Source organism: Mediterraneibacter gnavus ATCC 29149, assembly GCF_008121495.1.
GTDB lineage: Bacteria > Bacillota > Clostridia > Lachnospirales > Lachnospiraceae > Mediterraneibacter > Mediterraneibacter gnavus.
Genome location: NZ_CP043051.1, coordinates 1,467,501 through 1,582,843, shown reverse-complemented (window position 1 = coordinate 1,582,843; position 115,343 = coordinate 1,467,501). Strand labels below are relative to the sequence as shown.

Annotated in this window: 108 protein-coding genes, 1 tRNA gene, 1 rRNA gene, 1 other RNA gene, 3 pseudogenes and 1 riboswitch (1 of these 115 only partly in view); of the genes and pseudogenes, 17 read left to right on the top strand and 97 right to left on the bottom strand. The window is 43.3% G+C overall.

Features of this window, described 5'->3' with window-relative positions; all coding sequences use genetic code 11:
* Positions 1 to 185: 185 nt before the first annotated feature.
* From FXV78_RS07635 to FXV78_RS07580, 12 genes are all read right to left on the bottom strand, one after another.
* Positions 186 to 6,152, bottom strand: a complete 5,967-nt coding sequence (locus FXV78_RS07635) for a SpaA isopeptide-forming pilin-related protein (RefSeq protein ID WP_233447364.1) — start codon at positions 6,150 to 6,152, stop codon at positions 186 to 188.
* Positions 6,153 to 6,329: 177 nt separating this feature from the next.
* The gene (locus FXV78_RS07630; protein ID WP_242973157.1) at positions 6,330 to 7,169 is read right to left on the bottom strand and encodes an HD-GYP domain-containing protein; all 840 of its coding nucleotides are present in this window, start codon (positions 7,167 to 7,169) and stop codon (positions 6,330 to 6,332) included.
* A gap of 250 nt (positions 7,170 to 7,419) precedes the next feature.
* Positions 7,420 to 8,700 (bottom strand): hypothetical protein, encoded by a 1,281-nt coding sequence (locus tag FXV78_RS07625; RefSeq protein WP_004843926.1) that lies wholly within the window; start codon positions 8,698 to 8,700, stop codon positions 7,420 to 7,422.
* Positions 8,690 to 9,370, bottom strand: a complete 681-nt coding sequence (locus tag FXV78_RS07620) for an FctA domain-containing protein (RefSeq protein WP_004843927.1) — start codon at positions 9,368 to 9,370, stop codon at positions 8,690 to 8,692. The genes FXV78_RS07625 and FXV78_RS07620 overlap by 11 nt, the downstream gene beginning before the upstream one ends.
* Complete coding sequence (srtB, locus tag FXV78_RS07615) at positions 9,367 to 10,287, bottom strand: class B sortase (RefSeq protein WP_004843928.1); 921 nt, start codon at positions 10,285 to 10,287, stop codon at positions 9,367 to 9,369. Before srtB ends, FXV78_RS07620 begins: the two co-directional genes overlap by 4 nt.
* 142 nt (positions 10,288 to 10,429) lie before the next feature.
* On the bottom strand, positions 10,430 to 11,578 hold the full coding sequence (locus FXV78_RS07610) for a DUF7601 domain-containing protein (RefSeq protein WP_004843930.1): 1,149 nt from the start codon (positions 11,576 to 11,578) through the stop codon (positions 10,430 to 10,432).
* A gap of 59 nt (positions 11,579 to 11,637) precedes the next feature.
* Entirely contained in the window at positions 11,638 to 12,189 is a 552-nt protein-coding gene (gene lepB / locus FXV78_RS07605; protein ID WP_004843931.1) for a signal peptidase I, read from the bottom strand.
* Positions 12,190 to 12,384: 195 nt separating this feature from the next.
* The gene (locus tag FXV78_RS17845) at positions 12,385 to 14,037 is read right to left on the bottom strand and encodes a PucR family transcriptional regulator (protein ID WP_004843933.1); all 1,653 of its coding nucleotides are present in this window, start codon (positions 14,035 to 14,037) and stop codon (positions 12,385 to 12,387) included.
* Between the two features lie 201 nt (positions 14,038 to 14,238).
* Complete coding sequence (locus FXV78_RS07595) at positions 14,239 to 14,628, bottom strand: helix-turn-helix domain-containing protein (RefSeq protein ID WP_004843817.1); 390 nt, start codon at positions 14,626 to 14,628, stop codon at positions 14,239 to 14,241.
* 451 nt (positions 14,629 to 15,079) lie between these two features.
* Positions 15,080 to 15,355, bottom strand: a complete 276-nt coding sequence (locus FXV78_RS07590) for a hypothetical protein (protein WP_004843816.1) — start codon at positions 15,353 to 15,355, stop codon at positions 15,080 to 15,082.
* Between the two features lie 3 nt (positions 15,356 to 15,358).
* On the bottom strand, positions 15,359 to 16,243 hold the full coding sequence (locus tag FXV78_RS07585; RefSeq protein WP_004843815.1) for a YodL domain-containing protein: 885 nt from the start codon (positions 16,241 to 16,243) through the stop codon (positions 15,359 to 15,361).
* The gene (locus tag FXV78_RS07580) at positions 16,233 to 16,478 is read right to left on the bottom strand and encodes a transposon-transfer assisting family protein (RefSeq protein ID WP_105084843.1); all 246 of its coding nucleotides are present in this window, start codon (positions 16,476 to 16,478) and stop codon (positions 16,233 to 16,235) included. Before FXV78_RS07580 ends, FXV78_RS07585 begins: the two co-directional genes overlap by 11 nt.
* Between FXV78_RS07580 and FXV78_RS07575 the strand changes: the two are divergent.
* Positions 16,474 to 17,103: pseudogene (locus tag FXV78_RS07575) on the top strand (IS91 family transposase); the annotation flags it as partial. The gene FXV78_RS07580 and the pseudogene FXV78_RS07575 overlap by 5 nt on opposite strands.
* Positions 17,104 to 17,393: 290 nt before the next feature.
* On the opposite strand, the gene FXV78_RS07570 reads toward FXV78_RS07575, so the two are convergent.
* The gene (locus FXV78_RS07570) at positions 17,394 to 17,918 is read right to left on the bottom strand and encodes a flavodoxin family protein (RefSeq protein WP_023924141.1); all 525 of its coding nucleotides are present in this window, start codon (positions 17,916 to 17,918) and stop codon (positions 17,394 to 17,396) included.
* Between the two features lie 174 nt (positions 17,919 to 18,092).
* On the opposite strand from FXV78_RS07570, the gene FXV78_RS18810 reads away from it, so the two are divergent.
* Positions 18,093 to 18,311, top strand: a complete 219-nt coding sequence (locus FXV78_RS18810) for an IS3 family transposase (protein WP_004843811.1) — start codon at positions 18,093 to 18,095, stop codon at positions 18,309 to 18,311.
* Positions 18,312 to 18,420: 109 nt separating this feature from the next.
* Here FXV78_RS18810 and FXV78_RS07560 read toward each other — a convergent pair whose 3' ends face one another.
* The 26 genes and pseudogenes from FXV78_RS07560 to FXV78_RS07435 form a co-directional block, all read right to left on the bottom strand.
* Positions 18,421 to 18,612 (bottom strand): HPr family phosphocarrier protein, encoded by a 192-nt coding sequence (locus tag FXV78_RS07560; RefSeq protein ID WP_004843810.1) that lies wholly within the window; start codon positions 18,610 to 18,612, stop codon positions 18,421 to 18,423.
* Positions 18,613 to 18,644: 32 nt separating this feature from the next.
* On the bottom strand, positions 18,645 to 19,769 hold the full coding sequence (locus FXV78_RS07555) for a glycerol dehydrogenase (protein ID WP_179985594.1): 1,125 nt from the start codon (positions 19,767 to 19,769) through the stop codon (positions 18,645 to 18,647).
* Between the two features lie 20 nt (positions 19,770 to 19,789).
* Positions 19,790 to 20,485, bottom strand: coding sequence for a transaldolase family protein (locus FXV78_RS07550; RefSeq protein ID WP_004843808.1), 696 nt, complete (start codon positions 20,483 to 20,485; stop codon positions 19,790 to 19,792).
* Positions 20,486 to 20,528: 43 nt separating this feature from the next.
* Positions 20,529 to 21,347, bottom strand: a complete 819-nt coding sequence (locus tag FXV78_RS07545; RefSeq protein ID WP_009245595.1) for a PTS system mannose/fructose/sorbose family transporter subunit IID — start codon at positions 21,345 to 21,347, stop codon at positions 20,529 to 20,531.
* Positions 21,331 to 22,104 (bottom strand): PTS mannose/fructose/sorbose/N-acetylgalactosamine transporter subunit IIC, encoded by a 774-nt coding sequence (locus FXV78_RS07540; protein ID WP_004843806.1) that lies wholly within the window; start codon positions 22,102 to 22,104, stop codon positions 21,331 to 21,333. The genes FXV78_RS07545 and FXV78_RS07540 overlap by 17 nt, the downstream gene beginning before the upstream one ends.
* 17 nt (positions 22,105 to 22,121) lie before the next feature.
* Entirely contained in the window at positions 22,122 to 22,598 is a 477-nt protein-coding gene (locus tag FXV78_RS07535) for a PTS sugar transporter subunit IIB (protein WP_004843805.1), read from the bottom strand.
* 13 nt (positions 22,599 to 22,611) lie between these two features.
* Positions 22,612 to 23,007 carry a TIM barrel protein gene (locus FXV78_RS07530; protein WP_148844607.1) on the bottom strand — a complete coding sequence of 132 codons (396 nt, stop codon included), beginning with the start codon at positions 23,005 to 23,007 and terminating at the stop codon, positions 22,612 to 22,614.
* 2 nt (positions 23,008 to 23,009) lie between these two features.
* Positions 23,010 to 23,567, bottom strand: a pseudogene (locus tag FXV78_RS07525) (ParA family protein); the annotation flags it as partial.
* A gap of 25 nt (positions 23,568 to 23,592) precedes the next feature.
* Positions 23,593 to 23,820: a DUF6462 family protein gene (locus tag FXV78_RS07520; protein WP_004843802.1), complete on the bottom strand. Its 228-nt coding sequence runs from the start codon at positions 23,818 to 23,820 to the stop codon at positions 23,593 to 23,595.
* A complete protein-coding gene (locus FXV78_RS07515; protein ID WP_004843801.1) occupies positions 23,810 to 24,067 on the bottom strand; it encodes a DUF6462 family protein in 258 nt (85 codons plus the stop codon). Before FXV78_RS07515 ends, FXV78_RS07520 begins: the two co-directional genes overlap by 11 nt.
* Positions 24,068 to 24,449: 382 nt before the next feature.
* A complete protein-coding gene (lysS, locus tag FXV78_RS07510) occupies positions 24,450 to 26,417 on the bottom strand; it encodes a lysine--tRNA ligase (RefSeq protein ID WP_004843799.1) in 1,968 nt (655 codons plus the stop codon).
* Between the two features lie 68 nt (positions 26,418 to 26,485).
* On the bottom strand, positions 26,486 to 26,971 hold the full coding sequence (gene greA, locus FXV78_RS07505; protein ID WP_004843798.1) for a transcription elongation factor GreA: 486 nt from the start codon (positions 26,969 to 26,971) through the stop codon (positions 26,486 to 26,488).
* A 143-nt stretch (positions 26,972 to 27,114) separates the two neighbouring features.
* Positions 27,115 to 28,074 carry a tRNA dihydrouridine synthase DusB gene (gene dusB, locus FXV78_RS07500; protein WP_004843797.1) on the bottom strand — a complete coding sequence of 320 codons (960 nt, stop codon included), beginning with the start codon at positions 28,072 to 28,074 and terminating at the stop codon, positions 27,115 to 27,117.
* A 48-nt stretch (positions 28,075 to 28,122) separates the two neighbouring features.
* Positions 28,123 to 28,482: a DUF6145 family protein gene (locus FXV78_RS07495; RefSeq protein WP_004843796.1), complete on the bottom strand. Its 360-nt coding sequence runs from the start codon at positions 28,480 to 28,482 to the stop codon at positions 28,123 to 28,125.
* A 23-nt stretch (positions 28,483 to 28,505) separates the two neighbouring features.
* Positions 28,506 to 29,486: a biotin--[acetyl-CoA-carboxylase] ligase gene (locus FXV78_RS07490; protein ID WP_004843795.1), complete on the bottom strand. Its 981-nt coding sequence runs from the start codon at positions 29,484 to 29,486 to the stop codon at positions 28,506 to 28,508.
* Positions 29,487 to 31,580: an ornithine carbamoyltransferase gene (gene argF, locus FXV78_RS18805; protein WP_004843794.1), complete on the bottom strand. Its 2,094-nt coding sequence runs from the start codon at positions 31,578 to 31,580 to the stop codon at positions 29,487 to 29,489.
* A 31-nt stretch (positions 31,581 to 31,611) separates the two neighbouring features.
* Positions 31,612 to 32,424, bottom strand: a complete 813-nt coding sequence (locus FXV78_RS07480; protein ID WP_023924138.1) for a TrmH family RNA methyltransferase — start codon at positions 32,422 to 32,424, stop codon at positions 31,612 to 31,614.
* A 5-nt stretch (positions 32,425 to 32,429) separates the two neighbouring features.
* Positions 32,430 to 33,083, bottom strand: coding sequence for a potassium channel family protein (locus FXV78_RS07475; RefSeq protein WP_004843792.1), 654 nt, complete (start codon positions 33,081 to 33,083; stop codon positions 32,430 to 32,432).
* A gap of 15 nt (positions 33,084 to 33,098) precedes the next feature.
* Positions 33,099 to 34,508, bottom strand: coding sequence for a TrkH family potassium uptake protein (locus tag FXV78_RS07470; protein WP_004843791.1), 1,410 nt, complete (start codon positions 34,506 to 34,508; stop codon positions 33,099 to 33,101).
* 4 nt (positions 34,509 to 34,512) lie between these two features.
* Positions 34,513 to 35,205 carry a response regulator transcription factor gene (locus tag FXV78_RS07465; RefSeq protein ID WP_004843790.1) on the bottom strand — a complete coding sequence of 231 codons (693 nt, stop codon included), beginning with the start codon at positions 35,203 to 35,205 and terminating at the stop codon, positions 34,513 to 34,515.
* Positions 35,198 to 36,253 (bottom strand): sensor histidine kinase, encoded by a 1,056-nt coding sequence (locus tag FXV78_RS07460; protein ID WP_009245625.1) that lies wholly within the window; start codon positions 36,251 to 36,253, stop codon positions 35,198 to 35,200. Before FXV78_RS07460 ends, FXV78_RS07465 begins: the two co-directional genes overlap by 8 nt.
* A gap of 133 nt (positions 36,254 to 36,386) precedes the next feature.
* Positions 36,387 to 37,574, bottom strand: coding sequence for a methionine adenosyltransferase (gene metK / locus FXV78_RS07455; protein WP_004843787.1), 1,188 nt, complete (start codon positions 37,572 to 37,574; stop codon positions 36,387 to 36,389).
* Positions 37,575 to 37,675: 101 nt separating this feature from the next.
* A riboswitch (SAM riboswitch) is annotated at positions 37,676 to 37,772 on the bottom strand.
* A gap of 70 nt (positions 37,773 to 37,842) precedes the next feature.
* Positions 37,843 to 39,282: a CapA family protein gene (locus FXV78_RS07450; RefSeq protein WP_023924136.1), complete on the bottom strand. Its 1,440-nt coding sequence runs from the start codon at positions 39,280 to 39,282 to the stop codon at positions 37,843 to 37,845.
* 78 nt (positions 39,283 to 39,360) lie between these two features.
* Entirely contained in the window at positions 39,361 to 40,653 is a 1,293-nt protein-coding gene (locus FXV78_RS07445; RefSeq protein ID WP_004843785.1) for a UDP-N-acetylglucosamine 1-carboxyvinyltransferase, read from the bottom strand.
* 146 nt (positions 40,654 to 40,799) lie between these two features.
* Entirely contained in the window at positions 40,800 to 41,309 is a 510-nt protein-coding gene (locus tag FXV78_RS07440; protein WP_004843784.1) for a shikimate kinase, read from the bottom strand.
* A 94-nt stretch (positions 41,310 to 41,403) separates the two neighbouring features.
* The gene (locus tag FXV78_RS07435; protein ID WP_004843783.1) at positions 41,404 to 41,919 is read right to left on the bottom strand and encodes a hypothetical protein; all 516 of its coding nucleotides are present in this window, start codon (positions 41,917 to 41,919) and stop codon (positions 41,404 to 41,406) included.
* A 218-nt stretch (positions 41,920 to 42,137) separates the two neighbouring features.
* Here FXV78_RS07435 and FXV78_RS07430 point away from each other — a divergent pair, with 218 nt between their 5' ends.
* Positions 42,138 to 42,734 carry a hypothetical protein gene (locus tag FXV78_RS07430; RefSeq protein ID WP_004843782.1) on the top strand — a complete coding sequence of 199 codons (597 nt, stop codon included), beginning with the start codon at positions 42,138 to 42,140 and terminating at the stop codon, positions 42,732 to 42,734.
* A gap of 116 nt (positions 42,735 to 42,850) precedes the next feature.
* Here the strand turns inward: FXV78_RS07430 and FXV78_RS07425 are convergent, their stop codons facing one another.
* Complete coding sequence (locus FXV78_RS07425) at positions 42,851 to 43,720, bottom strand: AraC family transcriptional regulator (RefSeq protein WP_004843781.1); 870 nt, start codon at positions 43,718 to 43,720, stop codon at positions 42,851 to 42,853.
* Positions 43,721 to 43,844: 124 nt separating this feature from the next.
* Between FXV78_RS07425 and FXV78_RS07420 the strand changes: the two genes are divergently transcribed.
* The 3 genes and pseudogenes from FXV78_RS07420 (at position 43,845) to FXV78_RS18795 (ending at position 47,180) form a co-directional block, all read left to right on the top strand.
* Positions 43,845 to 45,122, top strand: coding sequence for a Gfo/Idh/MocA family protein (locus FXV78_RS07420; protein WP_009245634.1), 1,278 nt, complete (start codon positions 43,845 to 43,847; stop codon positions 45,120 to 45,122).
* Positions 45,123 to 45,155: 33 nt separating this feature from the next.
* Positions 45,156 to 45,572, top strand: a pseudogene (locus tag FXV78_RS18800) (sugar phosphate nucleotidyltransferase); the annotation flags it as partial.
* Positions 45,573 to 46,049: 477 nt separating this feature from the next.
* A complete protein-coding gene (locus tag FXV78_RS18795; RefSeq protein ID WP_044991754.1) occupies positions 46,050 to 47,180 on the top strand; it encodes a phosphotransferase enzyme family protein in 1,131 nt (376 codons plus the stop codon).
* Positions 47,181 to 47,246: 66 nt separating this feature from the next.
* Here the strand turns inward: FXV78_RS18795 and FXV78_RS07410 are convergent, their stop codons facing one another.
* From FXV78_RS07410 to FXV78_RS07300, 23 genes are all read right to left on the bottom strand, one after another.
* Positions 47,247 to 48,023, bottom strand: a complete 777-nt coding sequence (locus FXV78_RS07410; RefSeq protein ID WP_004843777.1) for an ABC transporter ATP-binding protein — start codon at positions 48,021 to 48,023, stop codon at positions 47,247 to 47,249.
* Positions 48,013 to 49,008, bottom strand: coding sequence for a FecCD family ABC transporter permease (locus tag FXV78_RS07405; protein ID WP_004843775.1), 996 nt, complete (start codon positions 49,006 to 49,008; stop codon positions 48,013 to 48,015). The genes FXV78_RS07410 and FXV78_RS07405 overlap by 11 nt, the downstream gene beginning before the upstream one ends.
* A 3-nt stretch (positions 49,009 to 49,011) precedes the next feature.
* Positions 49,012 to 49,956, bottom strand: a complete 945-nt coding sequence (gene isdE, locus FXV78_RS07400) for a heme ABC transporter substrate-binding protein IsdE (RefSeq protein WP_004843773.1) — start codon at positions 49,954 to 49,956, stop codon at positions 49,012 to 49,014.
* Positions 49,943 to 50,938: a heme-binding Shp domain-containing protein gene (locus tag FXV78_RS07395; RefSeq protein WP_004843771.1), complete on the bottom strand. Its 996-nt coding sequence runs from the start codon at positions 50,936 to 50,938 to the stop codon at positions 49,943 to 49,945. The genes isdE and FXV78_RS07395 overlap by 14 nt, the downstream gene beginning before the upstream one ends.
* A complete protein-coding gene (locus FXV78_RS07390; protein WP_004843768.1) occupies positions 50,935 to 52,272 on the bottom strand; it encodes an NEAT domain-containing protein in 1,338 nt (445 codons plus the stop codon). The genes FXV78_RS07395 and FXV78_RS07390 overlap by 4 nt, the downstream gene beginning before the upstream one ends.
* A gap of 122 nt (positions 52,273 to 52,394) precedes the next feature.
* Positions 52,395 to 53,339 (bottom strand): hypothetical protein, encoded by a 945-nt coding sequence (locus FXV78_RS07385; RefSeq protein ID WP_004843766.1) that lies wholly within the window; start codon positions 53,337 to 53,339, stop codon positions 52,395 to 52,397.
* Positions 53,340 to 53,480: 141 nt separating this feature from the next.
* Positions 53,481 to 53,963 carry a hypothetical protein gene (locus FXV78_RS07380; RefSeq protein ID WP_004843765.1) on the bottom strand — a complete coding sequence of 161 codons (483 nt, stop codon included), beginning with the start codon at positions 53,961 to 53,963 and terminating at the stop codon, positions 53,481 to 53,483.
* Between the two features lie 142 nt (positions 53,964 to 54,105).
* Entirely contained in the window at positions 54,106 to 54,771 is a 666-nt protein-coding gene (locus tag FXV78_RS07375; protein WP_004843763.1) for a V-type ATP synthase subunit D, read from the bottom strand.
* Positions 54,772 to 54,802: 31 nt separating this feature from the next.
* Positions 54,803 to 56,173 (bottom strand): V-type ATP synthase subunit B, encoded by a 1,371-nt coding sequence (locus FXV78_RS07370; RefSeq protein WP_004843762.1) that lies wholly within the window; start codon positions 56,171 to 56,173, stop codon positions 54,803 to 54,805.
* Positions 56,174 to 57,940, bottom strand: a complete 1,767-nt coding sequence (locus tag FXV78_RS07365) for a V-type ATP synthase subunit A (protein WP_004843761.1) — start codon at positions 57,938 to 57,940, stop codon at positions 56,174 to 56,176.
* Between the two features lie 18 nt (positions 57,941 to 57,958).
* Positions 57,959 to 58,276, bottom strand: a complete 318-nt coding sequence (locus FXV78_RS07360) for a V-type ATP synthase subunit F (RefSeq protein ID WP_004843760.1) — start codon at positions 58,274 to 58,276, stop codon at positions 57,959 to 57,961.
* Positions 58,269 to 59,240 carry a V0D/AC39 family V-type ATPase subunit gene (locus tag FXV78_RS07355; RefSeq protein ID WP_009245639.1) on the bottom strand — a complete coding sequence of 324 codons (972 nt, stop codon included), beginning with the start codon at positions 59,238 to 59,240 and terminating at the stop codon, positions 58,269 to 58,271. Before FXV78_RS07355 ends, FXV78_RS07360 begins: the two co-directional genes overlap by 8 nt.
* 53 nt (positions 59,241 to 59,293) lie before the next feature.
* A complete protein-coding gene (locus tag FXV78_RS07350; RefSeq protein WP_004843755.1) occupies positions 59,294 to 59,887 on the bottom strand; it encodes a V-type ATP synthase subunit E in 594 nt (197 codons plus the stop codon).
* Between the two features lie 40 nt (positions 59,888 to 59,927).
* Complete coding sequence (locus tag FXV78_RS07345; protein WP_004843754.1) at positions 59,928 to 60,413, bottom strand: V-type ATP synthase subunit K; 486 nt, start codon at positions 60,411 to 60,413, stop codon at positions 59,928 to 59,930.
* 2 nt (positions 60,414 to 60,415) lie between these two features.
* Positions 60,416 to 62,428 (bottom strand): V-type ATP synthase subunit I, encoded by a 2,013-nt coding sequence (locus FXV78_RS07340; protein WP_004843752.1) that lies wholly within the window; start codon positions 62,426 to 62,428, stop codon positions 60,416 to 60,418.
* Positions 62,429 to 62,457: 29 nt separating this feature from the next.
* Positions 62,458 to 62,769, bottom strand: a complete 312-nt coding sequence (locus FXV78_RS07335) for a hypothetical protein (RefSeq protein WP_009245641.1) — start codon at positions 62,767 to 62,769, stop codon at positions 62,458 to 62,460.
* A gap of 258 nt (positions 62,770 to 63,027) precedes the next feature.
* Entirely contained in the window at positions 63,028 to 64,053 is a 1,026-nt protein-coding gene (locus FXV78_RS07330) for a sugar kinase (protein WP_009245642.1), read from the bottom strand.
* Between the two features lie 189 nt (positions 64,054 to 64,242).
* A complete protein-coding gene (locus FXV78_RS07325) occupies positions 64,243 to 64,743 on the bottom strand; it encodes a tRNA (cytidine(34)-2'-O)-methyltransferase (RefSeq protein WP_004843744.1) in 501 nt (166 codons plus the stop codon).
* A complete protein-coding gene (locus FXV78_RS07320) occupies positions 64,737 to 65,918 on the bottom strand; it encodes an aminotransferase class I/II-fold pyridoxal phosphate-dependent enzyme (RefSeq protein ID WP_004843743.1) in 1,182 nt (393 codons plus the stop codon). The genes FXV78_RS07325 and FXV78_RS07320 overlap by 7 nt, the downstream gene beginning before the upstream one ends.
* Positions 65,918 to 66,418: an Lrp/AsnC family transcriptional regulator gene (locus FXV78_RS07315; RefSeq protein WP_004843741.1), complete on the bottom strand. Its 501-nt coding sequence runs from the start codon at positions 66,416 to 66,418 to the stop codon at positions 65,918 to 65,920. The genes FXV78_RS07320 and FXV78_RS07315 overlap by 1 nt, the downstream gene beginning before the upstream one ends.
* A gap of 14 nt (positions 66,419 to 66,432) precedes the next feature.
* A complete protein-coding gene (locus FXV78_RS07310; protein WP_004843740.1) occupies positions 66,433 to 67,470 on the bottom strand; it encodes an AIR synthase family protein in 1,038 nt (345 codons plus the stop codon).
* Between the two features lie 197 nt (positions 67,471 to 67,667).
* Positions 67,668 to 68,294, bottom strand: coding sequence for an endonuclease III (gene nth, locus FXV78_RS07305; protein ID WP_004843738.1), 627 nt, complete (start codon positions 68,292 to 68,294; stop codon positions 67,668 to 67,670).
* Positions 68,291 to 70,051 (bottom strand): B12-binding domain-containing radical SAM protein, encoded by a 1,761-nt coding sequence (locus FXV78_RS07300; protein ID WP_009245643.1) that lies wholly within the window; start codon positions 70,049 to 70,051, stop codon positions 68,291 to 68,293. The genes nth and FXV78_RS07300 overlap by 4 nt, the downstream gene beginning before the upstream one ends.
* Positions 70,052 to 70,103: 52 nt before the next feature.
* On the opposite strand from FXV78_RS07300, the gene ffs reads away from it, so the two are divergent.
* Positions 70,104 to 70,366: signal recognition particle sRNA large type (gene ffs, locus FXV78_RS07295), an RNA gene on the top strand.
* A 30-nt stretch (positions 70,367 to 70,396) separates the two neighbouring features.
* On the opposite strand, the gene tadA is transcribed toward ffs, so the two are convergent.
* Positions 70,397 to 70,879: a tRNA adenosine(34) deaminase TadA gene (gene tadA / locus FXV78_RS07290; RefSeq protein WP_009245644.1), complete on the bottom strand. Its 483-nt coding sequence runs from the start codon at positions 70,877 to 70,879 to the stop codon at positions 70,397 to 70,399.
* A gap of 95 nt (positions 70,880 to 70,974) precedes the next feature.
* Between tadA and FXV78_RS07285 the strand changes: the two genes are divergently transcribed.
* Entirely contained in the window at positions 70,975 to 71,790 is an 816-nt protein-coding gene (locus FXV78_RS07285) for a DUF6128 domain-containing protein (protein WP_004843734.1), read from the top strand.
* On the opposite strand, the gene FXV78_RS07280 is transcribed toward FXV78_RS07285, so the two are convergent.
* The 16 genes from FXV78_RS07280 to FXV78_RS17840 form a co-directional block, all read right to left on the bottom strand.
* Positions 71,783 to 73,195, bottom strand: coding sequence for a deoxyguanosinetriphosphate triphosphohydrolase (locus FXV78_RS07280; protein WP_004843729.1), 1,413 nt, complete (start codon positions 73,193 to 73,195; stop codon positions 71,783 to 71,785). The genes FXV78_RS07285 and FXV78_RS07280 overlap by 8 nt on opposite strands.
* 13 nt (positions 73,196 to 73,208) lie before the next feature.
* Positions 73,209 to 73,877, bottom strand: coding sequence for a hypothetical protein (locus FXV78_RS07275; protein ID WP_004843726.1), 669 nt, complete (start codon positions 73,875 to 73,877; stop codon positions 73,209 to 73,211).
* Between the two features lie 173 nt (positions 73,878 to 74,050).
* A complete protein-coding gene (locus FXV78_RS07270; RefSeq protein ID WP_004843725.1) occupies positions 74,051 to 74,842 on the bottom strand; it encodes a M15 family metallopeptidase in 792 nt (263 codons plus the stop codon).
* A complete protein-coding gene (locus FXV78_RS07265) occupies positions 74,830 to 75,471 on the bottom strand; it encodes a 4'-phosphopantetheinyl transferase family protein (RefSeq protein ID WP_004843722.1) in 642 nt (213 codons plus the stop codon). The genes FXV78_RS07270 and FXV78_RS07265 overlap by 13 nt, the downstream gene beginning before the upstream one ends.
* Positions 75,472 to 75,475: 4 nt before the next feature.
* A complete protein-coding gene (locus FXV78_RS07260; protein ID WP_004843721.1) occupies positions 75,476 to 77,095 on the bottom strand; it encodes a bifunctional diguanylate cyclase/phosphodiesterase in 1,620 nt (539 codons plus the stop codon).
* A 237-nt stretch (positions 77,096 to 77,332) separates the two neighbouring features.
* Entirely contained in the window at positions 77,333 to 78,244 is a 912-nt protein-coding gene (gene trxB / locus FXV78_RS07255) for a thioredoxin-disulfide reductase (protein WP_004843717.1), read from the bottom strand.
* Positions 78,245 to 78,270: 26 nt separating this feature from the next.
* Entirely contained in the window at positions 78,271 to 80,649 is a 2,379-nt protein-coding gene (locus FXV78_RS07250) for a ribonucleoside triphosphate reductase (RefSeq protein WP_004843716.1), read from the bottom strand.
* A gap of 130 nt (positions 80,650 to 80,779) precedes the next feature.
* Positions 80,780 to 82,468 (bottom strand): type 2 periplasmic-binding domain-containing protein, encoded by a 1,689-nt coding sequence (locus tag FXV78_RS07245; protein ID WP_004843713.1) that lies wholly within the window; start codon positions 82,466 to 82,468, stop codon positions 80,780 to 80,782.
* Complete coding sequence (locus FXV78_RS07240) at positions 82,443 to 84,158, bottom strand: cache domain-containing sensor histidine kinase (RefSeq protein ID WP_004843711.1); 1,716 nt, start codon at positions 84,156 to 84,158, stop codon at positions 82,443 to 82,445. Before FXV78_RS07240 ends, FXV78_RS07245 begins: the two co-directional genes overlap by 26 nt.
* The gene (locus tag FXV78_RS07235) at positions 84,130 to 85,668 is read right to left on the bottom strand and encodes a response regulator transcription factor (RefSeq protein ID WP_039959907.1); all 1,539 of its coding nucleotides are present in this window, start codon (positions 85,666 to 85,668) and stop codon (positions 84,130 to 84,132) included. The genes FXV78_RS07240 and FXV78_RS07235 overlap by 29 nt, the downstream gene beginning before the upstream one ends.
* A 119-nt stretch (positions 85,669 to 85,787) precedes the next feature.
* Positions 85,788 to 86,624: a carbohydrate ABC transporter permease gene (locus tag FXV78_RS07230; RefSeq protein WP_004843708.1), complete on the bottom strand. Its 837-nt coding sequence runs from the start codon at positions 86,622 to 86,624 to the stop codon at positions 85,788 to 85,790.
* Positions 86,624 to 87,466 carry a carbohydrate ABC transporter permease gene (locus tag FXV78_RS07225; protein WP_004843707.1) on the bottom strand — a complete coding sequence of 281 codons (843 nt, stop codon included), beginning with the start codon at positions 87,464 to 87,466 and terminating at the stop codon, positions 86,624 to 86,626. The genes FXV78_RS07230 and FXV78_RS07225 overlap by 1 nt, the downstream gene beginning before the upstream one ends.
* Before the next feature lie 65 nt (positions 87,467 to 87,531).
* The gene (locus tag FXV78_RS07220; protein ID WP_004843704.1) at positions 87,532 to 88,878 is read right to left on the bottom strand and encodes an ABC transporter substrate-binding protein; all 1,347 of its coding nucleotides are present in this window, start codon (positions 88,876 to 88,878) and stop codon (positions 87,532 to 87,534) included.
* A 282-nt stretch (positions 88,879 to 89,160) separates the two neighbouring features.
* Positions 89,161 to 89,853 carry an anaerobic ribonucleoside-triphosphate reductase activating protein gene (locus tag FXV78_RS07215; protein WP_004843703.1) on the bottom strand — a complete coding sequence of 231 codons (693 nt, stop codon included), beginning with the start codon at positions 89,851 to 89,853 and terminating at the stop codon, positions 89,161 to 89,163.
* 32 nt (positions 89,854 to 89,885) lie between these two features.
* Positions 89,886 to 90,677 (bottom strand): pyrroline-5-carboxylate reductase, encoded by a 792-nt coding sequence (proC, locus tag FXV78_RS07210; RefSeq protein WP_004843700.1) that lies wholly within the window; start codon positions 90,675 to 90,677, stop codon positions 89,886 to 89,888.
* 43 nt (positions 90,678 to 90,720) lie between these two features.
* Positions 90,721 to 90,990 carry an acylphosphatase gene (locus FXV78_RS17840; RefSeq protein WP_073963336.1) on the bottom strand — a complete coding sequence of 90 codons (270 nt, stop codon included), beginning with the start codon at positions 90,988 to 90,990 and terminating at the stop codon, positions 90,721 to 90,723.
* A gap of 253 nt (positions 90,991 to 91,243) precedes the next feature.
* Here FXV78_RS17840 and hydE point away from each other — a divergent pair, with 253 nt between their 5' ends.
* Genes hydE through hydF form a run of 3 tightly spaced genes read left to right on the top strand, consistent with a single transcriptional unit; the run spans position 91,244 to position 94,983 of the window.
* Entirely contained in the window at positions 91,244 to 92,305 is a 1,062-nt protein-coding gene (gene hydE / locus FXV78_RS07200; protein ID WP_004843696.1) for a [FeFe] hydrogenase H-cluster radical SAM maturase HydE, read from the top strand.
* Positions 92,306 to 92,351: 46 nt separating this feature from the next.
* Entirely contained in the window at positions 92,352 to 93,773 is a 1,422-nt protein-coding gene (hydG, locus tag FXV78_RS07195) for a [FeFe] hydrogenase H-cluster radical SAM maturase HydG (RefSeq protein ID WP_004843692.1), read from the top strand.
* A 16-nt stretch (positions 93,774 to 93,789) separates the two neighbouring features.
* On the top strand, positions 93,790 to 94,983 hold the full coding sequence (gene hydF, locus FXV78_RS07190) for a [FeFe] hydrogenase H-cluster maturation GTPase HydF (protein WP_004843690.1): 1,194 nt from the start codon (positions 93,790 to 93,792) through the stop codon (positions 94,981 to 94,983).
* A gap of 83 nt (positions 94,984 to 95,066) precedes the next feature.
* Here the strand turns inward: hydF and FXV78_RS07185 are convergent, their stop codons facing one another.
* From FXV78_RS07185 to FXV78_RS07170, 3 genes are all read right to left on the bottom strand, one after another.
* The gene (locus tag FXV78_RS07185; protein WP_105084802.1) at positions 95,067 to 95,438 is read right to left on the bottom strand and encodes a hypothetical protein; all 372 of its coding nucleotides are present in this window, start codon (positions 95,436 to 95,438) and stop codon (positions 95,067 to 95,069) included.
* 489 nt (positions 95,439 to 95,927) lie between these two features.
* On the bottom strand, positions 95,928 to 97,703 hold the full coding sequence (locus FXV78_RS07175; protein WP_004843934.1) for an ABC transporter ATP-binding protein: 1,776 nt from the start codon (positions 97,701 to 97,703) through the stop codon (positions 95,928 to 95,930).
* Positions 97,704 to 97,716: 13 nt separating this feature from the next.
* Entirely contained in the window at positions 97,717 to 98,643 is a 927-nt protein-coding gene (locus FXV78_RS07170; RefSeq protein WP_004843935.1) for a glycoside hydrolase family 113, read from the bottom strand.
* A 142-nt stretch (positions 98,644 to 98,785) separates the two neighbouring features.
* Between FXV78_RS07170 and FXV78_RS07165 the strand changes: the two genes are divergently transcribed.
* Positions 98,786 to 99,661, top strand: coding sequence for a helix-turn-helix transcriptional regulator (locus FXV78_RS07165; RefSeq protein WP_004843936.1), 876 nt, complete (start codon positions 98,786 to 98,788; stop codon positions 99,659 to 99,661).
* 103 nt (positions 99,662 to 99,764) lie between these two features.
* Here FXV78_RS07165 and FXV78_RS18205 read toward each other — a convergent pair whose 3' ends face one another.
* The 12 genes from FXV78_RS18205 to FXV78_RS07105 all read right to left on the bottom strand — a co-directional run bounded on the left by FXV78_RS18205 (position 99,765) and on the right by FXV78_RS07105 (position 109,440).
* A complete protein-coding gene (locus FXV78_RS18205) occupies positions 99,765 to 99,986 on the bottom strand; it encodes a hypothetical protein (protein WP_225084461.1) in 222 nt (73 codons plus the stop codon).
* Positions 99,987 to 100,118: 132 nt separating this feature from the next.
* Entirely contained in the window at positions 100,119 to 100,799 is a 681-nt protein-coding gene (locus FXV78_RS07155; protein ID WP_009245659.1) for a TIGR00266 family protein, read from the bottom strand.
* 77 nt (positions 100,800 to 100,876) lie between these two features.
* Positions 100,877 to 101,827 (bottom strand): type II CAAX endopeptidase family protein, encoded by a 951-nt coding sequence (locus FXV78_RS07150; RefSeq protein ID WP_004843939.1) that lies wholly within the window; start codon positions 101,825 to 101,827, stop codon positions 100,877 to 100,879.
* Entirely contained in the window at positions 101,802 to 103,985 is a 2,184-nt protein-coding gene (locus FXV78_RS07145) for a sensor histidine kinase (RefSeq protein ID WP_004843940.1), read from the bottom strand. The genes FXV78_RS07150 and FXV78_RS07145 overlap by 26 nt, the downstream gene beginning before the upstream one ends.
* Positions 103,957 to 104,655: a response regulator transcription factor gene (locus FXV78_RS07140; protein ID WP_004843941.1), complete on the bottom strand. Its 699-nt coding sequence runs from the start codon at positions 104,653 to 104,655 to the stop codon at positions 103,957 to 103,959. Before FXV78_RS07140 ends, FXV78_RS07145 begins: the two co-directional genes overlap by 29 nt.
* A 36-nt stretch (positions 104,656 to 104,691) precedes the next feature.
* Positions 104,692 to 105,306, bottom strand: coding sequence for a lysophospholipid acyltransferase family protein (locus FXV78_RS07135; RefSeq protein WP_004843942.1), 615 nt, complete (start codon positions 105,304 to 105,306; stop codon positions 104,692 to 104,694).
* Entirely contained in the window at positions 105,254 to 106,537 is a 1,284-nt protein-coding gene (locus FXV78_RS07130; RefSeq protein ID WP_004843943.1) for a glycosyltransferase, read from the bottom strand. Before FXV78_RS07130 ends, FXV78_RS07135 begins: the two co-directional genes overlap by 53 nt.
* A 16-nt stretch (positions 106,538 to 106,553) precedes the next feature.
* A complete protein-coding gene (locus FXV78_RS07125) occupies positions 106,554 to 107,063 on the bottom strand; it encodes a DedA family protein (RefSeq protein WP_004843944.1) in 510 nt (169 codons plus the stop codon).
* A 90-nt stretch (positions 107,064 to 107,153) separates the two neighbouring features.
* Positions 107,154 to 107,831, bottom strand: a complete 678-nt coding sequence (locus tag FXV78_RS07120; protein ID WP_004843945.1) for an HAD family hydrolase — start codon at positions 107,829 to 107,831, stop codon at positions 107,154 to 107,156.
* A 28-nt stretch (positions 107,832 to 107,859) separates the two neighbouring features.
* Complete coding sequence (locus FXV78_RS07115; RefSeq protein WP_004843946.1) at positions 107,860 to 108,441, bottom strand: xanthine phosphoribosyltransferase; 582 nt, start codon at positions 108,439 to 108,441, stop codon at positions 107,860 to 107,862.
* An 82-nt stretch (positions 108,442 to 108,523) separates the two neighbouring features.
* Positions 108,524 to 109,168 carry a YesL family protein gene (locus tag FXV78_RS07110; protein WP_009245665.1) on the bottom strand — a complete coding sequence of 215 codons (645 nt, stop codon included), beginning with the start codon at positions 109,166 to 109,168 and terminating at the stop codon, positions 108,524 to 108,526.
* 201 nt (positions 109,169 to 109,369) lie between these two features.
* Positions 109,370 to 109,440, bottom strand: a tRNA-Gly gene (locus FXV78_RS07105).
* A gap of 187 nt (positions 109,441 to 109,627) precedes the next feature.
* On the opposite strand from FXV78_RS07105, the gene FXV78_RS07100 reads away from it, so the two are divergent.
* The 5 genes from FXV78_RS07100 to FXV78_RS07085 all read left to right on the top strand — a co-directional run bounded on the left by FXV78_RS07100 (position 109,628) and on the right by FXV78_RS07085 (position 112,052).
* Entirely contained in the window at positions 109,628 to 109,870 is a 243-nt protein-coding gene (locus tag FXV78_RS07100) for a hypothetical protein (RefSeq protein WP_004843949.1), read from the top strand.
* A gap of 106 nt (positions 109,871 to 109,976) precedes the next feature.
* Complete coding sequence (locus tag FXV78_RS07095; protein ID WP_004843950.1) at positions 109,977 to 110,258, top strand: DUF6465 family protein; 282 nt, start codon at positions 109,977 to 109,979, stop codon at positions 110,256 to 110,258.
* A gap of 144 nt (positions 110,259 to 110,402) precedes the next feature.
* Complete coding sequence (locus FXV78_RS18200) at positions 110,403 to 110,633, top strand: hypothetical protein (RefSeq protein ID WP_004843951.1); 231 nt, start codon at positions 110,403 to 110,405, stop codon at positions 110,631 to 110,633.
* Entirely contained in the window at positions 110,627 to 110,947 is a 321-nt protein-coding gene (locus FXV78_RS18195; RefSeq protein ID WP_004843952.1) for an RNA polymerase sigma factor, read from the top strand. The genes FXV78_RS18200 and FXV78_RS18195 overlap by 7 nt, the downstream gene beginning before the upstream one ends.
* Complete coding sequence (locus tag FXV78_RS07085) at positions 110,937 to 112,052, top strand: DUF4179 domain-containing protein (RefSeq protein WP_004843953.1); 1,116 nt, start codon at positions 110,937 to 110,939, stop codon at positions 112,050 to 112,052. Before FXV78_RS18195 ends, FXV78_RS07085 begins: the two co-directional genes overlap by 11 nt.
* Positions 112,053 to 112,110: 58 nt before the next feature.
* Here the strand turns inward: FXV78_RS07085 and FXV78_RS07080 are convergent, their stop codons facing one another.
* Positions 112,111 to 112,770: a 3'-5' exonuclease gene (locus tag FXV78_RS07080; protein ID WP_004843954.1), complete on the bottom strand. Its 660-nt coding sequence runs from the start codon at positions 112,768 to 112,770 to the stop codon at positions 112,111 to 112,113.
* A 142-nt stretch (positions 112,771 to 112,912) separates the two neighbouring features.
* Positions 112,913 to 115,343: ribosomal RNA gene (locus tag FXV78_RS07075) — 23S ribosomal RNA — on the bottom strand (it continues 461 nt past the right edge of the window).

The window sequence follows — 115,343 nt, the reverse complement described above, 5'->3', positions numbered from 1 at the left end:
CACTTCCTTGTCGCCTAGGCGTGTTCGGGACTTTCACCCATTAGAGCGCGCCCATGGCGCGCAAACTAAAATATCGCCAGCCATAGCATGGCTGACGATACAAAAATTTATTATTTTTTTATTCCAATGCAACAAACATGTAAAATGTCTGATGTATTTTTGCAAGTTTTGTTCCATAGCAGTGTTTATCTTATTTTCCGTCTTCTTCTGAAAAACAGAATCATGATAATACTTATGGCAAATAGTAACCATACATGCCTGCTTGTTCTCAGACGAACCCCTGTTTCCGGTATTAATTGTGTGTTTTCGTTTGTGATTTTTAACTCAATCACGTCTCCTCGTGCAGCCTCAATCCGCTGTTTCATGACAGCTGTATTTCCATTCGATGTTGCCTGCACTGGATTTGAATACTTATCATTCTCTTCTTTTTTAGAAATCGAAACAGCGTATTTTGATGTATCAACAGTTTCTGTTATTATGATATCCGAAGATATATCTACATTTTTTAATGTAACTTTATCTCCATGTTTCAAAGAAGTTCTAATTGTCTTGCTACGCAGCTTTTGACCATCTTCCCAATAGAGAATTTCCATATCAAATGGCTTCTTGCGGTTTCCAAGTGGACCAGTGACTTCCTTTGTAATCTCAACCGTCACCCCGCCTTTTTGCGGATGATTGACGATATGTCTGTCCGAAACAGCTCTCCAGGTATTTGTCATCGGTGATTTCTCATATAGGAATAAAATATCGGATTCTACATCGACCATATATAAATTAAAGTTATCCTGATACTGTGTTTTGGTTTTATCTGCTTTGTCCTTTTTGTTTGGAGTAACAGATTCTACCATCCAGTATCGTCCGTTCTCAAAGTCCTCCGGTAATTGAAGCATTCCATTTTCATCTGTTTCTAAGGAACGATACGTCGTACACGTTTTTCCATCCTTTTTCAGAACGATATCGTCCTTGCTCTGTGTATTGTCATAATCTACTGTATATCCTGTATCATCCGCATATTTTTTCGTAACATCATCATACGGTACTTTGTAGAACAGAAAACCTGCACCAGCAAGTCGGTTTCTTGGAAGATCATCCGTCTTTAAGAAACTTCGTTCAGCAAGATTGAAATGCAGATTCTGCACTTCCAGTTCCATCTTGGAAACATCCTTGAACTCATTCTCATCCTTCGGGAATATTTGTTGTCCATTTGAATCGAAATACTGAATCTCTGGATAAATAACTTCATAATATAGGAAACCATCCCCGTATTCCAAAGAATAATGTGTCTTTCCTATCTCAATTTCTTCCACCTTATATTCCACCGGATTTCTGTCCTGGAATAGTGGAACATTGTCGACTGTGTGTTCCCATCCGTTCTCTTCATTCAGCAGGAATTCCTGTCCTGTAGAAATTCCATTCTGATACAATCTGATTTTCACCTGTTTTTCCGTCAGTGCATCATTTGGATTTTCCCATGTCTTTTTGATATGCAGAGTGCCTGTTTTAGCAAAATTTCGGATATTAAGGCTGGTATCTCCTCGCTGAAGCAGAACAGATTTTCCGTCTATCTTACCATCAACTGGTGCCTTAACAGCCTCCTGATTTTCGTTAGCCTCCCTATCCACCAGTTTTGCATCAGTGATTTTGAATGCTCCATTGGCAATCTCAACTGTGATCTGTATATCTCCTGTGTCTACATATCCCGTCGGTAAGTTTGTCTCTCGCAACAAATACGTCTCAGTTGCTGTTCTGTTCTGTTTGTTTTCATCTTGTAACGGAATGTGAAGTTGTGCGATTCCGTATTTATCAGTTGTTACCGTTTCCTCCTCAACACCGTTCTTACTGACAGCAAAATTGATCTTCTCCATTCCCTGTCCGGTAGACTCATCAAATTTGTTCAGTGTGAGTATTCCCTCTTTCTGATAACGATTCTCCAATTCAATAGTAAGAGTTTCACCACCGCGTCCAATTCCACGTCCTGTGAATTGAATTCCACTTTCTGGATATGCTTCCCATGAATTTACATTATCTCCTTGTTCATGAGAATTGCGAACATTGTACCAACCTGAAAATTTCACATTCGAATCTTTTGGCTTATAGTTGTACTCTTTTAATGTGTATTTCCAGAATGAGTCCGCCTTAACGATCCACGTACAGCTTGTATGTGTATCATCTGTCCATGTACCTACAACTTCTATTGGAGCATCCTCCGCTTGCGGAGCTTCTGCATCCGGTTTCTGGCTATCTTCTGAAGGAAGCACAAGTTTCATATGCTCATGAAATGCAGGTGGCTGAGGTTTTCCATCTAAAAGCTTTTCATCCATATCTACCTGGATATAATAATCTTTCTTGACTTCCTCTATTGCTTCCGGCATTCCGACAAAATCTTTCTTTACTGTCAGGTAACCATTTTTTGCTACAATACGTCCGTCAATATGCCACCCATCGGACATTTCACTTTTGAAAGAATACCAATAAATGGTGAAGAATTCGGTATCTAATTTCGATGGCGGAATCTCCCTGTCTCCGATACGAATCATACGTCCGCTTTCACGAATTGTCTGGAATACCTCTTCATCGGAAGGAATTCTATCTATCTTGTAGATATAGTCTCCATTTCCAATATATCCCTCATCTGGTTTAGTTCCCTGCAAAAGTTCTTGCACTCTCTTATTTCCATCCGCATACTGTTCCCACGTAGATGGATTCTTATTTCCAAGAACTGGAACATCATGCAATATACTTGCCTTCACATTACAGTTTGCCACGGCAACCGCACTTGTATAATCGTCTACATTCGTGGTTGGTAATGCTACCGAACCATCTTCCGGCATCGCTGACTTACAGATATAAAACTGTACCTGTTTTCGATTTTGGTTACTCACCTTACGCCACGCTGCATAGAGGGTGATTGGCTGTCTTGCATTATTATTTATAAGATCAGAAATAGAATCCCCTGCACCGCATTCCTGCCACTTTCCGTCTTTGTTTCTGTAATCCCAATGATCGAATTCATACTGTTCCAACTCTTTGCTGTCATTATCTTCATGATCATAAACCAGAGGATATGGTGACTTAACGTTATGTTTTCCAGCTTCTATTTCATTCTCATAATCATCTGTATGTCTTGTCTTATTCTCAACCTGAGGGGTCAACTTAGCTTCCTTAGGAAGTTTCTTCATATAACGAGTTGTATTATAGATAACCCTGACTGCCCCAGACTCCAGCGGTTTGTCTGCGATCACCTCATAAGATGAGTTAACATTCGGAATTTCAAATTTTACCTTATCATCTCCGGACGGTTCCGGAAGAACCTCATTTTCGTCCCTGTCATTAGATGTACAACTCCAGACAATCTCCTTGCCATAATACTCACCTTCTAAACTTGCCCTCTTTGGTACTTCCACAGTATATGCTTCCCCATGGCCTACATACTGTCTCTTAATCGCCTCTCTTTTTGTCAGGTTCAGTGGATCCAACACTTCAATCAGATGAAAACTTCCCTCTACACTGAAATGTCTTCCTGCCAGCCCAACCTGAGAAGAAAGTCCTGTCAAGCGGTCAAAATAATTTTCGATTCTGTCAGGATTCAGTGGATTTGGCTGTGAGAAATAATAGACAGATACATCTTTCCCGTTTTTCAGGACAGGAATATACCATGTACCATCATTGTCCTTATATGGATGCTGTACAAATACACGGCTGTCTGTCGCATAACCAAACAGAATCTTCTCTTTCTGATCTGCGCCGGGCTCCAGTTTGCTTGGAGTGAAACCAAACTCACTGTAAATTTTAGAAATCGTATCATCTGGTGTAGCTCGCAAATAATAACGACTGGCTCGGCCACTGTTTGCTTTGATTATGTAATGCTGCTCAGCATTAATATTTTTTATCAGCTTATAATGTCCATCGATAAATACATAAAAACTAATATTTGCTTCTTTTGTTGCTGCCGGTTTTTCTGTATTCTCAGGAACAATCACATATGGACGTACTGCATCATCTGGCTGAATAGTAAAGCTCATGGTATGCTCTGCTTTATTTTTGCTCCATGTAACTGCTGAAAGAGTACCATCTTCCTTTCTGCATTCCCAGTTTATATCCTGCGTTTGTTCTTCTACACGCGGCTTTGTACTAACTGTTCTTGTAAGTGTTGACTTTCTTGCAACAAAATCAATTGCCGGAAGATCACGCAAAGCTGTTTGGCTGTAAACCTGTCCATCTTCATCCTGTACTGTCACACTGTAAAAACCGTTATATCTATCATCGTCGTGTTCGAATAAGGTCTTTGCACTCATGGTATCAATTTTTTCTCCATTTGGCAGGTAATACACATCCATCGGCTCTCCGGACTTTCCTATATAAATACATTCATGACCTTCTATCGTGTATTTCCCTGCATTATGGATTGTATCGTAATCTCTCTTGGAATAATAAAAACGCTCTTTTGCTCCATTTTGAATAGAACCATCGTAATGAAATTTTTCAAAATGCTTTTTTAACTCATCATTAGAAATATAATAATAAATTGTTCCCGGCTTTGTTGTAGTATCTTTTATAACAGGAATTTCTTCGTTTAGAACATTATATCTCTCATTATTTACAAAAGTATAGAATTTAATGTTCAAGGTTGCTGGTGCAAAAGTGTTGCATGCAACCGTATAGGGTTGCTCTATCTTTCCAATAGAAAAGGTTAGTTTATCGCCCTGTTTCACCGGAGAAATTGTTTTATTTTCATCCTCACTGGCACAAAGCCAGTCGCTTTCCTTCGTATCTCCAGGATCAACGGAAATTGTGACCGCAGAATCTTTCTTATAGTAACTCACAGTTCGATTTCCATCCGGATTGATCACTGTAACCGAATAGAAACTGTTCTTATTCTGCTTAATCTGGTCTGAATTATTATCCGGAATTTTTTCGCCATCAGATGCTCCTTTTGGCATATAATAAACGTCTGTTGGTACAGTTGCTTCCTGCTTGTCCAGGTTATAAGATACATATTGCTGTCCTTTATAAGTTACCACTGTCGCCTGTGCTAATGTCTTCTCACCACGGACTGTATATGGAAAATAATTTCCGGACTGTGTTTCCTCTGCATTCAAGCCGAACTCTCTATAAATCTCAGCAAGATCACTGACAGATAAATAGCATCTGCCCTGACGGTTCCATTTATACACCTTTTTCAGAGAATCAGCCGGCAGCTTTCGAACCTCATTGTCTGCATATATATAAAACTGAATGTCAAAGGCTGTCTGATCCGCTCTCTGGATCACATAAGACTGTGTGATCTTTCCGATTGTGAACCTCGTCTGGTTCCCTGATTCCCGTATACCATCTATCACCTTATCATCTGTTCCCATACAGGTCCATTCGATCTGGTCTGTCTGGTCCGACAATTGGGGATTAAAATCAGCCACAGCTTCTTCCACTACAGTTCCTGTTAATGCATAACGAATCCGATCCTGCCCTTCTCCCTTTACCTCTACGGAATAAAACGAGTTGTCCTTTTTTACAGAATCTTTTAAATTTAATGCAAGGCCTTTTCCATTTGGAAGGTAGTAAACATCTATCGCTTCCCCTTGTTTATTCTGTCCATAATTGTAAGAAACATATGTCTTTCCGGATTCTGTGTCTGTATAAACTTTTCCGTATTCTATCCCGCTTTTTCCCCGGTATGCAGATACAAACTTATTATTTGCATCCGGATTCTGATTCTCACCATTTTTCACAAATCCAAATTCTTCATATATCAGGAGCAGGTCCTCAATGGAAACACCATAGTAGGTAGTTCTTCCGTCTTTCCATGTTGCAATGCCGGTAATGTCATTATGCTGAAGCTTTACCTTGTTTCCATCAATAATGACATAGAAATCAATATCAAATCCTTCGGAAATCTCCTGAAGTTTCGGTGATTCCTCTTGTGCAATCTGCTCCTCGAAGGCTTTTTCTTCTTCTGAAAGCTCTCCCTGGGATGAAGTAATTTCTTCCTCCGGAATCTCTTCTAATGGCGGGGTGATTTTCTCTCCAGGAGTCTCTTCTAATGGCGGGGTGATTTTCTCTCCAGGAGTCTCTTCTGATGGCGAAGTATTTTCTTCTTTCGACGTCTCTTCCGACAATGATGTACTTTCCTCCGGAATAAAATCTTCTGTGCGCATTTCACCCTCTTGAGTACTATTTATATTTGGAATATTCTCTTCTTCCACTGAAACTGCCAAAACTGTCGTTCCTGCGCTATTCATGCACAAAACCAATAAAAGTGTCCAGGCTATCCATCTTAGCCATCTCTTTTTCCTCTTCACACAAATTCCTCCTAAAAACATATTTTCCTTTTCTCAACTATCTGCCTTTTTTATCCATTCCTTCTGCATTGCCGCTGCTATAAAGCACTGCAATAGTTTTTTTGAAAATACACCACATTCACCGTTGGCAATCATTCTTATGGCTTCTTCATGCTTTAATTTTCTTTTATAGGGGCGTACACTGACCAATGCATCATAAGCATCCACAAGGCCTACTACCTGAGCACAAAGTGGTATTTCATCACCTTTTAGTCCATCTGGGTAACCAGAACCATCATATCTTTCATGGTGATATCTGCATATTTCATAGCTATACTTATTAAGTTTTTCTGTCGTAGCTCCTCGTGGAAACCGCAATGTCATCTCTGCCCCTGTAAGAGGATGCTGCTTTACAATTCCCATCTCATCAGCTGTTAATTTACCGTTTTTGTTCAATATCTCTATCGGCACACGGATTTTTCCAATATCATGAATTGGAGACAGATGAGAGACATTTTCTATTTCTTCCTCTGTAATCCCATACTCCGGATAGTTTTTCTGTAGTTGAAGATACACTTGTTTTGTATAAAAACAGATATCATCCTGATGTTCTGTTTCTATAAGATTATTGTGATTCAACACTGCAGCCAAAAGCGAAACCATTTCCCAATACTGTTTTGTCTCATCCTGTGCTTTTTGTCTTAATTCCCGTTCCATATTTACAATTGTGTTAGGAATAACTTTTGCATTATGGAATGTAATAACAGCAGTTTTCTCATTTTCATCCACAAATCTTTTTACTTCCATCCAAACATAAGTCTCTGAGTTTTTCTCGCTTCTTCTTTGATAAACGATATCTTCTTCTGAACAGCCCTTTTTCAAATGCTCTGTCAACGAATCGCTTTTCAAAAATTCCTGCAGTTTTTCACAATCCTTTTCACATACATATTTTTCACAATATACTTTCAGAAAATCATCATATGTTCCTGCAGTTTTTACATCATCATAAATCCCCCTGTTATGAGAATAGATACATTCATAACTGTTTTCCGCTAAATCAACTTTCAGAATGATATAAAATCGTCCAAAATATTCATCTTTCCCAGGTCTGATAATATCAGAGATTTTCACATTTTCTAATCGGTTATTGTAAGTGTTCTGTAACGCTTCCAATTTTATATCTGACTTTATTAGCTGTTCCTGGTTTCACGGTGAACTTCCACGTTTCTCCAGCATTTACACGTATCGTTTCAGCAGTATTTACCTTTACCGTTCCTGCTTTTGTCGTAATCGTACCAGCAACTCCACCTTCCGGGATTTCTTCATTGACTTTAATATTGTAATATTCCTGATAAGTCATTGTAAGTTTCTGACCATCATCCAATTTGATGGCAATCACGCCATCAGTGCTGTAATATACAGTGTCATTATATTTTCCGATATAGACACAATCTTTCCCATTTACTCTTGCACTCTTGAATTCATAGTTTTTCCCGGAACCACTAATCGTAAGTTCTTTGTGGTCTTCGATATTTCCAAGCTCAATCGTAGTCGGAGCACCGTCAATTGCTTTTCCGTTCGCATCAACATATTCTACACGATCTGTCGTCTGTTCATCACCATTCGCAACACTTCTCTGCATTGCGATATTCAAACTCTGTACAGATATCGTATCTGGAAGCTGCTCATCACTTGCCTGTTCTGTAGATTTTTCATTGTCAATAATCTGCTCTGAAGACTTCTCTGATATTTCTGTTTCAGATTCTGTAGTTTCTGTAGTATCTGTTTCCTGCTCCGGGTCTTCTGTCTTCGATATTTCTGACTCTTTTTCCTTTTCTTTCAATGCATAAGTCATAGTCAGTTTTTGCCCATCTGTAAACTTATTGGCATTGATATTATCGGAACTCCAATAAACCGTATCTTTATATACTCCTATAAAGGAACAGTCTGCATCATTTACTTTTGCACTCTTAAATTCATAATCTTTGTCAGAAATATTTAACTCTGAATGATCTGATATTTTTCCAAGCTCAATGGTCTCTGGTGCTCCTTCAATCGCATTGCCGGATTCATCTACATATTCCACCAATTTTGTGGTCGGTACCTGACCATTTGAAGTTGCTTCCTGTATTTCTTTCTCCAGCTTCTCCACTTCTATGCTATCCGGAATCTGTTCCTCAGTTTCTGCCGATGTCTCAGTTTCTGTTTCTGATGTAAATTGCTCCGAAGTTTGCTCGGTTTCTGTCTGTTGAGCATCTGTCTCACTTGTAAATGCTTCTGTATCTTGTGTTTCTTCCTGCTCTGTAACCACTGATGTTTCATCTTCTGATGCACTTACGGTTTCCAGATTCATAAAACAAATAGAAAAGATTAGAAGCCAGGAACATGCTATTTTCAAATATGTTTTCCAATTCTTATGCCTCATTTTTCGCATCTCCCTTCCTGTTCTTCTGCTTCTCCATGAATAATCCGCAAAGGCAGATAACTGAGCCAAAGAATAAGAACAAATAGCCTGCAACCGGACTATCATCGCCTGTCTTTACCGGCGAACCATTATGAATAATATCCTTTGATCTTGGGGAAGATGGAACCGGGTTTTGATTTTTACCAGTTTGACCGGTATACGAGTTTTTGAATGAAACCTTCGATACTTTATCTCCATTTTCATTTTTGACCACTGTTACCGCCATCAGTTCATTATTGGAATCAAAGAATCCTTCAATCGTTACATCATAGGTTTTTGAATCATATGTATAATTTTCTTTATTCTCTGCTGCCTGGTACAGCTTGTAATGATATTCTCCTACCTGTCCGACATTCATAATCAGCTCTGTAGAAGAATTACCACTCATATTCCAGGTAAATGTTCTTCCATTGCTTCCCTCCGGCATTGGATTTTGTATCTGATCTGCTATTAAAACATAAGAGCCTGTTTTGTCAGCATCTGCAGAATTGTTTACTTCAAATATCTGTTCCACTGGTATTTTCACTGTTGTGTTTTTGCCAGCTGCCAGTACTGGTTTTTGAACACCCAGAAAGAATATCATGGACAGAAATATAACCATGGCTATTTTTGTTAAACGTGCTGTTCTCATGCTTCTCCCTCTCCTTCTTTCTTCTTGTTTCTTTTCTTTTCTATCTGTCTTGCTATCAGAATCAGTACAAGGACAATCAGGATAAACCATACAATAACTGGCACTTTTCCTACTGCATTTTTCAGTTCATCAATTCCCGTACCTACGTTTTTGGCTTTTTCTTTTTCCGGATATATCTGATCTGTTAAGCGTCCCACCAGGATATTTCTTCCATTTGTCATATCCGATGTACAGGTGGTCAGCAAAACCAGATGATCAGCTTCCGTTATATTCATATCTCTTTTATATAAAACATTGTTCTCGATTTCCTGCAGATACTCCTGTTTCGCTTCTGGTGTGTCCAGACACACATTGAAAATCGTCTCATTATAAGCATCTACCTGTAACAATGCGTAAATCTCGATTCCATGATTTTTACCATCAAAGAACAGATTTCCATATGGATGTTCATTGAAATACTGTTCCTTTGTAAATTCACCGATATCTCCAAACATCATGTGCTTTTCCATATGGTGACCATATATAATATTGTCAAAATCCGAAAAATCCGGCTTATTTGCACAATGTAAAAAGATTGCTCCGCTTAAGGAATAGTTTCCTTCTGCATCTGTATTCATATAAGTATCATCATTGTCCGTCTGCACCAATGGATAATTGATATTTGTGTCATTCACTCGTATCCATCCAATCACATCCGGATTGATTTTCTGTAATTCTTCAAAAGATTTCGTACTCTTTTCAGTAGGAATATATGCTTCATAATTTTTTGCATCTGCTGTCTGGTATACCTGGTGGGAGTCCCACAGCATATAACCAGAGAGAAACATGGCTGCAAGAATCAGCGATAAGGCTGTGAAGTTTACAATATGGTCTAATCCTCTGATAATTCCTTTCAGCACTTTCTTCATCCGAAGCATATGTACAAGTTCCTTTCACCATTTCTGTTTCTTTTATATTTATCAAAACTGGTTCATCTGACCTATTTGCTCGCAAAATTAGCAAAAAGGGATGCGGCGGAGCAACGCCGCACACATCCCCTTTCCTGGCTGCTATATTTTATTATTTCTGTAATCTTCTGCGTTTGAATCCTACAAAAGCAATCAGTGCTACACCGCAAAGTGCAATCATCAGAACGTATGGAAGAGTGTTCATGATGATACCAGTTACAGGTACATCGTTGTATGTATTGGTTACATCAACGGTATTCTGTTTCTGACCTAATTTCTGACTATTCTGACTATTTACTACTGTAAATTCTGTGTTGTATGATGTTGCAGCAACAGGAGTCAGCTTAGTACCATTGATAGTGATTTCAGCACTACCTTTATAGTTTTTAGCTGCAGACTCTTTTACGCTAATTGTTGTTCCTACTGGAACACCAGTGAATTTCATGTTTTCATTTGCTTTCAGCTTGAATGTGTATGTTCCGTCTTCAAGCGTAACAGGCTTTCCATCAGCATCTTTGATTCCGCCAAGTGTGTTTGCATCTGTTCCTTTCGGGAATGCAAAGGCTGCTGTGAAAGTGAACTGTTCAGTGGAAGTTACTGTCGTACCATTTGCATTAATAACTGCTTTAGATACCTTCAAAGATCCATTATCCGGATATGTCGGATCTGGATTTTTCGGATTTTCGCCTGTACCTGCTTCCTGTACATAGGTGTTGGTGAAGTTGAAATCATTAGTATCTGTATTTCCAATATCTACTTTACCAGTTGCTGTCTGACCTGCATTATCTTTTGCCTTATTTACAATGATATTAGAAATTTCTGTACCAGTTGCACCATCTGTAACATATACATCCATTGTATACTCAGCCTGTGACATGATCATTTTTTCATGCTCACCGTTAACTACTGCTGGATCTACTGTCTGTGTCTCTGCTACAGTATACTCATACTTTCCTGCTTCTGGATATGTCGGAAATGTAATCTGACCTCTTTGAGAATTCGTTCCCTTTTGATCAGCTGTAAACGAAATTGTTGGCATTGTAACGTTAGCTGTTGTACCTATTAAACCATCACCTGTTTTCTGTGTTGCTGTAAAGCTAAATGTTTCAGCCTTTCCGACCTCAGTATTGTAGGTCTTAGTAATCCATGCCTCCGTTTTCTTGCCCTCATCTGCCGCAAATGTTGGCATTGCCATTCCCATTGTCATGGCACCGGCTGCAACAACTGCGAGCACTTTTTTGAACATTTTGTTCATGCTCATAATGATTCCTCCCTTGTAGATAATATTGTTTGTTTTTATTTGATTAACGGAGGAGGGGATTAGAGTCCTCTGGTCCGAATAACCGCAATCGCTTTTCCTTTGACATCTTTTACATTGATACAGCCATAGATTCTGCTGTCTGACGCCTCCGGTCTGTTATCACCCAGTACAAATATCTGACCTTCGCCAACAGTGATTGGAAAGTCAACTCCATTTTGAAACTGTGTGGTGTCAAAATAAATATCCTGTGAAATCTGCGTAGCGCCGTTAATCATCAAACCGTCTTTTGTTATATCTACGGTATCACCTGCGACTGCTACGACCCTGCCTGTGGTTGTTCTGCCATCTTTCTTAAATACTGCAATATCACCGGACACAAAACGCTTGTCCAGTCGATAATACATGACCAGATCACCATCTTTTATTGCTGGTTTCATAGATACGTCATTGTTTCTCGCCATCCCGTACATAAATGTAAAAACAAGGATGACCGCCAAAATGATAAGAACAATCTTCAATAACAGCTGAAAGATATCTTCTCCCAGTGTCGTTTCCTGTCTGGGAAGCTGTTTCTCATTATTCTGTTCTTTCTCAACCTGTTTCTTTTTCATGTTTCATTCCTGCTTCATATCAACTTAGATAATCAAGGTATCCTTTTATGTACTGGTTAAAGTATAGCACTTGTTTTTTGCAAAAATAATACAGAGAATAGGAAGATATTTTCACGTTTTGCTACAAAAAATTTGTAGTTATCGGTTTTTCGCAAAAAAAGAAACCATACCATAGAGATATAGTTTCTCTTTGAATTACAGTGTTTCTGCCATTTTGAATAAAACGATTCCATTTCTAACAGCCAGCATCTCAGCAGAATTCTTGAAATCAATGCCGGAAATATCTTTTATTTTTTTCAATCGCCCTGAAAGAGTACGATAATTTACATAGAGTTTTTCAGCTGCTTTATTCGCACTCTTATCACAGTCCAGATACGCCTGCAACGTTTCAATCAGTTCTCCATCATGTTCTTTATCATACCAATATAATTTCACAAGTGACTCTGGCACATATTCCATCAGTTCATCACGATTTTTGATTTTTTCAAAAATCTGGAAAAAACCGAGCTTAGAAAAATCGGCTACCGATATATTCTTATCACCATAGAGATATCTGAGCATATCCATATAGTCTATGATTTTCTTTGAATCCTTAAAAGATTTTTTCAAATCTCCATATCCATTAACAATACTTCCAATGCCAATCTGAAAATCCGTTGTCTTATTTCTGTGAAAAATCTGCTTCTGTACTGTCTGATATAATTTTTCCATTTCTTCCCGGAACCCTGCTTGTGTTTCCCCAGGCTTAATTTCATGAATACACACAATCTGATTCAGATTCCGGTAAATATGTTCATCCGGAAGTAATCTCTGAATCTCGCCTTCTATCACTCCGATTTCTTCTAATTCTTCTTTTGTATAATAATCTTCGCTATTGCTTGAAATCGTATGAAAACTTACCACACAATATTGAGCTGTATCTTTCAACTTTAGCATTCTTGCAGCTTTACTCAATTCATCGCCCGTTAATAAACCATTAAGCAAGCTATATCCAATATCTCGTTGATATTTTTTTTCTATCTGATTTTGAGCATATGTTCCCATAAAACTATACTGTAAAGTAAAAACAGCATTTTCCAATGCCATATAGTCCAGTATTGTTAATGGCATATTCACTTCCGTGACTACCAAATAAATTTCTGTTCGGCCTAACACATGTATTTTTGTAATATATTGCGTATGCTCTTTTCTCTGTTTTTTGTATTCAAATCTGGTAACAATATCCGGTTTATATTTCTCAACATTTTTCTCAAATACAAAATCAGACAGATCCTGCGTTGTGGACGCACAGCAAGTTAAGTTACTATAATATAACGCTACCGGATTGCCAATCATGGAAGACAATAGAAACAAAATATTTTTAGTTGGATCTTCAAAATTCTCTCCATCCAATAACATGTTAGAAATATTGTCGTGTGTCAATTTGAAATAAATCAACCGTGCGATATTTTCATCATAGATCTGCAGAATAACATATTTTATAATACCCCAATAATACTCATCTTCCGAAATTTCTATCACTGGAATATTACGTTCCGAACAAAACTTTAATAAAATATCATAATAATTGACTTTCTGTACCATGTCCGGATGCTGCTTTATAATAAATCCACTGACCTGTTTCTTCTCCAGTTCATTCAAATGTTTCCGAAACTCTCTCTCCGTTTCTCCGAAATACACTTTCATATTTGTAAGAAGAAGCTCTCCTCCAGTCAGATATCTTTCCATATCTTCTATTTCGATAATTCGTATACCTTTAATTTCCTGATTCAGATTTTCTTTACATATCACTAATCTCATATCAGGAAATTGTTTCGATTCTAATAATTGTTTTACCGTATAAGCCATTCAGCACCTCGTCAAATTCGTCTTTTGTTGTCTACATTGGTTGTACCAGCATCTGATGTTGTGTTTTCAAAAGTGGCATAAGTAAACAGTATAATTATACCCTCCCCCGAAATTTTCTGTCAATTTCTTCATGCGTATAAAATGCATATTTTATATAGATTCAAATAAAAAAGACAGCTCGCATCTTTGTCGAACTGTCCATTACTTCTTCAGGCTGCGGATAAAAGTCATAAAAATTTCTCTTTCCTTCTCATCCAAGCCATCCCAAATCTCAAGTATTTCTTTTTGCTCTTTTGTCAGATCCAATCTGCTTTCATCATCTGAAAAAAATTGTGCGATTGTAATTTCAAATGCATCACATATTTTTTCCAGATTAGCCATCGTCGGCATACTCTTCTGATTCAGCATATTTCCCAGAGCCCTCTGCGTTATTCCTGTAAGCTGAGCTAACCTATATTTTGTATATCCTCGCTTCCGGCATAGTTCCGCAATTCTTAACGGAATATACTCTTCCACACACAAGTATATACACCTCTCTTCTAGTCTATGATACCAATATTGTACCTGTTGACCAGAAGATTTATTAGACATTTATTTATTGATTATATACTCTTGTACACAAGACTTTTTAAGTAAAAAATATAGCTAGACAGTCCACGATATTCAGTTGTTGCATATATTTATGATACTTTCTACGAGGAAATCTGTCAAATACATGTTGTTAAAAAATGATATTATAACTCAAAAATCCTGATAGATAACTTTATCTATGCAGTTACCTATCAGGATGGGAATTTTATCTTACACCACGATCAGCTCCTCTCTCCGGCTTCTGTTGATATTGTCAGTATAGCAAAATAAGCTTTTGCAATATACATCCATAATAAAAAATTAAATCTTTATAATTCCCATTTTTGAGGAATAACACAAAATAAGGCCCAAAAGGGCACTTTCCCTTTTGAGCCTATACATTTTATCAACTAACGTATTTTGCTTTCATTTTTCCATGTCTACACATGACATTTTTCTCTTAAATCGCATCCTATGATAGTTCTTTCATCTTGCTGATATCCTTTGCCTGCATTTTTCTTGAAGTGCTATATGGTGGTACCAGTTTTAAAGACAACCGTCCCTTTCTGATCATATACGTTTCACTTCCATCCTCCGCAGATCCTTTCAACCAGCAATCATCCGGATACTTCTCAGCAAAGGTCCGTAACCGTTTCTGCAAACTCTGATTGAAGGTATACACATCATAGAATCCGTCATCTTCATTGGTCAGAATAATCGTTTCTTTTTCACACTTTAACCTTCGCATATTCTACCCCCGCTTTCTTTCCATTTCCTGATCCAGGTATTTGGGTATCGGCTTTCCGGACCGGCGAGCAATAGCAATCTGTTTCTGATGGAGTCGCTTGATCACAGATCTTCGTTTCTTAGGTTTATTATCCTGTTCATTTCGGGAAGTCTGTTTGTTGCTACAAGCATCAAAGATCTTTTCCGGATTCTTCTTCTGATTATTCACCAGACCGTCCACCATATCATAATTGGCTTCGGTACCGGATTCTCTGCTTCGTTCATAAGTGCCGTTCTGGTAGAACTTCTGGTAATGTTCCAGACGGATTTTACCATCTTGTTTTAGCTGTTCGACCGGATTTAGCGTTACCTGCTGTTGGATGTAATCATGAATCTTTTGTTTTGTCTTTTCATCGAATTTCTTACATTCTTCAACAACCATTTTTCCATAGGCATCCAGGATAACACCCTGGGCCCGATCTCGGTATACCTGATGTTCCATCAAATAAAACTGTTTTCCATCAATAATGATGGTGTCTGTTGCAATCCAGTTCCCCTTTTTCCCATCAATCTGATAATTCTCAGTTTCCATAGTGATCAGTGCGCCCGATGTATTGATACGAATGAATCCGGCCAGATACTGTGGATAGTTTTCATCTACATAGTAGCAGCTGATTTCTCCATTCTTGTTCAATACGAGCACGTCACTGACTTCGCATTGATTTTTCGTCCGTTTCCAGATGTCAGCGACTTTTTCATTTTCCTGTATTTCATGAATCGAGATTAATCTGTAATTTCCGACAGTAATCGACACATTCTGCTGTCTTGCCTCTTGATATGGCAGATGCCACAGTGCTTTTCCTGCTGTCTGCTGATCTACTCGGTAGACTGCAAATTGATTAAGCTTCATAGGCATCGTCCTCCAAGTTATTCAGATAATAATTCAGATCCAGAGAATAGTAGTATTTGTCTTCGATCTGCTGTAATTTTCCAACTGTAGAATTGATGATCTCAATCATTTCATCATTCTCAGGATCACTTTCTTCCTGTTCCAAAACTTCCAAAGCTTCTTTCAGTGTTTGGATTGTTTCTTCCTTTGTGTGCTGCTGGAAGATAGCAGTAATAGTCAGTTCGTTTTCTTCCAACGGTACTGCTTTTTTTCTTCCTATATGGGCTATCTCCAAAGTTTTTCGTGGAAAATATATGGATGAGCTGAAAAATCTCTGGAATACTAATCAGCTTGAGTTTCATGGAACTGCCGAAAAATACCGTAACCATTATGCGTTCAAAGAACTGATTGATTTCTGTTATGATGCGGAATGGATTCCTTATTGTAAGAAAACGTTTAACGGCGCACAGTCTGTGATTGACTACCTTGGAAAGTATACCCATAGGATTGCCATCAGCAATCACCGCATCATCTGCATGGACGATGGAAACGTTACTTTTTCTGTAAAAGATTACCGGAACAAAGGACAATGGAAAGAACTTACCCTTTCCGGCGTTGAATTTATACGACGGTTTCTGATGCATGTACCGCCAAAACGTTTTGTCAGGATTCGGCATTACGGACTTCTTTGTTCTCGCAGCAAACACAAGAAGCTTGCTTTATGCCGGAATCTCCTTGGATGCCAAAAGTATCTTTCGAAGCTTCGAGGTAAGGAGATGCCGGAAATATTAAAACAGCTTTATGAGATAAACATTTGTGTGTGTAAATCCTGTGGTGGGCATCTTGGAAAACCACAGCTTCGAAAACCACAAAGATGTTAAAATCTTATTCTTTCATACGTTTTCTAAAGCCTCAAAGCTTGAGGTTTTGTTGTCGTACCTATTTATCTGAAAACACTTGATTTCTGTAGCTTCTGCACAGGAAATCCTGTATAATCATGGGTAAGCACAAAAGATTGAAAGTCCATAGGTAATAGCTACCCGGACGCTCACTTTGTTCAATTAGGTCAAATCGAAAATGGTGTAAACGAAGGGGCAGTTCACTGGAATGCCAAAACTGCTTTTTCGTTTACCCCATCATCGATTCTAACCTAAAGAATTTGGAGTGTGCTTTATAAATTTTTTCCGATTCCCTCAAGTTCGTTCATGGAATTCTTATTTTTTTCAAGTTCATCTCTGGCTGTTGCATAATATGATTTATTGAAAAGCATGTCCCATGAAAGATATTTTGCCATACAGTCAAACTGCTTATCAATCAGCTCATACTGGATACTGTCTACGGGAGAACCACCTACAACAATCGTGCCCACTTTTTTATTTTTTAACTGCAATCCACGGCAGTAGCACTTATCAATGACTAATTTCAATTGTGCTGACATTCCCCACCAATAAACTGGCGTAGCAAAAAGAATCATATCTGCGGCAGCAATTTTATCAATTGTAGGATTTGTATCATCCTTATCGACGCATCTCTTAGAGCATTGACAGACACCACATCCCTTGCATGGTGCAATGTTGAGTTTGTCGGGTTCAATGATTTCAATTTTATTCTTTTCTGACGCTCCTTTTATAAATGCATTGATTGCTGCCAGCGTATTTCCTTTTCTGGCACTTCCACTAATGATTACAATTTTCATGCGTGTATCCTCCAACTTCCGATTTCTATTTTTGTTTCCATAGCATGGTGTATTCTTTTTCACCAGTAGCTTCATCCAAACCTTTCCTATAAAGCAAAAAGGGGCCGTCGCATCAAATTTGATATGCTCCCTTCTAGGTAGACAAAACTTGTAAATGCTGGAATAATACAAAGCATGTCGCGAGTTGCTAAATGTATCGATAATGGACCAATGGAAGGGTTTTGGGGAATTCTGAAGAGAGAGCGATACTATGGAAAACGATTCACTGATAGAAGTACTCTCGTAAAAATGATCGAAGATTATATAGATTACTACAACAACAAACGTTTGCAAAGGAATCTTGGAATTTTAACATCAATGGAAAAACATGAAATTTACTTGCAAGCTGCATAAAAACTGCCAGCAGATAAATTTCTGCTGGCAGGAAAAATTTATATTTTTTCAATTGTCTACTTGACGGGGAGCAATTCAATTTCTGTTTTAGTGCGACAGCCCCTGTCCCTTATAAATTCGCCTCAAAGTATTGTTTCATATCATCATATGCTGCGTCTTCGTTACCGCCCTCTATACGAACCATCACCTCATCGTTACATCTTACACCTAATCCCATCAGAGACAGAAGCCTCGATGCATCGACTTCTTTGTCCGCTTTCTTGATCGTCACCATCGAATCCAGAGACTTCGCAAGCTTCACAAACTCTCCTGCCAGTCTGGCATCCTCCTCTTTTACTTCTTAGAAAGATAAGAACAGCCTAATGCATCTGCCATCCGCATAATCTGCACAATATCTTCTTCCCCATAAGTTCTGCTGCATGCCTGCCAGGATACTGCTTCCAGAGATTCCCTTGCTATCAGATGTAGATTCCCTTCGGAAGGTTCTATCTGTAGATCATGAAAGCATACCGGAAGACCGACATCCACACAAAAGCTAAGCACTTGATCTATCATCTCCTGATTATAATGCTCCGCTATCATCTGACACACGACACCGAATCCAACCCTTTCGCCATGCATCATCCGTTCTCCTTCTGGAAGAACCGTAATCGCATTCCCAATCGCATGTGCCACAGAGCAGCCGACATTCTCAAATCCAAGGCCACTCATAAGAATATTACTTTCAATAATATTCTCAAGCGCCGGCACCAGGATATGTCTCTCACATGCCAGCTTCGCCTGGATTCCGTCTGCCATCAGGGTGTCAAAGCACTCTTTCGCGACCGCCCGTCCACTGAGTGTGCTCACAAATGGCTTCTTGTCACACCACACATAGTTCTCATGCTGTGTCTGAACATTAGAAAGTCCCTCAAAATACGTGGACAATGCATCACCGATACCTGCCACCAGGAAACGGACCGGAGCATTGGCGATCATCTTACTGTCTACTAAGACCAGATCCGGATTCTTCTTATGCAGCATGATCTCATTCATCTTTCCCTCTTCACTATACAAGATGGACATTGCACTGGTCGGCGCATCGGTAGACGCGATCGTCGGGCAGACTACCAGCGAACACTCCTGATTCGCCGCGATTACTTTCGCCACATCAATGGACTTCCCTCCGCCTATCGCGATCACCGTATCAATGTCACTTCCCACTGCCTGTTCCTGGAATTCCCTGATCTTACTTCGGGTAACCTCTCCTTCAAATACGGCACTTTGAAAGGTACTTTTACTGTTTTCATAGATCTCTGCCAGCTTCTGTGTCCATGTATCAAAGAAAAATACATCAATGATATAGAAATGCTTTGTACCGAATCCACTTGTATAACTCTCAATTTCTTCCAGCAGGCCGGGACCCTGCAGGTAATGTCCCACAGACCCCCACGCCCGGTAATTTGTATTTCTGCTCATCTTGTCACTCACTCCATAGATCACTCTGTCATATTGGCAACCCGCATTCCTTCTCCAAACAGGCTTTCCCAGTCTGCCTTAAAGGTATCTAACGTCTTCTGTGTCAATGGATGTATCGCCATCTTCTCAAGCAGATCCAAGGTTACTGTCACATTGTCAGCTCCCGCGAGGGCTGCCTTCTCCAGATAATTTACCTGTTTTAGCGATGCAGCAGACACTTTGCACGCAATCCCTTCCATCACAAATGCTTCCTTGATCTTTCTTACTACCTCAATTCCATCTCCACCTGAATTATCAACACGGCTTACATACACTGCCACACAATATGCGCCCGCCTCTGCCGCCAACATTGCCTGGTTAAAATCATAAATCGCGGTGCAGGAACATAGAATGTCTTCTTCCTTTAAGAGACGGATTGCCTTGAAGCCTTGTGGACACGCCGGGATCTTGATCATTGTATTTCCCTTGATCTCTTGGCGTATCTTATGCGCATCCTCAATCATCTCTTCTGCAGTATCACCCATTGCCTCCAGATAAAATGGAGTGTCCTCACCGATCACTTCACGGATCATCTTTGCATTCTGAAGGAAGGTTCTTCCTGTTCCCCTTAGACAATTCACCGCTATACTCGGGTTCATGCTAAAACACCTGATTGGGTATAGGTCTGCCACCTTTTTGACCATCTCAAGATCGCCAGTATCTAAACAATATTCCATAATTTCTCTCCTCCGTATTTTCTATTTATCTTTTATCGTACCTTTAGCCCAGGATTCCTATCGCCCCAAGCACAATGCCCAGCACCATGATACCGATCACCTGCACAAGAACACTTACATGCTTCTTATTCAATTTATAGAGTCCCAATGTCACTGCCATCGGAAGCAGGCACGGGAAGATACTATCCAGAGTCTCCTGTAAGGAAAATGCTGTATCATTGATATTGAACGCGATCGGTGTCGTTACCGCGACAGTCATCGCTACCATCGCACCAATTACCATCAATCCCACGATTGCCATTGCCATCGTCAATTTCTTCATCAGGTCTCCCTCTGACAGCTTACTAATCAAAGTATTACCAAGCCCATAGCCGAACTTCACTCCGAAGTAACGAAGTAAGATCGTCGGGATATTGTAGATCAGAAGGAAGAGTATCGGTCCTAACAGACTTCCGCTCATGCACAGACCTGCTACAATACCAGTCGCGATCACACGCAGTGTTCCTCCGATCAGAGAATCACCAATACCTGCAAGAGGTCCCATAAGAGCTACCTTCATGGCGCTGATGGAAGAGGTATCGAACTCCTCATTATTGGCATTCTCTTCTTCCATCGCCGCTGCCACTCCACAGATAAAAGGCTGCATAGCCGTCTGACAGTTGTAGAATTCCATATGTCTCTTATATGCATCTATCCTGTCCTCTTCTTTGTCATATAATTTGTTGATGACCGGTATCATAGCAAACTCAAATGACATATGCTGCTGTCTCTCATAATGCCATGCATGTGATGTGGTAAATGATCTCCAGAAGAGACTCTTTAACTGCTTTTTCTCTAATGTTTTTCTAGAATTCATTGTCATCATCCATTCCTCCCTGTAATGCTGGTTGATTCGGTACAAAATCCTTCACGATCAGTAAGATTCCCACTATAACAACTGAGAAGCATACAATACCAACCGTAGATATTCCCATATATGCGCTTAACAAGAATCCTAACAGGAAGAATACCGCAACCTTCTTGTTCATGATCATATTGATAAGCTGCGCAAAACCAAGTGCCGGCAGAATGCCTGCTGCGATACCGATACCTGTCGTCAGCCATCCTGGAATTGCGTTAACCACTGCCGTAACTGAATCTCCGCCAAAGAGAAATGCACCAAAGGCAATCACTGCGAACGTCAGGTCAAACAAGAATCCATTACTTAAAAATACACCTTCAATCTTCTTATACTTACCTTCCTCGGCAAAGCGGTCCGCCGCCTTTGCCATGATCGGCGTAATGACGCCATAGAACAGATTGACAACAAACGCTGACAAGATTGCCGCCGGCATAGCGATCGTAATTGCGGTCTCCATACCTTTTCCCGTCGTAATCGCAAATGCTGTGCCAAGGACAGAACCTACGATCATATCTGGCGGAATAGAAGCTCCGATCGCCTGCATCCCCATAAATATAAGTTCCAGTTGGAATCCGATCATAACGCCTGTTGGTATATCCCCTAGTACAATTCCCACCAGAGCACCCAGTACAAGCGGCCTTCCAAACATTGCTGTTCCGATAAAATAATCTGCTTTTCCAATAAACACAATAAGTCCGATCAATATTGCCTGTAGCATATATATTTCCTCCTCAATTAACTCAACATGTCTTTCGTAACAATCTTTTTCTTCTCTTCTGGCACCTGACGAATCTCAAGTTCAATTCCATGATCTAAAAGCTCTCCCAACAATCTGCAGTCATTGTCGTCCACATAGAACGCCGTATCCAGCTTTCTTCGGTTTTCTTCAATCTTGCTTCCTCCAAGATTCACACTCTTGATCCTCTCACAAGCCTTCACAAGATCATAGGCATCCTGTACATTTTCTACCACCACCATAAGCTTATACTTATCTGTGACTCCGCTGTTAATCACTTTAATAGAATCTTCGACACTCTTGATCACCAGCTTTACACCTGCAGGCTTTGCCAGTCTCATCGTCGCCATGCGCATCTCATCTTTTGCCACCGCATCAGATACGATCAAAATCGCATCCGCATTCAGTGAACGGCACCATACGAAAGCTACCTGTCCATGCAGCAATCTATGATCGATCCTACATATCTTAATCATCTACTATTACCTCCTACATTCTCTCCAGACAGGATTCAAACTGTTCTACTGTCTGCCTGTCCCACTTTTCGGGATTCCTAAAGCTTCTTGCATCCACATATTCCATAGAGAATCCGCCCCTATACTCATTTGCCTCAAATGCCTTAAGAACTTCAAGCATATTCCGCTCTCCCAGTCCCCACGGCATATGTCCGGTCGGACAGCCTGCCGGCTTACCATCCGTAAAGTGACAATGTATAATATCCTCTCCAAAGAGTGCAAACCATTCTTCTATAGACTCTGACACTGCTCCTAATGCTCCAAGGTCCACTGTCAGCTTAAAGTTTTCGCGATCTACACCATCCTTGATAAGCTTAACCTTTTCCTTTGTATTAGCAATATCTGAAGAGTGATCCCAGATACTTTCCATTGCAAGGCTTCTATCGTCAGTTTCCGGTTCAGTCTTTTCTTTACCATAGAGATTGTTTTGATCAGCTGCTGTAATCCCTTCACCGGAAGATAGGCTGCCTGGACCGGAATTAAAACAGAATCCGAAGACACCAAGGCATTGATCGTCATCATTCCAAGGCTAGGTAAGCAATCGATCAAGATATAATCGTATCGGAATCGTATCGTATCGATGTATTCCTTCATGATCATTTCCCGACTCATTACATTTCCCATCGTCACTTCCAAAGTTGACAATTCAATATTTGCCGGAAGCAGATCTACATTTTCCTGATGATGCAGAATACCGTCTTCCTCTGATATTTCATCTTCATTAATCACTTTCGTCATGATGGTTGCCAAAGTAACTCCCAGTTCATCCGGCTCTACATATCCAAGACTTGCTGTCAGGCTTCCCTGTGGATCTGCATCGATCAATAATACTTTTTTTCCTTCTCTTGCCAGGCCAATTCCTAAATTTACGGTTGTGGTGGTCTTTACGACTCCGCCTTTCTGGTTTGTAATGGATATCACTTTACACATATGTTGTTCCTCCTGTATTCTTTCATCAAAATTCTTCATCACGGAATGCTTCCAGATATTCATCAATAAGATCCAAATTAACTAACACGATTCTTTTGACATGGTATACTGCTCTGGCATCTTTTGCTAACTGTTGAAATGTATGGACTCCCATGGAATAAAGCATTGCCCCTTCCTCATAACGGACAAATTTCTTGCGTCCTCCTTTGACAAGCTTTTCCAAATCCGGAACCTTGCTTCGGTTATTTCCCATAACGCTTCCCCCTTCTCTTCTTTAATTCTGATGCAACATCAGGATTGTCTTCTAAAAAATCATCCAGAATATTCAGATCCACAATAGCTGTCTTTCGAATCGGATAATTGGCTTCTGCCTTTTTCGCCAGTCTGACAAAAGGCCAGTAGGACATCCTATAAATCTTTGCTCCTTGTGTGTAATTTACAAATCTGCGTTTCTTTCCTTCCAGATATTTTTCCAAGTCAGGTGTTTTTCGTTTTTTCATGGCTTCCTCCTTGTTTCCAGAAATTTATTTGGCAGGTACGTGAAAGGATATATTTTCTGCATATCATCAAAATGAACAATTGCTATGCTTGACAACAAAAAAAGGACACCTTCCATTGGTATTTCTACCAAAAGAGAAGTGTCCCTTTATACACCTTATTTTTGAAAAATGCTCCTCAAAAATAATCAATATTTTACTTGTAAACAAATAAGTCAAACAGTTAAGAATCCATAGAGCTCCTTATTCTGTTTCCTTATAATCCATACATCATTATTTCAATCTATACAGCTCCAGGCCGTTTCATGTAGCTCCATGTCAATCCGTGGAACCACTTTTCCTGATTGGACGTCTATGACTACCAAACCGAACTCTTTTTTCTGGATTAGTACAGCTTAGCACCTGCCGGAATATGGTTATCAACCATCAGAAGATGCAGTTCTTCATCCTCTGAATCCTTCAGGTTATTCACTGCTGAAAGCAGCATACCGCAAGACTCGATTCCCATCATCTTTCTTGGCGGAAGGTTGGTGATTGCGATCAGTGTCTTACCAACTAATTCTTCCGGCTCATAGTAAGAGTGGATTCCGCTTAAGATCGTGCGGTCTGTACCTGTTCCGTCATCCAGTGTGAACTGAAGGAGCTTCTTACTCTTCGGAACTGCTACACACTCTTTAACCTTTACGGCACGGAAATCAGATTTGCTGAATGTATCGAAATCAACCTCTTCTTCAAATAAAGGCTCAACCTTTACGTTGGAGAAGTCAACTTTTGCTGTCTCTGCTGGAGCAGCTGCAGCTGTCTGAGCTACATTATTTGCTTCATTTTTTGCAGAACCTTGTGATTTCATTGTCGGGAACAGCAGCACATCTCTGATCGCTGCACTGTTTGTCAACAGCATACACATTCTGTCGATTCCGAATCCGATACCGCCTGTAGGAGGCATACCGATCTCCAGCGCGTTCAGGAAGTCTTCGTCTGTTGTATTCGCTTCATCGTCTCCCTGTGCAAGCAGCTCTTCCTGTGCTTTGAAACGTTCTCTCTGATCGATCGGATCGTTCAGCTCAGAGTATGCGTTCGCCATCTCCCATCCGTTCATAAAGAACTCGAAACGCTCTGTATATTCCGGATTCTCCGGTTTTTTCTTTGTCAGCGGAGAAATCTCGATCGGATGATCCATTACAAATGTAGGCTGGATCAGGTGCTCCTCTGCAAATTCTTCGAAGAAGAGTGCAAGGATATCTCCTTTTTTGTGACGCTCTTCAAACTCTACATGATGCTCTTTTGCAAGTGCTCTTGCCTGTTCCAGTGTCTCCACTTCGTTCCAGTCCACACCTGCATATTTTTTCACTGCATCTACCATTGTGATTCTCTCAAACGGCTTTCCTAAATCCATCTGCACACCGTTGTATTCGATCACAGTTGTTCCAAGTACTTCCTGTGCAACATGACGGTACAGATTCTCTGTCAGATCCATCATTCCGTTATAGTCTGTATACGCCTGGTACAACTCCATCAATGTAAATTCCGGATTGTGTCTTGTGTCAAGACCTTCGTTACGGAATACACGTCCGATCTCGTATACGCGCTCCATTCCTCCGACAATCAGTCTCTTCAAGTACAGCTCAAGAGAGATGCGGAGTTTGAAATCTTCATCCAGTGCGTTGAAGTGTGTTTCGAACGGTCTTGCAGCAGCACCTCCGGCATTGGATACGAGCATCGGTGTCTCTACTTCCAGGAATCCCTGTCCGTCCAGATATCTTCTGATCGCGCTTAAAATCTTAGAGCGGTTGATAAATGTCTGTTTTACATCCGGATTCATGATCAGATCCACGTATCTCTGACGGTAGCGGATATCTGTATTTGTCAGTCCGTGGAACTTCTCCGGCAGAATCTGAAGACTCTTGGAGAGCAATGTCACGGAAGAAGCGTGGATGGATTTTTCTCCTGTCTTTGTCTCAAACACTTCTCCTGTGATTCCGATCACATCGCCGACATCCATCTTCTTAAACTCTTTGTAAGCTTCTTCTCCGATGCTGTCTCTTGCAACGTAAGACTGAATATTTCCCTGCAAATCCTGTACATTGCAGAAAGATGCTTTTCCCATCACACGTTTGGACATCATACGTCCTGCGATAGAAACTTCTTTTCCTGCAAGCTCTTCAAAATTCTCTTTGATCTCCAGACTGTGATGTGTCTGGTCATATTTTGTGATCACAAACGGATCTTTTCCGTTTGCCTGTAAATCCGCCAGTTTTTCGCGGCGAACTTTTCTCAACTGATTTAAATCTGGTTCCTGCTGTGCTTTTTTCTGCTGTTCGGACACGATATTTTCTCCTTCCTTTTCAGGCATCCGGTACACTTTTATGTGTTCCCTAAATGCGAATTAAGACCCCTTGTAATAAAGGGGTCTGGTTTCTACTACATAGAACGGCTGATATCAAGTACTTTGTACTGGATCACTCCTGCCTGTGTTTCTACATCTACAGTATCTCCGACTTTTTTACCCATCAGAGCCTGACCAACCGGCGACTCATTGGAAATCTTTCCTTCCAGGCTGTTCACCTCTGTAGAACCTACAATGTTGAATTCCATCTCTTCGTCAAATGTGATGTCAAATACTTTTACTTTACATCCTACATTGATCTTGTCTAAATCAACTTCATCCTCTACTACAACTTCTGCGTTTTTCAAAATGCCTTCCAGCTCTTCGATACGGGCTTCGATATCTCTCTGCTCATCTTTTGCCGCATCGTATTCTGCGTTCTCTGAAAGGTCTCCCTGCTCTCTGGCTTCTTTGATCTTTCCTGCCACTTCTTTACGTTTTACAACTTTCAGATTTTCCAGTTCATCCTCCAGCGCTTTCAATCCTGCATAAGTAAGTAATCTCTTCTTTGCCTCTGCCATACCTGTCTGCTTCCTTTCTTTCCTGATCTTGCTCTTTTATTTAAAACTTTATCTTCGGCTTTTTCCTGTATTTACAGGACATTTCTGCCTGTCCATATCTCTAATTCAAGTATATTTCACAATTTCAATATTATACTCAATCGTTATAACGATGTCAAGAGATTTTCCAGTTCTGCATAGCTCTCAACCTGATTGATCTGATCCCGCAGACGGGCTGCCCCATGCAGTCCTTTTGTATACCATGCCACATGTTTTCGCATCTCCCGGATTCCTGTAAAATCACCTTTATACTCGATCTGGAGTCTGGCATGCCGAAGCATTGTCTGCTTGATTTCTTCCACATCCGGTCTGTCAGGAAGCCGTCCTGTTCTTTCATATTCTAAAAGCTCCGAAAAGATCCATGGATTCCCCTGAGCACCTCTGGCGATCATCACCCCGTCACACCCGGTCTGCTCACGCATGGCGATTGCTTTTTCCCCGGAAGTCACATCTCCGTTTCCGATCACCGGGATGGAAACTGCCTCTTTTACCTGACGGATGATCTCCCAGTCCGCTTTTCCGGAATAATACTGTTCTCTTGTTCTTCCGTGTACGGCTACTGCTGCCGCACCTGCTTCTTCAATGATCTTCGCGATTTCCACCGCATTGATATGTTCATCATCGAACCCTTTCCGGATCTTAACGGTAACCGGCTTTTTGATCGCCTTTACCGTCGCACTGACCAGTTCGTATACCAGCTTCGGATTCTTCATCAGTGCAGACCCTTCTCCGTTTCGCACGACCTTTGGCACCGGACATCCCATGTTGATATCCAGAATGGAAAACGGACGTTCCTCGACCCGTTTCGCCATCTCGCTGACGATCTTCGGATCCGAACCAAAAAACTGCAGCGATACCGGTACTTCCTCGGGATGAATCTGAAGCAGACTTTCCGTATTCTTATTATTATAGAAAATACCTTTTGCACTGACCATCTCCATACACAGAAGACCCGCTCCCTGCTCCTTGCAAAGCAAGCGAAATGGCAGGTCTGTTACGCCTGCCATAGGTCCGAGTACATAAGAATTTTCCAGTAAAACATTTCCTATTTTCAACTGTTTCATTTTCACACTCTAACTCTTTCTCTCGTTTCTTTTCTCAGGATCTGTACTCTACTCTTCTTCCAGATCAACCTCTTCTTCCAGATCAACCTCTTCTCCCAGATAAAACACCTTATAAAACAATTCCAGTGACTCGAACAGCTCCTGTTTTGTCTGCTGCAGCTGTTTGATCTTCAAAACACTGCCGATCTCATCAAACGAAAAATCATTCTCCTCGTGATCTACCCGAAACTCCAGATTTCCATCCTCATCATAGAAAACCATCAAGATCCCGCCTACATCTTCTGTGTAGAGTACACACATAATATTCAATTCCTGCTTGATACTTTCAGGCAGCATTTCAAACTCGGGATTCAGATAGTATTTCTGCTCATAAGAGTTCGCCGCACAAAGCACAATTTCTTCTTCCATTTTCAGTTTCCTTTCTTATATGACTAAACATATCCGTAAATACCGCGCACGGAAACTTCTCCCGCATAGACCGCTGTTTCACTTCCATCCGCTTTTCTTACAAGCAGCTCACCACCGTTATTGATTCCAAGAGCTTCTGCCTGCCATTCTCCCTTTGGCTCCAGAACCCGGACCTCACGTCCGCAATTCACAAGCAATTCATTGTATGCTTTTTGGATTCCCGAAAGATCTTCCGTTTTCATGAATTCGGCATATGCTTTTTCAAACCACCGCATAATTGCTGCAATGAGTGGACTGCGTCTGATACTGTGTCCTGCTTCAATCCGAAGTGATGTGGCAGTCTGCTTTAGTTCTTCCGGAAATTGTTCAATATTAGTATTGATCCCGATTCCAATGACAACATAATTGATATAATCAATCTCTGTGCTCATTTCCGTCAGGATTCCGCAGATTTTTTTCCCGTTGATAACCAGATCATTGGGCCACTTAATCTGTACATCCAGACCCGTACATTCCCGAAGCGCCATTGCAGCCGCATATGCCATAACCAGAGTCAACATGGGTGCTTTGACCGGTGCGATCTCCGGACGCAAAAGAAGTGACATATAAATATTCTGATCCGCCGGAGACTCCCAGGTTCTTCCTCTTCTGCCTTTTCCGGCAGTCTGCTGTCCTGCTGCTGCCAGAGTTCCGTGAGGCGCCCCCTGATCTCCCATTCTTTTCGCCTGAATATTGGTGGAATCTGTTTCTGTAAAATAATACACGTTTTGTCCTGCCCAGACAGTATCTATCTGACTGACGATCTCCTCCCGGGAGAGAATATCCGGAAGAGAAGAGAGGCGATACCCTCTGTTGCGTACCGCTTCCACTTCATACCCTTCCTCTTTCAGTTGTTTGATCACCTTCCAGACTGCAGTTCTGGATACCTGGAACCGCTCACAGATCTGCTGCCCGGAAACATAGTCCTGACTCTCCCGCAGCATTTTTAAAATTTCCGCTTTCAATTACATCTCTCCCAGTGTCGCTGCCATCACAGCTTTGATCGTATGCATCCGGTTTTCTGCTTCATCAAATACTTTGGACTGTGCGGATTCAAATACTTCATCCGTCACTTCCATATCTGTAATGCCAAACCGTTCTCCCATCTCTTTTCCGATCTTTGTCTTCAGATCATGGAATGCCGGCAGGCAGTGTAAAAAGATCGCAGACTCTTTTGCATTTGCCATCACTTCTTTTGTCACTTTATATGGAGACAATTCACGGATTCTCTCTTCCCAGACTTCATCCGGCTCTCCCATAGATACCCAGACATCGGTATAGATAACATCCGCATCCTTTGTTCCTTCTTCTACATTCTCTGTCAGTGTGATCGTTGCTCCTGACTCTTTTGCATATCCGCGGCATGTCTCTACCAGTTCCTCATTCGGGAAATACTTTTCTGTTGTACAAGCCACAAAATCCAGTCCCAGCTTCGCGCAGACGATCATCAGAGAATTTCCCATATTGTATCTTGCATCACCCATGTACACCAGTTTCAGACCTTTTAAAGTACCGAAATTCTCACGGATCGTGAGCATATCTGCCAACATCTGCGTCGGATGATATTCATTGGTCAGACCGTTCCATACCGGAACCCCTGCATATTTTGCAAGTTCCTCCACAATCTCCTGTCCATATCCGCGGTACTCGATTCCATCATACATTCTTCCCAGTACTCTTGCAGTATCCTCGATACTTTCCTTCTTTCCGATCTGAGAACCGGTCGGATCCAGATAGGTAGAACCCATGCCCAAATCATGTGCTGCAACTTCAAATGCACAGCGTGTTCTTGTACTGGTCTTCTCAAAAATCAGTGCAATATTTTTGCCCCTGTAGAAATCAACCGGCTCGCCGTTTTTCTTCTTCTCTTTCAGATCTGCTGCCAGATCCAGAAGATATGTGATCTCTTCCGGTGTAAAATCTTTGAGTGTCAAAAAATTTCTTCCTTTTAAGTTCATAGTTCTGTTCCTTTCTATCTGAATCAATGTGTGTGTAAATCTCGGAAGATGTATCTGATCTTCCAGTTTCTCATAATGTGTCTGTACCAGGTCACGGAGCTGATCCACCGTATGGATCTGATATTTTGGAATGCGAAGCAGCTTGGCGCTTGCTTCCAGCATTGCCAGATACAGCTCTTTGACAGAACACCCGATGGGAAGTTTCAGTACAAATGCCATCTCGGCTTTCTCCAGATCCGGAATCTCACACAATCTGTCCTCATACCACGTCTCCTCATGGGTCTGCTCCAGATAATACATAAATCCTTCCAGACCATAGAGCATCCGTTTTGCATCATAATACCCGATCTTTAGATTCTGCCGGCTCCTTTTGCTGTCAAATTCCAGAATACTTCCCAGCCGCACTCTCGGGCTGATCTCATGAACCTCCCCGTCTTCCGGGATATTTGCCCGGGGCTCTCTTCCCGGTCCATGGATCCGGATGGTGATAATATCCTTATACCCGCGGTTTAACAGAGAGTTCAACGGAACATTGTTGATCACGCCTCCGTCAATATAACGCTTTCCCTGCAGTTTTTCATTTTTAAATCCAAGCAGATACGCACTGGCAAGCAAAAAATCTTCCAGAGCGCCTTCGGGAATATCTTCCAGCGAAAGATCCAGCTCTTTCATATCCGTCACAGAAAATGTCAGAAGACAGAACTCCTTTCCCGAATGTCGGATTTTCTCTTCATCCACCATTTCGTGGATCAGATTTCGAAGCGGGGTAATATCCACACCTCCATCTGAAAGTTTTTTCCAGAGTTCAGAAAATACTTCCTTTATTTTTCCATCTTTGCTGAACAGATGCTGCATCCACTCATCATCCACATCCATGACTCTGGAAAACTTCATCTCTGCCCAGATCTTCTGTGCATTCTCCACACTGTCCATACAGATCAGAGCACCGTTTAATGCTCCTACAGAAGTCCCTGCCACCGCACAAACCTTCACGCCTGCTTCCTCAAGCGCTGTCCATGCACCGATCTGATAGGCCCCTCTTGCTCCGCCGCCATCCAGCACCAGACCATATTCTTTTGTCAGATCTAACAATGGTTCCATCCTATCACCCCTGTCAATTTCTGAAAATGGTTTATCCTCTCCTCTGCCTGCTGACTTCAAACATCAGAACTGTCGCTGCCACTGCTGCGTTCAACGACTCCACCTGTCCGCACATCGGAATCCGGATCCAGGTATCCGCACACTGTGCAATCTCTTCTCTGAGTCCGTTTCCCTCATTCCCGATCAGGAAAGCCGTTCCCTGCCTGTAATCTTCTTTATCATAGGTGTTCTTTCCATCCAGATGTGCCGCATAGCTTTTGATGTTTTTTTCTTTTAATGTATGGATCGTTTCTCTCAGATCCTCCACATATACAAACGGCATCCGGTAAAGCGCCCCCATTGTCGAGCGGATCGTCTTCGGATTATAAATATCCACACAGTCCCGGCTCATGATGATACCTGTCACTCCGGCAGCCTCCGCTGTCCGAAAGATTGTTCCCAGATTGCCCGGATCCTGCAGATTGTCTAAGATCATCAAATGCGGAATAGCTCCCTCTGTCATCTGACCCAAAGTATATTCCATCTGATGCACAACTGCCAGTACTCCCTGCGGCGTCTTGGTATCAGACACATAAGAAAATACCGCATCAGACAAGATTTCCGTCTTTTTGCGGATCTGCTCCCGGACTTTTAAGTCTCCCCCTGAAATCACATCCAGCACTTCTTTTCCATACTTTTTTTCAAAACTCTCCGAAAAGTACAGACCTACCAGGCGCTCATGAGGTGTTTCTCTGACCATGCGGATTCCTTCCGCAATAAAGATTCCTTCGCGGCTGCGTATTTTACTTTTTTTCTGTATTTGAGATAATTCTTTTACTCTTTGATTACTTGTACTTGTGATCATCTTTCTTACTTCCATGTATGAAATTTTTCCAAAACCGAAGTGGCTCCGATCAGAATCAGAATCGCTCCCTCCGGAAGCGGCTCATACGGATCCAGTGTAACATCCACCTGCACTCCCTGAATGATTCCAACCACATTGATCCCGTACTGCTCACGGATCTTCAATTCGCTTAAGCTTCTTCCGACCCATTTTTCCGGAATCACCACTTCTGCCATGCTGTATTCGGAGGACAATTCGATCCAGTCTGCAAATGCCGTGGACATCAGGCTTTTTGCCACCCGTTCCCCCATATCGCACTCTGGATAGGCAATGGCATCTGCCCCCACCTTTTCGAGGATTGCGCCCTGCAGCTCATCTTTCGCCTTTGCGAGCACATACGGGATTCCCATCTCTTTGGAGATAATCGTGGCCATAATGCTCGCTTCCAGACTTTCAGAGACTGCAACGACTGCTCCGTCCAGATTTCTTCCTCCCAGTGCATGAAGTGCATCAGGATCCGATACATCCGCCCGCATCGCATAAGAGACCATATCTGAAATCTCCTGGATCTTTTCATATGATTTATCTACTACCACTACATCGCATCCCAGATTTTCCAGTGTCAGGGCAACACTCCGCCCAAAACTTCCCAATCCGAACACTGCAAATTGTTTTTTCATGTCTTTCTACCCCTTCTATCCTAACATAATCCGTTTTTCCGGCAAATCCCTGAATTTTGCCTGCATATCTTCTCTTCCGGCAAATACCAGCGCCATGGTGATCGGCCCGATTCGCCCCACATACATGAGGATCATCAGGATCACATGACTGCCTCTTGTCAGCGACGGCGTCAGATCTGCGGAAAGTCCCACCGTTCCGATCGCGGAGGTCGCCTCGTACATCAAGTCGATAAACCGCTCATCAGGCTCTAAAACAGCAAGTCCGAACAGACCTGTCAGCCAGATTGCAAATGTAAGAAATACAATCGCAATCCCGGAACGTACATTGGATTCTGCAAGCCGTCTTCCGAAACACTCCGTTGATTTTCTTCCCCGGATCACTGCAGCACAGGTGAGCAGCAAGATGGCCATTGTCGTCGTCTTGATACCGCCCGCCGTACCTCCCGGAGAACCTCCGATAAACATCAGAATACATCCAAACAACTTGGATGCCGAAGTCAGTTCTGCCTGAGAAACTGTAGCAAATCCAGCTGTTCTCGTCGTCACGGACTGAAATCCGGATGCCAGAAGCTTTTCACCAAATCCAAGCTTTCCGATGGTTGCATCATTGTGATACTCCAGCAGAAAATATCCCAGCGTTCCTATCATGATCAATCCCGCTGTCATGACGATCACCATCTTGGACTGAAGATGCAATCTCGTAAACAAGCGTTTTAAGGGGCGTTTCTGTCCTGCCACATCCTGCAGGTTCATTCGCACATCATGCCAGACTGTGAATCCGAGTCCTCCCGCAACGATCAAAAACATCGTAGTCAGACTGACAAGAGGTGAGCTTACATACTCCATAAAGCTGGAAGTGCCAAGCACGTCAATTCCTGCATTACAAAATGCAGAAACAGAATGAAAAATCCCGTATGCTACACCTTTGATAAATCCATACTCAGGAACAAAATGAAACGCAAATAACACCGCTCCGATGCCCTCTACAAGAACTGTTCCCTTCAGAATCCGGATAATAAACCGTACCATTCCGCTCAACGTCTCCAGATTGTATGTCTGCTGGATCATAACCCTGCTCTTCATGGTGATCTTCTTGCGAATTGCCAGAAATACCGCCATCGTACATGCGATGACACCCAGTCCTCCGATCTGGATCAGCCCCAGCAGTACTACCTTTCCAAACAAGGTAAACTGTGCAGCCGGAAATACAGTGACCAGCCCTGTCACACACACGGCCGAAACCGATACGAACAGTGCGTCCAGATACGCAATCGGCTCCTGATTACTGATCGGAAGATATAACAGGATACTTCCGAGAAAAATCACTCCTAAAAATCCAAACGCAATGATCTGCATCGTGTTAAATGTTACTTTTTTTCTTTTTTCCTGAACTTTACTGTGCACATTCTGCCAATCTGTTTTCATCTTTTTACACCTTAAACCGGTATCCTACTCCCCATATTGTCTCTATATACTGCGGATGTGATGTATCATATTCAATCTTTTCTCTGATTTTCTTAATATGCACCGTCACAGTCGCAATATCCCCTACAGATTCCATATCCCAGATTTCCCGGAACAACTCTTCTTTTGTATATACATGATTCGGATGTCCTGCAAGGAACGTTAAAAGATCAAATTCTTTTGTCGTAAAGGAACGTTCTTCTCCATTCACCCACACCCTTCTCGCTGTCGTATCGATCTTCAGACCACGGATCTCGATCACATCATTTTCTTCTACATTGCTTCCGATCAGACGCTCATAACGGGACAAATGCGCCTTCACTCTTGCCACCAGCTCACTCGGGCTGAATGGCTTTGTCATATAATCGTCTGCTCCCAGTCCGAGACCACGGATCTTGTCAATGTCATCCTTCTTTGCAGATACCATAATGATCGGTGTATTTTTCTGACTCCGCACTTCACGGCAGATTTCAAACCCATCCACTCCCGGAAGCATCAGATCCAGAATGATCAGATCAAACTCCTCTTTCATTGCCTTGTTAAGCCCTGTCTCTCCGTCATTTGCCACTTCTACCTGAAATCCGCTCAACTCCAGATAGTCCCGCTCTAAATCTGCAATACTTTCCTCATCTTCTACAATCAATATTCGTTTACTCATTCATTGGTACCTCCTGATATTTTCTGATTACAAAGTACATGGTTGTCCCGACGCCCTCTTCACTGGTAGCCCAGATCTTTCCGCCATGCTCTTCTACAATTTTTTTCACGATCGAAAGCCCGATCCCGCTTCCGCCTTTGGAAGAATTCCGTGACGCATCTGTCCGGTAAAACCGGTCAAATATATTCGGAAGATCTTTCGCCGCAATCCCTTTTCCGTTGTCTCCCAGTTCAATCTGAACAAAATCTCCTACATCCTTTAAATCCATGGTAATGGAAGGATCTGACTTATCCATATATTTTACAGAATTCCCTACAATATTGCTGATCACTCTTCGAAGCTGCTCCGGATCCACAATCACCTTAGAATCTGTCTCCAGATAATTTCTATACCGAAACTGTACGCCCTTTGCCTCCAGTTCCATAAACAAATCCTCTGCACAGTCACCAAAATACTGCTTTGCTGAAATCGTCGTAAAATTATACGGAATACGGTTCGTATCGATCTTGGAATAGAATGTCAGTTCATTGATCAGAAGATCCATTTCATTCGCCTTATTGTAGATGGTCTTGATATATCTGTCCATCTTCTCCGGAGTGTCTGCAACTCCATCCATAATTCCTTCCACATAACCTTTGATAGCCGTGATCGGTGTCTTCAGATCATGGGAAATATTACTGATCAATTCTTTGTTCTCTTTATCGTATGCCACCTTTTCTTCTGCGTTTGCCTTCAGTCTCAAACGCATCTCTTCAAAATCCTGACAGAGCTGTCCGATTTCATCATTGGTCTCATTCTTAATTTCAAAATCCAGATTGCCCTCTTTGATATTGCGGGCCGCTGCCTGCAGTTTTGCAAGCGGCAGTGAAACCGTCCTGTAAATCCAGAAGATCAGAGCTGATGCCGTGCAAAATACAATGATCAGATATAATTCCTGAATATCATTCACCGCTTTTGGCGCAAATGCCGTCATCGCTACAGTTGTAAACAATGTAGGCAGAATCATCACGATCATAAACGCAAGAATCAGCTTGGTTTTTAATTTCATCTTCATCGCCTCCCATCCTGCATGCTCTAATACAGAAAAGAGGACAGTCCCTGGTGCAGGTCCCTGTCCTTCTTTTTTATTTTCCGCACCTCTTTCGTATTACTATAAACCAAAAGAGGCATTCCGTCTACTGTTATAAATATTTTTTCAATACTTCTGCTTTGTCCAGTTTTTCCCACGGAAGATTCAGATCGTTTCTTCCAAAGTGTCCGTAAGAAGAAGTCTGTTTGTAGATCGGACGTCTTAAATCCAGCATTTTGATGATTCCTGCCGGACGAAGATCAAAGTTCTCACGCACGATCTCCACCAGTTTTTCTTCGGATACTTTTCCTGTTCCGAATGTATCTACCATAATGGAAGTCGGCTGAGCAACACCGATCGCATAAGAAAGCTGAATTTCGCACTTGTCAGCCAGTCCTGCTGCCACAATGTTCTTTGCTGCATAACGTGCTGCATATGCCGCAGAACGGTCTACCTTTGTACAGTCTTTTCCGGAGAATGCCCCGCCGCCGTGACGTGCCATTCCGCCGTAAGTATCTACAATAATCTTTCTTCCGGTCAGACCGCTGTCTCCGTGTGGTCCGCCGATCACAAAACGGCCTGTCGGATTGATGAAGAATTTTGTATGTTCATCTACCATCTCAGCCGGGATGATCTCGTCAAATACATATTTCTTGATATCTGCGTGGATCTGTTCCTGTGTCACATCCGGATCATGCTGTGTAGAAAGTACCACTGCATCCAGACGTTTCGGAGTTCCATTCTCATCATACTCTACTGTTACCTGTGTCTTTCCGTCCGGACGCAGGTAAGAGAGCGTTCCGTCCTTGCGCACTTTTGTCAGCTGAAGGGCAAGTTTGTGTGCCATTGCGATCGGATACGGCATAAATTCTGCTGTTTCGTTGGATGCATATCCAAACATCATACCCTGATCTCCTGCTCCGATTGCTTCCAGTTCATTATCGGACATTTTATTTTCTTTTGCTTCCAGCGCCTTGTCCACTCCAAGCGCAATATCTGCCGACTGCTCATCGATCGTTGTCAGCACGCTGCATGTATCTGCATCAAATCCGAACTTTCCTCTTGTGTATCCGATCTCACGCACTGTATCTCTTACAATTTTCGGAATATCTACATATGCTTTTGTTGTAATCTCTCCCATGACCATGACCATACCGGTTGTCACGCAAGTCTCACATGCAACACGGCTCATCGGATCCTGCTCCATCAAAGCGTCCAGGATCGCATCTGAAATCGCATCACAGATCTTATCCGGATGTCCCTCTGTAACAGATTCCGATGTAAATAATAATTTTTCCATTTTGTTCCTCCTTCTTTGTTTCTTTCTCTCTTTTCGGACTGCATCTCTTCTAATTAAAAAACAGCCCGCCAAAAAGCGGACTGTTCTTTAGCAAAACAATCCTCTTATTGTTCGATTGCTCGCTCAGGTCGGCACCTTCCTTGACGGGGTTGCCGCAGCTTCACAGGTCCTTTGTACCTCCACTGCTCTGAATAAGAGAAAGTTTTCATATTCATTTTTGTGACAATAGAACTCTACACCGTATTACCAGAAATGTCAATATGGAATTCTATTTTTTCTCTGTAACGACTCCATTTTCATCAATCGATGCATTCGGGCACAGAGCTGCAACTGCATCATACATCTTCTTCTGTGTCTCTGTAGAATCCAGATATTCTGTCATATCTTCTGTCTGGATTCCCGGAACGAGCGACATCTCTTTTAACCCTTCTGATGTGATGTTGAGCTTTAATACTGCCGAATATCTGCTTGTTCCGTCTGTCAGCACAGATCCTATGCTGTACACAACCGGTTTTCCATCGATATACTCAATTCCCTGCAGACGATCAGAGTGTCCGCCAATCACGATATCCGCTCCTGCCTGCAAAAATGCAGCTGCATGCTCTTTCTGGTAGGATTCCACACCATTGGCATCCCCTTTTCCTTCATGATCATACACAATCAGATAATCGCACTTTGTGGCAGCCTCCTGGATTACTTTTGTATACTGCTCTGCCTCTGTATATTCTAAAATCCCCGCTTTGCCGTCACCTGCCGCCATATCATAAGAATCTTCCATGCCGGAAGCTGATGTAAATCCAATCTTGATTCCATTGATGATCAAATACACCGGCTGCGCAGCATCTGCGGCATCTGTTCCTGCTCCTACATATGCCATTCCTGCATTTTTTAACAGCTCCATGTTCTCTTTTAAGGCATCTTGTCCATAACCTGCCGCATGCTCATTTCCAAGAGACACAACATCTGCTCCCAATGCTTCCAATATATTCATACGTTCTGCATTGGCATGCAGGATCGAAGTCTTTCCTGATAATGCCTCCCCTTTACTGCTGATGCTGAATTCCTGATTCAAAAAGAGTGCATCCGCTCCTGTCATCGCACTTAAAATCTGCTCTGAGAGCATCTGGCTTAAATCTCCAGTCTCATCGTATTTGCCCAGTGTATAACCTTCTTCTGTCAGTGTCAGGTTCCCTGCTATCGCGATCTCCGCCTGTCCGTCCTTCGCGCCGTCTTTCTGATAGATATGATTTGCAGCTGCTGTCTCATCATCTTTTAAGTACCCTTTATACTCATCAGACAGCACATGCAGCGTCTTTCCATAGCTGCTATAAAAATCCTCTGCGGATACTTTTCCTGATTTCATGGTTTTTTGAAGCTTCCCGGAAGATTCATCCGGATATGTCTTCTGGATCCATGCTGCAAAGTCCTCTGCTTCTTTTTTTACGTCTTCCGCAGACGCATCCGGATCTGCCTCAGAAGCAAATGTCTCATAGCTTGCACTGATCGCACCGGCAAGTCCGCTGCTCGATGCCTTCGTTGTATCTTTTGGCTCGCTTTTCTTACCTTTTATCGTGAAAAACACTGCCGCAGCTGCAACTGCGATCACCACCAGAGCGATCACAAGGATCATAACCTGCTTTTGCACCTGCTTTTTGCGCTCTGCTTTCTTCTGTTCCCTTACCGCTTCATCGTATCGTTCACTGCTCATTTTCTCTTTTGAACCTCCCTGTGATTTATCAAAAGATGCAGAACTCACCGTCCTGCATCTTCACTCCCCCGTTATATATCAGCCTACTTTCAGCTTAAATTTCTGAATCTCTTTCTCATCAGAAACCTTTTCAATGATTCCGCCAAGACCGCGCAGCTTTTCTTCAAATCTCTCGTATCCTCTCTGGATATAGACGATATCATCCACAATAGTGATTCCGTCTGTCGCAAGCCCTGCGATACAAAGCGCCGCACCTGCTCTTAAATCCGGCGCACTGACTCTCGCTCCGGAAAACTTCTCTACACCTTCGATGGTTGCAGAGTTGCCCTCTACTTTGATCACTGCACCCATTCTTGCCAGCTCATCCAGATACTTAAATCTGTTCTCAAAAATACTCTCTGTGATCGTACTTGTACCCTGCGCGAGCGCAAGCACTACCCCGATCTGCGGCTGCATGTCTGTCGGATATCCCGGATACGGCAATGTCTTCACCTGTGTGCTTCTCAAGCGGTTCTTCGCCACCACTCTTACCGCATCATCAAACTCTTCTACTTCACATCCGATGTCCACAAGCTTGGAGATTGTCGCATCCAGATGTTTCGGAATGACATTTAATACCGTCACATCTCCCTTTGTCGCTGCTGCAGCAAACATAAAAGTACCTGCTTCAATCTGATCCGGAATGATGGAATATTCTGTCTTATGAAGGCTCTTGACTCCACGGATCTTGATCACATCTGTTCCGGCACCGCGGATGTTCGCTCCCATGCTGTTTAAGAAGTTCGCAACATCTACGACATGAGGCTCCTTGGCAACGTTCTCCATGATCGTAAGACCGTCCGCCATGGCTGCTGCCATCATCACATTGATCGTTGCTCCTACAGAGACCACATCAAAATACAGATGTGTTCCTCTCAGATGCTCTGCTTCTGCCACGATCTTGCCGTGCTCAATATCCACATCCGCACCCAATGCGCGGAATCCCTTCAGATGCTGATCGATCGGTCTGCTTCCGATATTGCATCCGCCCGGCAGAGCCACTTCTGCTCTCTTGTACTTTCCGAGCATCGCACCCAAAAGATAGTAAGATGCTCTGATCTTCTTGATATAATCATATTCTATATTAAAGTCTGTAATTGCGCTTCCGTTAATCTTAACTGTGTGTCTGTCAAATCTCTGAACCATTGCTCCGATTCCCTGAATCGCTTCCAGCAACACATTGATATCATTTACATCCGGCAGATTGTCAATCAGAACGGTCTCGTCTGTCATGATAGCTGCCGCGAGAATAGCCAGTGCCGCATTTTTAGCTCCGCCGATTTCAACTTCCCCTACCAGCGGATTGCCGCCTTTGATAATATACTGCTCCATATTGCACCTCGATTATCGATAATTCTATCGTAGTCCCTTGTTAAATTTCATTACCCCCGCCTTATAAAAGCAAAAAGAAACGATAATTCGCCTTTTTACCCTATAATACGATTAGTTATTATACCATAAAATTTCAATTTGTAAAATCATTTTTTCTCCAGCGCCTCGATCTGCGTCAAAACTGCATCGATCGTTTCCTCGATCTGACAGCCGTCCTCGCATATCGTAAGGTCTGCATATTGTTCAAAAAGTTTTGTCCGTTCTTCATACAAATCCCGGAAAGTCTGCCCTTCTCTGAGTACGACTCCCCGCTTTTTCGGACTGCGGATCCTCTCTTTTATTGTGCGATAAGAAGCCTTCAAATATACGACTGTTCCTATTTCTTTAAAATGTTTCATCGCCTCTTCGCAGTATACAACACTTCCTCCCGGAGAGATTACGGCGTGTTCGGCATTCACCTGACAATTCACCTGATTCTCAATGGCAAGAAATCCATCTTCCCCCACATCTGCTATAATCTCTCTGAGCAGACGTCCCTCCTGCTTCTGAATCAATAAATCTGTATCGATAAATTCCATTCCCAGCCGTTTTGCGACAACCACTCCGACCGTACTCTTTCCAACTGCCGGCATTCCTATAAAAATCAGATTCTTCATACGTATTTTCACCCTTATTTTTCCATAATCATGTTAACTTTTATCCCAAAATCTTCGTATCTACATCATTTTTATCATAGCACAAAATCTGCAATTAGTAAATTCTGTGGCGAGACCTGCGATGATCACTTCTTCTTTTATATAGTTCATGATACAGCATAACTTCAATCAGATTCTGAAGCCAGTTCGGCATACGTCTTCTTTCCGGTTCCCGCCGATTCTGTTCCTGCACCTGCATAAATTCAGGTTCCCATTCAGATTCCGGCTCCTGCATCCGCTCTGCCTCTTCCATCTTCATGACACTGTTTTCTTCTGCCTGCGACAGAAGTCCTTCATATTCTGTTCCATAGAAAATTTTTTCATGTTTTCTTACATTTTCACAGACTCTTTTGCACATCAGATGCAGCTGCAGACGGTCAGGATATTCATCATACATCATGCTGTTGTCATATTCCATCCTGTCACATTCTTCCTCTATATACGGGAGCAGCCGTTTTGCCACATCCGGATAAAGACTCTTCATGTACTCATAATCTCTGCGCTCTTTGCGCTCATCATCATACTGAAGAGGCAGAGGATACGCCATGTAATACGGTAATTTTTTATTCATAGATCCACACTTCCGTTTCAGACATTATATGACTAATATATGTGAATTTTGAGATATGGTGATTTTCCTTAAAATATGTTAGACTAATATAAAGCATATTTTTTCTAACATTCATTTTATTTCATAAAAATGACGTGAAATATCTTATTCATTTCAAAAACAGGCAAACGCCTGTCCTTTCAGAAAATTCATGCTTTTACAAATCCGATACCAGTCAGATGGACAGCATTCCGATAGAAGAACTTACGATTACTCTGGTAACAGGAAAGTATCCACGAAAATTGATTCACCACTTGAAAACAAAACTGAGATATCAAGTAAAAAAAGCGGAAAGCGGGATTTATTATGTAACGGGAGATAAAATTCCGATTCAGATTATTGTAACAAAAGAACTGACAGAAGCTGAAAATCTGTGGCTGAAAAGTCTGACCAATGAACTGGAACAGAATGAGACCGCAGAAAAATTATTGGAAGAATATTCAAAAAATCAGGCAAATGCACTGTATCGCTCCGTCATGGAATTGATCGTGCGGGCCAACAAACAGAAGTTTGAGGAGGTAAAAGGAATGTGTGATGCACTGCGAGAATTGATGAAAGATGAGATTGATGCGGAAGTAAAAAGACAGGTACAGGAAAGAATTGATGCGGAAGTGAACAAGAAGGTACAGGAAAAAATTGATGCGGAAGTAGATGCACAGGTCAAAGAAAAAATCAATGCAGAGGTAGAATCAGCCGTAGAAATTACAAAAAAAAGAAAGCACCAAAGCAACAGAAAAACGCATCAACGCTCTGATTATTGCACTGTCCAAGTCTGACCGAATGGAGGATATCATAAAGGCGGCCAAAGACCATGACTATCAGCAGAATTTATTTAAAGAATTCGGACTGTAACTAATTCTGACTATGAAACTCCCAGACATACGAGAGTCAACTATGTCTGGGAATTTTTAGCAAAATCAGATGGAGTAAAACCAGTTTCTCTCTTAAATGCTTTTGAAAAATAACTTTGACTGGCAAATCCAAGATTCTCTGCAACAACAGATACCTGCCCACCATCCTGCAATAATTTTTTTGCTACATTAATTTTTAACTTTAACAAATATTTGTGCACGCTTATCCCTGCATATTTATCAAATATTCTTTTCAAACTGGCGTCACTGATATTACAGTATTCTGCAATTTCACTTACCGTTGGCTGGCAGTCAAGATTCGTATTTAAAAAATTAATCGCATTACGAAACGTGATCGCATCCGGAACAGAAGAAACAGAGGATAATGTTCCCTGCTCCGCGAGACTCAAAAATAATTGGCAAAGGTAACTTACAATAATTTGAGAATAATATGGAAATCTGGAAAAAGGATGTAAATAATAATACTCTATTTTTTCTGTTTCTATATTAATTAAATCAACTTTATTCTGCATATATACAAGTAAAGAATCTATAATTTGTGTCTGCTCCTGAGAAAGTTTAAACACTTTATTGCGAAGCCAAAAAGTTAATGGACCACCTGCCGAAAAAGAAAAAGTAAGCACGGTAGCTCCTTTCGGATTGTTCACGATAAATTTATGAAACTCTAATGGTTTGTGAAAAATAAGTTCACCCTGCGACATATTATAGATACGTTCGTCAGCAGAAACGCAGAGCTCCCCGTCTAAAATATACAAGCATTCCCAGAAATCGTGCGTCTCACCTGGAAATTCAAAACCACACTCATAATGAATTTTAAACAAAGAATGCATACTGGTTATATGAATTTGTTCGATAATCGGAATTGCCGGAAATTCATTTTTGATCAACATACAGCTCCTCCCCATTCCTGATCTAAAATTACATATTTTTGGACTTTTATTGCATAGATTTGCTCTTTTTATATGTGTATAATAACACTAACAAAGAGTCCTGTAAATAAGAAGGAGAATGAACATGGACAAAGTTTTAAAAGTAATTTTGATCGGTGCAGGAAACAGGGGTGAAACATATACCGATATTATGGCTCAGATGAGTGACAAATTCAAAGTTATTGCAGTTGCAGAACCCATCGAGAGCCGTAGAAATAATATCCAGAAAAAACATCAGATAGCCGATGATCTGTGCTTTGAAGATTGGAAGCCATTACTTGATCTTGGAAAGATCGCGGATGTTGCTGTTATTTCAACGATGGACAAACAACATCTGGAACCGACACTGAAAGCAATTTCTTTGCAATATGACATTTTATTGGAAAAACCAGTATCCCCGGACCCGGAGGAATGCAATAAAATTGCAGATTATGCGGAACAAATGGGAAGTAAAGTCATTGTTTGTCACGTACTTCGATATACACCATTTTTTATTACAATCAAAGAACTGATCAATGACGGAAGACTGGGAGATATTATTTCTGTTAATCATGAAGAATGTGTTGGAAATGTACATCAAAGCCACAGTTTTGTCAGAGGAAATTGGGGGAACTCTAAAAGATCTTCCTGTATGCTGTTGCAAAAATCCTGCCATGATATGGATATTCTGCAATGGTTAATTGGAAAGAAGTGTAAAAAAGTACAATCTTTTGGCGCCTTATCCTATTTTAAAGAGGAAAATGCTCCAAAAGATGCACCGGACTATTGTATTCAGGGATGTCCGAAAGCAGACACCTGCCCATATAATGCTGTCAGACTTTATCTGGACGATAAGGAAAATGACTGGTTTCGAACAACCTCAACCAGAGAAGCAAATCCCACTGATGAAATGGTGGAAACAGCACTTCGTACAACACAATATGGAAAGTGTGTATTCAAATGTGATAACGATGTTGTAGACCATCAGACTGTCAATATGATTTTTGAAGATGATATCACTGTTACCTTTACTATGAATGCCTTCAACAAAGGCGGCAGATTTATACATATTATGGGAACAAAAGGGGAATTGCACGCAGCAATGGACGGGCTCGGAACTCCTATTACAATATATGAATTCGAAACAAAGCAGACTACAGAAATTCCGATTGTTGCCAAAGATGGCATTACGAATGGGCATGGCGGCGGCGATGATGGCATTGTGTACTCTCTTTATGAGTATCTGACTGGGGAATATCAAGGCTTCTCTGTTTCTGACATCCGAACATCCGTAAATAATCACCTGATCGTGTTTGCAGCCGAGGAATCAAGAGCAAACGGGACCGTTGTAGATTTCGACACTTTTGTAGAGAATCTGCGTTAATTTTCACAAATCTATCAAATCAATGATAATTATATGGAGGAATATATTATGAAAAAACCAGTATTAGTCATTATGGCCGCAGGAATGGGAAGCCGTTATGGAGGATTAAAACAAATTGACCCAATCGATGATCAGGGACATATCATCATGGATTTTTCCATTTTTGATGCCAAAAGAGCAGGATTTGAAAAAGTCGTTTTTATTATCAAAAAAGAAAATGAGAAAGATTTTAAAGAAGTAATCGGAAATCGTATGGCAGACGTCATGGACGTAGAATACGTATTCCAGGACTTGACGAATCTTCCGGAAGGGTTTGAAGTTCCAGACGGAAGAATAAAACCATGGGGAACCGCACATGCCGTTCTCAGCTGTATTGATGTTGTAGATGGTCCTTTTGCTGTGATCAATGCGGATGATTACTATGGAAGAGATGCATTCCAGAAAATTTATCATTTCCTGTCAACACAGAAAGATGATGATAAATACCGTTTTACAATGGTAGGATATCATTTAAAAAATACATTGACAGAAAACGGTCATGTCGCACGGGGCGTTTGTACTGTGGATGAAAATGGATATTTAGTAGAAGTTACCGAACGCACTCATATTGAAAAAAAGGGAGAGCGGGCCGCTTTTACAGAGGATGATGGAGCCTCCTGGACAGAGCTTCCAATGGATGCTGTCGTTTCTATGAATATGTGGGGATTCTCGGAAGGATTTCTTCAGGAAATCAAAGCAGGATTTGCTGCATTTCTGAAAGAAGGTTTAGAACATAATCCATTAAAATGTGAATATTTCCTCCCAACCGTAGTAAGTAATTTATTAAAAGAAAATCGGGCAACCGTGTCTGTGCTTACCTCAAAAGATAAATGGTACGGTGTGACATACAAGGATGATAAACAGGTTGTCGTAAATGCAATTCAGACTATGAAAGACGACGGTATCTATCCGGAAAAAGTCTGGTGCGGGGAAACGGAAGCATTGCTCAATTTCCAGTTCAACGCAATGGTAATGAAGGCAGTACGTTACGGAAGCGGACATATCAACGATACCTTTTTGGTCACATTAAAAAGAGAAGATGGAACCGAAGGCCGTGTAATCTTACAGCGCATGAATAAAAATATTTTTAAAAACCCGGAAGAGTTAATGGAAAATATTTTAGGAGTGACATCATTTCTCCGTAAAAAAATCATTGAAAACGGCGGGGATCCTGAACGAGAAACATTAAACGTGATTCCGACCAAAGACGGAAACTCATATTTTGTGGATTCCGAGGGTGAATACTGGAGATGTTATAATTTTATTGAAGGCGCTACAAGTTACGACCAGGTAGAAAGTGAGGAAGACTTTTATCAAAGCGCAGTCTCTTTTGGCAATTTCCAAAGATTACTGGCAGATTATCCGGCAGAAACACTTCACGAAACAATAAAAGGATTCCATGATACAAAAGCCCGCTTTGAAACATTTAAAAAAGCTGTGAAAGAAGATGTTTGCGGACGTGCACATTCTGTTCAGAATGAAATTCAGTTTGTTCTTGCTCATGAAGATCTCGCAAATGCATTTGGAGATATGCTTGAAAACAAAGAATTGCCACTTCGTGTAACGCATAATGATACAAAATTAAATAACATTATGATCGATAACGAAACCCACAAAGGAATCTGTGTCATCGATCTGGATACCGTTATGCCCGGTCTTGCCATGAATGACTTTGGTGATTCAATCCGTTTTGGTGCAAGCACAGGTGCAGAGGATGAAACTGACCTGGATAAAATCCAGTGTGATATGAACTTATTTGATATTTACGCAAAAGGATTTATTGAAGGCTGTGCCGGAAAATTAACAACAAAAGAAATTGAATTGCTGCCTCTTGGAGCCAAAGTCATGACCTTCGAATGTGGTATGAGATTTTTGACAGATTATCTGCAGGGAGATACTTACTTTAAGATTCACCGTGAGAATCACAACCTGGACAGATGCCGGACACAGTTTAAGCTGGTATCTGACATGGAAGCAAAATGGGATACCATGAATAAAATTATTAAAAAATATCATTAAGTTGAGAAATAAGGGAGCTGGTCGAAATGAACTGCTCCCTTATCCTTTACTCAATCGCTTTTTCTCCTACACTGTCATGACCATCTTCTGTCCTTCTACCTCTGCCACACGCAGCCGGATTCCATACAGATCTTCGATACTGTCCGGAGTGATCACCTCCTGTGGTGCTCCCTCCACAACGACCTGTCCGTCTTTGAGTCCGACCAGCCTGTCTGAAAAATAAATTGCCTGATTGATATCATGAAGTACCATAACGATGGTGATCTGGTATTCCCGGTTCAGCTTTCTGATCAGCTCCAGTGTCTCAATCTGATATCGGATATCCAGATATGTGGTAGGCTCATCCAGAAACAAGATACGGGTATTCTGCGCCAGTGCCATGGCGATCCACACTCTCTGTCTCTGCCCTCCGGAAAGCTTTTGCACCGCCCTGTCCCGATACTCAGTCAGGTTTGTCACCTCCATCGCCCATTCGACCAGACGCTCATCTTCTTCTGTCTTTGCCTGCATCATCTTTCTGTGAGGTGTCCGCCCGAATGCGATCAGACGCTCCACAGTAATGTCGTCACTTGACGTGTTGTACTGCTGCACGATCGCTACTTTCCTGGCAAATTCCTTCAAGCTCAATTTTAAAACGTTTTTTCCATTGAGAAAAATATTTCCTTTTCTGGAATACTTGTTTTTTGTCATCAGAGAAAACAGTGTCGATTTTCCACATCCATTCGCACCCAGAATCGTTGTGATCTTTCCTTCTTCAATTTTCAAAGATACATCTTTTAGTACCTTCTGCTTTCCGTAGGAAAACGAAAGATTTCGAACTTCCATTGCCGGTTTAGTCTGCATACTTCTTAGACCTCCTCAAAAGAATCATGAAAAACGGACCGCCTGCGACACTCATCAGAATCGATGCTGAAATTTCATAAGGCGCTGCGATGGTCCTCCCTGCAGTATCTGCCAGAAGAAACAAAAAAGCACCCAGCAGCATGGAAAACGGGAGCAGCTTTTTATGCTCGCTTCCTACCAGGATTCTTCCCATATGCGGCACGATCAGACCCAGGAAACTGATACTTCCTGCCACAGCCGCAGAAATTGCCGCAAGCAGCACAGCAACAAGAGAAATCAGGATCCGCATCAGATTTACATTGACGCCGAGACTTCTGGCTGTCTTATCTTCCAGTGACAGAATATCACACATACCGGCAAGCACCACTGCCAGTACAATCCCTGCCAGCACATATGGCGCAAGCATCCGCACATCATCCCATGTCTTCATCGTAATATTTCCATTGACGATTGCCGCTACCCCGGACATATTTCCACCATTCATGGAGTTGAGTCCGCTGGAAAGACCGGTGAACATTGCATTCACAGCGACTCCGGTCAGAATGACCCGCAAAGGACTTAAGCCGCCTTTCCACGACAGAGTGTACACCAGACAAAATGCCAGCACCCCTCCAAAAAATGCAAACACCGGTGTAAAGAAAAACAGCGTCGGAGCAAATGCTGTGATCAAAATTGCGGCAAAGGTTGCACCGCTGGAAATTCCGATGATTCCCGGATCTGCCAGTGGATTTTTCAGAACCGCCTGAAACAAAACTCCGGAAACTGCCGTGGCAGCTCCTGCCAGTATCGAGATAAAAATCCTCGGGAGACGCAGATCAAAAACGGTGCTTACTTCCTCGCTTCCCTTCCCGATCATCCCCTGCAGGATATCCGGCACCCCAACCTTTAAGCTGCCGATATTCACCGATGCAAAAAAGAGTACCGTCAATAACAGGATCATAACCGCAAATGCAAGTATTGTTCCTGCTGTTTTTTTATACTTCATCTTTTACTCTCCCTTCTTTGCTTCATCCTGTGTATCCGGATACAAAATCGTCTGCAGTTCCTGTAGTGCCTTCTGATACTCAAACGTTGCGCTCATGCCAAACAATTCATAAGTAAGATAGTACACTTTATCGTTTTTTACCGCATCAAAATGTTTCCAGATATCATTGGTTGCAAAGTCCTCCTGAAACATTTTTGTGACCTGTTCCGGAAGCGCATGTGCAGTACATAAAATCATGTCCGGCTCTTTTGACTTCATATCCTCTGTATTCACTGTCAGAAATTCCTGATCTGTTCCGGCATATACATTTTCTCCGCCTGCCATCTCCACAAGACTTCCCACATAAGAGTTTTCCGTTGCAATGATATAAGATCCCGGCAGTCCCATCAGAATCAATACCTTCGGACTTTCTTTTCCCTGATTTACGGTTTTATATTCTTCATAAAAATCCGTAAATTCTTTCTCAAGCTCCGCGGCTTTTTCTTCTTTTCCGAAAATTTCTCCCAGTTCCTGAATTGACTGATACATTCCCTGCACACTTCTTAAATTCAAAAATGCCCAGTCCGTGTGAATCGCTTCATATTTAGGCTGAAGATCGCTCTGTAGGGAAGATGGACTTAGAATCCAGTCCGGGTTCAGGGATGCGATTACTTCCATGTCCGGGCTCATCGCCGTCCCTATCTCCGGCAGATCTTCATACCGCTCTGGAATCGTGGAAACAGAAGTTGAGCACACTCCCACCAGATCCAGCTCCAGACGATCACAGATCGCTGCAACTGCGGGGGATGTGGCAATCAGCTTGGGTTCCTTTCCAAGTGCCTGCACTTTCTGTTTAGCTGCCTTGATTGCATCTGTCTCCCCGGAAGTACCGGAAGAACACCCGACCAGAAGCAATGCACACACAAGCAAAAATGCTATACTCCTTTTCTTTTTTCTACGCATCATCATCTTCGCCTCCGCCCCAGCGGTACCAGTTTTTTCGGAACAAATACAAGATTCCCGCTGCTGCTCCCATCAGGATCAATCCGGAAATCGTCACTGCCGCAGCTGTTCCGAAAATGGTTCCGGCAGTTGACAGTGATCCCTTTTCCCCACTGCCATCCTCTGTTTGAGCTTCTGTCGAAAGACTCAGTCCTTTTGCATCACTGATTGATGTATCTGATGCAGACGGTGCCGCTGTTTCGGTAATACTGCTTTGCAGATCAGACGATTTTTTTGTTTCTTCCGACGAGCTCTGCTTTGTTGTCTCTTGGGAAGACGCACTGCCAGACACAGCATTTCCTCCAGCGGCAGACGCAGATGATGCCACAGATGATGCAGATGCATTTGTACTTGCACCGGATGTATTGTTTGCAGTCTCACTGCTGCCGGATGCTGCCGTCACCATAGTTGCTGTCATATCCGTAGTATTTCCCTCGGAATATCCGCTCGGATAAAAATAATAAATGACCTCTCTTCCCATCGGCTCTACATACATGGATGCTCTTACCACACAGTTTTCGCTGGGAACTTGAATACAAATATCCGCAGTCGTTCCGTTTCCGTCACTTCCGCTTCCCGTCTGTCCCACTGCCGGAGCAGACCAGCCGGAATCACCCACATTCTGAACCCAGAAGCTGTGACCGCTTGCATAATCCATCATCCCGAGACGCACCGTCAGATAATACTCTCCGCTATCTGTCACTTCCAGGATTCCGGTGGAGTACACCACGCTCTGCACCATTCCCTGACCGGTAGCATATCCAGCCTCTCCGCCTGCATCCTCAATCTCTCCGGTCACCGGATTGGAATAGCTCGGAGTAACAGAACAGGTATAGACTGTTCCGGATGCAGCCCTTGCAGTTTGTGGCGGAATTACTGTCAGCACAAGTAAAAATACGGCTGCCATCAGCATTTTCTGAAGCATTCCATTCTTCTGTTTCTTTCTCATACTCCGTCTCCTGTCGTTTTCTTCCGTTTTCTTCTATATAAAAGACCACAGCACAGCAAAATCCCCACTGCCAGTCCCGCAATACACAGCCACATATATGGCAGCTCATCCCCTGTTTTTACACTGGACGCATTCTTAAGACTGCTGCTTCCATTAAGAGAAGAGCTGGAAAGTCCGCTCTTTAAGGAAGAACTGCCAAGTGTAGAAGATCCCGGCTTCAGTGTGGAACCGCCGTTTAGGGAAGAACCGCCATTCTGATTTGTTCCCCCGTTATTGTTGTTATGATTCTCATCTTCTGTGAAAGACGGATCATCCTCTGTTGTCTTTTTCAATGTACTCCAGTCAAGCTTCACGTACATCTGCTGTGTTCCTGTTCCTGCAGAAATACTTTCCATCAGCGGCACTACCACCTGCAGCGGTACATATCCATCCTTTAATGTTTCCGGGATCAGTGGAAATGTGACCAGATCCGGATAATCCGTACCATATGCATCACTCACCTTGCTGCCATCGCTGTTTTTCTGCACGGAATCAACAGTGACATCAGAAAGTGTTCCCTGTATATTCCCTCTGGCATCTGTGGTATATCCCGTCTGATAGTATCGGAGTGTTCCAAGATATCCCAACTTGTCCCCTACTGTAAGCCCCTGAAAATTCATCGTAAGAAAATATACTCCCTCTTTTACAGTCAGCTTCATAGTATGCACAATCGCTTTATCCGCCATCGATGCTGTCACTTTATCTACCTTTACGACATTTCCCGTGACAGAATATACTCCATCCTCTAAATTCTGAATATCCGGCTGCTCGTTGCCATCATCCGGATCCTGGCTGTCATCACTTTGTTTATAGGAAATCGTAAATGTAGTTGTTCCTGTATAGTTTCCCGCTTTTGCACCGGATACTTCCTCTGCTGCGATCGTAAGTGCTCCCTGAAGGATTTGTTCCCCGCCTGCTGCATTTGCCTCTCTGACCTGATCCGCCGTAATCTGTTGCTTTCCAAAGTTATTGGTAAATTCCAGCGTATTTTCCTGATTATGAAGTACGCCGCTCTCAGGTGCAGATACCTCAATCGTTCCTTTTGCATCTGTTGTTTTTATGCGGACTTCATAATTCTGTACGGTATCTGTCTGTGTACTTAAAGAACCAAGTGCAACAGAAGAAGGTACTACTACCATATACGACGGCTTCTGGTCCTCCTGCACGATATCCGCAGAAATCTTCATACTTTCCGACGATGCGTTCACACTTGCCGGCTGCAGCAGCATCCCTGCTGCCAGGACAAATGCCAGTGCTTTGATCTCTCTCTTTTTCCCTTGTTTTTTCCACTTCATCTATTTTCTCCATCTTTTCTCATTCACTGTGGTCATGAGTCTTTTTTCCCTCGTTGAAGACGAAAATCCTCAGCCGCCAATGTCTGAGGATTTTCGAATTCATATTGCTGTTTTAGAAGATTCTACTTATTTGCGGCATATGAAATTGCAAATGTAGTTGTTCCTGTATAATTTCCGGCTGCCGCTGCTTTTACGTTTGCAGCCGTCACACGGATCTCACCTGTCAGCTCTGTTCCTTCTGTATCTGCTGTCACATTCTTTGTACCGAAGCTGTTCGCGAATGCCAGCGCATTTTTATCGCTGTTCAGATTTCCTGTTTCCGGAGCTGTCACAGACAGTGTTCCGTCAAGATCAGATGCTTTCACCAGAACTTTGTAAGCCTGTGTGTTATCCTCTTCTGTACTCAAAGTTCCCATTGCAACAGAAGCAGGAACTGTCACTGTATAAGAAGGCTCTGAAATCTGTTCTTCTACATCTGCGCTGATTTCCATGTTCTGTGTGTTTTCTGAAGGAGTATCCGGCAAAGCTGCTGCTTTTAAATCTGTCACCTGCACAAAGAAGTTCTGTGTAGAATTCATGAAAACATTTACATAAGCAGAAGTCTCTACCTGTGTCTTCAGATTGTCTACTGCACTTCTTGGCAGTTCCAGTGTCAGTGCCTGTGTTGCAAGCTGGTCTCCTGCTTTAATTCCAAATAAAGAAGCATCTGTATCAAATGTCTTCACTGCTTTTGTCGTGATATCAGATTCTGCTTTATACTGTGTTCCGTCAATAGTCATCACAACATCTTTCAGTGTACCGTCTGTTCCCTGATCTGCAAAACTCGGAATCGGATATGCCACATAGAAAGTCAGTTCCGCTGTATCATCTGTCAATTCAATATCTGCTTCATGCGCAAAGATCGGATCGCACATGCTCAGTTTACCGGATCCGTTTCCATTCAGGAAATGAATCGTTCCTGTATAATCTCCGTTGCTCAACTCTGTATCTGCTGCAAATGCGGTACTGCACATGCCAACTGTCATTACTGCTGCCAGGACAACGCCTGATAATTTTTTAAGTCTCATTCTTGCTTTTCCTCCCTGTTCAGGTGTTTATAGATACTAAATTCCGCTGCTGCGGGCTTTTCTATATAAATCCTCTGCCGTCTTCCGGATATACGCGCGCCTTTATCCGGCTCAGAACCGTCGAGAAATTTATAACATGTATTACTGTGCGATCAACGTGCAGTTGACCTCTGCCCCATTGCGGGGTGTGTATTCTTCATCCATGCTGTATGTTTTATACTGCACAGTCAATGGATATTCTCCTGCTTCCAATTCGCGTTCCAGCGTGATATCATATAACGTCTGTCCCGGGCTGATCAGTTTTGATGTGTAGATTGTTTCCTTAGTTTCCGGAAGATAAAAAGAAATCTCAAAATATACGTTATTTTCTTCCGGATTGACAAGCTCTACAGATACGTCTTTCGTTCCTGCTGCGACTATAATCGTCTTATATCCCGGAATCTGAATTCCCGCCTCCACATTTCCTGTGTTTTTTTCACTCTCTTTCTTTGTCTGTGATGTTTCAAATTCCGGTGTGTAGCTGGTTACCTCTTTCGGTCTTGTATACCAGTAAATTCCGACTCCGAAAATCAGAATCACCAGCAGTATCACTCCTGTAATGATCCACTTTTTCTTTTTTTCCATGTCCTTCTCCGTTTCAAGTTAGTTTTCGCTAACTATCATTCTTTTAAAAATGCAACTCTTACGAATTGCATTTTATTAGTTTATTCTAATCATTGTTAGTTATAACATATTCTTTTTATTCCGTCAATACTGTTTATCACTTTTATTCCTGCATCTTCTCTTTATAATGATGCGCATCCTCCAGCATCATATCTTTCACCTTCATCAGACGGATCTGAGTGCTTCGTTCATTCTCATCTAACTTCATGGTAATATATTTAATGTTCTCTTCTGCCTCAGGAATAATCACATGTTCCAACGCGTTGACACGTCGCCTTGTCTTTTCAATCTCTGCTGCCATCAACTGACATGCCTTCTCACATTCTGCCAGCCGGATCATCTCCGGCAGGATATCTGCCAGAGACTTTACTGCTCCATCCAGATCACTGGATGTAAATGCAAATCCATACGAATAAATGTCATTTTCATCCGCGGTTCTCGTTTGATATGCAAATGTCGGAATGTTGACACTCATGATATTCTTTTCCCCGGGTGTCAGTGTGATCCCCTGCTTTGGTGCCATCAATGCAGTATTCAGTGCCGCCTCAGACATCCCCGCTTTGGCAATGACAAAATTTTTATTTGCTGCGAGAATCCCGGCTTCCACTTTTTTACGCACTTCCATGTTTTCCCGCACCAGATCCAGATACTGACGCATCAGCTCATCCCGCTTGTCTTTTAAAAGCTTATGTCCGCGGATTGCCGTGATCCGCTTTTTTTTCAGACGGGTCAATTCCATACGGGTAGGATTTACCTGTTTTGATGCCATCGTTTCTCACCTCTCTTTCCGGGCATAACATTTATGCCTGATAATACTGATCCAAAAACTTGTCGTCGATACGCTTCAACTCGGTTCTTGGCAGCATGGAAAGGAGTTTCCATCCGATATTCAACGTCTCTTCAATGCTTCGATCCGTATTGTATCCCTGAGAAACATATTCTTTTTCAAATGCATCTGCAAATTTTGCATACATCAGGTCAATCTCAGTCAGCGCCGCCTCTCCCAGGATCACCATCAGCTCTTTTGCATCTTTTCCGCGTGCATAAGCTGCAAACAACTGATTCATGGTATTGGAATGATCAGCTCTGGTCTTGCCCTCTCCGATTCCTTTGTCTTTCAGACGGGAAAGGGACGGCAGTACATCGATCGGAGGTGTCACGCCTTTTCGGTACAGCTCCCTGCTCAAAATAATCTGTCCTTCTGTAATATATCCGGTCAGGTCAGGGATTGGATGGGTTTTGTCATCCTCCGGCATGGTCAGGATCGGAATCATCGTGATACTTCCCTTTTTGCCGTTCTGACGCCCCGCACGCTCATACATCGTGGCAAGGTCTGTGTACATATATCCCGGATATCCACGTCGTCCCGGCACTTCTTTTCGTGCTGCAGACACTTCACGCAGCGCATCCGCATAGTTGGTGATATCTGTCAGAATGACCAGCACATGCATATCTTTTTCAAATGCCAGATATTCCGCAGCCGTCAGCGCCATTTTCGGCGTTGCGATTCGCTCAATGGCCGGGTCATTTGCCAGGTTTACGAACAGAACCGTTCTGTCAATGGCTCCGGTCTCCTTAAAGCTCTCCACAAAGAAGTTGGACTCTTCGAAAGTAATTCCCATCGCAGCAAATACAACCGCAAATTTTTCATCCGTTCCCAGTACTTTTGCCTGTCTTGCAATCTGGGCAGCCAGTTTTGCATGGGGCAGTCCGGATGCTGAAAAGATCGGCAGTTTCTGTCCACGTACCAGTGTATTTAATCCATCGATCGCAGAGACTCCGGTCTGGATAAATTCCTCCGGATAGCTTCTCGCGGCAGGATTCATCGGAAGTCCGTTGATATCCATCCGTGCCTGCGGCAGGATCTGAGGTCCATTGTCAATAGGACGACCCAGTCCGTCAAATACACGGCCCAGCATATCCTCAGATACACCAAGCTCCATGCTTCGTCCTAAGAATCTGACCTTACTGTTGGACAGGTTGATTCCTGTGGAGCTTTCAAACAACTGTACCAGTGCATCGCTTCCATCGATCTCCAGCACCTTGCACCGTCTTGTCTCACCGCTTGCAAGCTCGATTTCCCCCAGTTCGTCATAAGTTACATTTTCTACACCGCGCACCAGCATCAAAGGTCCGGCTACTTCCTGTATGGTTCTGTACTCTTTTGGCATTTAGAAGCCCTCCTTCCCCTGTGCAGCAGAAATTTCCGCATCCAGTTCCTGATTTACTTTCTCGTATTCTGTATCCAGATCGTCCTCGTGCACATATTTAAAACGTCCGATCTGCTCTCTGACCGGCATATTGATCAGATCCTGCAAAGATGCACCACCTGAAAGTGCCTCCACTGCCTTCTCATAAAATGCCATGACCAGCTTCATCATCATATGCTGTTTTTTCAGCGAAGTATACGTATCGATCTCATGGAAAGAGTTCTGATGCAGGAAATCTTCACGGATGGATCTGGCCGCCTCCATTTTCAGCCGGTCACCCGGTGAAAGAGCATCCATACCTACCATTTTTACGATCTCCTCCAGCTCTGCCTCTTCCTGCAGAAGTGTCATCATCTTCTGACGGCCTTCCATCCAGTCAGATGCCACATTGGCATTGAACCATGTCTCCATATCATCCAGATACAAAGAATAGCTGTTCAGCCAGTTAATTGCCGGGAAATGCCGTTTGTAAGCCAGTGCGGAATCCAGTCCCCAGAATACTTTCACGATACGAAGCGTTGCCTGAGAAACCGGCTCGGAAATATCTCCACCCGGAGGGGATACCGCACCGATTACAGAAAGCGCACCTTCTCTTCCATCTTTTCCAAGTGAGATCACATGTCCGGCTCTCTCATAGAACTGCGCCAGCCGGCTTCCCAAATATGCCGGATACCCTTCTTCACCCGGCATCTCCTCCAGACGTCCGGACATCTCACGAAGGGCCTCTGCCCAGCGGGATGTAGAATCTGCCATCAATGCCACCGAGTATCCCATATCACGGAAATATTCTGCGATCGTAATCCCGGTGTAAATCGAAGCCTCACGGGCTGCCACCGGCATATCCGATGTATTTGCGATCAGAACCGTTCGCTGCATCAGAGACTGGCCTGTCTTTGGATCCTTCAGCTCCGGAAATTCATTCAGAACATCCGTCATCTCATTTCCACGCTCTCCACATCCGATATACACCACAATATCTGCCTCTGCCCATTTTGCAAGCTGATGCTGAATGACAGTTTTACCGCTTCCGAACGGTCCCGGCACGGCTGCCACACCACCCTTTGCAATCGGGAAGAACGTATCGATCACACGCTGCCCGGTTACAAGCGGCATCTTCGGCGGAAGCTTTCTCTGATACGGACGCCCTTTACGGACCGGCCATTTCTGCATCAGGGTAAGCTCTCTGTCCTCCGTATCAGTGGCAACAACGGCAACCACTTCCTCAACCGTAAATTCTCCTGCTTTGATCTCTTTGACCGTCCCTTTTACTCCATAAGGAACCATGATCTTCTGCTGTACCACAGGCGTCTCTTGGACCGTACCGATCACATCTCCTTCTTCGACTTCATCTCCGACTTTAACAGTCGGAACAAACTCCCATTTCAGATTTCGTTTCAGAGACGGAACTTCCACACCACGCTTCAGACTGTTGCCTGAAATTTTCATGATATCATCCAGCGGTCTCTGGATTCCATCGTAAATGCTGGTAATCAGCCCCGGTCCGAGTTCTACGGACATTGGCACTTCCATGGATTCCACCGGCTCTCCCGGTCCGAGTCCGGATGTCTCCTCATATACCTGAATAGACGCCTCGTCTCCGTGCATCTCTATAATTTCGCCGATCAGTCTCTGCTTACTTACACGCACGACATCAAACATATTCGCATCGCGCATTCCAGAGGCAATGACCAGCGGTCCTGCTACTTTTTTAATTACGCCTTTACTCATTGCCGAATCTACCTCCCATTATTCCTGTGAGAACAGGATATCCGAACCGACTGCCTGCTCCACGGTTTTTTTCACGCCTTCTACACCTGCTCCTGTATTGCCGGATACACCCGGTATCTGAATGATGGCAGGCATGACCTGTTCTTTATATCGCCCGATCTCTTCCGGCAGTTCTGCCGCCAGAGCCTCTGTAATGTAGATAATCCCGCACTCCAGGGCCAGCTGGCGCAGTTTTTCTTTCCCTTCTTCGGCATCTCTGACAGGGCAGATCGAAAGACCCAGTGTCTGGAAGCCGTAAATGCCGTCATAATCTCCGATTACTGCTATCTTATCCATACATCTCCCTGATCCTTTCCCGAATTGCCTCCTCCGGAAATTGATTCTGTTTTCCGGTCAGAATGATTCGAACTGTCTTGATCTCATTTTCCCGCGCCACAATATATGCCACCAGCGGTCCCACAGAAAATGCCTGATATTTCTGCGGTCTCATGGTTTCGATCATCCGGTTGTCACACCACCGCTCAAATGCGGACGGTGACTCTGCCAATGCTTCTGCCCCACCTGCATAGGCAGTTGTGAGCAGATAATCCCGGATCGCATCCATGCCGTTTGCAGCTGCTTTTGCCAAAAGCTCCACCTGAACTGTATCGCAGGGTGCCAGAGCACGCTTTAAAAACTCCTGGCTTTTTCCTGTTTTCTGAGAACGGACTGCAATCTTGATATCTGCGATTGCTACCGCAGACTCTGCATAATCACGGATGATCGCATCCTCTGCGTTTCTTCCGGCCTCAGAAATCGCTTTCAGCGCTGCCCGATCCACGATCACATCACACAACTGTCCGTCACCGGTATGAAGCAGCACGTCATACGCTTCCTGAGCTGCCTCTGACATTGCCGGCGGAAGACGCCAGAATTCTTTATTCTTTACAATCTCCAGCATCTGCGCCCCGGGAATGGAACAATCATTGTAAAAAACATTCCGATCCTCTGTCCCTGTACATACTGCTTTGATTGCTGCTTTTACATTGTGAAACACTTTTGTGTAGGACATCACATCAAAAACAGACAAATCCGGAGCGATATCCGAGATCACTTCCCAGATTTTCTCCTCTTCCCGCTGCAGCATCTTCACCGGATCGTGTGCATCCGCCGGATCTCCCCATCCCTTCTCGCTCAAAAGCTGAAGGCACTGTGTTTCGTTCTGACACGCCATCAACTGTTCAATGACACTTTGTGTCAACAGAGAACTCTCCAGCGCCCGTATGCGCGCAACCGCGTAGATATATTCCAATTCATTCAAGACGAATCCCTCCTTCTCGCTTTCTTTTGCTGCCTGCAAAAAACGGCTGCGCTCTATACAAATAATATTTTCTGTACAACATCCGACAATTCATCCTGCTTTGTGTGGAACATTGCCCTGATCGTACAATTTTCTTCAATCCCGCCATAAACCAGCACAAATCCGCCGTCCATATCCTTCGGTTCTTTCGAAACCACAAGATGACCGCCTTTTTTCTGTGCCGTCTGTTCAATCACGTCCTCAAATTTCTGCGGCATACGCGCAAGATCCGCAGCAGAAAAATAGATTGTTCCCTCCTGCGGAAGTGCATATGTTTCCAGCAGCTTCTGAAGCATCTCAAAGTATGATTCCGGTTCCAAATGCAGTACCTGCTGATATGCCTTGTTAAGAACCTCCTGTATCACTTCCTGTTTTGCCTGCAGAAGAGCCTGCTTTCTCTGCATTTCACTGGAAGATGCAATGCGCTGTGCATAGTCTTTTGTCTCGTCTTCCGACTTTTTAGCCATGACTGCGCTCTGTTCCTCCATCTGCTCTCTTGCTTCTCTTAAAATCTCTTCCGCCTTTGTCCTGGCTTTCGAGATCTGTTCTTCCGCTGAGTGATTCGCTTCGTCCAGAATCTGACGTTTCATATTCTCTAATCCACTCATCCTTCATGCTCTCCTTTTTCGTTCACTTTGGCTCACTCATTTACACCTGAATTCCGCTGACAGCCAGGAAAGAGATCAGAAGTGCAAGGATTGCATAAGTCTCTACCATCGCCGGAAACAGCATTGCTTTACCAAACTGCTCCGGTCTTTTTGCAATGATCCCGATCGATGCTGCGGCTGTCTTTCCCTGCGATCTTCCGGAAATCAGACCTACAATTCCGATCGGAAGGCAGGCTGCCAAAATCAGAAGTCCGGTTGTCACATCCACCTCTGCAAGTCCTCCGCCAAGAATTCCGATTTTAGACAATGTGATAAATCCAATCAGAAGACCATAGAGTCCCTGTGTACCAGGAAGAAGCTGTAAGATCAATACTTTCGCGAATTTACCTGGATCCTCTGTTACAACACCTGCTGCCGCCTGACCTGCGATTCCAACTCCGATCGCAGAGCCTGCACCTGCGAGAAGTACTGCAATTGCCGCACCACAAAGTGCATACACGATTCCTAAATTTTCCATAATGCTCATAACTAAGATTCCTCCTTAACATCTACATATTTTGTATCCGGGGTGAACGGATGAAATGCTCTTCCGCCTCCCTCGTAAAATTTTCCGAAAAACTCCACAAACTGCAGACGATTCGTGTGTACATATGCTCCCAGCAGATTGATTGCCAGATTCAGCGTATGCCCGATTACAAAAATAACGAGAAACAAAATCACGCCTGCAATATTGTTTGGCAGCATGCTGCCCATCTGATTGATCACCGATGCGATTACTCCTGTTGCCAGTCCCAGCGCCAGCAGACGGGAATAGGACAGCACATCACTGAGCCATCCGGTAATGTTGTACAGATCATAAGCACCAAGCGCAAGACGCAGCGCCGGATTTTTCTTGTCCCTGCCGGACATCAGCAAAATTCCCACCGCACCCGCGATCGCCAGTCCCTTTGCCACCAGGTTCACTGCATCCGGAAATACAATCTGTATCTGCGAGATCGATGAAAAAATCTCACTCGGAAGCAGCATCAGGATCAGCCCGATCAAAAGCATAAACCAAAGTACCACATCACAGAAGAAATCCATGATCTTCTTCTCTTTCAGGCACATATATCCTTTGATGCCAAGTCCCACAAACAAATGGATCATACCAAACAGCATCGAATACATCAAAAGCTTCATCGGGTCATTCAATGGAATGAACCAAAGAGCCGGCACCGTTATCGTTGTTCCGAAAAACTTCTGGGATACAATATCTACAATATTCCCAAAATATCCGCCAAACAGAATTCCCCAGATCAGTGTGGAAATTCCGCAGTACATAAACATCTTGATCGATTGATACATTCCCCGGCTCATCCGCGGGAATTTTTTTAATAATACGAAACACGCCACTGCAATGATGGCGCCATACGCCGCATCAGAAAGCATCATTCCGAAGAAAAATACATAAAAGAATGACATAATCGTCGTCGGGTCAAATTCTCCTCTCTTCGGAAGTCCATAGGACTCCACAATTCCTTCCATACTTGCGGAAAATGAATTGTTGCTTAAAAGCGTTGGCGATTCTTCATCCTCTTTGATTTCTTCAATATCAATGACGCACGTAAACTCCTTCGTCAGACTCTCTTCAATGCGTCCTGTATCTTTTGCCGGAGCATATCCTGTAATGAAAAATGCCCGTTCTGACTGCGGCAGCTTTCCGAGCACTTCGTATTTTTCTGCCCGCACCCTGTAATCATCTGCAAGAATCCGGATATTTTTACGCTCACCGGCAAATGACCGTACCTCTTTTTCAATTTCCAGAATGCGCTCTTTGCACTCCCGACATGTTTGTTCCAGCTCCGCCTTCACTGCCGCAGGCTCTTTGTCCCATATCTGGGACGGTCTTGCAAATCCACGGCTTCTCAATACTTCTTCCAGCTTTTCTGCATCCTGTGTAAGACAAACAACCGCCAGATACACGGTATCCTTATCCGAATAGATAACGGACACATCCACACCATCCACTTCCGGTGCATCCTGTGCGAGCATCTGATAGATCTCTTCCAGCGTGGCAAGCGGCATGGTTCCGATCAGCATCACTGTATGTGCCGTACCGCCATAATTCATCGGTACATGAAGATCCATCCACGGAGTCAGACTTTCCATACTGTTCTCCAGCTTTAGGATACCGGCTTTTTGTTCTGCCTTTTCTTTATCCAGCGCAAGGATCCTCTTGACTGTACCTAAAAGTTGTTCCTTCTGATCCACCACTTTTTCATAATCACCCGCTTCGATCAGCGCCTTCCCTTCCAGTGCAGAAAACATCGACTTCTTCTCCGGCGCATACCGATCCAGAATTTCCAGTGCCTGATCTGAAAGTAAAGCGCTCTTTTCTAATTCCATTCGCTCCTGTCTCGTATCCATCGTTGTAAAATCAGGATCCTCCTCCAGAATCTGGCTGATCTCCATCACCTTCATCCTCTGAAGCTTTTCCAGAACTGCTTTTCGATCTTTTTTCAGGGCGCAGATACTGATTTTTTGCATCTGCAGTACCGCCATAGTGCACTCCCTCCTTTTTTAATTTCTTTTCACAACACTAACTGAGAAATCACTGCACTCACTGCCTCCGCTTCTTTCTGGACAGCAAACTCCTTTAACACCTTGATTTCTTTCTCTGTCTGCACACGGGCCTCTTCCTGAAATACCCTAGCTTTTTCTCTGGCATCCTGCATCGCATCCTGTGCAGAAATCCGGTGTGTTTCTTCCTGGGATTTGATCATACGTTCTGCCTCTTGTCTGGCATCTTCCAGAATCTTCTGGCTTTTTTCCCCAGCTTCTTTTACAATCACATCTGCCGCTGCTTCGGTTTCACGGATTGCTTTGATTGTTTCTTCCACCATCGATTCTTCACCACCTTCCTTTACTTCCCCATTACAATGCAACTATTCTATGCATTGCGCATGAACTTAATGTCATTATACCGCAAAATGTAATAATGTCAAAATATAAATCCATATCATTCTATTTTTCTGTTAATTTCGAAATCTTCATAAAATATGCTGTTTTCTTCTCGTGCTGCAAACTGCACACATCTACATTAGTATTCACAAAAAACAGGACAGGCATTCTCCAAATAAAAAGAATGTCTGTCCTGTTTTTTATCTGTCCATTTCCAGTTCCGGTCCTACATGCTTGTGATTTCGAATGATTGCATCCATCTCTCTTTTACTGCAGGATGGAAGATCTCCTTTGATCGTATTCTTCACTGCTCCTGCCGCATTCCCATACTCCAATGCTTTCTGACAGTCAAAATCATACGCAAGAAGTCCGTATAACGCCCCCGATACATACGCATCTCCGCTTCCAATCCGGTCTACGACTTCAATGTTGCGATATGGCTCCTCTTCGTAATAGCAATCCTCTTTCGCACTGTAGATTACTGAACCGAACGTATGCTTTTTCGGACTGTGTACGATTCTCTGTGTAGAAGCCACCACAGAGATCGGATATTCCTGTGTGAAGCTCTTCATGATACGCTTCGCATCGCCTTCTTTTAAGAATGTCAGCCTTGCGGTCTCTTCTGAGCAGAAAAAGATATCCACATACGGAAGAATCTCTTCAATACATGCTTTCGCCTCCGGTCCTGTCCAGAGATTTCCACGGAAATTCACATCAAACGAAATCAGTGTACCGTTTTCCTTAAATCGTTTGATCATCTCGATGGCAGTACGGCGGATATTTTCACTCAATGCCAGTGTGATCCCGCTTGTGTGGAAACATCTGGTGCTCTGGAACATCTCCTTTGGCAGTTCTTCCAGACTGATCTTGTCAAAAGAAGTGTGTCTTCTGTCATACACCACTCCCGGCTTTCTCGGATAAGCACCATTCTCATAGTAGTAAATCCCGAGACGGGCATCCTGACTGTCATCATATACCAGAAAATCATCGCTTACTCCGCAGAAACGTACCTTATCTTTTGCATAGATTCCGAGTGCATTGTCCGGCAGCTTGGAGACAACGCCTGTGCGAAGCCCCAGAATCGAAACTCCCGACACGACATTGAGCTCTGCACCGCCAACCTGCTTCTGGAATGTCTCCCCACTGACGATCCTTTCATTATCCGGCGGGGATAATCTCAACAAAATCTCACCTAATGATAATAAATCAAATCTGTTGTTTCCCATCTTGATTCCTCCTGACATTCTTTCCTATCGATTTTAGTTTCATATTGTGAAACTGGTTTTTATATTGTGGAACTGTTTATTTGAATTATACTACAACAAGCAAGAGATGTCCAGATTTACATTGAAAAAAATGATCTTACTGCATCATTGCATATAAGACCATTTTTTCCTGATTTTCTCTATTTCATTCTATTGCTGTTCCCAGCTCAGCTCATGCAGATGTCCTTCCAGATTCATATGCGCAAAATTCTGCTGGCGAAGTGCTTCATACAAAATAATGGCAACTGAATTTCCAAGATTTAAAGACCGGATGTCTCCCACCATGGGAATCCGCACGCAGTCCTCTTTATGGTTCACAAGAATCTCTTCCGGAATGCCGGCGCTCTCTTTTCCAAACATGATATAGCAGTCCGGCTCATACTGTACTTCCGTATAGACTTTCGGAGCCTTTGTTGTCGCCATGTAGATTTTTGCTCCCGGATTCTTCTCCAGAAAATCCTCAAAATTGATGTACGTTCTTACGTCCAGATCTGCCCAGTAATCCATCCCCGCACGCTTTAATGCTTTCTCGTTGAGACGAAATCCCAGCGGCTCGATCAGATGCAGTCTGGTATTCGTAGCAACACAGGTTCTTCCGATATTTCCTGTATTTGCCGGGATCTCCGGCTCATGTAACACGATATTTAACATGATGCTTTATCCTCATTTCTCAGTTTTTCAATAAAGCGCTCCAGTCTTCCCAGCGCCACCTTCAGATCTTCCAGAGAATATGCATAGGAAATACGCAAGAATCCCTCTCCACACTCTCCAAATGCAGTTCCCGGTACGACTGCAACTTTTTCTTCCATCAAAAAGCGGGTTGCAAATTCTTCCGAAGTCATGCCGAATTCACTGATATTCGGGAACACGTAAAAAGCTCCGAACGGCTCAAAACATTCCAGTCCCATTCTTTTGAATTCATGCATCAGGAAACGCCTTCTCTGATTGTAGGATTTTCTCATTTCCTCTACTTCATCTCCGCAGTGGCGCAGTCCCTCGATCGCTGCATACTGACTGTTTGTCGGCGCACACATAATGGCATACTGATGCAGCTTTACCATCTGCTCAATGATCAGCTTTGGTCCGCAGCAATATCCCAGACGCCATCCTGTCATGGCAAAGCCTTTGGAAAATCCGTTGATCACAATCGTTCTCTCCCTCATCCCCGGCAGAGCTGCAATTGAAACGTGATCTCCCTGATAACTTAATTCCGAATAGATCTCATCGGAGAGCACGTACAGGTCATGCTCTTTGATAAACTCTGCCACCGGCTCCAGATCTGCTTTTGTCATGATCGATCCGGTCGGATTGTTCGGAAACGGCATCACCAGAACTTTTGTCTTCGGCGTCACTGCTTTTTTCAGATCCTCCACTGTCAGCTTAAATTCATTTTCGTACTGAAGCGGAATGATCACAGGCACGCCATCTGCCATGATCGTACATGGAAGATATGATACATAACTCGGCTGCGGAATCAGAACCTCATCTCCCGGATCCAGCATACAGCGAAGTGCCACATCAATGGCCTCACTTCCGCCGACTGTCACCATGGTCTCTTGCATCGGATCATAAGATACTCCGATTTTCCGCTCCAGATAGCTGCAGATCTCTTCTCTTAGTTCTTTGAGTCCTGCATTGGATGTATAAAATGTACGTCCCTTTTCCAGAGAAAAAATGCCTTCCTCACGGATTCTCCACGGCGTATCAAAATCCGGTTCTCCAACACCCAGAGAAATCGCATCCTTCATCTCATTTGCCACGTCAAAAAATTTACGGATGCCGGACGGCTGGATCTCTACGATCTTTTTTGATAATGGATTTCTCATTACGGTGTCACCAGCATCCTTTCTGACTCACTTTTTGAAGAAAGGATCGTTCCGTGGTCTTTATATTTCTTCAAAATAAAATGAGTCGCTGTACTGATCACTGAATCCAGAGTAGAAAGTTTTTCTGAAACAAACTGCGACACTTCTTTTAAAGTCTTTCCTTCCAGAGAAACCAGAAGGTCATAGCCGCCGGAAATCAGATACACTGCATGTACCTCCGGATAGTTGCAGATGCGCTCTGCAATCTTGTCAAATCCCTGACTTCTCTGCGGTGTCATACGCACTTCGATCAATGCTGTCACAAGCTCCACACCTGCTTTGTCCCAGTCGATCAGCGTGTGATATCCACAGATTACTTTGTCTTTCTCCATCTCTGCAATCTCATTGGCAACTGTCACCTCATCTGTTCCAAGCAGTACTGCCAGTTCTCCAAGATTGGCTCTGCTGTTTTTCTCTATATAGTATAAAATTTCTTTTCGGATCAATTCTCGCTTTTCCATCGTTTTTATTCTCCTTATTCTGATCTTACCTCTTTTTGTGCCTGCTCTTCCCACCAGCGCATCAATTCATCCGGAGCAGGTCTGTCCAGATAACGCACTTCGTCTCCGCTTGTGATTACTTTTGCATGATCTGCCGTTGTAACCCCAAGCACACTGGCTCGTGCCCCACTCTCTTCCAGACACCGCACAAGAGCATTGCCGTCTCTGGTAACCATCAGAACCGTTCCTGCGGAAGTCATCTGATACGGATTCAGGTGATAATATTCACAGACTTCCACACATTCCTGCCGAATTGAAATCCGGGACATTTCAATCTGCATTCCCACATTTGCCGCCTCTGTCAGTTCCCAGAGAGACGCCAGGATTCCACCGCTTCCAATCTGCTGCATTGCAGTCACCAGTGGTTCCCCTTTTGGTGTATTTTCCTGCTTCACACTGCGAAGCGCATGGAAAACCTCCAGTTCTGATTCTATCCCCTGGATCTGACGCATAAATGCCGGAACAAACCGCTTTGAAAGCTCTTCTCTCTTCTCATCGAAAATACGCAGTACGCCTTCTGCTGCGATCGAACCACAAAGTACGATTTCCTGATTCGGCTCCGCCTGAGCAAGCGTACGCAGCTGTCCTTTTTCCACACTTCCTGCCGCAGTCACCGATACCACGGACTGGCTCACTGCAGGACTGGTCTCTGCCTTTGCACATGTTATTGCAATCCCCCAGGATGCACACCGTTCTTCCATACAGCGGAACATCTCTTTTAACCGCGACTCATAAGCATATGTTGGCAGAATCACCTGTACCGAAACACCAATTGCCGAAGCCCCCCTTGTCTCCAGATCCAACACGGCACGCATGATCGCATATACCCCGATATTTTTGGAATTTCCAGAAACTACAGCCGAAGCAAAGACCACATCTTCTGTGTCCCTGATCTGTACCGCAGTACACATCTCTTCCACCGAAAGGTCTGTCAGAATCTCTTTTCTTTTTGTATGCAGTTGTTTCAGTACAGAACGTTTTAAAACTGTCTGTGATACATTTCCAACTTTCATCGTTTCCGTCTCCCTTAACCCTCTATGTTCCTGTTCGCAACAGCCACTTTTCTATACCAGATATGGCAGGATCATCGTCGCGATCATCGCAACGACCAGTACCAGCGCTCCGATCGCAATCACTCTTTTGACTCTTTTATCATTAAAATCCACTGTTTTCACCTCTTTAAATTCTCATACCCAATGGGTATTTTAGGTTACATTTTAAACTCTTTGCAGTATTTTTGCAAGAAGCACTGCTCACATTTTGGACTTCTTGCCGTACAAATCGACCGTCCGAAAGTAATGATCTGAATATTATATAAGATCCAGTGATCTTTTGGCAGTTCTTTCATCAGATCCGTTTCAATCTTTTCCGGATCTTCGTTTTTTGTCAGGCCAAGGCGTCTGGATATCCGTTTTACATGTGTATCTACCACCACACTCGGATCATGATAGATGTTTCCCCGGATCACATTCGCCGTCTTTCGCCCGACACCTGCCAGAGAAGTCAGATCCTCCAGACTCCTAGGCACTTCACCACCGAATCTGTACAGCAGATCTCTGGTACAGGCAATGATATTTTTCGCCTTATTGTGGTAGAATCCGGTCGGCTTGATATCTTGTTCCAGCTCTTTTAAATCCGCATTGGCAAACTTCTCCAGTGTATCATATTTCTGAAACAGATCTGCCGTCACAATATTTACTCTTGCATCCGTACACTGTGCACTCAGCATGGTTGCAATCAGAAGCTGCCACGGTGTCTCATAATTCAGATAACAGACGTACTCCCGTCCATACTGCTCATCCAGAATCGCTAAAATTTCTTTTGTCCGTTTTTTCATACATGATCAGACGAAGTCTGCCCGCCGCAGGCATGTGTTGGATGCCCGGATGGGTATGCCTCGTCTCCTCCTTCTACCCAAAATACGCTTGCCTGATTCGTCAGAACATTCCGGTTCCGGTAATCAAACACGTAGAGATTTCCATTGATCTGCTCCAGATGCGTCATTTTCCGAAGCTGTCTCTTATCATATCCTTCATAGCCCTTCAAATACCGGCGCTCTTCTGCCTCTTTTTCATAAAATGCAGAAGCTTTTTGCTTATCAACGCTGACTTCACCTGCAAACTCCGGTCTTTTTTTCACATTTTCCCGTAAATAGAGATCCAGTATCAACATCTGCCGATAGTTTTCCACATTCTTTTCTACACATGCTTTGATAAATGCAAATAATACTTCATATCTTGTAATTCGGGAGTGATTTATCATATGCAGTCCGTTTTCTTCATAATAACGGCTCAGACTTTCATACAAAGCAAACGTATCTGTAAACTCTTCCTCTAATAATCGAAGTGTATTGACAAACTGTCCGCTGTTGTAATAGACCTCCACCATCTCTTCCACACCTTTGAGACGGATCACGTCATCATAGGAGAGCCACTTTGTAGAAAGCACTTCAAACGGCGGCCGATCCTGATATAAAAGCTGATAATCTTCCGTCTTTTCATGCATATAGGAACCTTTTAACACCTTCAGGAATCCAAGCTGGAGCTGCTCCGGATGCAATGCATAGACATCACGGAAGGACTGTGCAAAACGCTCATAATCTTCATACGGCAACCCGGCGATCAGGTCGAGATGCTGATGTACGTTTCCTTTTTCCTGCACTCTTTTTACAATCCGCTTTACTTCCTCAAAGTTCATCTTTCTGCGGATTTCCGTGATCGTCTCCGGATTGGTGGACTGGATTCCGATCTCCAGCTGGATCAGCCCCGGACGCATGGACGCGATCAGCTCCATCTCCTCTTCATTTAACAGATCTGCTGCCACCTCAAAATGGAAATTCGTCTTTCCTCTGTCATGCTCTTTTAAGTATGTCCAGATTGCCATGGAATGACTGTGCTTACAATTGAAGGTGCGGTCTACAAACTTCACTTGCGGCACTTCGTGATCAATGAAAAACTGAAGCTCCTTTTTGACCAGTTCCAGATTCCGAAAACGGAGACATTTATCAATCGAGGAGAGACAATAGCTGCAGGAAAACGGACATCCGCGACTGGATTCATAATAAATGATCTTATTCTGAAAATCCTCAATGTGATCATACACAAACGGCACTTTACTCAGATCCATGACCGGGCGCGGCGGGTTCTGCCGGCAGGTTCCATTCTCCCGGTATACGATACCCTTGATCGTATCCAGACTTTCCCTCTCCTGATTCCAATATTCCATCAGTTCCAGAAAGGTCTCTTCTCCTTCCCCGCACATGACACCTGTCACCTGTGGATATTGCTCCATCACAGAAACTGCATTGTAAGACACTTCCGGCCCGCCAAGCCAGATCTGCATCTTTGGCAGCACTTTGTGAATCTCTGTGATCAGCTGCTCCACATATAAAATATTCCATAAATAGCAGGACAGACATAGAATATCCGGTTTTTTCCTGTAAATATCAGACAAAATATCATCCATCGTCTGGTTAATGGTATATTCTGCAATCTCTGTCTGCTGTGCATATTTTCCCGCATAGGCGCGCAGACTGTACACCGCCAGATTGGAATGTATATACTTTGCATTGATCGCTGTCAGTAAAACTTTCATAAAAACCTCCATATCCGTTGACATTTGAATCAAAACCATGTAAAATTAAAAACCGTGCAGCCGGGGTGTTAGCGGTACCTTGTACCTGCAATCCGCTATAGCAGGGGTGATATTACGCAGAGGGTGCAGCATTGCATAGCTGCCCTCGGAAAGTGGCGTTGAGATTTGGGTCCTACGCGACGGGAATCTGTGAACCGTGTCAGGTCGGGAACGAAGCAGCACTAAGCAGAACCTCTCGGGTGCCGTAGGGGTGCCTGGGTTGAGTTAACTACCGAGGTAACGTATGGGGTGATGCATTCGAAGCGTAATGCACGAATGATTTTCCGCAAAAACAGGAAGTTTGAGTTATTCAGACTTCTTTTTTTTATCTTTTTGTTTCTGACGCAGTTCCTTAAAAAACTGTTTCATCATCCCACTGCACTGTTCTTCCAGAACTCCCGTTGTCAGTTCCACCTGATGATTGAACTCTTTCATATCCAGAAGATTCAGGATCGAACCCGCGCAGCCCGCCTTGGGATTCATACACCCGACTACCACCCGTTTGATCCGCGCCTGCACGATCGCTCCGGAACACATCTGGCACGGCTCCAGTGTCACATACATGGTGCAGTCTTCCAATCGCCAGTCATCCATTTTTTTGCTTGCTTTGCGGATCGCCTGCAGCTCCGCGTGAGCCAGTGTGTTCTTATCCACTGTCCTTCTGTTATATCCGCGTCCAATGATCTTATCCTGATACACGATCACACAGCCAATGGGAACCTCCTCCAGAGCGTATGCTTTTTTTGCCTGACGGATCGCTTCCCGCATATATTTTTCATCCTGATTCATAATGTTTCCTCTTTCCAATTTCTCTCTGCCCTGATCCGGTTCTTTTTTCCCACACATTGAATACATTAGAAGAAAGACAAGACCTGAGGTATTATATGACACCCGGTATCTATTATTTCTATGAATATCAAGCGGACAAAAAAATTCGAAATGTAGGCTTTTTAAAACTGACGCAGACTTTTCAGTCCTGTCATCTCCAGATCTCCATCCGGCAGATTCCTGCTGCATCACAGGAAAAACTTCCTCTGTCCATGTTCTTTTTCGAGAAAGACAAACCCCGGAAAAAAACTGTGGCAGAGCTTCCCACACAAAATCAGTGTGTATCCTGTCGTGTCACACTTTCAGAAGCTGACTTTCCACCGAATCTGACATTAGCGAAGCTCCATGGTTTTCTTCTGCAAACCGCAGACGGCAGATATTTCGCCGCTTCTACAGGCAACCGGCCATTTTCTGTAAACCTTCTGACTGACTGGATGGAACCCGCCCCCTGCCAGGAGCCGGACTCGGAATCAGAATCTATACCGGCTCCAGAACCTGAAACCCCATCTGTCCTTGCAGAAGAAAAAATGTGCGAGCCGCCAGAAGAAACCGCACAACCTTGCGAACCGACTTCCCGCATACGCAAACTCAGTTATGAAGATCTCTCCTCCCTGCAAAAACCATTCTGGCGGCTTGCCAACAACAGCTTTCTGCTGCATGGATACCACAACTACCATCATCTTCTTTTACTGGAAGAAGACGGACATCAGTGGCTTGGTGTTCCCGGTATTTATTCTCCCCGTGAAGCACATGCTGCCGAGTTATTCGGATTTCCTCAGTTTACGAGAGAATACCATCAAAAACTGGCGCTCTCCGAAGACGAATGCAGCACGGATAAAGACTTCGGCTACTGGTGCCGCTGTCTTAAATAATCCCGTTCATATCCTGATACAGGCGCTTTGCATAGCTGTCTGTCATCCCACAGACATAGTCTGTCACCAGAAGCAGGCGGAGATACAGCTTCTCTGCCTCGCTCTTTCCTTCTGCCTGATAACTGTAAGCCTTTTTATAGTTATCTGAAATAAATGACAATACCCGGCTGTCAATGGCATTTAACTCCCTGTCGGTATCATAGTACAAAACAGCCTGAATCATACGCTCCATCAAAAAGTCCAGGATCACTGCTTCTTTGACTTCCATCCGGTAAATTTCTCTGGAGGAGAATACATACCGGTATGCGATATTACCGAGACATTCCATCAGTTTTTCTCCAAAGGTACCGCGAAAGAGATCTCTTTGAAACGTCCCTGCCATGATTTCTTCATAGTGATCCATAAATCCTTTTGTCGCACAGTCGATCAGAAATCCCTGCGCGCGAATGATCCAGTTCTTGATGGCATAAGCCTCCGGATTTTGAACACCCTTTTCCTGACCTCTCTGATACAGTTCTTTCAGCTTTAAAACTCCGTCAAACCCGGAATCTGGATATTGCTCATTCAGACATACGAGTTCTTCTTTAAACGCATGATACGACAGAAATCCTTTTACAAATGCATCTTCGATATCTGCCGTCTTATAAGCCAGATCATCCGCAGCCTCAAGAATATAGGTCAGAGGATGACGGCAGTTCCCTGTCTTCGTCTCCTGCGTGATCTCCTCAAATATCTTCTCATCTGCCAGAAAATATCCCATCTTCTTTTCTCTGATATTCCCGGAATCCGGATGGACCTGTGTGGACGAAACCGGATATTTTATAATCGTATTGAGCAGTGCATAGGTCAGATTCATCCCGTACTCATCCACCAGATAATGAAGTCTCGTTACCAGTCGGAGTGCCTGTGCATTTCCCTCAAAATGATAGAAGTCCTCTTTCATCTGCGGACTCAATATCATATCCAGAGTCTGTCTCTTATAATGCAGTTCGGGAAGCTTCCGCACAAACCAGTCCCGGATCGCCAGCTCCCCGAAATGCCCGAACGGCGGATTGCCGATATCATGGATCAGCCCGGCACATTCCAGAATATGAGAAATATCCTCCTTCATCTTCCGGGTAAACTTTTGATCCGCTCCACGCTCCAGGATTGCTTCACCGATATTCTGTCCCAGCGACTTGGCAAGAGAAGACACTTCCAGAGAATGCGTCAGTCTTGTCCGTACAAAATCGCTCTGATCCAGAGGAAATACCTGCGTCTTATCCTGCAGTCTCCGAAATGACGCACTTCCTATGATCCGATGATAGTCCTTTTCAAACTCACTGCGGAAATCCGATTTTTTCGCATTCTGTTTCTTTCCGGATCCCCGCATCCGCTTTTCAGATAATAAGGTCTTCCACTCCATAGACAGCCTCCTTTTAATCCAGATAAACCGGCGGCACATACTCCCTTCCAAGCATCGCTTTCTTTCTCTCCTGCTCTCCAAGAAATGCCCACTCTGTCATATCTTTCCACTTATGAGTCCTTCTGTCGTATACCTGAACATATCCGATCCGACTCGGATGCATTCTGACACTGTTGGACTGGTACTCATGACCTGTATATGGATTGATATCACCCACAGACAGATCTTCTCGTTTTGCATCCTCTTCTTCCGCCCGCTTCATCACGGAAGAAATCGGAATATCCTTTGCGATCTCCTCGATGGTACGCTCCTGATTCTCTTCTTCCTCATGTGGCTTTAACTCTTCCAGCGGAAGCTCTATCTGCATCTCTTCAAGTGTCGGCTCTCCATCCTCTAATTTTCCTTCTTTTCTGCGCATCTCTTCTACGGTACGCAGATCCGCAGGCGTCAGTTCAGCAGATTCTCCGCCTAAAATACTCAGCTGAAACGGACAGTCTAAGATCGACGCGATCATCCGCATATCCTGCTCCTGAAAATTGTCTCTTCCCAGTCTCTGCGTCAGATTCTGTCTGGACATTTTCATTCCGGTCTTTTCTTCTATAATCTCCGCAAGTTCCTTTATGGTCATGCCTTTTCGGCTCAATACTACCTTGACCTGTTCTCCAAATGTAAGATCTTCCATGCTCTTCCTCCTTCTCGGATTTTTACATCAGACAGGAAATGTTTTTATTTCCCGTCACCCAACTTCTCTCATTGTAGCAAATCCCATTTTATGCGTCAATCGCAAAGCCTGTTTTTCCGCTATAGAAAGAAAAGAGTTTCTATCCCGGCTTGCGAAATAAAAACTCTTCCTGCTTATTTTTGTATCTGTGCCAGATATTCTTCCAGCGTAATTCCTTTTTCCATGATCGCCTTTGCAGCCTCTTCTCCCACATAGCGGTAATGCCACGGCTCATAAATATACTGGGTTATATCTGTCTTATCCTTCGGATAACGCAGAATAAATCCATAATTCTGGCAGTTCTTCATCAGCCACTGCTGCTCTTGCGTCTGTGCCTGTGTCTCATCCAGTGTCTGGTTCGACTCAGATGTGATATCCAGTGCAAGCCCCGTTGCATGTTCACTTGTTCCCGGAACTGCTACAGACTTTTTCGTCTCATCGTAAGAATCTAAATACGAATATCCCTGACTGAGCCATGACTGCATGGTATCATTGAACACATTCTTCTGATCATCATACGAACGGTATGCTGAAATGATCTTCAGATTCATCCCCGCTGTTTTCGCATCCTGAAGCATTTTATTTACAGACTCTACAATCCGGGAGTCTACTTTATGATCTTCATCATCTACAGCCGTCAATTCCGGTGAATAGTCTGCTGCAAGCGGATAAGAACTGTTCACCAGGAGCAGATTCCATTCATTTGACTGCAGGTTTACTTCTTTTTGCTCATTCTTTGCTTCCTTCAGCTGCTTCTTCAAAGATTTCGCTTCTTTTTCATACTTTGCCTTGACAGTTTTGATCTCATCATTTTTGTCATGCATCTTGCTGTTTGCTGCCAGAAATGTGAGCAAAATCCCTGCTGCCGCTCCAAGGATCATCCCTGTGATCAGTATTTTTTTCGCTTTTCGATTTACTCTTGCCATATTTCTTTTAACTCCATTTGTATTCTAGAATCTAACTCTGAATCGTTCGAACAGACTGCGATTCGATAAGGAAATCCTTCCAGAGGGTACTCACAATAATAATATGTCTCTTCAAACTCCTCCGGCTTTTTTATCAGCCTGGGTGGATTCGAAAGCAGGATCTCAAACGATGACATCTTCAGTGCCATTCCCTTTCTGGTCGCTTTCATGAAACTTTCTTTTAGTACCCAGTATCTGCAGAACTTTTCCGCTCTTGCCTCTTTTGAATCACATCTGAAAATATCTTCATATTCACTGCGGCAAAAAAAACGTTTTGCTAACTCCATTCTGGCCTTTTGGACTTTCTCAATATCACATCCAAGCTGTACGCCCTCTCTTGCATCAGTGTCGATCGAGCACAGCACATAATCCCCGGAATGCGAAAGATTGTAAACTGCCCGGTCGGAAATTTTGTACCGCTTTCTGATCTCCTCCAATAAAAGCCATGCCCCTGCACTCTGAGCCCTGTCTTTCTGAAACAACAGCTTCCTTGCTTTCTCTTGTCGAAACGCAGGAAGTGCTGCAAAATATTTCTGATAACATTCCTCATCATACAGTGCTCTGATATCTGCAAGCCAGGTACGTATCATACTTTTATCCTTTCAGGTAACGGACTTCAAATGTATCAATCGTGATCGGCTTGTTAAACAGGCTTCCCTGTACACAGCTGCAGCCAAGTTCTTTCAATACATTCAGCTGGTCTCTTGTCTCCACACCACTTGCTGAAACCGGTACTCCCAGCTGACAGCAGGCATCTGTTACTGCTTTTGCCACACTCTGGCTTCGGCCGTTGCCTACAATATTGGTCACGATACTTTTATCTATCTTCAATCCGTCAAATTCCATGATCGTCAGAATCGCTACTGTGGATTCTTTTGCCCCGAAGTGGTCCAAAATCACCCGCACATTGCTCTTTCGAATCTTATTACTCGTCTCTGCAAGCATCTCCTGATTCATATCACTGTAAGACTCTGAAACTTCTACTTCCAGATACTCACAGGACACATGATACTTCTCGATCAGAGCTGTCATTTTTTCTGCTACATCTATCTGTCTGAGCGTTGCTCCCGCAAAATTTACAGCGATTGGGATCATCGGCAAATCTTCCGACTCCCATCTGCGCAGCGTCTTACATACTTCTTCAAACACATACAGATCCAGATAATGAGACAGCTTGGTCTCTTCCAGAAGTGTCAGATATTTTCCCGGATTCATAATACCCAGATCTTTGTGGTGATAGCGTACCACTGCTTCTGCTCCGACTACTTCCTCAGTATCTACATCCACTTTCGGAACCAGACAGACAATAAAATTGCCATTCTCTATATCGCTGAGCAGATCCTGTTTGATGATAGGCTCATGATGCCCCTTTTTCAAATTCTTATAATACTTCTGCTTCTCTTCACGCATCATACCTTCTGCGCGGCCGATCAGCTTTTCTGCATCAATATCCACTTTCTCCCAGGCATAACCGACAGATACCAGTCCAAGACTGATATTGTCCAGTTTATGATGTGCATCGTTCACGCTCTTGATAAATGTATCATATGTCGCATCCTCTACCGCTACCAGATACTCATCTCCGGTCATTCGGAACACCAGAGAGCTGCGGAAATGCTCCTCCAGCACTTCACCTACACGGATTACAACCTCATCCCCATATTCATGTCCAAATTCCCGGTTAAAGTTCTTCAATCCATTGATGTCCACAGATACTGCTCCCAGTGATTTGTGCTCTTTTTTCTGTACGTCCGACATATATCTGACGAAGCTGTTCCGGTTCATCAAACCAGTCAGATCATCATGATAACTCAGATATTCCTGCTGCTTCTGCATCTTCTGCAAAAGAATAGACTGTGAAATATATGGAAGGAGAGACCTCATAAAAGAAATCTCACATCCGCCTCTGTGTACCCCTACCGCTGCAAGAACTGCCGTAATTCCATCTTCCAATGGCTGAGAAACACTGTAGTCTGCTTCTGTCGTATCCGTGATATCCTGTCGGATCCACCGCGGCCACTGTTCTTTATCAAGCATCTTGATCTTATCCCGCTGCCACGGCACGAATTCAGCACACCACTCATAGATTGTAAGAATCTCTTCTTCATCTCTCTCGATATAATACACATATTCTGAATCGTAGTAATCGCGTATCGTACCGAGCACGTCATTCATAATCTCCAGGATCGAACGCTGTTTATAATTCTCACTCATAGTTTCTTTCCCCCGATATCATCCTGCTCCGTTGGATATAAAATTTAAGAATACTCCATTTCTTGCTCATCCACGGAAACACATATAGTTATTTTATAATAATATCTTTTAAAATGCAAGAAATTGTGAGTTTGCGAAAAAGATACAAAAAAATGACCATACAAAGAAAGTGGGAGCCTGTTCTCTGCATGATCATTTTGGCAATATTTTGGTTTTATTTTGATTTTCTTAATTACCTTAAAAATTCATTGACAGATACTTACAAGCCGCCAATGCCGCCACACTTCCATCTGCCGCTGCAGTTGTCAGCTGACGCACTTCTTTTGTCCGGCAGTCCCCGGCTGCAAAGATTCCCGGATGAGATGTCATACAGTCCTCAGATGCCAGAATAAATCCATTTTCATCCAGGCGTACCAGACCGTCAAAGATTTCATTCTGCGGAATCTGACCGATTGCTACAAAAACACCGGATACCGGAATATGGAAGTCTTCTCCTGTCTTTTTATTACGCAGGAACAATCTTTCTACCATGAATTTGCCTTCAATATCTTTGACTATGGAATCCAAAACAAACTCTACATTGTCTTTTTCTTTCAGTACGTCTACCAGATTGCTTTCCCCACGGAATTCATCCCGGCGATGTACCACATATACTTTATTGCAGTAATTCGAAAGGAATTCTGCATCCTGCAGAGCGGTATTTCCTCCACCGATCACTGCTACATCTTTCCCGCGGAAAAATGCGCCGTCACAGGTCGCACAATAAGAGACGCCGGAACCGGCAAGCGCCTCCTCCTGTGGGATCCCCAGATGCCGGTGAGCCACTCCTGTTGCAAGGATCACGGCCTTACATGGATATTCTTTCTGGTCTGTCACGATGATTTTGATCCCGTTTTCCTCACGTACTTCTTTTACACGCTCGGAAGCAGTCTCTGCTCCCAGCTTCATTGCCTGATTCAGCAGATTCATAGAATACTTGCTTCCGCTGATACTCTCCAATCCCGGATAATTCTCTACTTTCGGTGAATTTACAATCTGTCCTCCAAAATTCAGTCCTTCGATCACCAGAGTCCGTTTTCCTGCACGCTGTCCATAGATAGCTGCTGTCAGACCTGCTGTCCCCCCTCCGATAATTCCAATATCATACATATCGAGTTCCTCCGTTTTCTATTTTTCTATCGTTTTTCTGCAAATGCCCGGATATTGGACGCATTTGCAAGTTTCTGTACACCTTCTTCTTTGATCACGATCAGTGTCGGCGCCTGCATGACGCCATATTTTCTAACCAGTTCTTCATTTTCTCCCGCATCAACTACTTCATAAGAAATATTGGCTTTTTCCAGGGAATCTTTTGCAAGCTTACAGTTCGGACAGGTCTTCGTTGTAAAAAGAAGTACTTTTCCTTCCTCTGTATTCACCTCTTCGAAAATACGCTGTTCTTCTTCCTGTTCTGTCTCCCTGAAATTCTCCTGCTTCACGTGAGAGTGTTCTACATCATACACTTTTCGTTCCTTAAATTCCTGCAGTTTTCCATCATTCCAGTTCTTGACCGGACGATAATAACCGGTAATTCTGCTGTATACCTCTGTTTCTTCTCCACAAATCGGACAAGTATACTGCTCTCCGGAAATGTATCCATGATTCTTACAGATAGAATATGTTGGAGACATTGTATAATACGGCAGCTTATAATTCTCTGCGATTTTTCTGACCAGAGCTGCCGCTGACTTCCAGTCCGGAAGTTTTTCTCCCAGGAATGTATGGAATACCGTTCCTGATGTATACAGCGTCTGCAGCTCATCCTGAATATCCAGTGCGGCAAATACATCCTCCGTATAGCCAACCGGCAGATGAGAGCTGTTTGTGTAATATGGTGTTCCACAGTCCTCTGCTGCTGTAATGATATCCGGGAACTGCTCCACATCATGTTTTGCCAGGCGGTATGTGGTAGATTCTGCCGGAGTTGCCTCCAGGTTATACAGATCACCATATTCTTCCTGATAGTCGGACAGCCGCTCTCTCATGTGATTCAGAACATCTTTTGTAAACTTCTGCGTTTCCGGATGCGTCAGATCTTTACGGATCCATTTTGCATTCAGTCCTGCCTCATTCATTCCGATGAGCCCGATTGTAGAGAAATGGTTATCAAAACTTCCCAGGTATCTCTTTGTATACGGATACAGCCCTTCATCCAGAAGCCTGGAAATCACCACTCGTTTGATATGAAGTGATCTTGCGGCAATATCCATCATTTTATCAAGTCTCTCGTAAAATTCTTCCTCATTTTTCGATAAATATGCAATTCTCGGCATATTGATCGTCACAACACCAACGGAACCTGTGCTCTCTCCGCTTCCGAAAAATCCACCGGATTTCTTGCGCAGTTCCCGCAGATCCAGACGCAGACGGCAGCACATACTGCGCACGTCGCTTGGCTCCATATCACTGTTGATATAATTGGAAAAATACGGTGTTCCGTATTTTGCGGTCATCTCAAATAACAGACGGTTGTTCTCCGTATCCGACCAGTCGAAATCTTTCGTGATGGAATACGTCGGGATCGGATACTGGAATCCTCTTCCCTGTGCATCTCCCTCGATCATCGTCTCAATAAATGCCCGGTTGATCATATCCATCTCTTCTTTACAATCACCATATGTAAAGTCCTGTTCTTTCCCGCCCACGATCGCCGGCAGATTGGCGAGGTCATTTGGAACAGTCCAGTCCAGTGTGATATTCGAAAACGGCGCCTGTGTTCCCCATCTGGACGGAATGTTCACCCCGAAAATGAAAGATTCGATGCATTTTTTCACTTCCCGATATGTCAGATGGTCTGCTTTTACAAATGGTGCAAGGTAGGTATCAAACGATGAAAATGCCTGTGCTCCTGCCCACTCATTCTGCATGATTCCCAGAAAATTCACCATCTGATTGCAAAGAACACTCAAATACTTCGCCGGAGCAGATGTGATCCTGCCCGTCACACCTCCCAGACCTTCCTGTATCAGCTGTTTTAAAGACCAGCCTGCACAATATCCGGTCAGCATAGAAAGATCGTGGATATGAATATCCGCATTCTTGTGTGCTTTTCCAATCTCCTCATCGTAAATTTCTGACAGCCAGTAATTGGCTGTGATCGCACCGGAGTTGCTTAAGATCAGACCTCCGACAGAATATGTCACGGTAGAATTCTCCTTGACACGCCAGTCTGTCACCTTCACATAACTGTCTACAATCTCTTTGTAATCCAAAAGTGTAGAATTCAGATTTCGGATTTTTTCTCTCTGCTTGCGGTACAGGATATATCCCTTCGCAACATCTGCGTATCCTGCTTTGATCAGAACAGACTCTACACTGTCCTGAATGTCCTCCACTGCAATTTTATGTTCTTTTATCTTCGGTTCAAAATCTGCAGTCACTTTCAGTGCCAACAGATCAATAATATCCTGATTATACTCTTTTTCTCTGGCTTCAAACGCTTTTCGTATCGCCTCGCTGATCTTGGTCAGATTAAATTCTGTTATTTCCCCGTCCCTTTTTGTGACTTGATACATGTTTCGTACCTCTCCTTTCTGCAGCTAAACGCTGTATTTAGTGTATCACCCACATTTTTGAATGTCAATGAAAAACACCAACATCTAGTATGCAGGTTTTCCTTCAAAAACTAGATATTGGCGTTTATAACTATTTCATCGTTTCTTTATAAGAGTCATCCGCCTGCTGTGTGAGCGCTTTTCCGCCGTTTTCATACCACTTCTTTACGAACGTATCAAAATATTCAGGCGGCTTTTCTCCCACTATGATCTGCAGAAATGTATTCTTCTCTTCTTCCAGCAATTCTTCCGGGATTTTGATTTTCTGACTGCCTAACGAAAGAGGCGGTTGATTTTCATCCAGATTCTCTTTCGTCAAAAGTCCCGTTGCCTGTATCCGGGAAGTGTATGCTGCCCATGCATTCGACGTGGTCACATCTCCTGTAAGGAATGACTTACAGATTTTATAATAAGCAGCTTCTAATCCGTTCAATTTGCTCTGCTGCGTTTTTCCATCCAGAACATCCTGTATATTTTGCTGCACTCTGTAGATCGCATCCCAGTAGTCTACATTGATATTCAACGGTCTTGCTGTCGGATCCACATTCAAAGAAAAATATTCATTGATTTCATCGGACTGCTTCTGATCTTCAAAACGACCATAATCAAACAGTGTACTCACATATTTCCCCACGATCTCCGGATGCTCATATCCCTTTCTTACCACCACATACAGACAGTCTTCATAGGATTGAAATGTACGTGTCCTGGTCGCTGCATTTCCAGTCAGCAGATACGGCTGCCATTTTGCAGTTCTGTCCGCACTATAAGATAAACTCAGTGGATTGTTCGGTGCCCACCAGTATCCGAAAATAGCCCCGCACTTTCCTTCTTTAAGAAGTGTATCCAGATTTTCCTGCTGCCGCAGCAGAAAGTTGGAGTCCAGAATTCCTTCTACATAAAGCTGATGCAGATAGATCAGCGCCTGTTTTGTCTCTTCTGTCACAGAACCATACACCACATTCCCCTGATCGTTCAAAATCCACTGGCTCGGTTTTGCATGATACTGGTCAAAAACAGCATCCAGCCCATAGGTTCCGCTGTTTTCAGAAACCAAATCCGTACTTCCTGCCAACCCCACCGTCTCTTGATTTCCTGCCATATCAGCTTTCACAAACTGCCGGATAATCTCCATCCCTTCCTCCAGCGTTACAGGATCGGAAAGTCCCAACCGTTCCATCCAGTCCTTGCGCAGCCACAAAAGAGAAGCTCCATGATCTACCTCTGCATCCGGAAGTGCGTAGAGTCTGCCGTCAAATGTAGCCGATTCCAGAAGTGCTTCTCCGTAGCTTTGATACATTTCCTTGATCCTTTCTGTGGTACATTCTTCATATACTGTGGTAAGATCTTCGACCATCCCACGCCTGACCAGTTCTTTGACTGTCTCCCTGCCTTTTACCACCAACAGATCCGGCAGCTGCTGATCTTCCATCAAAATCTGAACGGCCTCCTCATAAGAATCGGAATTTTCCCCTTCCAGAACATCTTCGTTTTGAATATTTAACCGTTCTTTCAAGTATCGTGTGTAGGCATTATCCTCATAAGTCGCCTTCACAGGCAGGTTTGCATTATTAGATCCAACGATTTTCCCCAGTGTATAAGTAACAAGCTCGGGATATTTCCCATACGGTGTGTGTGCTGCATTTTCCCACTGTGCGTTTATCACTTCTTTCGATTCCACCGTCTTACCGGTTTCCGATCTTTTGCAGGAAGCGATCAGGAACATCGAGAACACACATAACAGTAGTATGTATTTAATTTTTTGTTTCCTGTTTCTCATGTCCGTTCTCCTTCTTCTTTGGAATCCGTATGCATACTCTGGTTCCTTCTCCTTCTTTACTCTCCACCCGGATTTTATTTTCTTCTCCATAGAGAAGCACGATCCGTTCATTGACATTGCGCACACCATACCCTTTGGATCGATATGTCACGATTTGACTCGCTTTTTCCTCTGTCATTCCGTTTCCGTTATCTTCCACCATAAAATATAAAAACAGCTCATCCTGCACAACCTTTATCCGCAATACTTTTTCAATCTTTTCCGACACATCCAGCCCGTGATCGATCGCATTTTCCACCAATGGCTGCAAAATGAGTTTCGGGATCTCACAACTTCCCATTGTATTATCATAAACTTCCTCCACCCGGAAACTATTATCGTGCATAATCAGCTGGATTTTCAGGTATGCACGGATATTCTCCATCTCGCTTACTACTGTCGTCATTGTCTCCCCCCGGTTCAGACTGGTCCGATAATAGGTAGACAATGCCAGTGTCACCTTACTGATCTCCTGTTCATCTGCTTCGATTGCCTTCCAGTTGATAATTGAGAGTGAATTGTACAGGAAATGGGGATTGATCTGCGCCTGCAATGCCCTCATCTCTGTCCTTTGTAACACAATTTTCGCTTCATATACTTCTGAGATCAGTTTATTGATCTCATTCATCATACGCCGGAAAGTACGAATGAGCACACCAATCTCATCTTTGGAATCACTTTGTACGGTCACTTCCCGGATTCCACTGTGGATCTGATTCATATTTTCCGTCAGCTGTTCCAGCTTACAGACCAGACGTCTGGAAAAGAAATAGCTTAAGATTCCTATCAGCAGAATACAGGCTGTCAGAAGCGGCAGATTTTTCAACATCAAATATCTTGCCGATTCCATAATCGTATCCGTAGGACAAAAATAACAGAATTTCCACTGATTCCCTTCCATCTCCTTTGTCACACTGGAAAAACTTTTCTGTACTTCCGAAATTGTATCCACCTTCCCGGTCTCATATTTAGCGGGAATTTTATTGCAGGAATACACGACATTGCCGTTTTCATCCCAGACAATTCCGGCAAAATCAGATTCCATGATTTTTTCAAACGGTTCGAACAATTTATTATAATCCAGTGTGATCTTCAGCACAGCATTTATCTCACTGCTCCCGTCATAAAACTTTCGGGCTACAATCACTTTATTCTGACTTCCAGTCTGTACATACCAGCGAATCAGACTTCTGTTGTTTCTGGGATACCAGTTTTCTCCCTGAATCTCCGACAAAGGAGCCAGTGTACTTCCATGGGCAACCTGAATATTATCCGCATACAGCGTGATCCCTTTAATTTCTTTGTGATACACCTGCGGCATATTCAACAACGGATCTGACACCTGAGTATACTTCAGATATGTATTAAAATCTGATGCACGTTCCATTTTCAGCACTTTCCTGAGGTCTCCCGAATAAGACAGATAATCAATCAGATTTTCATAAATCTGCGCCTGATTGTCTATTGCATCGACTGCCTGTTTTAAAGACTCCTGCATATTTTCCATTTCCCGCTCCTTGAGCGTGTTCATCATTCCCATCTGCATATAGCATGTCACGATCAGTGTCGGAATGATCCCAGCGATCAAAATCAGGATCATCAGCTTATATCGATATTTAAAATTATGGAACCGATAAAGAAGCTTCTTCATCACTCATACTCCCTTTCCTGCAATACTCCGGTGTGCTGCCAAAATACTCCCGGAAGCTCCTGCAGAAATAAGAATTATTGGAAAATCCAACCTCTTTTGCGATCTGCGAGATCTTCATACTGGTATTTTCCAGAAGCTCCCTGGATTTCTTCATCCGGATATCCCGGACATAACGGTTCAGATTGACTCCGGTCTCCTCCTTGAATACAACACTTAAATATCCCGGGGAGAGATAGACTTGCCTTGCCAGATTCTCTACATTGAGATTTTCTGCATAATGATGGTGAATGTACTGTTTCACTTTCATAACTTCATTCCGAAATCCTTTGTTCTGCTCCTGTACAAATTTCTCCAGTTCACAGACTACCTGTTCTGTAATTGCCAGTACATCTTCAATTTTCCTGCAGCGGTACAGCCTGTCGATCATTTTTGACAATGCTTTCACATCTCCTGGATTGATCTCCTCATAAATATCTTTGACAATATTAGAAAATACAAATTTCACATACATCTCTGAAAATTTCATACTTTCTCTATATTTTCTCTCCAGCTTCTGAAAATCCTGCCGTAGATGGATACTGTCTTTATATTGAATGTCCTCTTTGATATTATTCAGGACCTGAGATTCTTCTGCCTCATCCATTTCTCTGGTCTCCTGCACTTCCCCTGCAAAGAAAATCTTCTGCCTGGGCTGATAAAATTTTTCTGCCAGTACCTCCTCTAAACCGGAAAATACTTCAGGAAGTTCCTGCCAGTCTGTAATTTCTTCACTTACTGCCAAATAGCACTCCTCATCGTACTTATTCTTAAAAAACTGATATAACTCTTTTGCCACTGTCTCATAATCTGCATATCTTTCCTGAAACAGAAATAAGGACTCATTTGCTGCCACATTCAGATAAAGGAACTGACGGGACATGTGCTCTCTGAGCTGACCCAAAAGCTTTTCTTCATCCACTTCAAAAAAGCAGTCCTCGCCGCCTGCCAGGATCATATGAGTATACTGCCCTCCATCCTGACATAAAAGCTCCGCAGCTTTTGTCCCGTTTTCTTCTTTGCCGTCATACAAAAAATTCTGCAGAAAATATTTTCCCAGATCATCCTGCTGCCTTGCAATTTCTCCTTTCTGCGTATTCTTCTCCAGAATATGATCTCTCACAGAACAATACGTCTTATGAAACTCTCCCGGATCTACCGGCTTTAGCACATAATCGACTACTCCGTAATGCAGCGCCTCCTTCGCATAAGAAAAATCATTGTATCCGCTAAAAATCACTATCTCGATCTCCGGCTGCAACTCCCGTGCAGCTTTCGCCAGTTCGAGCCCTGTCATATAAGGCATTTTGATATCCGAAAACAAAATATCCACCTGTTTTTTCTGCAAAATCCCCGCTGCATCTTTCCCGTTTATTGCCTCTAAAATCTCCAGTTCTTCCTGCTCTCGTTTCAGCAGAAACTTGATCCCGTTTCTCTCCAGTTTTTCGTCATCTGCAATCAATATCGTGATCATGTCCGTCCCCCCTCTGATACATGCCAAAAAATCCGCCATGCCCCTCTGTTGGCTGCATGGCAGATTTTTTATTGATCTGTCCTCTTTATTTTAATCCATTCCCTTTTTTCTTACAAGCCTTATCCCTTCACAGCTCCTGCCACGACACCTTCTATAATATGTTTTTGGCAGCACAGATAAAAGATTACAATCGGGATGATAGAAAGTACCAGCGCTCCCATCATGGCTCCCATATCCACAGATCCATATCCACCTTTTAAATACTGTACTGCGATCGGAATCGTCCGGTATTTCTTCGTATCCAGCACCAGAGACGGAAGCAGATAATCATTCCAGATCCACATTGCCTGCAGAATCATTACCGTAATGCAAGTCGGTTTTGAGATTGGCAGGACCACCTTGAAAAAAGTCTGGATTGGAGTGCATCCATCAATCATTGCCGCCTCTTCGATCTCCAATGGAATCGACTTCATAAATCCGGTAAACATAAACACCGCCAGCCCGGCACCAAACCCCAGATAGATGAAGATCAGCCCCCATGGAGTATTGAGTCTGAGCATATTTGCAATCTTGGACAAAGTGTACATTTCCATCTGAAACGGCACCACCATGGCAAACAGACAAAGCATATAGATCAGTTTTGTCCACCATGTATTCACCCGGCTGATAAACCATGCACACATGGAACAGCACAGGATAATGACTGCAACTCCGCCCACGGTGATAAACAGACTCCAGCTAAATGCCTCAAAAAACTTTGTCTGCTCGATTCCGCGGATATAATTTTCCAATCCTACAAACATATTGTCTTTTGGCAGATCAAATGGCACCCGGCTGATGTATGCTTTTTTCTTGAATGAGTTGATCACAACAAGAATGATCGGATATAAGTACAGCAGGCTGATAACAGAAAAAATCAGCGTAACCAGCCAGCCATGTTTTAATTTTTTATTCACTACTGCTGCACCTCCTTTGATCTTGTCATGCGATTCTGAATCACGGCAACCAGACCAACGATCAGAAAGAAGATTACTGCCTTCGCCTGACCAACACCTTCATAACCGGCTCTTCCATAGAACGTATTGAAGATATTGAGCGCCAGAAGTTCTGACATTTTCGAAGGTGCACCATTGGTCAGTGCCAGGTTCTGGTCAAATAACTTGAAACCGTTTGTTAACGTTAAAAATGTACAAATCGTGATCGACGGCATCACCATCGGAATAATGACCTTGCGAAGTACCTGCCAGGAGTTGGCTCCATCAATCTTCGCCGCTTCGATCAGCTCTCCGGGAATATTCTGAATGCCGGAAATGTAGATGATCATCATATATCCAATCTGTTGCCAGCACACCAGAATGATCATTCCCATCAACCCGTAGGTCCCGGAATATGTAAGTGTTTTTCCCCAATGTGCAAGCACTCCGTTTAACAGAAGCTGCCAGATATATCCCAGAATAATTCCACCGATCAAATTCGGCATAAAAAATACAGTCCGAAAAATATTTTTCCCGCGTACTGGTTTTGTCAATACCAACGCCACCGCAAATGCCAGTACATTGATCAATAACATGGAAAGTACTGTAAACAGCACGGTATACCACAGAGAGTGTAAAAATGTAGGATCCTGAAATACCTTTCCATAATTCTCAAGCCCGATAAATCTGGCGTCTGTCACGGTTGTAAATTTACAGAACGAAAGATAAATACCCAGTAAAAACGGCGCGATAAACCCAATGGTAAATGCGATCATCGTGGGCAGTACAAAAACAGGGAAATATCGTTTTATTGCTTTTTGCATGTCCCTCTCTCCTTCCTCTTGATGGAAAAGGCGGACGGTTTGCCGTCCGCCTCAAATCTATGTTTTTATTCCGCATGCGCTGCCTGATACTCAGTTGCCCATCCATCTACAAATGCAGTTTCCACTGCATCCCATTTTCCAGTTCCCTGTGCATATTCAAGAAGTGCAGAGCCTACATTGTTTTTCCAGTTTTCAGAAGGCATTGTCGTAAAGTTCCAGCTTACAGGTGTCTTGCCCGCCTTGTTATATTCCTCATTTGCCTGCACCAGAGGATTTGACGGCAGATAGTCTTCAAATGTGGTGAACGGTGTCACAAATCCCATCGTATTTGCAAGCATATCGCGTCCCTCATCACTTTCCACAACCCACTGCAGGAAATCCAGAGTTGCCTGAATGTCTTCTTCTGAAGCATTTTTATTCACACACCAGTAGTTCTCAGATCCCGTGCAAAGTCCCTGCTCTTCTTCTCCTTTGGCACCGATGTAAATCGGAAGCATTCCCATGTCCTCATCGGCAACTTCCATATCCTTGATGTCGTTGTATGCCCAGGTTCCATTCTGATAAAATACAGCCTCTCCAAGTGCAAATTCGGAGCTTGCGTCCTCTGCCGTCTTAGAGGAGATCATAGACGGTTCACAGGTAGAATCTGTAATATATAAATCCCATATGTTCTTATAGTTTTCCAGATAGGTTCCTTTAATCGCATCTGTGGATGTAATGCCCTCATCTTTATATTCATAATAGATTGGAAGATTTGCCAGATGTGTCTTAAATCTCCAGTCAGAAGAAGAATCCATACCTGCGGATGTAAATGCACCTTCCACCCCCAATTCATCTTTGTGTTTCTGGATTCCGTCCGCAACTTTTTTCAGCGTTTCAAAATTATTGATCTCATCCACTGATTTTACAGCAGCATCTGAAAGTTCAAAGTATTGATTCAGGATCGCTTTGTTATAAATAATTCCGTATGTTTCTACTACATACGCAATTCCTTTGACTTCATCTCCTTCTTTTAACACATAATCGTCACTGGAAATATCCTTGTAAATCTGACTGTCTGACAGGTCATAACAGTAATCTTTCCAGGATGCCAGACCGACAGGACCATTGACCTGAAACAGGGTCGGCGCCTCTTCTTTTGCCATCTCAGATTTCAGCTGGGATTCATACGTCCCGGAAGCAGCTGTCTGCACATCCACCTGAACACCAGTCTCATCTGTGTAAGTCTCTGCAAGTTTTACCCAGTCATCTGCCTGCTCCGGCTTGAAGTTCAGATAGTACACTTTCCCTTCACTCTTTGCCTGATTTTTTCCTTTTTCATCTTCCTTGCCATCGGATCTGCCGCATCCTGCAAGCATCGTTCCTGCCATTGCTACTGTCAAAAGAAGTGCCAGCATTCTCTTTTTCTTCATTATCGTTTCCTCCCTTTTTATTCGTCTCTGTTTTTGATATCTGTATTATAGAAAAATATGGAATTTTCTAAAATAATAAAAAAAATAGAAACGTAACACTTTTTGAGGAAATTATACTAAGAAACAGTGGCTGATTATTACATGATTTTGCTCTTTTATACATGAACAATAAAATACAGGGAGGGTATGACCCGTTTTGAGTCACATCCTCCCTGCATGAAACCGTCTATTTTCTTGAATTTTCAGGCTTTTCTAACAATTGTTGTTGAAATAACTTGTAACCTACACACCCCTTAACTTCGCATTTGGAATGTTCCTCTTCACAATTTCCAGCGCCTGTTCCATAATCTCTTTTGTATACCCCTTCATTCCGGGGCAGATCAAATCTCCGGAATCTACAAAGCTCTGCAGATAATATTGTTTTGCCCCCTTGATCCATCGCCCGATAGCAGCAAAATCTTCCCTTTTATGGAACTGCCGCACAACCGTGGTGCGAAATTCATAGGGAACATCCCCAGACATCAGAAAATCCACACTCTGAAAAATATTGGACATATCATATTCTTCAATTCCAATAGTCATACCATACTTATCCGGAGCATTTTTGATATCCATTGCTACATAGTCCACAAGCCCCTGTTCCACCAGCCGTCTCAGACGCAATACATTGCTGCCGTTGGTATCCAGCTTGACCTGATAACCGAGCTCTTTCACTTTCCGGATAAACTCTTCGATATCCGGCTGAAGCAGAGGCTCGCCTCCGGTAATGCACACACCATCCAGAATCCCCTGCCGTTTCGCAAGGAATGAAAACACTTCCTCCTCGGAAATTGCTGCCGCCGCATCTACATGTGTCACCAGAGAAGCATTATGACAGAACGGACAGCGGAAATTACATCTCGCCGTAAAAATCGTACACGCCACTTTTTCCGGATAATCTAACAGTGTCATTTTCTGAATTCCATGAATCTCCATCGCCGTTTCCCCCTCATGCCTGTCACTTTACTCTACATATTTCTGGATTTTTCCGCACACACACGCATTGCCTCGATAATAGCACTTCGAAAACCGCGCTCTTCCAGTACCTGCACTGCTTCGATCGTTGTTCCCGCAGGAGAACATACCATGTCTTTGAGTTCACCCGGATGTTTTCCGGTCTCCAGGATCATCTTGGCGCTTCCCATCACGGCCTGAGCGGCAAACTTATACGCCTGAGGTCTTGGCATTCCATCTGCCACTGCCGCATCTGCCATTGCTTCGATCATCATAAATACATATGCCGGAGAACTTCCGCTTGCAGACACAACTGCATCGATCAGATGCTCTGATACGACTTCTACCTCTCCGAAAGAGCGCAGGATTGTCAGCACTTTTTCCAACTCTTCTTTTGTAACCAGAGCATTTGCACACGCTGCCGTCATCCCTGCACCGACCATTGCCGGTGTATTCGGCATGGTGCGCACGATCTTGACATCTTTTCCAAACTGCCCCTGCAGCCATTCCAGAGTTTTTCCCGGAGCAAGGGTGACAATTACCTGCTCATCCGTGATCTCATCTCTGATCTGTGCGATCGTCTGTTCATAATACTGAGGTTTTACAGAAAGAACCACGATCTCTGCCTTTGCCGCCTCCCTGTTGTCATCTGTCACACAGATTCCATAAAGAGAATGTACCTTTTCCCTCCCTGCTTCCAAAATATCCGAACCGATGATTTCTTCCGGCTTCAGCACTCCGTTTCTGATAATACCACCCATGATGGCTCCTGCCATATTTCCTGTTCCGATAAATCCTAATTTCATGATGCTCCTCCTGTTCATTCTATAAACCAAGTTCTTCTTTCCTTCATTTCACAGAAAATGCCTTCTCTTCCTCCAGTGGAATCTCTCTTGTATCGATCCACTCGATGGAGATAAACTGATTCTGATTCAGTCCCACCAGAAGCTTGTTGATCAGCGTTTCCCGTCCCTGTACTTCCATTGTCACAGTGCCGTCCCACTCATTTCTCGCCCATCCGGTAAGTCCCAGTGACAACGCAAGATATTTTGCAGTGTAGCGGAATCCTACGCCCTGCACCTTTCCATGAAAAACAAAATGTTTTCTTACCTCAGACATTCTATCACCACTTTCTGATATTTCTGTGTCCAACTTATCACACCGCCTGTTCTCTGTCAATATTTCCTCTGCTAAACAATAACCCTGTATTTTCAAAATGTTACTGTTCACACCGGATGTTAAATATAGATTCTTTCCCTTACATGCAAGCATGACGGTTCAGAACCTATATTTAACATCCGGTGTGAACAGTAACTTTAAAATTGTGCTATAATGAAAAAATACAGAAATTTTTTACAGAAAGGAGCCAGAAATGATGGATCCATGTCTTTATACCTTCATTGACAAACTGGAAGCGGAGCATACTCTTTATGCTTCCGAATGGCAGCAGCTGCTTGATGGGTACACCCCCCGGCTTGCCGCATATCTGTTTGAAAAATCACGACGCGCGCGGATTCAATTCTACGGACATGATGTCTATATCCGGGGACTCATTGAATTTACAAACTACTGCAGAAATAACTGCTATTACTGCGGGATTCGAAGCGGGAACACACACGTACACCGCTACCGGCTGACAAAAGAAGAGATCCTCTCCTGCTGTGAAACCGGATATGAGCTCGGATTTCGGACTTTCGTCCTGCAGGGCGGTGAAGACCCCTATTATACAACCGCCCGGTTATCTGATGTGGTGCATACAATCCGGACCACTTACCCGGACTGCGCGATCACCCTTTCCACTGGAGAGGCCACAAAGGAAGAGTACCAGCAGCTTTTTGATGCCGGAGCCAACCGTTTTCTTCTGCGCCATGAAACTTACAACACCGAGCACTATCAGAAGCTGCATCCGGCACAGCTTTCTGCTGCCCACAGACAGCAATGCCTCTGGGATTTAAAAGAAATCGGATATCAGGTGGGAACCGGATTTATGGTAGGATCTCCCTGGCAGACGAGCGAACATCTGGCAGAAGATCTGTTGTTTCTCAAAGAGCTGAATCCTCAGATGGTCGGGATCGGCCCATTTATTCCACACCATGACACCCCGTTTGCCGGGCAGAAAGCAGGAACACTGGAGCTGACTTTATTCCTTTTGGGACTCATCCGTCTGATGCTTCCAGGCGTGCTGCTTCCGGCAACCACAGCACTTGGAACCATTGCCGAAAACGGACGGGAGCTTGGCATTTTATCCGGTGCCAATGTGGTCATGCCAAACCTGTCCCCGAAACGTGTGCGGGGAGACTATCTGCTGTATGACAACAAGATCAGCACGGATGCAGAAGCTGCCGAATGCCGAAGGGAATTGGAACAACACATGCAGTCCATCGGCTATCAGGTGGTGACCGCCCGGGGAGATTCTCTGAATATCACCCCGTAACAACTTTGTTTTTTGCTTTTTATTTTACAAATTGGAGGGATTACTTATGTATGATGTACACTCAAAACATGCTGATGATTTTATCAGCCACGAAGAAATTCTGGAAACCCTTGCCTACGCCGATGAGAACAAGACCAACGAAGCCCTCATTGACTCCATTCTTGAAAAAGCCCGTTTAAGAAAAGGACTTTCCCACCGGGAAGCATCCGTTCTTCTCGCCTGTCCGATCGAAGAGAAGAATCAGGAAATCTACCGGCTGGCGGAACAGATCAAAAAGGATTTCTACGGAAACCGGATCGTCATGTTTGCGCCTCTCTACCTTTCCAACTACTGTGTGAACGGCTGTACCTATTGCCCGTATCACCTGAAAAATAAACATATCGCCAGAAAACAACTGACTCAGGAAGAGATCCGGAAAGAAGTCATCGCACTGCAGGATATGGGACATAAACGGCTTGCACTGGAGGCCGGGGAAGATCCCGTGCGCAACACGATAGACTACTATCTGGAGAGTATCAAAACGATTTACAGCATCAAACATAAAAACGGCGCCATCAGACGGGTAAACATAAATATTGCCGCCACTACCGTGGACAACTACCGTCTGCTCAAAGAAGCCGGAATCGGAACGTACATCCTCTTTCAGGAAACCTACCACAAGGAAAGTTACCTTGCACTTCATCCAACAGGACCAAAACACGACTACAACTATCACACCGAGGCTATGGACCGTGCCATGGAAGGCGGCATTGATGATGTAGGGATCGGCGTTTTATTTGGACTGGACAAATACCGCTATGAATTTGCAGGTCTTCTCATGCACGCAGAACATCTGGAAGCTGCATTCGGCGTCGGACCGCACACGATCAGCGTACCGAGACTCCGGCATGCGGACGATATCAATGCAGATGAGTTTGACAACGGTATTGACGATGATACCTTTGCGAAGATCGTAGCCTGTATCCGGATCGCCGTTCCCTATACCGGCATGATCATCTCCACGAGGGAGAGCCAGAAATGCAGAGAACGTGTCCTGCATCTGGGCGTTTCCCAGATCAGCGGCGGCTCCCGTACCAGCGTTGGCGGTTACTGTGAGCCGGAGCCGGATGACGCAAAATCAGAACAGTTTGACGTCAGTGACACCCGCACACTGGATGAAGTCGTACGCTGGCTGATGGAGATGGACTACATTCCAAGCTTCTGTACCGCCTGCTACCGGGAAGGCCGCACCGGAGACCGTTTTATGTCTCTTTGTAAAAGCGGACAGATCCAGAACTGCTGCCATCCAAATGCACTTATGACACTCAAGGAATACCTGATGGACTATGCTTCCCCGGAGACAAAAGCCATTGGAGACCGCCTGATCGACAAAGAAGTGTTAAATGTACCAAATGAAAAAGCAAGAGCGGTCGTACTGGAAAATCTGCGTCTGATCGAACAGAATAACCGCCGGGATTTCCGTTTCTAGAGAAAGGAGCAGTTTTATGACATTCAATCAGACACCTTCTGCCGAACGAATCCACATCGGGATCTTCGGAAAAAGAAATGCCGGAAAATCCAGCCTGATCAATGCCCTCGCCGGACAGCCGGTATCCATTGTTTCAGATTTTAAGGGAACCACCACAGATCCGGTCAAAAAAGCAATGGAGCTCCTTCCTCTGGGGCCTGTTGTTTTAATCGATACCCCGGGACTGGATGACACCGGGGAGCTTGGTTCTCTGCGTATCGAAAAAACACAGCAGATTTTAAATACAACAGATATCGCTCTGCTCGTCATTGACGGGCAGCTTGGCATAACCGAAGAAGATATCCAGATTTTACAGCAGATTCGTAAAAAACAGATTCCTTTCGTGATCGCTGTCAATAAAATGGATCTTGCTCCAGCTTCTCCTGTTCTTCCGGATGAGATTTCCCCGGAGCAAGTCCTGTATGTCAGTGCTGCCGCGGGAACACAGATTCACGAACTGAAAGAGCTGCTTGCAAAACAGCTCGGACAGACACCAAAAACACGAAAAATCGTGGGAGATCTCATCCATCCCGGAGACTTTGTCGTACTGGTCATTCCCATTGACAAAGCTGCTCCGAAAGGCCGTCTTATCCTGCCTCAGCAGCAGACCATCCGGGATATTCTCGATCACGGAGCAACCGCAATTGCAGTGAGAGACAGTGAGCTTTCAGAAACGCTTAAGAACCTTGGAAAATCACCTGCTCTTGTCATCACAGACAGCCAGGTCTTTGATGCCGTTGCCAAAATCGTACCAAAAGAGGTACCGCTGACCTCTTTTTCCATCTTGTTTGCCAGATATAAGGGAAATCTTGCACTTGCTGCCAAAGGCGCACAGACACTTGACACACTGAAGGACAAGGACCGGGTACTGATCTGCGAAGGCTGCACGCATCATCGGCAGTGCGAAGATATCGGGACTGTCAAACTGCCCCGGATGCTGAAACAGTTTACACAGAAAGATTTGCAGTTTACATTTACAAGCGGAACGGATTTTCCGTCAGATCTGTCCCCTTATCAGGTGATCATCCACTGCGGCGGATGCACGCTGACAGAAAAAGAAATGCAGTATCGATTAGATTGTGCCAGAGAGCAGGGCATTCCAATTACGAATTATGGAATTGCCATTGCGTATATGCGAGGGATTTTGGAGAGAAGTATGGAGTTATTTTAAAAAACAGGGGCAATCTGCCCCTGAATAAACTTAAAGTCAGTTTTGTGTAAAATTCGATATTTGCTTATTTATAAGTATACAATTTATTTTTCCCATTTGTCAATTAAATAAATTTCTAATGTCGGCTTATCAGTTGGTGTACTATGAAAATAAGAAAATTTGATTTTCTCACCAACCATTGATGAATCAATTTTATACTCACCTGCAGGACCTGTGAGAATTAAAGTAACCTCATCGTATAAAAATCGATTATCTGAATCATCTACTTGTACTATGGTTTCTTTTTTATCAGGATGGTATTCCAACAAAGTACCTGTATCTGATAAAAGATGAGCATTTGACATTTGTGATATGTCTCTATTTGGGGATGTTTCTTTATTTTCTTTACTCAATATCGAAGCTCCTATTATGATTGATAAAAATCCAAAAAGTAATAGCGGTAATAATTTTTTCATCGAACTCCTTCCTTGAACATAAAAAAATAAGAGTTTTCTAATATCCATCTTTTATTCCAGCTATAAATGAGCAAGTTCGTGATTTTGCATAAAAGAAAGACACCTCGATTCCATGTGTTGTATAATGAAAGTGCCAAAACAAACATTTGCAACATTTACGAAAGAAGGTGTCTCTCGCAAATACTATACATCATTCCTCATTCATATACAACCAGTTTAAAAAATTAAACTTATGCAAATTTTATTCGAACCGAGTAATAATATAATGTGTGCAGTGGGTACTGGTAGGTTCTGTTCGTTTGAAACTGGATATCACGAAATCTGTGATACCATTCAGCTGGAAAAGTATCGTTATCTTTTTCAATGCGCAAAGGAAAGTAATGATTTTGATTCATTTATGAAATTCGCAGTGTAGTTTTGTGCAATTTTTCAAATTTGCTCATTTATAGCTTATTTTCTGATAATTTTAATCTTTTTTCACCACTTTTGTCAACTCTGTAATTTTTTAAGATGATAAAACTCCCCTTTTTGTTCCATCAACTCTTCGTAATTTCCATACTCTAACACTCCACCATTTCCAATCACTGCAATCTTATCTGCATTTTTTATCGTAGACAATCGATGTGCGACAATTAACGTGGTTCGATCTCTCACCAGTCTTTGAATGGAATCCTGAATCTTCCTTTCTGAAACACTGTCCAGAGCAGAAGTCGCTTCATCCAGAATCAAAATTTTCGGATTTCGCACAAATGCCCGGGCAATTGAAATTCTCTGTTTCTGGCCTCCGGATAAATTATCCCCATGCTCTGTTATCATCGTATCCAATCCATCCGGCATTTTCTTAATCACATCCTCCAAATTTGCTGCCCGAACGATCTCCCAGAGTTTTTCATCCGGAATCCCTTCTGTTCCATATGTTATGTTGTCTCGAATCGTTCCCGAAAATAAAATGGACTGCTGAGGCACAACCGCGATGTGTTCTCTATAGCTCTGCAGATTCACTTCCATTAGATTTTTTCCATTAATCCGTACCTGACCACTGTCTGCTTTCAGAAAACCAATTGCCAGATTCAAAATCGTCGTCTTTCCTGATCCAGAACCTCCTACAAATGCAACTGTTTCTCCTTTTCGTATCTTCAAGTTTAAATCATTTAGTATTTTCTTTTCTTCCCCTCTGTAAGAAAACGAAACTTCATCAAATTCAATTTCACCTTCTACTTCTTTTACCTTCTCTTTTTTCCAGTTATCTTCAATATCATTTGCACACAGCACTTCTCCTATCGACTCAACTGATTCCAACCCTTTGGAAATAATCGGAAGCAATGCCATCACATTTGCAATCTGTGCAACAATAGATGAAAAATAGGTCTGATACAGCATAATATCTCCGATTTGAATCAACTCTTTCCACGCCATGTAAGCAGTAAACACCAGACAGAACACCTGAAAAATCTGAAATGCCACCCAGCTGATCGATGAAAAATAGGTCTGGACCATGTCCAGCTTTAACCCTTTTTGAGCAATTCTTTTCAACTGCCGTTCCATTTTTTCTGTTTCTTTATCTTCCATTGCATGCGCTTTTGTAACAGGGATCATTTCCACCATCTCCATCACTTTCGCAGATGTTTCTTCCATTTCCTCTCTAAATTCCCTGTTGTGACTTTTTATTTTCCCCTTAAATCCTACAATGATTAAAACCGCCACCGGAATCGTACATACAAAAAACAGAAATACAATCTTGCTTTTATAAATAACCACCCCAAATGACACTACAATATTCAAAATAATCGTAATCAAAGAGATAAAAATCTGAGACGCCAGTGTCTGAACCTGTTCCACATCCCTCATAATTTTGGACTGAAGCCTTCCGGACTGCATTTCTTTATGATACGTGATCGAAAGCTGCTGCAGCTTTACAATCAAAGCCTCTCTTAACTCCTTTTCCACACCTCTTACACTTTTCGCATAGAGCCAGGTATGAATATAATTTGTTGCTACATTCTGGACAAGAAATACGAGCATTAAAATCGTATTCACAGTCAAAATCCGCACAATATCCCCCTCTTTATCTGTCACTGCATTGATAATATTTGCTGTGACGATTGGCAGCACCCACGTAGGAGAATGCTTGATTACAAAAAAGAAAACTGATCCAAACAGCGCCAGATACCGCCCGCGAAACAAAAGCAACAATGTCTTTAAACTGTGACCTTTGTTTTCTCGAAACATTTGTGTTATATTACTTTTTTCATTTTCTCTTCCCATTGCTTTTCCCCGTCTATTCCTTATAATACTTCTTTATAATCTCCTGTACCGGCTTCTGGCAGATTTGATAACTGTCATCCTTATATGCCTGTTTTGCTGATGGTACTGCAGGCGCCCATTCCCACAACCCATACCCTTGCATCCACTCTCTTTTTCTGCATGACTCAAACATAGTTGTATACCACTCCACCTGTTCCTCTAACCGTAACTTTCCTTCAATCCCCCAGTTATTCGGAACGTGTTTTGATCCTGTTCTGGACATACATCCTGCTTCTGCAAAGAAAAACGGTTTATGATAAGCTTTTACTACAGCCTCGATCCGATCCAGTTCCTGCTCCCAGTCCTGAATCGGATAATAGCCGCTGGATGAAATCACATCTACACAATCCCACCATTTAACCCGGTCTTCCTGATACTTATCCGTATTGTATGATACTGTCCCATCGTAACACTCTCTGATTGCAGCAATCACTTCCCGCCACTCCTTCTCTCGATGTTCTGACATCACCATTTCACACCCTGCGATTAACATATCGCATTCTTCTTTTTGTGCAATCTCCGCATAATGCGTCTGAAATTTCGTGTAGGACGAAAACCAGTTTCCCCATTTTTGCTCACACGGTACATCATGTTCAAAAAAGCTGATATATGCTCTCCATTCTCCGTTTTTACAATTCACGGTAGGCTTTAATCCGACTCTGACTCCTTTTTTCTTTGCATAACAGATCATATCTGCCAGTTCCTCATCCGAAAAAGTAGCATTGGAACTATAACAAATCTCTTCTGAATGTGCTGTATCCTGCAGCCCTCCCGGTGCCAGTATCACAAAATCTGCTCCCGTATTCTCTATCATATAATCAAAGCTTTCTCTTGCCTGCTCTGTATTCAATGTATTTTTCCTGTAAAACGGAGCAAATGTAATTCCTTTTATAAACTTCATATGCGCAATCCCCTTCCTTTAAATTCCCCGAAAGTATAGCATATTCCCTTTATGCATGATATAATGATTCTCGCAAAAAATTGTATAAATCTATGATTACCCAACATTTGCATCTTACTGTTTTTTCACAAAGGAGGAGGACATGAACCCCATTTTCGAATACTCTGATACGTTAAACAATCCTTATGAAGCTTTCTTTTTTGACGCTCAAAAAAACAACTTCCCGGTTTCTCCGCACTGGCATTATTTTATGGAAATTCTGTATATTTTGAAAGGAACTGCCTATATCGAAACCGATACAGACAATTATGTTCTGGAACCCGGAGATTTGATTGTTTTCCACCCGCAGACACCTCATGCCATTTATGCTGCAGGTCCTTTTCCCCTCCAATATCAGGTGCTGAAATTTGATCCCGTACATCTAAATATTCCGGGAAGCAGTCTCCCTTCCATTTCCACGCTGCTTCATATGATCGATACTGACAAGCGCTTTTCCTGTTTTTTTCAAAAATCCGAGCTGGAGCATATTCCCTTACATTCCCTGTTTGATACAATGATCCAAATCGTTACAGAAAAAAACTTTAGTTACGACATTCTCGCACACTCATATTATTGTATCCTTATCACAGAGTTGCTCAAACTTTGGGAAAAACAGGGATTTTCAATTACAAGTAATGCATTGCAGCACTCTCAGAACGAAACATTTTCCGCAGTGGCAGAATATATTTTTCAACACTATCAAGAACCCATTTGTATCGAAACTCTAGCACGGAATTTTCACATGAGTTATTCTCACTTTTCCGCAAAATTTAAAGAATACTACGGACAGACCTGCGGGCATTTTATCAAAATGGTACGAATCCAAAAAGCAGAAGATCTTCTTCGTTTCACTGATTTTGACCTTTCCTACATCAGCCAGGAAACCGGCTTTTGCGACTGCAGTCATTTCATACGGGTATTTCAGGAATTTCATGGAATTACACCCAAAAAATTTCGTAAAAATCTACATACCACCTGACATTTCCATACAATATAAAAACTGCCGGCACCACAGCTGCCGGCAGTTTTTATATTGTTCTTTGTTCTCCGTTATGAAAAGTTCATTTATTTTCTTATTTAACTCATAAGCTTTGATCTACTTTGACTTCGATTTCATCCACATCTTCCACTCGTATCATTTTTACAATTTCCTGATTCTTTTTATCTTTCAGAGAAATTTTCAACCACTCTTCATCACAGTCCATCACATGACATTCAAACTCTGTTTTTCCAACAAAATTGATTCCTTTTTCGCTTGAAATTTTACAATCTCTTCCCACTAATTCTTCAATCAGTTTTGACATGATACTTTCTCTGCACCTTTCTTTTTCTAACTTTTTTACTTTCCTTTCAAGCTTTTTCACTTTATCAGGATATGACATATAACACAGCACTATAACAAATGCCAACACACCCAAATATTCCATATTGCCACCTTACTTCGCCACCGGCAAAAATGGTGCCAGCACTCCTGCCACATTCGAAATCGGCATCGTCTGCAGCCAGATATGTCCCGGTCCACTGATGACCGTATTGAACACGCCTTCTCCGCCGAACAGCATATTCTTCACACCCGGCACGCTCTGAATCTCCATGCTGCAGGTCGCATCCATTGCAGCCAGATATCCGGTATCCACCACGATCTGCTGCCCCGGCTGCAGCTCATACTCTACCACATGACCGTCAAATTCCAGAAATGCCATACCGCGTCCGGAAAGCTTCTGCATGATAAATCCCTCTCCGCCGAAAATTCCGGAACCGATCCGCTTCTGGAAGAAGATCGACAGATCCACGCCAGCTTCTGCTGCCAGAAAACCAGACTTCTGTACTACAATTTCCCGTCCAGGCGCAACCTCATGTGCAACGATCTTTCCCGGAAAGCTGGATGCAAATGCAATCATTCCGTGACCGCCCTTTGCAGTATACGTGTTCTGGAAAATCGACTCTCCGGAAAACATCCTTCCGAATGCTTTGCCAATCCCGCCGTTGGTACTCGTCTCCATCTTCATATTCGGGGACATCCAGCTCATGGCTCCCTTCTCTGTGATCATCGTTTCTCCTTCTTCTAACGTACAGATCACTGCCGGTAATGTTTCTCCTACTATTTCATATCTCATACGCATTCTCCTTGTAGAATTGTATTATCTTGTTGGTACAATTATAAACATTTTTCTTTGCCCTGTCAATCTGTGATTTATAACATTCTCGCGACTGAAATGAAAAAAACAAGCAATCCCGCTGCAAATAAAAACAAAGATCCAAGAATCAGACCGATCACCAGCCCCGGTTTTCCTGACGGGAATAATTTCGTGCGATACCCCGGCGTTTTTGCATGAAGAAGATAATTTCCGATATAGATTGCCCCGGGAGCCGCAGAAGCCATCATCAGGTACATCCCCACTGCCGGAAGCATATCCTGAGTCCCCTGCGCAAGTGTCTGTGCCTCCATATACAGCTCCATCCTGGAATACACTCCCTGCATGGCATAAAGTAAAATGACAGGAAGTGCATTGTTAATAAAATGAAACAGCATGTTATAACACATATTTCCGGTTTCCCACAACAGATATCCCATCATCACCCCACCGATCGCTGTCGGAAAAAATCGAAAAACATCTCCGTGGAACATCCCAAAAATGCAGCCACTGATCAACAGTACTGCCCATTTTCCAAGCCTTCCTCTCAGACTGCTGACAACTGTTCCCCGAAACAGAACCTCTTCACAGATTGCCGGTGAAATTGCTACTGTAACAAAGGACAGCAGAAACGGACCTGCGGCAATGGACGATGACAGCCCGTCATTGACCTCCAGAATCTGCTCGGGGAAAAACAGACTCAAGATCAAAAGCAGTACCATTTCACACAAAAACGTCCCTACCCAGATCAGAATTGTGCCTGCAATCCCTGAAAAATGAGGTTTCTTAAGCGGAAACACCTCCCGCAGATCCCCCTGGAACAAAAGGACAGCCCCCACTGCCACCCCAAACAGAAGAAGCTCTCCGAGCAAACTTCCATACATGCCAAACGGGGACAGCAATATCGGCGCTGCCACAAACAAAATAACCGCAGAGACCAGCAGGGTGAGTACACCCTGCCAGATCTTCAGCGGTTTTTTCACTTTACATTCCTGTTTCATTTTCTCCATCCGGTACCTCCTGTCTCTTTGGAAACACAATTTCTGCTTTAAACAAATCTGCTTCCGTGGAGATCTGCAGAGTGCCGTGCTGTAATTCTACAAAGCTCTTTACAATCGCCAGACCAAGTCCGCTTCCCTCGGTATTTCTCGAAACATCCCCTCTTACAAAACGGTCTGTAATTTCATCTGTATTGAAATTCAATTCCGCAGAAGACACATTCTTCATTGAGATCCGCACATCCTGTTCTGTCTCTTTCATATCAATATACACACGCGTATGCGGCATTGCATACTTCGTGATATTTACGATCATATTCTCGAAAATACGATATGTTTTCTGGCTGTCCAGCCATAATACGATCTTATGTTCCGGCAGATTCCACTTCATTTCCAGATTTGCTTTTCTGATATTACTATCATACTCCAAACCTACCTGTTTTAGCAAATCTACAATGTCAATTTTCATATAATGAAGTGTTACCGTTCTGCTGGTTGCCTTACTGATCTCAAACAGATCCTCAATCAGCACTTTCAGGCGCAAAGACTTTCTCTCCAGAACTCCGATGTATTCTTTTCTCTTTTCCTCATCTGTCTCATTTTTTACCAAATCCACATACGTGATGATCGCTGTCAGTGGTGTCTTTAAATCATGGGAAACATTAGTGATCAGATCTGTCTTCATCCGTTCACTCTTGACTTCCTCACTGACTGCTTTTTTAAATCCCGTCTGAATGCGTTTCAATTCATTCTGAACCGGTGCGAAAATTCCCACGTCTCCTGTAATCGGGAAATCCAGATTCCCTTCCGCCAGCTGATTGGTCGATTTTAAAATACCCTGGTACTGTTCCTGCACCTTGTTGAGGTACTTTCTCAGGAAAATAAACAATCCGACGGAATAAATAATCAACACCCAGATTCCATACATCCAGAACATACTGATCACAAAGATCACCGCAAAGTTAAGCAAGACGATCCGTAAAATAGTTTTGTTGGTATTATCCCGGAAGTCGATATGCAGCAACGCTTCATATTGATGGCGACAGAATGCTTTGAATGTTCTCCAGCATCCAAGAACAAGTTTTTTGATCTTCTCTGTCATGCTGTTCCCTCCATTCTTCAACCACAATAAAAACTTCACACACAAGGACCTTTCTCTTAAGTACGATTTCTTCAGTACAAAAATCTCTCTGACACATCCTGCCAGCCAGTACACCACTGTAAAATACACAAACCAGATCACTGCATTCGATGCCAGAGAAATGGCATCATTCAGATTTTCTCCATAGCTTGCAGAAAAGATCTGAATAAACTTGTGACTGCATGTATTCCATATCATGATCGCCAGTGCACGGACACACGCCATCAGACAAAGTCCAATAATAAATGCAATTTCCAGCGGACATCTTCTGGGATCCACTATAGCGTCCTTTTCCAACGCCCGTTTCTTATACTGAGGAATCAAAAACGCTGCTGCTGCACTGAATACTGTAAAAATCAGAACAGACCAGTTAAAGGACGGCTGCTGCATCAGTTCATCTACATACATATATGCATACATATCATTCGATGTCTCATACTGCTCCAGATAAGCCTCCAGATTCTGTTCTGTCATCGCATACATGATCTGCACCTCCGATGGAGTCGAAATATAAGACGCCGCTGAATAAACGCTGTTGTCATACAGCCATTGCTCTGCCGTAAACTGAAGGTTTTTATCATATGCTGTTCCGCCCATCTGGATATCGGAAATATCTCCGTCAACATCAAACGAAAAGCGAACACACAGTGCATACGTATCACCGTCGAACTCTTCCGGCAATTTCTTGGCAGATTCATCCGAGGTCAGCATTGCCGTTCCGGATTCATCAAAAATTCCATATTTCATGTACTTTTTCATCAATCCGAAACGACTGTTTCCATACTCTTCTATCACCTCGGAAGACTCCGTCTCATTCGAGATTTCATTATATAACAGATAATTTCCGTCCAGAATCGGATCCAGCATATCCAGCATCTGCTCTTCTTTTCGCATCTCTTTTTGATCCTGATCCGTTATATAGGAAGAAAACGCCGGATAAAAAAGCAGCATTCCGACAGATGAGATCAACAGTACAATGACCGTCAGAAGATTTCCTCTTTTATTGTTGTTTTTCAATTTTGTATCCAACTCCCCACACCACCTTTAAGTATTTTGGATTTTTCGGATCCAGTTCAATTTTTTCCCGGATATTCCGCACATGCACCATGATCGTATCCGTATTGATCGCCTTTTCCTGCCATACCCGCTCATAAATTTCCTCGGCAGAAAATACTCTCCCCGGATTCTTGGCAAGAAGAAGCAGAATTTTATATTCAATCGGTGTCAGCTTCACCGGTTTTCCGTCAATTGACACTTCCACAGTGTCCTCATTGATCTCCAGACCGCCGATCACATGCACATTTTCACGAACTTCCAGCTTTTCCATAAATCTTCTGTATCTGCGAAGCTGGGAATTGACTCTCGCCATCAGTTCCATCGGCGTAAACGGTTTTGTGACATAATCATCTGCACCGATGTTCAATCCCATGATCTTATCTACTTCCTCGGATTTTGCCGATAACATAATCACCGGAAAATCATATTTTTCTCTCAGCTTCATAGTCATCCGGATTCCATCCATTCTCGGCATCATAATATCCACGATCGCCAGATGGATATCCTCTTTTTCCATGACTTCCAGTCCTTCAATCCCATCTGCAGCCAAAAATACTTCGTAGCCCTGACTCTGCAAATAGATCTTAACACCTTCTCTGATTTCTTTATCATCTTCCACAACCAAAATGTGATTCATTTCCATCTCTCATCCTTCTCCTTTTCTCGTCATTTTATGCGGTCACGCACCTTTTAACAGTATACCACATTCTGAGACTTCTGCTCTTGTCGGAAGGTCAGGAATTTGTTTTTTATTGACTTCTCCATAATCGTGAACTGCGACGATGACTTTCGAAAACGGAAGTGGAATCGCATAGTGGTCCCATCTCCAGAACAGCCGAAGACATCCATGATAAGAAACTGAAATTCCCACAAAGGATTCCTGCGCCTGCTCTGCCAGATAAAATGCCAGTTTTTTCGGCTCATGCCTTGGTCCCAGCGGTCCGTCCAGCGCCACCGCAATGGAACGCGTCTGCTCATAAGAATCCTGTAGAATTTTTTTCAGTGCTCCAAACGCCGCAAATCCGTCGGGAACACGCAGGGCATGACCGCCGCATGCCTGCAGCATATGTTCAATATAATCCCCTCTTGTGTCTGCTGTCACAATGACATCTACCGGACTGGTTTTCCCGGATAACTCCTCCAGCACCAGATTCATCAAAAAACTGTCCTCATGCCAGAATCCAAACACCTGATTTCCTGTCACAAATTGGATTTCCTGCCATTCGATCGCAACCGTCTTTTTAAGAAGTTTTAAATAACCGGAAAACAGATGCTGCAGAATGTTCTTTCCCACTTTTTGTATGCTCCTCATATCTCATTTCCTCTTTTCTTTCCATACACTGACGATATAATGTTTCTGCATGTGCAGCCAGACGTGACGCCCGATAGCTTTCTGCGGTCTTTAGTGCCTCCATGCAAACTTGTCTGTAATCTGGACTCTGAATCAACTCTGCCGCCTTATCACTCCAGATTTCTACATCCTCTTCTGTCATATACCCGTTGATTCCATTTTTTACAACATCTTCCACGCCACTCGCCCGAACTGCCACAATCGGATTGCCTGCTGCCATTGCTTCCTCCAGAACAATCCCCTGTGTCTCTGATTTCGATGCGAACAAAAACAGCTCACTTGCATACAGATACTGCTTTACATCCTCATTCGATATATTTCCCAGAAAGACCACGGTATCGGACAATCCCATCTGTTCTGCCAGTACTTCCAGTTCCTTCCTCATACTTCCCTCACCCAGAAGCAGCACACGAAACGAAAATGGCAGCTTCTCTTTCAAACACCGGATTCCATTCAGGAGAAATATCGGATTTTTTTCTTCCTCCAGCCTTGAGACGGAACAGAATAAATGTCCGTTTTTCTCTTCCCCAAGATATTGTCTGCGGATCGTTTTTGTCTTCTCTTCATCCTCAATATAAAAACTGTCATCCAACCCGGTCGGCAGCACTGCCATGGAAACCTCCGTACCGTTTTCCCGGATCCGGTTCTGCATTCCAGGTGTCGGCGCAAAGATCAGATCACATTTATTCGTAAACCATTTCATATATCCCGGGATCACAGTCTCTTTGGCAAACCAGATCAGCTTTTTTCTCCACATCCCTGCCTGCTCTTCTCTGAAAAACGGAATATAATGCAGGTAGTCTTCATACCGTGTGTGATACGTATAAATAACCGGGATCTGATACTTCCGTCCAAGATACAATGCCTGCGTTCCCACAAACATCGGCTGATGCACATGAATGCAGTCAAACTCGTGTTCCTTAAATCCTTTCCAGATTTCTCTGCTGACCAGCTTCGGATATACCATGCCGTTTTCCATCTTCTGACGCGTCACCTGAAACCGGATGACATCGTCCTCTTCCACCTGCCCGTAGCGTGGATCAAATCCATAATCTGGTGCGAAGACCGTCACCTTGTGTCCCTGTTTTCTCAATTCTTTTGCCAGCCGCTCCACGGAAATTGGAACTCCGCCGACAAACGGCTTATAGTTATTTGTAAGCATCGCAATCTTCATGACGTTTCCCCCTCTTCTATGCCAAAACACGAATGGCTGCTTCTCCAAAGAAATATCCGGCTCCTACAAACACCAGATTCCAGATCAGAATCCCCAGACAGGAACTGATGGTATATTTCACAAAATCCATTTTTACCATCCCTGCCGGAATCGAAATGATCGTACGCACCATCGGAAGCAGTTTACTCACAAACACTCCCACACTTCCCTTTTCCCGAAGCATGTCGATCTTACTCTCCACTGCTTCCTTTTGTTTCGGAAATTTCCTGAAGTAAAAGCCCAGCACCTTATCTCCGCCTGCTCTTCCCAGCCAATACAGCGCCCAGCTTCCTGTCAGTCCGGCCGCCACCGTCAGTACCATAACCAGCGGAAAACTGATTTCACCCTGAGATGCCCAGATCCCGGAAAGCGGCATGATCACCCCCGCCGGAAATCCCGGAAGATTCAGATATTCCAAAAGCACGATCAGAAAGATGAAAAATGCTCCATATTCAAGAAAATAATTTGTCAATGTCTGGATACTCATAGAAAACGGCCTCCCTTACTTTTGTATTTATCTTAAAATACAAAAATAAAGGAGACCGTTATAAGATTCAAAAGAATTTCTTAAGGATGTTTAAGAATTTTGGAAATCCGATTCCAGAAGATCTATCACATCATATAAAGTGTCAAACCTGCGCCATACTAATTCTAAAACCGCTTCATCCGGCTCTACCAGATCCGGAATCATCACCGGACGCATCCCTGCAGCTGCTGCCGAGCGAATCCCGGACGGTGCATCTTCCAGTGCGATTGCAAACTCGGGCAAAACCTGAATGGAAGCACAGGCTTTCAGGTAAATCTCGGGATCCGGCTTCCCCGCCGATACCATATTTCCATAAACAGCGCCGTCGAAATAATCAAACAGTCCATATTTCTTTAACAGCAGCTGTGCATGAAGCTCTCTGGAAGAAGTCGCCAGTGCCAGCCGATAGCCATGCTCTTTTGCATACTTTAAAAGCTCCTCTGCCCCGGGCTTTCTGTCTACCCCGTCTTCTTCCATGATCCGATGATAGATCCGACGCGTATTCTCCGTGAACTCTTCCATCGGAAAATCCGGCGATACATGCTCCTTAAAATACTGCTCTCTTCTCACTACATTGAAACCAATGGTATGATAAATATGGTCACCGAACCGTTCTCCGAATCCCATCTGCCTTCCGACTTCATTCCACGATTTCTGTACGACTCTCTCGGAATCAAAGAGAAGCCCGTCCATATCAAATACTAGTCCTTTAATCGGCTGCTCACTCATCTGACTGTCCTGCCGTCCTTTCTGTTCCCTACTGTTCTCTGAACACAACACTTCCGTCTGCAGCATTCATCTTTTCAATGATTGCCAGAGACTCCAGCTGGAATCCAAGGTTACGGATGATCCGTCCACCTGACTGAAATCCCTTCTCAATCACAATCCCGATTCCTTCTACAGAAGCTCCGGCTGACTGTACAATCTGAATCAGTCCCTGCAGCGCACATCCGTTGGCAAGGAAATCATCAATGATCAGAACCTTGTCTTCCGGGTTAAGGAATTTCTTTGCAACGATCACATTGTTTTTACACTTATGTGTGAACGATTCTACCTCTGCCACAAGCATCTCCCCTTCCAGATTGATGCTCTGAGATTTTTTTGCAAATACGACCGGCACATGAAAATGCTGCGCCGCAATACATGCGATCCCGATTCCGGATGCTTCGATTGTCAGGATTTTGTTAATCTCTTTTCCTTCAAAACGCTTCTTGAATTCGCGTCCGATCTCATTGAACAGATCAATGTCCATCTGATGGTTCAAAAAGCTGTCCACCTTCAGTACATTCCCCTCTTTGATAATCCCGTCTTTTAAAATTCGTTCTTCTAAAAAATTCATCTTCTGCTTCTCCCAATCACTTTTTGATTTTGTTCCCCATTATACCTGTTTTTTCTCTGAAAAACAACAAGTTTTATATGGCTTATATCTTCTCCGCTTTTTCCGATGTCTCGATATCCTCAAAAACCAGAAATACCCTTCTTAAAAGCAGCGAATTAAGCCACACTATCAAAGAAACACCAAGTAACAGCCAGACCAGAAAACCTAACATCAACGTGCGCACTGTCAGAAATGTCACAACTACCGGTACTACTGTAATGACCAGCATCAAAAGTGTATATGGCATTTTTGCAACCGTAAGGATCAATGCATTTTTCAATGTGTTCTTGATCCGATTTTCATATCTTGCCTGCAACGCAAATCCATAGATCCCCATGCTGATCAGCAGGATAGTCATGAAGATCAAAAATACCTGCATCACAGTCCTGATGGACGGACTCATCATACGAAGCAGCATAAAGTCGACTACAATCACGATCCCAAACACAAGATACAAAAGCCACATCAGTGTGCTTTGTCTGAAATTCTCCTTAAATGCTTTTAAGAACCCTTTTACTATGTAGCCCTCTTCATTCTTTACCAGCTTCAGCATGACCGAATACATTGCTGTCGTGGAAGCTCCAATCGTAATGATGGGAATGGAACATACGATCCACAAAAGATTTAAAAACATAAAATCTGCTACTTTCCCTAAAAAACGTGTTACCCCATTGTCTATCCAGTTCATTTTTCTGCTCTCTTTTCTATTATTTTTCTACTATTATAACATGCCATTCTATGGCATGAAACACTTCTTTCCGAAAAATGTAGAAAAACCTCCGGGAAGCGAAAGTAACTGCCATCTTCTCTGCCCTTGTTATATATTTCTATACAAAAAAACAGGACAAAAACAACTCCATTTTTGTTTTCGTCCTGTTTGCATGAAAAAAGCGGGTGATGGGAATCGAACCCACGTATCCAGCTTGGAAGGCTGGTGTTCTACCATTGAACTACACCCGCATGTTTCTTTGTTTTTTTGTGTCCCTCAAGACAAGAATTATAATATCACACGGCTTCATAAAATGCAACCCCTTTTTTCAAATTTTTTTAATTTTTTTAATTATATATAATATTTCTCATTTTTAGCATCACTCTTGCCATTCTGCATAAACTAGGCTATGATAAGAAAAACTAAAGGAGTACTAACATGGCATTAAATTTTAATCAACTGGCAATGCTTCAGAAGCTTCGCAGCAGTGTCCAGACATTTCGAAACAATCACCCTAAATTTCCACTCTTTCTGAATGCAGTTTCTGCAGACGCATTAAAGGAAGATACGATCATAGAAATCAATGTAACTTCTCCGGACGGCAAGCACTATTCTTCCAACCTGAAGTTAAAATCAGATGATATCGAACTTCTGGAAATGTTGCGGCAGCTGAATTCATAACTCGTTGCTGTTCACAGTAACCGTAAATCCCAATCCCCTTTTGACTTCTATCTTCGAAAGTACTATAATTCAATATAGAAACTAAATGAGAAGAGGGCTTTGTCATATGAGTAAACGTCTGGATAAGAAAAAACTGAAAAGGCAGACCACAGCAATTGAATCCCCTATTGCTGAGACATCTGCATCCAAAGAAACCATAAACTTTTTTATTCAATATCAGGATCAGGAATATCTGGAAACAGAAATTATCTCCAGAGTCAAAGAGTCTTGTCTCTTAAACGGTGCTTCTTCTGATGAGCTGAATACAATCTCGATCTACTTAAAACCGGAGGACAAAAAAGCATATTTTACATACGGAGAAGATAAAAGCGGATTTATTGAATTGTAAGGGTTGATCCTCTAAAGCAGAAACTGTTGTCAATTTACGGCAGTTTCTGTTTTTTTGTAACCATTTTCTCTCAATTTCTGTCTAACCTATGTAAACAAATACAAAAGCTGCCGGCGCTTCTGTATTAGAAAGGATACTGTTTATATGATGAGTAAAGACACAGATGATATAAAACTAATTAAAAAAGCAATCCGTGGCAATTCCACTGCCTATGGATACTTGATTGAAAAACACCGTACCTATCTGTACAAAATGGCTTTTCTATATACAAAAAATGAACAGGATGCTTTAGATGTTGTAGGTGACACAGTACTCAAAGGGTATCTGCAGATAAAAACGCGTCTCTGTTTCAGACATGGATTACACGAGTGCTGATCAACACAGCTCATGATCATCGTAGAAAAGCCCTAAGCACACTTTCACAGGAGGATTCCGCTATAGATTCTGCACATGCTTCCACAGCAAATCAACAGATTCCATCTGTCGAACATTTTGACCTGCAAACCGCTATCGAAACACTTCCTGATAAATACCGCATTCCTATTTTACTAAAATACTTCAGTGGTATGACAGTCGATGAGATTGCCTGGACACTCAGTATTCCATCTGGTTCTGTCAAAGCATACCTGAGTCGTGGAAGAAATGAATTAAAACAAAAATTAAAGGAGGACTATCTCTATGAATCTTGATTTTGATACCATTGAAATCCCGGAAGAAAAACTCAATCGAACAATTCAAAACAACATAAAAAAAGTACACGGTATTCATCGTAAACAAATGATTCGCCATACCGCAGGATTATTTTGTGCTGCTGCTTTTTTCTTCTGCTTGAGCGCTATATTTTTACACTCTAATCCATCACTTGCAGCAGACCTTTTACACCTATTTGAAAAGATAGAAAACAAACAAATCTTTTCCGGAGACCTGCACACTCACGCTACGCCTCTGACCAATAATAACTCACAGAAATCTGACGGATACACATTCACATTATCCGAGACATATTGTGATACACAGAACTTTTATGTCAGTGTCCAGATTACATCTGAAGAAGGTTTTCCAGAAAGCCAACGAGCACAAGTGGATCCAGATGGTATTTCTTCCCTTTATCTGATGGGAAAATGGACCGATTCCAGCTTTCCTGAGAATTCTTACACACAAGGAGTTTCCCTCTCTGGAACATTTTCTGACGATCACACATTTATCGGTTCGTTTCATCAGATACTTGGAGAAAACACCTCAAAAGATACGTATAACGCAGAATGGAAAATTTCTGGAATTCAATATAGTCCCGAGGAAGCTAAAAACGGAAATATGTATATCTATTTTTCCGAACCACTTGAATTTCAGATTGAAACTCCTGTCCAATCAGACGGTACTGTAAAAAAATTACTGAACGAAAAACTGCCAAATGGAACTACTTTGATCTCCGCCACAAAAACACTGACTACAATTTCTCTGGAATCCAAAGGTAATGAAGAATCCAAAGATAACGAAGAAGTGGAACAAAGTAGTACTGACACACTGTTATCACCATTTGAACAATATGGCTATGCTGTTTACGATGCAAATGGAAATCATATGACAGATAAAGCCGGACTTATTGCAATTCAAGATCATGATGTTTCTAAAATTCAAATTTGCTATTTTAAACTTCCTGTGAACCCGGACCAGGATGTTAACAATCAACCCGAATATGAAGAATTTCAACAATCTTTCCGGGAGAGTGGTTATTCCTACGATATGATCAAAGACCGCATTGTAAAACAAGTTGAAATTGTATTTGAAGAATAACATTCCATCTAAGAAAATCCTGCTGAGAGTTTCATAATGACTCCCAGCAGGATTTTACTTATATATTCTGTGTATATCTGCACTTCGGAAAATTTCCACATCCCCAGAATTCCCCATATCTTCCATTTCTTCGAATCATCTCTCCACCACATTTCGGGCAAACAAACACTACTGATTTTTTCTGAAGCTTTGCCATTTCCTCAAAACACTTCTGATTCATCACACAGTCATTCAAAGCCCGGTGCGCCCCTTTAGAACTGATTCCAAAATGCTCAGCGAGATCTGTCAATCGATGATGTTTCAATTCAGGAAGACATTTTCTTGCCATATACAAGGTGTCAATAAAGTCATTCGAGACTGTCTCCTGAAATAATTCTTCCACTTCCCGATAAATAAATTTCATATCAAATGACTGGATATTATGTCCCACCAGAATATCCTCTCCTACAAAACGCAAAAACTCCGTCATTGCTTCGCGGATCAATGGCGCTTCTGACACCATTTGATCTGTAATTCCATTTACTTTCGTAGCCTGTGCCGGAATGTGTCTCCCAGGATTCACCAATGTAGAAAATGTATCCTGCACAATTCCACCTTTCACCTTTACTGCCGATATTTCTATAATATCATCCATATTTGCACTGATACCTGTCGTTTCCAGATCAAATACCGTATAATCCGGTACATATTGAACCAGACGGTTTCCTTTTTCTCTCATCTTCTGTAATACTCCTTTTGTGCTTCCGTAGATTTACATATAGAAAAAAACAACACCAACCGGTGCTGCCTCTCATTCCATCTGTATTTCCTGTACCTTCAAAACTGCATACAAAGAATTCATCCTTTTCCTATCACCTTGCTTGGTTATGCCCTCGACCTATTAGTAACAGTCAGCTCCATGCGTTACCGCACTTCCACCTCTGCCCTATCTACCTCGTCGTCTTCAAGGGGTCTTACTAACTTGACGTTATGGGATATCTCATCTTGAGGGGGGCTTCACGCTTAGATGCCTTCAGCGTTTATCCCGTCCCGGCTTGGCTACTCTGCTATGCATTTGGTAATACAACAGATCCACCAGCGGCCAGTCCACCCCGGTCCTCTCGTACTAAGGGCAGCTCCTCTCAAATATCCTACGCCCACGCCGGATAGGGACCGAACTGTCTCACGACGTTCTGAACCCAGCTCGCGTACCGCTTTAATGGGCGAACAGCCCAACCCTTGGGACCTACTTCAGCCCCAGGATGCGATGAGCCGACATCGAGGTGCCAAACCACTCCGTCGATGTGAACTCTTGGGAGTGATAAGCCTGTTATCCCCAGGGTAGCTTTTATCCGTTGAGCGATGGCAATCCCACTTTATACCACCGGATCACTAAGTCCTACTTTCGTACCTGCTCCACCCGTCGGTGTCGCAGTCAAGCTCCCTTCTGCCTTTGCACTCTTCGAATGGTTTCCAACCATTCTGAGGGAACCTTTGAGCGCCTCCGATACCCTTTCGGAGGCGACCGCCCCAGTCAAACTCCCCACCTGACATTGTCCCCCAGCCGGTTCACGGCTGCTGGTTAGAAATCCAATACTACAAGGGTGGTATCCCAACAGTGACTCCCTGACAACTGGCGTCATCAGTTCTCAGTCTCCCACCTATCCTGTACATGCAATATCGAATCCCAGTATCAAGCTGGAGTAAAGCTCCATGGGGTCTTTCCGTCCTGGCGCAGGTAACCAGCATCTTCACTGGTATTTCAATTTCACCGGGTGCATTGTTGAGACAGTGCCCAAATCATTACGCCTTTCGTGCGGGTCGGAACTTACCCGACAAGGAATTTCGCTACCTTAGGACCGTTATAGTTACGGCCGCCGTTTACTGGGGCTTAAGTTCAAAGCTTCGCCTTACGACTAACCTCTCCCCTTAACCTTCCAGCACCGGGCAGGCGTCAGCCCATATACCTCACCTTTCGGTTTTGCATAGACCTGTGTTTTTGCTAAACAGTTGCTTGGGCCAATTCTCTGCGGCCACTTTTACATGGCACTCCTTCTCCCGAAGTTACGGAGTCATTTTGCCGAGTTCCTTAACAATGCTTCTCCCGTCGGCCTTAGGATTCTCTCCTCATCCACCTGTGTCGGTTTACGGTACGGGTATATCATAAACAATAGCGGCTTTTCTTGGCAGCCAGCTCACATACTTCCGGCTTTACGCCCCACATCACGTCTTCAGATTGTGCACCGGATTTGCCTGATGCACTCCTACCTCGCTTGTACCGGTCTTTCCATTCCCGGCTTATGCTCTCTGTCTGCGTCCCCACAGTTCTGTTATGATATAGTACAGGAATCTTTACCTGTTATCCATCGACTACGTCTTTCGACCTCGCCTTAGGCCCCGACTTACCCAGAGCAGATCAGCTTTACTCTGGAAACCTTAGATATTCGGCCGGAAGGATTCTCACCTTCCTCTCGCTACTCATTCCGGCATTCTCTCTTCTTAACAGTCCACTGCTCCTTCCGGTACAGCTTCGCCCCGTTAAGAATGCTCCTCTACCAATTAACATTCGTCAATTCCTAAGCTTCGGTAGTGTGTTTCAGCCCCGGACATTTTCGGCGCAGGACCTCTCGACTAGTGAGCTATTACGCACTCTTTTAATGGATGGCTGCTTCTAAGCCAACATCCTAGTTGTCTTCGAAATCCCACATCCTTTTCCACTTAACACACATTTTGGGACCTTAGCTGTAGGTCTGGGCTCTTTCCCTTTTGACTACCCAACTTATCTCGGATAGTCTGACTCCCATGCACCATCTACACGGCATTCGGAGTTTGATATCCCTTGGTAAGCTTTGACGCCCCCTTAGGAATTCAGTGCTCTACCTCCGTAAGACTTGCATGAGGCTAGCCCTAAAGCTATTTCGAGGAGAACCAGCTATCTCCGGGTTCGATTGGAATTTCTCCCCTATCCACACCTCATCCCCACCCTTTTCAACGGATGTGGGTTCGGTCCTCCATTGCCTTTTACGGCAACTTCAACCTGGACATGGATAGATCACCCGGTTTCGGGTCTACTCCGACTGACTATTTCGCCCTGTTCAGACTCGGTTTCCCTTCGGCTCCAGGCCTTCAGCCCTTAACCTCGCCAGCCAGCGTAACTCGCCGGACCGTTCTACAAAAAGTACGCGGTTCATCATATAAAGATGTTCCACAGCTTGTAAACATATGGTTTCAGGTTCTCTTTCACTCCCCTCCCGGGGTCCTTTTCACCTTTCCTTCACAGTACTATGCGCTATCGGTCACTAAGGAGTATTT

Excerpts from the sequence above, each read along its gene's own strand:
- FXV78_RS07635 (WP_233447364.1), bottom strand. The coding sequence starts at position 6,152 with ATGCGCACAGAAGATTTTATTCCGGAGGAAAGTACATCATTGTCGGAA.
- FXV78_RS07625 (WP_004843926.1), bottom strand. The coding sequence starts at position 8,700 with ATGAGGCATAAGAATTGGAAAACATATTTGAAAATAGCATGTTCCTGG.
- FXV78_RS07620 (WP_004843927.1), bottom strand. The coding sequence starts at position 9,370 with ATGAGAACAGCACGTTTAACAAAAATAGCCATGGTTATATTTCTGTCC.
- srtB (WP_004843928.1), bottom strand. The coding sequence starts at position 10,287 with ATGCTTCGGATGAAGAAAGTGCTGAAAGGAATTATCAGAGGATTAGAC.
- FXV78_RS07610 (WP_004843930.1), bottom strand. The coding sequence starts at position 11,578 with ATGAGCATGAACAAAATGTTCAAAAAAGTGCTCGCAGTTGTTGCAGCC.
- lepB (WP_004843931.1), bottom strand. The coding sequence starts at position 12,189 with ATGAAAAAGAAACAGGTTGAGAAAGAACAGAATAATGAGAAACAGCTT.
- FXV78_RS17845 (WP_004843933.1), bottom strand. The coding sequence starts at position 14,037 with ATGGCTTATACGGTAAAACAATTATTAGAATCGAAACAATTTCCTGAT.
- FXV78_RS07595 (WP_004843817.1), bottom strand. The coding sequence starts at position 14,628 with ATGTCTAATAAATCTTCTGGTCAACAGGTACAATATTGGTATCATAGA.
- FXV78_RS07590 (WP_004843816.1), bottom strand. The coding sequence starts at position 15,355 with ATGCGAAGGTTAAAGTGTGAAAAAGAAACGATTATTCTGACCAATGAA.
- FXV78_RS07585 (WP_004843815.1), bottom strand. The coding sequence starts at position 16,243 with ATGAAGCTTAATCAATTTGCAGTCTACCGAGTAGATCAGCAGACAGCA.
- FXV78_RS07570 (WP_023924141.1), bottom strand. The coding sequence starts at position 17,918 with ATGAAAATTGTAATCATTAGTGGAAGTGCCAGAAAAGGAAATACGCTG.
- FXV78_RS18810 (WP_004843811.1), top strand. The coding sequence starts at position 18,093 with ATGTCGCGAGTTGCTAAATGTATCGATAATGGACCAATGGAAGGGTTT.
- FXV78_RS07555 (WP_179985594.1), bottom strand. The coding sequence starts at position 19,769 with ATGAGCAGAAATACAAATTACCGGGCGTGGGGGTCTGTGGGACATTAC.
- FXV78_RS07550 (WP_004843808.1), bottom strand. The coding sequence starts at position 20,485 with ATGGAATATTGTTTAGATACTGGCGATCTTGAGATGGTCAAAAAGGTG.
- FXV78_RS07545 (WP_009245595.1), bottom strand. The coding sequence starts at position 21,347 with ATGACAATGAATTCTAGAAAAACATTAGAGAAAAAGCAGTTAAAGAGT.
- FXV78_RS07540 (WP_004843806.1), bottom strand. The coding sequence starts at position 22,104 with ATGCTACAGGCAATATTGATCGGACTTATTGTGTTTATTGGAAAAGCA.
- FXV78_RS07535 (WP_004843805.1), bottom strand. The coding sequence starts at position 22,598 with ATGATTAAGATATGTAGGATCGATCATAGATTGCTGCATGGACAGGTA.
- FXV78_RS07530 (WP_148844607.1), bottom strand. The coding sequence starts at position 23,007 with ATGGAAAGTATCTGGGATCACTCTTCAGATATTGCTAATACAAAGGAA.
- FXV78_RS07520 (WP_004843802.1), bottom strand. The coding sequence starts at position 23,820 with ATGGGAAATAACCGAAGCAAGGTTCCGGATTTGGAAAAGCTTGTCAAA.
- FXV78_RS07515 (WP_004843801.1), bottom strand. The coding sequence starts at position 24,067 with ATGAAAAAACGAAAAACACCTGACTTGGAAAAATATCTGGAAGGAAAG.
- lysS (WP_004843799.1), bottom strand. The coding sequence starts at position 26,417 with ATGCCTGAAAAGGAAGGAGAAAATATCGTGTCCGAACAGCAGAAAAAA.
- greA (WP_004843798.1), bottom strand. The coding sequence starts at position 26,971 with ATGGCAGAGGCAAAGAAGAGATTACTTACTTATGCAGGATTGAAAGCG.
- dusB (WP_004843797.1), bottom strand. The coding sequence starts at position 28,074 with ATGAAACAGTTGAAAATAGGAAATGTTTTACTGGAAAATTCTTATGTA.
- FXV78_RS07495 (WP_004843796.1), bottom strand. The coding sequence starts at position 28,482 with ATGGAAGAAGAAATTGTGCTTTGTGCGGCGAACTCTTATGAGCAGAAA.
- argF (WP_004843794.1), bottom strand. The coding sequence starts at position 31,580 with ATGGAACCATTGTTAGATCTGACAAAAGAATATGGTCTGGTGCTGGAT.
- FXV78_RS07480 (WP_023924138.1), bottom strand. The coding sequence starts at position 32,424 with ATGATCACAAGTACAAGTAATCAAAGAGTAAAAGAATTATCTCAAATA.
- FXV78_RS07475 (WP_004843792.1), bottom strand. The coding sequence starts at position 33,083 with ATGAAAAAACAATTTGCAGTGTTCGGATTGGGAAGTTTTGGGCGGAGT.
- FXV78_RS07470 (WP_004843791.1), bottom strand. The coding sequence starts at position 34,508 with ATGAAAACAGATTGGCAGAATGTGCACAGTAAAGTTCAGGAAAAAAGA.
- FXV78_RS07465 (WP_004843790.1), bottom strand. The coding sequence starts at position 35,205 with ATGAGTAAACGAATATTGATTGTAGAAGATGAGGAAAGTATTGCAGAT.
- FXV78_RS07460 (WP_009245625.1), bottom strand. The coding sequence starts at position 36,253 with ATGAAATTAAAAACCAAGCTGATTCTTGCGTTTATGATCGTGATGATT.
- metK (WP_004843787.1), bottom strand. The coding sequence starts at position 37,574 with ATGGAAAAATTATTATTTACATCGGAATCTGTTACAGAGGGACATCCG.
- FXV78_RS07450 (WP_023924136.1), bottom strand. The coding sequence starts at position 39,282 with ATGAGCAGTGAACGATACGATGAAGCGGTAAGGGAACAGAAGAAAGCA.
- FXV78_RS07445 (WP_004843785.1), bottom strand. The coding sequence starts at position 40,653 with ATGGAGCAGTATATTATCAAAGGCGGCAATCCGCTGGTAGGGGAAGTT.
- FXV78_RS07440 (WP_004843784.1), bottom strand. The coding sequence starts at position 41,309 with ATGAAGAATCTGATTTTTATAGGAATGCCGGCAGTTGGAAAGAGTACG.
- FXV78_RS07435 (WP_004843783.1), bottom strand. The coding sequence starts at position 41,919 with ATGAATAAAAAATTACCGTATTACATGGCGTATCCTCTGCCTCTTCAG.
- FXV78_RS07430 (WP_004843782.1), top strand. The coding sequence starts at position 42,138 with ATGGACAGCATTCCGATAGAAGAACTTACGATTACTCTGGTAACAGGA.
- FXV78_RS07425 (WP_004843781.1), bottom strand. The coding sequence starts at position 43,720 with ATGTTGATCAAAAATGAATTTCCGGCAATTCCGATTATCGAACAAATT.
- FXV78_RS07420 (WP_009245634.1), top strand. The coding sequence starts at position 43,845 with ATGGACAAAGTTTTAAAAGTAATTTTGATCGGTGCAGGAAACAGGGGT.
- FXV78_RS18795 (WP_044991754.1), top strand. The coding sequence starts at position 46,050 with ATGAAAGACGACGGTATCTATCCGGAAAAAGTCTGGTGCGGGGAAACG.
- FXV78_RS07410 (WP_004843777.1), bottom strand. The coding sequence starts at position 48,023 with ATGCAGACTAAACCGGCAATGGAAGTTCGAAATCTTTCGTTTTCCTAC.
- FXV78_RS07405 (WP_004843775.1), bottom strand. The coding sequence starts at position 49,008 with ATGAAGTATAAAAAAACAGCAGGAACAATACTTGCATTTGCGGTTATG.
- isdE (WP_004843773.1), bottom strand. The coding sequence starts at position 49,956 with ATGATGATGCGTAGAAAAAAGAAAAGGAGTATAGCATTTTTGCTTGTG.
- FXV78_RS07395 (WP_004843771.1), bottom strand. The coding sequence starts at position 50,938 with ATGAGAAAGAAACAGAAGAATGGAATGCTTCAGAAAATGCTGATGGCA.
- FXV78_RS07390 (WP_004843768.1), bottom strand. The coding sequence starts at position 52,272 with ATGAAGTGGAAAAAACAAGGGAAAAAGAGAGAGATCAAAGCACTGGCA.
- FXV78_RS07385 (WP_004843766.1), bottom strand. The coding sequence starts at position 53,339 with ATGAGACTTAAAAAATTATCAGGCGTTGTCCTGGCAGCAGTAATGACA.
- FXV78_RS07380 (WP_004843765.1), bottom strand. The coding sequence starts at position 53,963 with ATGGAAAAAAAGAAAAAGTGGATCATTACAGGAGTGATACTGCTGGTG.
- FXV78_RS07375 (WP_004843763.1), bottom strand. The coding sequence starts at position 54,771 with ATGGCATCAAAACAGGTAAATCCTACCCGTATGGAATTGACCCGTCTG.
- FXV78_RS07370 (WP_004843762.1), bottom strand. The coding sequence starts at position 56,173 with ATGCCAAAAGAGTACAGAACCATACAGGAAGTAGCCGGACCTTTGATG.
- FXV78_RS07365 (WP_004843761.1), bottom strand. The coding sequence starts at position 57,940 with ATGAGTAAAGGCGTAATTAAAAAAGTAGCAGGACCGCTGGTCATTGCC.
- FXV78_RS07360 (WP_004843760.1), bottom strand. The coding sequence starts at position 58,276 with ATGGATAAGATAGCAGTAATCGGAGATTATGACGGCATTTACGGCTTC.
- FXV78_RS07350 (WP_004843755.1), bottom strand. The coding sequence starts at position 59,887 with ATGAGTGGATTAGAGAATATGAAACGTCAGATTCTGGACGAAGCGAAT.
- FXV78_RS07345 (WP_004843754.1), bottom strand. The coding sequence starts at position 60,413 with ATGAGCATTATGGAAAATTTAGGAATCGTGTATGCACTTTGTGGTGCG.
- FXV78_RS07340 (WP_004843752.1), bottom strand. The coding sequence starts at position 62,428 with ATGGCGGTACTGCAGATGCAAAAAATCAGTATCTGCGCCCTGAAAAAA.
- FXV78_RS07335 (WP_009245641.1), bottom strand. The coding sequence starts at position 62,769 with ATGGTGGAAGAAACAATCAAAGCAATCCGTGAAACCGAAGCAGCGGCA.
- FXV78_RS07330 (WP_009245642.1), bottom strand. The coding sequence starts at position 64,053 with ATGGGAAACAACAGATTTGATTTATTATCATTAGGTGAGATTTTGTTG.
- FXV78_RS07325 (WP_004843744.1), bottom strand. The coding sequence starts at position 64,743 with ATGTTAAATATCGTGTTACATGAGCCGGAGATCCCGGCAAATACAGGA.
- FXV78_RS07320 (WP_004843743.1), bottom strand. The coding sequence starts at position 65,918 with ATGAGAAATCCATTATCAAAAAAGATCGTAGAGATCCAGCCGTCCGGC.
- FXV78_RS07315 (WP_004843741.1), bottom strand. The coding sequence starts at position 66,418 with ATGGAAAAGCGAGAATTGATCCGAAAAGAAATTTTATACTATATAGAG.
- FXV78_RS07310 (WP_004843740.1), bottom strand. The coding sequence starts at position 67,470 with ATGAAAGTTGGAAATGTATCACAGACAGTTTTAAAACGTTCTGTACTG.
- nth (WP_004843738.1), bottom strand. The coding sequence starts at position 68,294 with ATGAAAAAACGGACAAAAGAAATTTTAGCGATTCTGGATGAGCAGTAT.
- FXV78_RS07300 (WP_009245643.1), bottom strand. The coding sequence starts at position 70,051 with ATGAAAGTTTTACTGACAGCGATCAATGCAAAGTATATACATTCCAAT.
- tadA (WP_009245644.1), bottom strand. The coding sequence starts at position 70,879 with ATGAATCAGGATGAAAAATATATGCGGGAAGCGATCCGTCAGGCAAAA.
- FXV78_RS07285 (WP_004843734.1), top strand. The coding sequence starts at position 70,975 with ATGACACCCGGTATCTATTATTTCTATGAATATCAAGCGGACAAAAAA.
- FXV78_RS07280 (WP_004843729.1), bottom strand. The coding sequence starts at position 73,195 with ATGGAGTGGAAGACCTTATTATCTGAAAAGCGGATGCGGGGATCCGGA.
- FXV78_RS07275 (WP_004843726.1), bottom strand. The coding sequence starts at position 73,877 with ATGGAAGATCTTACATTTGGAGAACAGGTCAAGGTAGTATTGAGCCGA.
- FXV78_RS07270 (WP_004843725.1), bottom strand. The coding sequence starts at position 74,842 with ATGGCAAGAGTAAATCGAAAAGCGAAAAAAATACTGATCACAGGGATG.
- FXV78_RS07265 (WP_004843722.1), bottom strand. The coding sequence starts at position 75,471 with ATGATACGTACCTGGCTTGCAGATATCAGAGCACTGTATGATGAGGAA.
- FXV78_RS07260 (WP_004843721.1), bottom strand. The coding sequence starts at position 77,095 with ATGAGTGAGAATTATAAACAGCGTTCGATCCTGGAGATTATGAATGAC.
- trxB (WP_004843717.1), bottom strand. The coding sequence starts at position 78,244 with ATGTATGATATTGGAATTATCGGAGGGGGGACAGCAGGTCTGACAGCA.
- FXV78_RS07250 (WP_004843716.1), bottom strand. The coding sequence starts at position 80,649 with ATGTATCAAGTCACAAAAAGGGACGGGGAAATAACAGAATTTAATCTG.
- FXV78_RS07245 (WP_004843713.1), bottom strand. The coding sequence starts at position 82,468 with ATGAGAAACAGGAAACAAAAAATTAAATACATACTACTGTTATGTGTG.
- FXV78_RS07240 (WP_004843711.1), bottom strand. The coding sequence starts at position 84,158 with ATGAAGAAGCTTCTTTATCGGTTCCATAATTTTAAATATCGATATAAG.
- FXV78_RS07235 (WP_039959907.1), bottom strand. The coding sequence starts at position 85,668 with ATGATCACGATATTGATTGCAGATGACGAAAAACTGGAGAGAAACGGG.
- FXV78_RS07225 (WP_004843707.1), bottom strand. The coding sequence starts at position 87,466 with ATGCAAAAAGCAATAAAACGATATTTCCCTGTTTTTGTACTGCCCACG.
- FXV78_RS07220 (WP_004843704.1), bottom strand. The coding sequence starts at position 88,878 with ATGAAGAAAAAGAGAATGCTGGCACTTCTTTTGACAGTAGCAATGGCA.
- FXV78_RS07215 (WP_004843703.1), bottom strand. The coding sequence starts at position 89,853 with ATGGAGATTCATGGAATTCAGAAAATGACACTGTTAGATTATCCGGAA.
- proC (WP_004843700.1), bottom strand. The coding sequence starts at position 90,677 with ATGAAATTAGGATTTATCGGAACAGGAAATATGGCAGGAGCCATCATG.
- FXV78_RS17840 (WP_073963336.1), bottom strand. The coding sequence starts at position 90,990 with ATGTCTGAGGTAAGAAAACATTTTGTTTTTCATGGAAAGGTGCAGGGC.
- hydE (WP_004843696.1), top strand. The coding sequence starts at position 91,244 with ATGATGGATCCATGTCTTTATACCTTCATTGACAAACTGGAAGCGGAG.
- hydG (WP_004843692.1), top strand. The coding sequence starts at position 92,352 with ATGTATGATGTACACTCAAAACATGCTGATGATTTTATCAGCCACGAA.
- hydF (WP_004843690.1), top strand. The coding sequence starts at position 93,790 with ATGACATTCAATCAGACACCTTCTGCCGAACGAATCCACATCGGGATC.
- FXV78_RS07185 (WP_105084802.1), bottom strand. The coding sequence starts at position 95,438 with ATGAAAAAATTATTACCGCTATTACTTTTTGGATTTTTATCAATCATA.
- FXV78_RS07175 (WP_004843934.1), bottom strand. The coding sequence starts at position 97,703 with ATGGGAAGAGAAAATGAAAAAAGTAATATAACACAAATGTTTCGAGAA.
- FXV78_RS07170 (WP_004843935.1), bottom strand. The coding sequence starts at position 98,643 with ATGAAGTTTATAAAAGGAATTACATTTGCTCCGTTTTACAGGAAAAAT.
- FXV78_RS07165 (WP_004843936.1), top strand. The coding sequence starts at position 98,786 with ATGAACCCCATTTTCGAATACTCTGATACGTTAAACAATCCTTATGAA.
- FXV78_RS18205 (WP_225084461.1), bottom strand. The coding sequence starts at position 99,986 with ATGTCAAAACTGATTGAAGAATTAGTGGGAAGAGATTGTAAAATTTCA.
- FXV78_RS07155 (WP_009245659.1), bottom strand. The coding sequence starts at position 100,799 with ATGAGATATGAAATAGTAGGAGAAACATTACCGGCAGTGATCTGTACG.
- FXV78_RS07150 (WP_004843939.1), bottom strand. The coding sequence starts at position 101,827 with ATGGAGAAAATGAAACAGGAATGTAAAGTGAAAAAACCGCTGAAGATC.
- FXV78_RS07140 (WP_004843941.1), bottom strand. The coding sequence starts at position 104,655 with ATGGAAATGAATCACATTTTGGTTGTGGAAGATGATAAAGAAATCAGA.
- FXV78_RS07130 (WP_004843943.1), bottom strand. The coding sequence starts at position 106,537 with ATGAAGATTGCGATGCTTACAAATAACTATAAGCCGTTTGTCGGCGGA.
- FXV78_RS07125 (WP_004843944.1), bottom strand. The coding sequence starts at position 107,063 with ATGAGTATCCAGACATTGACAAATTATTTTCTTGAATATGGAGCATTT.
- FXV78_RS07120 (WP_004843945.1), bottom strand. The coding sequence starts at position 107,831 with ATGAGTGAGCAGCCGATTAAAGGACTAGTATTTGATATGGACGGGCTT.
- FXV78_RS07115 (WP_004843946.1), bottom strand. The coding sequence starts at position 108,441 with ATGAATTTTTTAGAAGAACGAATTTTAAAAGACGGGATTATCAAAGAG.
- FXV78_RS07110 (WP_009245665.1), bottom strand. The coding sequence starts at position 109,168 with ATGAACTGGATAGACAATGGGGTAACACGTTTTTTAGGGAAAGTAGCA.
- FXV78_RS07100 (WP_004843949.1), top strand. The coding sequence starts at position 109,628 with ATGGCATTAAATTTTAATCAACTGGCAATGCTTCAGAAGCTTCGCAGC.
- FXV78_RS07095 (WP_004843950.1), top strand. The coding sequence starts at position 109,977 with ATGAGTAAACGTCTGGATAAGAAAAAACTGAAAAGGCAGACCACAGCA.
- FXV78_RS18200 (WP_004843951.1), top strand. The coding sequence starts at position 110,403 with ATGATGAGTAAAGACACAGATGATATAAAACTAATTAAAAAAGCAATC.
- FXV78_RS07085 (WP_004843953.1), top strand. The coding sequence starts at position 110,937 with ATGAATCTTGATTTTGATACCATTGAAATCCCGGAAGAAAAACTCAAT.
- FXV78_RS07080 (WP_004843954.1), bottom strand. The coding sequence starts at position 112,770 with ATGAGAGAAAAAGGAAACCGTCTGGTTCAATATGTACCGGATTATACG.